Source organism: Oscillospiraceae bacterium MB24-C1 (assembly GCA_030913685.1).
Lineage (GTDB): Bacteria > Bacillota > Clostridia > Oscillospirales > Ruminococcaceae > Yanshouia.
On sequence record CP133187.1, the window covers coordinates 461,373 to 576,715 of the forward strand.

113 protein-coding genes, 4 tRNA genes, 1 riboswitch and 1 other annotated feature (2 of these 119 cut by a window edge) are annotated in these 115,343 nt (G+C 48.0%); of the genes, 30 read left to right on the top strand and 87 right to left on the bottom strand.

The window, feature by feature from the left end; translation table 11 throughout:
* Nucleotides 1–74 carry the beginning of a 4-hydroxy-tetrahydrodipicolinate synthase gene (gene dapA, locus RBH76_02275; protein WMJ84269.1) on the bottom strand. 820 nt of this gene lie to the left of the window's left edge, so the window shows 74 of its 894 coding nt (coding positions 1–74); its start codon is at nt 72–74; its stop codon lies beyond the left edge, outside the window.
* A gap of 39 nt (nt 75–113) precedes the next feature.
* Complete coding sequence (gene asd, locus RBH76_02280) at nt 114–1,193, bottom strand: aspartate-semialdehyde dehydrogenase (GenBank protein WMJ84270.1); 1,080 nt, start codon at nt 1,191–1,193, stop codon at nt 114–116.
* 218 nt (nt 1,194–1,411) lie between these two features.
* A riboswitch (Lysine riboswitch) is annotated at nt 1,412–1,589 on the bottom strand.
* A gap of 68 nt (nt 1,590–1,657) precedes the next feature.
* On the opposite strand from asd, the gene queA reads away from it, so the two are divergent.
* The 8 genes from queA to RBH76_02320 all read left to right on the top strand — a co-directional run bounded on the left by queA (nt 1,658) and on the right by RBH76_02320 (nt 7,945).
* Nucleotides 1,658–2,695 carry a tRNA preQ1(34) S-adenosylmethionine ribosyltransferase-isomerase QueA gene (gene queA, locus RBH76_02285; protein ID WMJ84271.1) on the top strand — a complete coding sequence of 346 codons (1,038 nt, stop codon included), beginning with the start codon at nt 1,658–1,660 and terminating at the stop codon, nt 2,693–2,695.
* Between the two features lie 12 nt (nt 2,696–2,707).
* Nucleotides 2,708–3,838: a tRNA guanosine(34) transglycosylase Tgt gene (gene tgt, locus RBH76_02290; GenBank protein WMJ84272.1), complete on the top strand. Its 1,131-nt coding sequence runs from the start codon at nt 2,708–2,710 to the stop codon at nt 3,836–3,838.
* 105 nt (nt 3,839–3,943) lie between these two features.
* The gene (yajC, locus tag RBH76_02295; GenBank protein WMJ84273.1) at nt 3,944–4,237 is read left to right on the top strand and encodes a preprotein translocase subunit YajC; all 294 of its coding nucleotides are present in this window, start codon (nt 3,944–3,946) and stop codon (nt 4,235–4,237) included.
* A 111-nt stretch (nt 4,238–4,348) separates the two neighbouring features.
* A complete protein-coding gene (locus RBH76_02300) occupies nt 4,349–4,765 on the top strand; it encodes a TIGR04086 family membrane protein (GenBank protein ID WMJ84274.1) in 417 nt (138 codons plus the stop codon).
* Between the two features lie 64 nt (nt 4,766–4,829).
* On the top strand, nt 4,830–4,970 hold the full coding sequence (gene scfA, locus RBH76_02305) for a six-cysteine ranthipeptide SCIFF (GenBank protein WMJ84275.1): 141 nt from the start codon (nt 4,830–4,832) through the stop codon (nt 4,968–4,970).
* Nucleotides 4,971–5,054: 84 nt separating this feature from the next.
* On the top strand, nt 5,055–6,413 hold the full coding sequence (gene scfB, locus RBH76_02310) for a thioether cross-link-forming SCIFF peptide maturase (protein ID WMJ84276.1): 1,359 nt from the start codon (nt 5,055–5,057) through the stop codon (nt 6,411–6,413).
* Nucleotides 6,414–6,436: 23 nt separating this feature from the next.
* Nucleotides 6,437–7,237: a pyrroline-5-carboxylate reductase gene (gene proC / locus RBH76_02315; protein WMJ84277.1), complete on the top strand. Its 801-nt coding sequence runs from the start codon at nt 6,437–6,439 to the stop codon at nt 7,235–7,237.
* An 84-nt stretch (nt 7,238–7,321) separates the two neighbouring features.
* Nucleotides 7,322–7,945 (top strand): hypothetical protein, encoded by a 624-nt coding sequence (locus RBH76_02320; protein ID WMJ84278.1) that lies wholly within the window; start codon nt 7,322–7,324, stop codon nt 7,943–7,945.
* On the opposite strand, the gene RBH76_02325 is transcribed toward RBH76_02320, so the two are convergent.
* Nucleotides 7,934–8,965 (bottom strand): tyrosine recombinase XerC, encoded by a 1,032-nt coding sequence (locus RBH76_02325; GenBank protein WMJ84279.1) that lies wholly within the window; start codon nt 8,963–8,965, stop codon nt 7,934–7,936. The two genes, RBH76_02320 and RBH76_02325, sit on opposite strands and share 12 nt — an antisense overlap.
* A gap of 175 nt (nt 8,966–9,140) precedes the next feature.
* Nucleotides 9,141–9,371 (bottom strand): helix-turn-helix transcriptional regulator, encoded by a 231-nt coding sequence (locus RBH76_02330; protein WMJ84280.1) that lies wholly within the window; start codon nt 9,369–9,371, stop codon nt 9,141–9,143.
* A gap of 141 nt (nt 9,372–9,512) precedes the next feature.
* On the opposite strand from RBH76_02330, the gene RBH76_02335 reads away from it, so the two are divergent.
* The 9 genes from RBH76_02335 (at nt 9,513) to RBH76_02375 (ending at nt 14,840) form a co-directional block, all read left to right on the top strand.
* Nucleotides 9,513–9,791, top strand: coding sequence for a hypothetical protein (locus RBH76_02335; protein WMJ84281.1), 279 nt, complete (start codon nt 9,513–9,515; stop codon nt 9,789–9,791).
* An 11-nt stretch (nt 9,792–9,802) separates the two neighbouring features.
* Nucleotides 9,803–10,126, top strand: a complete 324-nt coding sequence (locus tag RBH76_02340) for a hypothetical protein (GenBank protein ID WMJ84282.1) — start codon at nt 9,803–9,805, stop codon at nt 10,124–10,126.
* An 11-nt stretch (nt 10,127–10,137) separates the two neighbouring features.
* Nucleotides 10,138–10,428, top strand: a complete 291-nt coding sequence (locus tag RBH76_02345; GenBank protein ID WMJ84283.1) for a hypothetical protein — start codon at nt 10,138–10,140, stop codon at nt 10,426–10,428.
* 22 nt (nt 10,429–10,450) lie between these two features.
* Nucleotides 10,451–10,609, top strand: coding sequence for a hypothetical protein (locus tag RBH76_02350; protein ID WMJ84284.1), 159 nt, complete (start codon nt 10,451–10,453; stop codon nt 10,607–10,609).
* A gap of 188 nt (nt 10,610–10,797) precedes the next feature.
* Nucleotides 10,798–11,673 carry a hypothetical protein gene (locus RBH76_02355; protein WMJ84285.1) on the top strand — a complete coding sequence of 292 codons (876 nt, stop codon included), beginning with the start codon at nt 10,798–10,800 and terminating at the stop codon, nt 11,671–11,673.
* A gap of 12 nt (nt 11,674–11,685) precedes the next feature.
* Nucleotides 11,686–12,603 carry a hypothetical protein gene (locus RBH76_02360; protein ID WMJ84286.1) on the top strand — a complete coding sequence of 306 codons (918 nt, stop codon included), beginning with the start codon at nt 11,686–11,688 and terminating at the stop codon, nt 12,601–12,603.
* A 15-nt stretch (nt 12,604–12,618) separates the two neighbouring features.
* A complete protein-coding gene (locus tag RBH76_02365; protein ID WMJ84287.1) occupies nt 12,619–12,873 on the top strand; it encodes a hypothetical protein in 255 nt (84 codons plus the stop codon).
* Nucleotides 12,873–13,712 (top strand): hypothetical protein, encoded by an 840-nt coding sequence (locus RBH76_02370; protein WMJ84288.1) that lies wholly within the window; start codon nt 12,873–12,875, stop codon nt 13,710–13,712. The genes RBH76_02365 and RBH76_02370 overlap by 1 nt, the downstream gene beginning before the upstream one ends.
* Before the next feature lie 246 nt (nt 13,713–13,958).
* Nucleotides 13,959–14,840 (top strand): hypothetical protein, encoded by an 882-nt coding sequence (locus RBH76_02375; protein WMJ84289.1) that lies wholly within the window; start codon nt 13,959–13,961, stop codon nt 14,838–14,840.
* 702 nt (nt 14,841–15,542) lie between these two features.
* Here RBH76_02375 and radA read toward each other — a convergent pair.
* The 6 genes from radA to RBH76_02405 all read right to left on the bottom strand — a co-directional run bounded on the left by radA (nt 15,543) and on the right by RBH76_02405 (nt 18,183).
* Entirely contained in the window at nt 15,543–16,916 is a 1,374-nt protein-coding gene (gene radA / locus RBH76_02380) for a DNA repair protein RadA (GenBank protein ID WMJ84290.1), read from the bottom strand.
* Nucleotides 16,900–17,637, bottom strand: a complete 738-nt coding sequence (locus RBH76_02385) for an N-acetylmuramoyl-L-alanine amidase (GenBank protein WMJ84291.1) — start codon at nt 17,635–17,637, stop codon at nt 16,900–16,902. Before RBH76_02385 ends, radA begins: the two co-directional genes overlap by 17 nt.
* Nucleotides 17,638–17,778: 141 nt before the next feature.
* Nucleotides 17,779–17,852 (bottom strand) — tRNA-Cys (locus tag RBH76_02390).
* A gap of 57 nt (nt 17,853–17,909) precedes the next feature.
* A tRNA-Gly gene (locus RBH76_02395) sits at nt 17,910–17,985 on the bottom strand.
* A 5-nt stretch (nt 17,986–17,990) separates the two neighbouring features.
* A tRNA-Phe gene (locus RBH76_02400) sits at nt 17,991–18,066 on the bottom strand.
* 40 nt (nt 18,067–18,106) lie between these two features.
* Nucleotides 18,107–18,183, bottom strand: a tRNA-Asp gene (locus RBH76_02405).
* 367 nt (nt 18,184–18,550) lie between these two features.
* Here RBH76_02405 and RBH76_02410 point away from each other — a divergent pair.
* The gene (locus RBH76_02410) at nt 18,551–18,733 is read left to right on the top strand and encodes a hypothetical protein (GenBank protein ID WMJ84292.1); all 183 of its coding nucleotides are present in this window, start codon (nt 18,551–18,553) and stop codon (nt 18,731–18,733) included.
* Nucleotides 18,734–18,744: 11 nt separating this feature from the next.
* Here RBH76_02410 and RBH76_02415 read toward each other — a convergent pair whose 3' ends face one another.
* The 24 genes from RBH76_02415 to RBH76_02530 form a co-directional block, all read right to left on the bottom strand.
* Nucleotides 18,745–19,104 carry a helix-hairpin-helix domain-containing protein gene (locus RBH76_02415; protein ID WMJ84293.1) on the bottom strand — a complete coding sequence of 120 codons (360 nt, stop codon included), beginning with the start codon at nt 19,102–19,104 and terminating at the stop codon, nt 18,745–18,747.
* Between the two features lie 31 nt (nt 19,105–19,135).
* Complete coding sequence (locus RBH76_02420; protein ID WMJ84294.1) at nt 19,136–19,927, bottom strand: HAD-IIB family hydrolase; 792 nt, start codon at nt 19,925–19,927, stop codon at nt 19,136–19,138.
* On the bottom strand, nt 19,927–20,847 hold the full coding sequence (locus RBH76_02425) for an RluA family pseudouridine synthase (GenBank protein ID WMJ84295.1): 921 nt from the start codon (nt 20,845–20,847) through the stop codon (nt 19,927–19,929). The genes RBH76_02420 and RBH76_02425 overlap by 1 nt, the downstream gene beginning before the upstream one ends.
* A complete protein-coding gene (lspA, locus tag RBH76_02430) occupies nt 20,819–21,340 on the bottom strand; it encodes a signal peptidase II (protein WMJ84296.1) in 522 nt (173 codons plus the stop codon). Before lspA ends, RBH76_02425 begins: the two co-directional genes overlap by 29 nt.
* A gap of 196 nt (nt 21,341–21,536) precedes the next feature.
* Nucleotides 21,537–24,320 (bottom strand): isoleucine--tRNA ligase, encoded by a 2,784-nt coding sequence (ileS, locus tag RBH76_02435; GenBank protein WMJ84297.1) that lies wholly within the window; start codon nt 24,318–24,320, stop codon nt 21,537–21,539.
* 147 nt (nt 24,321–24,467) lie between these two features.
* A complete protein-coding gene (locus RBH76_02440) occupies nt 24,468–25,262 on the bottom strand; it encodes a DivIVA domain-containing protein (GenBank protein WMJ84298.1) in 795 nt (264 codons plus the stop codon).
* 12 nt (nt 25,263–25,274) lie between these two features.
* Entirely contained in the window at nt 25,275–26,063 is a 789-nt protein-coding gene (locus RBH76_02445; protein ID WMJ84299.1) for a YlmH/Sll1252 family protein, read from the bottom strand.
* Nucleotides 26,064–26,546 (bottom strand): cell division protein SepF, encoded by a 483-nt coding sequence (locus tag RBH76_02450; protein ID WMJ84300.1) that lies wholly within the window; start codon nt 26,544–26,546, stop codon nt 26,064–26,066. It lies immediately after the preceding gene.
* A 13-nt stretch (nt 26,547–26,559) separates the two neighbouring features.
* Nucleotides 26,560–27,264, bottom strand: coding sequence for a YggS family pyridoxal phosphate-dependent enzyme (locus tag RBH76_02455; GenBank protein ID WMJ84301.1), 705 nt, complete (start codon nt 27,262–27,264; stop codon nt 26,560–26,562).
* Nucleotides 27,245–28,477, bottom strand: a complete 1,233-nt coding sequence (locus RBH76_02460; protein ID WMJ84302.1) for an HlyD family efflux transporter periplasmic adaptor subunit — start codon at nt 28,475–28,477, stop codon at nt 27,245–27,247. Before RBH76_02460 ends, RBH76_02455 begins: the two co-directional genes overlap by 20 nt.
* 25 nt (nt 28,478–28,502) lie before the next feature.
* Entirely contained in the window at nt 28,503–29,468 is a 966-nt protein-coding gene (miaA, locus tag RBH76_02465) for a tRNA (adenosine(37)-N6)-dimethylallyltransferase MiaA (GenBank protein ID WMJ84303.1), read from the bottom strand.
* Nucleotides 29,452–31,533 (bottom strand): DNA mismatch repair endonuclease MutL, encoded by a 2,082-nt coding sequence (gene mutL / locus RBH76_02470; protein ID WMJ84304.1) that lies wholly within the window; start codon nt 31,531–31,533, stop codon nt 29,452–29,454. The genes miaA and mutL overlap by 17 nt, the downstream gene beginning before the upstream one ends.
* A 31-nt stretch (nt 31,534–31,564) precedes the next feature.
* On the bottom strand, nt 31,565–34,174 hold the full coding sequence (gene mutS / locus RBH76_02475) for a DNA mismatch repair protein MutS (protein ID WMJ84305.1): 2,610 nt from the start codon (nt 34,172–34,174) through the stop codon (nt 31,565–31,567).
* Nucleotides 34,175–34,319: 145 nt separating this feature from the next.
* A complete protein-coding gene (locus RBH76_02480; protein ID WMJ84306.1) occupies nt 34,320–34,730 on the bottom strand; it encodes a YlbF family regulator in 411 nt (136 codons plus the stop codon).
* A gap of 98 nt (nt 34,731–34,828) precedes the next feature.
* On the bottom strand, nt 34,829–36,238 hold the full coding sequence (gene miaB, locus RBH76_02485; protein ID WMJ84307.1) for a tRNA (N6-isopentenyl adenosine(37)-C2)-methylthiotransferase MiaB: 1,410 nt from the start codon (nt 36,236–36,238) through the stop codon (nt 34,829–34,831).
* Nucleotides 36,239–36,442: 204 nt separating this feature from the next.
* Nucleotides 36,443–39,262 carry an excinuclease ABC subunit UvrA gene (gene uvrA / locus RBH76_02490; protein ID WMJ84308.1) on the bottom strand — a complete coding sequence of 940 codons (2,820 nt, stop codon included), beginning with the start codon at nt 39,260–39,262 and terminating at the stop codon, nt 36,443–36,445.
* Between the two features lie 32 nt (nt 39,263–39,294).
* Complete coding sequence (locus tag RBH76_02495; protein ID WMJ84309.1) at nt 39,295–40,521, bottom strand: hypothetical protein; 1,227 nt, start codon at nt 40,519–40,521, stop codon at nt 39,295–39,297.
* Nucleotides 40,518–42,497, bottom strand: a complete 1,980-nt coding sequence (uvrB, locus tag RBH76_02500) for an excinuclease ABC subunit UvrB (protein WMJ84310.1) — start codon at nt 42,495–42,497, stop codon at nt 40,518–40,520. The genes RBH76_02495 and uvrB overlap by 4 nt, the downstream gene beginning before the upstream one ends.
* Nucleotides 42,498–42,567: 70 nt before the next feature.
* Nucleotides 42,568–42,831 (bottom strand): hypothetical protein, encoded by a 264-nt coding sequence (locus tag RBH76_02505; protein ID WMJ84311.1) that lies wholly within the window; start codon nt 42,829–42,831, stop codon nt 42,568–42,570.
* A 456-nt stretch (nt 42,832–43,287) separates the two neighbouring features.
* Entirely contained in the window at nt 43,288–43,761 is a 474-nt protein-coding gene (locus tag RBH76_02510; protein ID WMJ84312.1) for an NUDIX domain-containing protein, read from the bottom strand.
* Between the two features lie 53 nt (nt 43,762–43,814).
* Nucleotides 43,815–44,261 carry a hypothetical protein gene (locus RBH76_02515; GenBank protein ID WMJ84313.1) on the bottom strand — a complete coding sequence of 149 codons (447 nt, stop codon included), beginning with the start codon at nt 44,259–44,261 and terminating at the stop codon, nt 43,815–43,817.
* A 40-nt stretch (nt 44,262–44,301) separates the two neighbouring features.
* Nucleotides 44,302–44,967 carry a DUF6320 domain-containing protein gene (locus tag RBH76_02520; protein ID WMJ84314.1) on the bottom strand — a complete coding sequence of 222 codons (666 nt, stop codon included), beginning with the start codon at nt 44,965–44,967 and terminating at the stop codon, nt 44,302–44,304.
* Complete coding sequence (locus tag RBH76_02525; protein WMJ84315.1) at nt 44,964–46,250, bottom strand: hypothetical protein; 1,287 nt, start codon at nt 46,248–46,250, stop codon at nt 44,964–44,966. Before RBH76_02525 ends, RBH76_02520 begins: the two co-directional genes overlap by 4 nt.
* A complete protein-coding gene (locus RBH76_02530; protein WMJ84316.1) occupies nt 46,243–47,187 on the bottom strand; it encodes an alpha/beta hydrolase in 945 nt (314 codons plus the stop codon). The genes RBH76_02525 and RBH76_02530 overlap by 8 nt, the downstream gene beginning before the upstream one ends.
* Before the next feature lie 167 nt (nt 47,188–47,354).
* Between RBH76_02530 and RBH76_02535 the strand changes: the two genes are divergently transcribed.
* Entirely contained in the window at nt 47,355–48,791 is a 1,437-nt protein-coding gene (locus tag RBH76_02535) for a spore germination protein (protein WMJ84317.1), read from the top strand.
* A 97-nt stretch (nt 48,792–48,888) separates the two neighbouring features.
* On the opposite strand, the gene RBH76_02540 is transcribed toward RBH76_02535, so the two are convergent.
* The 19 genes from RBH76_02540 to hprK all read right to left on the bottom strand — a co-directional run bounded on the left by RBH76_02540 (nt 48,889) and on the right by hprK (nt 68,244).
* Entirely contained in the window at nt 48,889–50,058 is a 1,170-nt protein-coding gene (locus RBH76_02540) for an FAD-dependent oxidoreductase (GenBank protein ID WMJ84318.1), read from the bottom strand.
* Nucleotides 50,048–50,326, bottom strand: a complete 279-nt coding sequence (locus RBH76_02545; protein ID WMJ84319.1) for a (2Fe-2S)-binding protein — start codon at nt 50,324–50,326, stop codon at nt 50,048–50,050. Before RBH76_02545 ends, RBH76_02540 begins: the two co-directional genes overlap by 11 nt.
* Nucleotides 50,326–50,859, bottom strand: coding sequence for a 4Fe-4S binding protein (locus RBH76_02550; GenBank protein ID WMJ84320.1), 534 nt, complete (start codon nt 50,857–50,859; stop codon nt 50,326–50,328). Before RBH76_02550 ends, RBH76_02545 begins: the two co-directional genes overlap by 1 nt.
* Entirely contained in the window at nt 50,856–51,989 is a 1,134-nt protein-coding gene (locus RBH76_02555) for an NAD(P)/FAD-dependent oxidoreductase (protein ID WMJ84321.1), read from the bottom strand. The genes RBH76_02550 and RBH76_02555 overlap by 4 nt, the downstream gene beginning before the upstream one ends.
* Complete coding sequence (locus tag RBH76_02560; protein WMJ84322.1) at nt 51,986–52,312, bottom strand: (2Fe-2S)-binding protein; 327 nt, start codon at nt 52,310–52,312, stop codon at nt 51,986–51,988. The genes RBH76_02555 and RBH76_02560 overlap by 4 nt, the downstream gene beginning before the upstream one ends.
* Before the next feature lie 398 nt (nt 52,313–52,710).
* Nucleotides 52,711–53,100 carry a thioesterase family protein gene (locus RBH76_02565; protein ID WMJ84323.1) on the bottom strand — a complete coding sequence of 130 codons (390 nt, stop codon included), beginning with the start codon at nt 53,098–53,100 and terminating at the stop codon, nt 52,711–52,713.
* Nucleotides 53,101–53,752: 652 nt separating this feature from the next.
* Nucleotides 53,753–54,691 (bottom strand): hypothetical protein, encoded by a 939-nt coding sequence (locus tag RBH76_02570; GenBank protein WMJ84324.1) that lies wholly within the window; start codon nt 54,689–54,691, stop codon nt 53,753–53,755.
* Nucleotides 54,692–54,783: 92 nt separating this feature from the next.
* On the bottom strand, nt 54,784–54,939 hold the full coding sequence (locus RBH76_02575; GenBank protein WMJ84325.1) for a hypothetical protein: 156 nt from the start codon (nt 54,937–54,939) through the stop codon (nt 54,784–54,786).
* A gap of 592 nt (nt 54,940–55,531) precedes the next feature.
* Complete coding sequence (locus tag RBH76_02580) at nt 55,532–55,816, bottom strand: hypothetical protein (protein ID WMJ84326.1); 285 nt, start codon at nt 55,814–55,816, stop codon at nt 55,532–55,534.
* A gap of 77 nt (nt 55,817–55,893) precedes the next feature.
* Nucleotides 55,894–56,877 (bottom strand): DUF4367 domain-containing protein, encoded by a 984-nt coding sequence (locus RBH76_02585; protein WMJ84327.1) that lies wholly within the window; start codon nt 56,875–56,877, stop codon nt 55,894–55,896.
* Nucleotides 56,861–57,415 (bottom strand): sigma-70 family RNA polymerase sigma factor, encoded by a 555-nt coding sequence (locus RBH76_02590; protein ID WMJ84328.1) that lies wholly within the window; start codon nt 57,413–57,415, stop codon nt 56,861–56,863. The genes RBH76_02585 and RBH76_02590 overlap by 17 nt, the downstream gene beginning before the upstream one ends.
* A 1,267-nt stretch (nt 57,416–58,682) precedes the next feature.
* Nucleotides 58,683–59,105, bottom strand: a complete 423-nt coding sequence (locus RBH76_02595; protein ID WMJ84329.1) for a hypothetical protein — start codon at nt 59,103–59,105, stop codon at nt 58,683–58,685.
* A 1-nt stretch (nt 59,106) separates the two neighbouring features.
* Nucleotides 59,107–59,493 carry a hypothetical protein gene (locus RBH76_02600; GenBank protein WMJ84330.1) on the bottom strand — a complete coding sequence of 129 codons (387 nt, stop codon included), beginning with the start codon at nt 59,491–59,493 and terminating at the stop codon, nt 59,107–59,109.
* A 526-nt stretch (nt 59,494–60,019) separates the two neighbouring features.
* Nucleotides 60,020–60,988 carry an ATP-dependent 6-phosphofructokinase gene (locus tag RBH76_02605; GenBank protein WMJ85188.1) on the bottom strand — a complete coding sequence of 323 codons (969 nt, stop codon included), beginning with the start codon at nt 60,986–60,988 and terminating at the stop codon, nt 60,020–60,022.
* A gap of 40 nt (nt 60,989–61,028) precedes the next feature.
* Nucleotides 61,029–64,556, bottom strand: coding sequence for a DNA polymerase III subunit alpha (locus RBH76_02610; GenBank protein WMJ84331.1), 3,528 nt, complete (start codon nt 64,554–64,556; stop codon nt 61,029–61,031).
* Nucleotides 64,556–65,458: a DNA-binding protein WhiA gene (gene whiA / locus RBH76_02615; GenBank protein ID WMJ84332.1), complete on the bottom strand. Its 903-nt coding sequence runs from the start codon at nt 65,456–65,458 to the stop codon at nt 64,556–64,558. Before whiA ends, RBH76_02610 begins: the two co-directional genes overlap by 1 nt.
* Nucleotides 65,459–65,472: 14 nt before the next feature.
* Nucleotides 65,473–66,327, bottom strand: coding sequence for an RNase adapter RapZ (gene rapZ, locus RBH76_02620; protein WMJ84333.1), 855 nt, complete (start codon nt 66,325–66,327; stop codon nt 65,473–65,475).
* A gap of 15 nt (nt 66,328–66,342) precedes the next feature.
* Nucleotides 66,343–67,248 (bottom strand): UDP-N-acetylmuramate dehydrogenase, encoded by a 906-nt coding sequence (gene murB / locus RBH76_02625; GenBank protein ID WMJ84334.1) that lies wholly within the window; start codon nt 67,246–67,248, stop codon nt 66,343–66,345.
* Between the two features lie 24 nt (nt 67,249–67,272).
* Nucleotides 67,273–68,244 (bottom strand): HPr(Ser) kinase/phosphatase, encoded by a 972-nt coding sequence (hprK, locus tag RBH76_02630; GenBank protein ID WMJ84335.1) that lies wholly within the window; start codon nt 68,242–68,244, stop codon nt 67,273–67,275.
* Between the two features lie 287 nt (nt 68,245–68,531).
* Here hprK and RBH76_02635 point away from each other — a divergent pair, with 287 nt between their 5' ends.
* Nucleotides 68,532–69,701 carry a glycosyltransferase gene (locus tag RBH76_02635; protein ID WMJ84336.1) on the top strand — a complete coding sequence of 390 codons (1,170 nt, stop codon included), beginning with the start codon at nt 68,532–68,534 and terminating at the stop codon, nt 69,699–69,701.
* 123 nt (nt 69,702–69,824) lie between these two features.
* Here the strand turns inward: RBH76_02635 and prfB are convergent, their stop codons facing one another.
* Entirely contained in the window at nt 69,825–70,952 is a 1,128-nt protein-coding gene (prfB, locus tag RBH76_02640; GenBank protein ID WMJ84337.1) for a peptide chain release factor 2, read from the bottom strand.
* A gap of 218 nt (nt 70,953–71,170) precedes the next feature.
* Between prfB and RBH76_02645 the strand changes: the two genes are divergently transcribed.
* The 5 genes from RBH76_02645 (at nt 71,171) to rpsR (ending at nt 74,256) form a co-directional block, all read left to right on the top strand.
* Nucleotides 71,171–72,154: an RING finger protein gene (locus tag RBH76_02645; protein WMJ84338.1), complete on the top strand. Its 984-nt coding sequence runs from the start codon at nt 71,171–71,173 to the stop codon at nt 72,152–72,154.
* Nucleotides 72,155–72,196: 42 nt separating this feature from the next.
* On the top strand, nt 72,197–73,066 hold the full coding sequence (gene galU, locus RBH76_02650; protein WMJ84339.1) for a UTP--glucose-1-phosphate uridylyltransferase GalU: 870 nt from the start codon (nt 72,197–72,199) through the stop codon (nt 73,064–73,066).
* Nucleotides 73,067–73,212: 146 nt separating this feature from the next.
* On the top strand, nt 73,213–73,512 hold the full coding sequence (rpsF, locus tag RBH76_02655) for a 30S ribosomal protein S6 (protein WMJ84340.1): 300 nt from the start codon (nt 73,213–73,215) through the stop codon (nt 73,510–73,512).
* 12 nt (nt 73,513–73,524) lie between these two features.
* Nucleotides 73,525–73,959, top strand: coding sequence for a single-stranded DNA-binding protein (locus RBH76_02660; GenBank protein WMJ84341.1), 435 nt, complete (start codon nt 73,525–73,527; stop codon nt 73,957–73,959).
* A gap of 42 nt (nt 73,960–74,001) precedes the next feature.
* Nucleotides 74,002–74,256, top strand: a complete 255-nt coding sequence (gene rpsR, locus RBH76_02665) for a 30S ribosomal protein S18 (protein ID WMJ84342.1) — start codon at nt 74,002–74,004, stop codon at nt 74,254–74,256.
* A 90-nt stretch (nt 74,257–74,346) separates the two neighbouring features.
* On the opposite strand, the gene RBH76_02670 is transcribed toward rpsR, so the two are convergent.
* The 4 genes from RBH76_02670 to RBH76_02685 all read right to left on the bottom strand — a co-directional run bounded on the left by RBH76_02670 (nt 74,347) and on the right by RBH76_02685 (nt 78,733).
* Complete coding sequence (locus RBH76_02670; GenBank protein ID WMJ84343.1) at nt 74,347–75,621, bottom strand: folylpolyglutamate synthase/dihydrofolate synthase family protein; 1,275 nt, start codon at nt 75,619–75,621, stop codon at nt 74,347–74,349.
* Between the two features lie 89 nt (nt 75,622–75,710).
* Nucleotides 75,711–77,360, bottom strand: coding sequence for a PASTA domain-containing protein (locus RBH76_02675; GenBank protein ID WMJ84344.1), 1,650 nt, complete (start codon nt 77,358–77,360; stop codon nt 75,711–75,713).
* 268 nt (nt 77,361–77,628) lie between these two features.
* Nucleotides 77,629–77,982 carry a type II toxin-antitoxin system PemK/MazF family toxin gene (locus tag RBH76_02680; GenBank protein ID WMJ84345.1) on the bottom strand — a complete coding sequence of 118 codons (354 nt, stop codon included), beginning with the start codon at nt 77,980–77,982 and terminating at the stop codon, nt 77,629–77,631.
* Nucleotides 77,983–78,241: 259 nt separating this feature from the next.
* Complete coding sequence (locus RBH76_02685; GenBank protein WMJ84346.1) at nt 78,242–78,733, bottom strand: hypothetical protein; 492 nt, start codon at nt 78,731–78,733, stop codon at nt 78,242–78,244.
* 240 nt (nt 78,734–78,973) lie between these two features.
* Nucleotides 78,974–79,216: a binding site (T-box leader), on the top strand.
* A gap of 68 nt (nt 79,217–79,284) precedes the next feature.
* On the opposite strand from RBH76_02685, the gene pheS reads away from it, so the two are divergent.
* The 4 genes from pheS to RBH76_02705 are packed head-to-tail and all read left to right on the top strand — an operon-like array spanning nt 79,285 to nt 83,355.
* On the top strand, nt 79,285–80,304 hold the full coding sequence (gene pheS / locus RBH76_02690; GenBank protein ID WMJ84347.1) for a phenylalanine--tRNA ligase subunit alpha: 1,020 nt from the start codon (nt 79,285–79,287) through the stop codon (nt 80,302–80,304).
* A gap of 17 nt (nt 80,305–80,321) precedes the next feature.
* The gene (gene pheT / locus RBH76_02695) at nt 80,322–82,703 is read left to right on the top strand and encodes a phenylalanine--tRNA ligase subunit beta (GenBank protein ID WMJ84348.1); all 2,382 of its coding nucleotides are present in this window, start codon (nt 80,322–80,324) and stop codon (nt 82,701–82,703) included.
* Nucleotides 82,704–82,758: 55 nt separating this feature from the next.
* Nucleotides 82,759–83,004: an IreB family regulatory phosphoprotein gene (locus RBH76_02700; GenBank protein ID WMJ84349.1), complete on the top strand. Its 246-nt coding sequence runs from the start codon at nt 82,759–82,761 to the stop codon at nt 83,002–83,004.
* A gap of 54 nt (nt 83,005–83,058) precedes the next feature.
* Nucleotides 83,059–83,355 (top strand): hypothetical protein, encoded by a 297-nt coding sequence (locus tag RBH76_02705; GenBank protein WMJ84350.1) that lies wholly within the window; start codon nt 83,059–83,061, stop codon nt 83,353–83,355.
* Between the two features lie 294 nt (nt 83,356–83,649).
* Here the strand turns inward: RBH76_02705 and RBH76_02710 are convergent, their stop codons facing one another.
* The 28 genes from RBH76_02710 to RBH76_02845 all read right to left on the bottom strand — a co-directional run bounded on the left by RBH76_02710 (nt 83,650) and on the right by RBH76_02845 (nt 113,116).
* On the bottom strand, nt 83,650–84,279 hold the full coding sequence (locus RBH76_02710; GenBank protein WMJ84351.1) for a hypothetical protein: 630 nt from the start codon (nt 84,277–84,279) through the stop codon (nt 83,650–83,652).
* Between the two features lie 176 nt (nt 84,280–84,455).
* Nucleotides 84,456–85,154, bottom strand: a complete 699-nt coding sequence (locus tag RBH76_02715; GenBank protein ID WMJ84352.1) for an MgtC/SapB family protein — start codon at nt 85,152–85,154, stop codon at nt 84,456–84,458.
* 47 nt (nt 85,155–85,201) lie between these two features.
* On the bottom strand, nt 85,202–86,416 hold the full coding sequence (locus RBH76_02720; GenBank protein WMJ84353.1) for a cofactor-independent phosphoglycerate mutase: 1,215 nt from the start codon (nt 86,414–86,416) through the stop codon (nt 85,202–85,204).
* A 151-nt stretch (nt 86,417–86,567) separates the two neighbouring features.
* Nucleotides 86,568–87,656, bottom strand: coding sequence for a 3-phosphoserine/phosphohydroxythreonine transaminase (gene serC / locus RBH76_02725; protein ID WMJ84354.1), 1,089 nt, complete (start codon nt 87,654–87,656; stop codon nt 86,568–86,570).
* A 445-nt stretch (nt 87,657–88,101) separates the two neighbouring features.
* Nucleotides 88,102–89,217 carry a class I SAM-dependent RNA methyltransferase gene (locus RBH76_02730; protein WMJ84355.1) on the bottom strand — a complete coding sequence of 372 codons (1,116 nt, stop codon included), beginning with the start codon at nt 89,215–89,217 and terminating at the stop codon, nt 88,102–88,104.
* 90 nt (nt 89,218–89,307) lie between these two features.
* Nucleotides 89,308–89,835, bottom strand: a complete 528-nt coding sequence (gene raiA, locus RBH76_02735) for a ribosome-associated translation inhibitor RaiA (GenBank protein WMJ84356.1) — start codon at nt 89,833–89,835, stop codon at nt 89,308–89,310.
* Nucleotides 89,836–90,123: 288 nt separating this feature from the next.
* Complete coding sequence (locus RBH76_02740) at nt 90,124–91,287, bottom strand: amidohydrolase (GenBank protein WMJ84357.1); 1,164 nt, start codon at nt 91,285–91,287, stop codon at nt 90,124–90,126.
* Between the two features lie 195 nt (nt 91,288–91,482).
* Entirely contained in the window at nt 91,483–91,956 is a 474-nt protein-coding gene (locus RBH76_02745) for a S1 RNA-binding domain-containing protein (GenBank protein ID WMJ84358.1), read from the bottom strand.
* A gap of 51 nt (nt 91,957–92,007) precedes the next feature.
* On the bottom strand, nt 92,008–92,886 hold the full coding sequence (yabQ, locus tag RBH76_02750; protein ID WMJ84359.1) for a spore cortex biosynthesis protein YabQ: 879 nt from the start codon (nt 92,884–92,886) through the stop codon (nt 92,008–92,010).
* Nucleotides 92,886–93,167, bottom strand: a complete 282-nt coding sequence (yabP, locus tag RBH76_02755; protein ID WMJ84360.1) for a sporulation protein YabP — start codon at nt 93,165–93,167, stop codon at nt 92,886–92,888. Before yabP ends, yabQ begins: the two co-directional genes overlap by 1 nt.
* Before the next feature lie 107 nt (nt 93,168–93,274).
* Nucleotides 93,275–93,517, bottom strand: coding sequence for an RNA-binding S4 domain-containing protein (locus RBH76_02760; GenBank protein WMJ84361.1), 243 nt, complete (start codon nt 93,515–93,517; stop codon nt 93,275–93,277).
* A 73-nt stretch (nt 93,518–93,590) separates the two neighbouring features.
* The gene (locus RBH76_02765; protein WMJ84362.1) at nt 93,591–93,866 is read right to left on the bottom strand and encodes an HU family DNA-binding protein; all 276 of its coding nucleotides are present in this window, start codon (nt 93,864–93,866) and stop codon (nt 93,591–93,593) included.
* 191 nt (nt 93,867–94,057) lie between these two features.
* Nucleotides 94,058–94,858, bottom strand: a complete 801-nt coding sequence (gene mazG / locus RBH76_02770) for a nucleoside triphosphate pyrophosphohydrolase (protein WMJ84363.1) — start codon at nt 94,856–94,858, stop codon at nt 94,058–94,060.
* Nucleotides 94,859–94,900: 42 nt separating this feature from the next.
* Entirely contained in the window at nt 94,901–96,652 is a 1,752-nt protein-coding gene (locus tag RBH76_02775) for a polysaccharide biosynthesis protein (protein WMJ84364.1), read from the bottom strand.
* 117 nt (nt 96,653–96,769) lie between these two features.
* Nucleotides 96,770–97,141, bottom strand: coding sequence for a hypothetical protein (locus tag RBH76_02780; GenBank protein ID WMJ84365.1), 372 nt, complete (start codon nt 97,139–97,141; stop codon nt 96,770–96,772).
* A gap of 92 nt (nt 97,142–97,233) precedes the next feature.
* Nucleotides 97,234–98,175 carry a nucleoside kinase gene (locus RBH76_02785; protein WMJ84366.1) on the bottom strand — a complete coding sequence of 314 codons (942 nt, stop codon included), beginning with the start codon at nt 98,173–98,175 and terminating at the stop codon, nt 97,234–97,236.
* A complete protein-coding gene (gene hemZ, locus RBH76_02790; protein ID WMJ84367.1) occupies nt 98,162–99,640 on the bottom strand; it encodes a coproporphyrinogen dehydrogenase HemZ in 1,479 nt (492 codons plus the stop codon). Before hemZ ends, RBH76_02785 begins: the two co-directional genes overlap by 14 nt.
* The gene (locus tag RBH76_02795; GenBank protein WMJ84368.1) at nt 99,637–100,275 is read right to left on the bottom strand and encodes an MBL fold metallo-hydrolase; all 639 of its coding nucleotides are present in this window, start codon (nt 100,273–100,275) and stop codon (nt 99,637–99,639) included. The genes hemZ and RBH76_02795 overlap by 4 nt, the downstream gene beginning before the upstream one ends.
* A gap of 12 nt (nt 100,276–100,287) precedes the next feature.
* Entirely contained in the window at nt 100,288–100,749 is a 462-nt protein-coding gene (gene dtd, locus RBH76_02800; GenBank protein ID WMJ84369.1) for a D-aminoacyl-tRNA deacylase, read from the bottom strand.
* Between the two features lie 12 nt (nt 100,750–100,761).
* The gene (locus RBH76_02805) at nt 100,762–102,942 is read right to left on the bottom strand and encodes a bifunctional (p)ppGpp synthetase/guanosine-3',5'-bis(diphosphate) 3'-pyrophosphohydrolase (GenBank protein WMJ84370.1); all 2,181 of its coding nucleotides are present in this window, start codon (nt 102,940–102,942) and stop codon (nt 100,762–100,764) included.
* Nucleotides 102,939–104,981, bottom strand: a complete 2,043-nt coding sequence (recJ, locus tag RBH76_02810) for a single-stranded-DNA-specific exonuclease RecJ (GenBank protein ID WMJ84371.1) — start codon at nt 104,979–104,981, stop codon at nt 102,939–102,941. Before recJ ends, RBH76_02805 begins: the two co-directional genes overlap by 4 nt.
* 241 nt (nt 104,982–105,222) lie before the next feature.
* A complete protein-coding gene (locus RBH76_02815) occupies nt 105,223–106,845 on the bottom strand; it encodes a hypothetical protein (protein ID WMJ84372.1) in 1,623 nt (540 codons plus the stop codon).
* A 185-nt stretch (nt 106,846–107,030) separates the two neighbouring features.
* Nucleotides 107,031–108,287, bottom strand: a complete 1,257-nt coding sequence (locus RBH76_02820; protein WMJ84373.1) for a CdaR family protein — start codon at nt 108,285–108,287, stop codon at nt 107,031–107,033.
* Nucleotides 108,284–109,141, bottom strand: a complete 858-nt coding sequence (gene cdaA / locus RBH76_02825; protein ID WMJ84374.1) for a diadenylate cyclase CdaA — start codon at nt 109,139–109,141, stop codon at nt 108,284–108,286. The genes RBH76_02820 and cdaA overlap by 4 nt, the downstream gene beginning before the upstream one ends.
* Before the next feature lie 99 nt (nt 109,142–109,240).
* Nucleotides 109,241–109,723 (bottom strand): 2-C-methyl-D-erythritol 2,4-cyclodiphosphate synthase, encoded by a 483-nt coding sequence (ispF, locus tag RBH76_02830; protein ID WMJ84375.1) that lies wholly within the window; start codon nt 109,721–109,723, stop codon nt 109,241–109,243.
* A gap of 1 nt (nt 109,724) precedes the next feature.
* The gene (ispD, locus tag RBH76_02835; GenBank protein ID WMJ84376.1) at nt 109,725–110,429 is read right to left on the bottom strand and encodes a 2-C-methyl-D-erythritol 4-phosphate cytidylyltransferase; all 705 of its coding nucleotides are present in this window, start codon (nt 110,427–110,429) and stop codon (nt 109,725–109,727) included.
* 179 nt (nt 110,430–110,608) lie between these two features.
* Nucleotides 110,609–111,430 carry a hypothetical protein gene (locus tag RBH76_02840; GenBank protein WMJ84377.1) on the bottom strand — a complete coding sequence of 274 codons (822 nt, stop codon included), beginning with the start codon at nt 111,428–111,430 and terminating at the stop codon, nt 110,609–110,611.
* Between the two features lie 117 nt (nt 111,431–111,547).
* On the bottom strand, nt 111,548–113,116 hold the full coding sequence (locus tag RBH76_02845) for a hypothetical protein (protein WMJ84378.1): 1,569 nt from the start codon (nt 113,114–113,116) through the stop codon (nt 111,548–111,550).
* Nucleotides 113,117–113,283: 167 nt separating this feature from the next.
* On the opposite strand from RBH76_02845, the gene RBH76_02850 reads away from it, so the two are divergent.
* Nucleotides 113,284–113,763 (top strand): pyridoxamine 5'-phosphate oxidase family protein, encoded by a 480-nt coding sequence (locus tag RBH76_02850; GenBank protein WMJ84379.1) that lies wholly within the window; start codon nt 113,284–113,286, stop codon nt 113,761–113,763.
* A 137-nt stretch (nt 113,764–113,900) separates the two neighbouring features.
* Here the strand turns inward: RBH76_02850 and RBH76_02855 are convergent, their stop codons facing one another.
* On the bottom strand, nt 113,901–115,343 hold the 3' portion of the coding sequence (locus RBH76_02855) for a transglutaminase domain-containing protein (protein WMJ84380.1). The gene runs 945 nt beyond the window's last position; only the last 1,443 of its 2,388 coding nucleotides appear in the window; its start codon lies beyond the right edge, outside the window — the gene reads right to left on this strand; the stop codon is at nt 113,901–113,903.

The window sequence follows — 115,343 nt, forward strand, 5'->3', positions numbered from 1 at the left end:
TAGTTGATGCTGCCGTCTTCAAACATTGGGGTGGCAATAGCGCAACCTGCGCCGCGAAAAATTTCTCTTTTCATAGCTGCTTGCTCCTTACTGTCAATTCTATGGTCTGTCGATTAGTCAAAAAAGCCCTTTGCTGCATACAATTCGGCCATTAATACCGCACCGCCGGCAGCGCCGCGCAGCGTATTGTGTGAAAGACAGACAAATTTATAGTCATACTGGGTATCGGGGCGTAGGCGTCCGACAGAAACCGCCATGCCTTTTTCAATATTGCGATCAAGGCGGGTTTGGGGACGATTGCTCTCTTCAAAATAGTGTAAAAATTGCTTGGGCGCTAAGGGGAGTTCTAATTCTTGAGGCTCGCCCTTAAAGGCGTCCCAACGCGCTTTAATTTCTTCCACAGAAGGCTTGTTTTTAAAACTTACAAACACAGCAGCCATGTGGCCGTCACTGGCAGGAACACGCAGACACTGCGCCGTGATAGCGGGGCCTTCGGCGTTGACAATCCGGTCTCCCTCAACCTTGCCAAACAGCTTGAGAGGCTCTTTTTCACTCTTTTCTTCCTCGCCGCCGATATAGGGAATGACGTTATCCACCATCTCGGGCCAGCGCTCAAAGTTTTTGCCCGCGCCCGAGATCGCCTGATAGGTGCAAACCAGCACATTTTCAATGCCAAATTCGCGCAGGGGAGAGAGAGCAGGCACATAGGACTGCAATGAGCAGTTAGATTTAACCGAGATAAAACCACGCTTGGTGCCAAGACGCGCTCTCTGCGCTTTTACAACTTCCACATGCTCGGGGTTGATTTCTGGTACAATCATCGGAACATCGGGTGTCCAGCGGTGCGCGGAGTTATTTGACATAACAGGGCATTCCGCCTTTGCATAACGCTCTTCAAGTGCACGGATTTCATCTTTTTTCATATCGACGGCGCAAAAGACAAAATCGACAAGCGAGACGATCTTTTCAACGTCCGCTTCGGCATCCATGATAACCATATCCTTGCAATATTCCGGCATCGGAACACTGAGTGCCCAGCGATCGTTTACTGCATCAGTATATTTTTTACCCGCAGATCGTGCGGAAGCAGCAATTGCTGTCACCTTAAACCACGGATGATTATCCAGGAGCGTCAAAAAACGCTGACCCACCATACCGGTTGCACCAATTACACCTACATTGTACTGCTTCATAATAAAAGCACCTCCATAACGTTCCTTTTTAAACCCTAATATTTGGTATAATGAATAAAAACAAGGGAAAACTATTTCCTATTTTAATCAGTTCGTCAAATATTAGTATTTTTCTAACTTTGCCGTATAAATAAAAATACCGGTTGAAAACCGGCATCCACTGCAATATAATAGAGATATTGACGCTTAAAACATGCACCACTCCCAATGCATGCTCAAAAGTCGATAGCCCTTCACCATTTGCAGTGGTGACAGTTGCACGTTTCTTTAACGTACCCCCAGGATCAACGGCTGCCGTACCGTTTCCTTCGGCGTCTTTCCCTTTCATAACGGCTTCAAGCGATCTGGCGATCTTGCCGAAGTATTACTGATGAAAAACGCACCTCTATCTTTATTGTCCATTATAGTAGCATTCATTATAAAAATTGTCAAATATTTTTTAAATAAACTTTTTAGGAGAATCTATGCTAAAATCTGACTTCTACTTTGCTCTTCCCAAGGAATTAATAGCCCAAACACCTATCGAACCGCGAAATGCTTCCAGACTGTTGACGCTTGACAGAAAAAGCGGCGCTGTTGAACACCGGATGTTCACCGACCTTTACACGCTGTTAAAACCGGGGGATCTACTGGTTTTAAACGATTCACGTGTACTGCCTGCGCGAATTCTTGGCGTTTCTGAAACAACCGGTAGCCCAATGGAGTTTTTGCTGCTTCAACAAAAGCGCCAAGATGAATGGGAAGTGCTGGTGCGCCCAGGAAAGCGCGCTAAACCGGGTGCAAAATTTATCTTTGGCGAAGGATTATTATACGCCGAAGTGCTTGAGATTTTAGACGGAGGCAACCGTCTCGTGCGTTTTTCTTACGATAGCGGCAGCTTTTATACCAACCTGGAACAGATTGGGCAGATGCCGCTGCCGCCCTACATTACCGAAAAACTCGACGACCCTGAACGTTATCAGACGGTTTATTCTAAAGAGTTGGGTTCCGCCGCAGCTCCTACTGCTGGGTTGCATTTTACCGAGCAAATGCTGAACGATCTGCGTGCTATGGGCATTAAAACTGCATTCGTCACGCTGCATGTGGGTTTGGGTACTTTCCGACCGGTCAAGGAAGATGATATCAACGACCACAAAATGCACTCAGAACATATTTTCTTGCCACAAGAAACAGCTGACTTGGTTAACGAAACCAAGCAAAACGGCGGACGGGTTATCGCCGTGGGCACCACCAGCTGCCGCACACTTGAAGCGGTTGGTCAGATGGGCATGCCCCTAAAGGCGTATGAAGGGTACACTGAGATTTTCCTTTACCCCGGCAAGGAATTCACCGCCATTGACGGGTTGATCACCAATTTTCATCTGCCGGAAAGCACGTTGATTATGCTGGTTTCGGCCTTTGCAGGACGTGAACATGTGCTTGCGGCGTATAACGAAGCTGTCGCACAGCAATACCGTTTTTTCTCTTTCGGCGACGCTTGTTTTATCGCCGATATCGACTAACAGGGGGACATTATGTATCATTTATTAAAACAAGAGGGCAGGGCGCGCCGCGCAGAATTTAAAACGGTGGACGGCACGTTTCAGACCCCTGCGTTTATGAACGTAGCGACTGCTGCCGCCATCAAAGGCGGTATTTCGGCGCATGACTTAATGGATCTAAAATGTCAGATCATGTTGAGCAATACTTATCACCTGCACGTAAGACCCGGAGACAATGTTGTTCGCGACCAAGGTGGCCTCAAGGGTTTTACCCGCTGGGACGGCCCGACGCTGACCGATTCCGGCGGTTTCCAAGTGTTTTCGCTCGCGTCGCTGCGTACAATAAAAGAAGAAGGCGTTACATTCCAGTCTCATGTGGACGGAAAGCGCATTTTCATGGGGCCGGAGGAGAGCATGCGCATCCAGTCAAATTTGGGCTCTACCATTGCGATGGCATTTGACGAGTGTATTTCGAATCCTGCGGAATATGACTACGCCAAGCGATCAATTGGGCGCACCACCCGCTGGCTGGAGCGCTGCAAAGCCGAAATGGCGCGCTTAAACGCCCTACCGGGTACCTTAAACCCGCACCAACTGCTGTTTGGCATCAATCAAGGTGCCACCTTTGATGATCTACGCATCCAGCACATGAAGGACATTGCAACGCTCGACCTTGACGGTTATGCCATAGGCGGTCTGGCGGTAGGTGAGGAAACCGAGATGATGTACCACATCATCGAACAAGTTGAACCATTCATGCCTAAAGGCAAAATCCGCTACCTAATGGGTGTGGGAACACCGGCAAATATTATTGAAGCGGTCTGGCGCGGTGTCGATCTATTTGACTGCGTTATGCCCAGCCGAAATGCGCGTCATGGACATTTGTTTACCTGGAGCGGTATTATCAACATCAATAATGCCAAATATCAGAATGACAGCAATCCTGTGGATTCTCAGTGCGGATGTCCGGCCTGTCAGCATTATTCCCGCGCCTACCTGCGGCATCTTCTCAAAGCAAACGAGATGTTGGGTATGCGTCTGGCGGTACAGCACAACCTTTATTTTTACAACACGCTGATGGAAAAAATTCGCGCAGCGCTTGATGCAGGGGAATTTGAGGCTTTCCGTAGCCAGTACACCACGCTGCTGGCTACCCGCATATAATGGTCGTTTGAAAGAAAGACTTTATAATTGGCTGATTTTCTCTTGATTGTTGGTATTTTTTTATGTATAATGACAATGTTATAATAGATTGAAGGGAAGAACAAAATGGGTAATTATATGTTACAGGCGACAAATCCGGTAGGCTCTTATATTATGATGGGCGCAATGCTCGTTGTAGTTTATCTGGTCATGTTCCTGCCCCAGAGAAAGCAGCAGAAAAGGGACGCACAAATGCGTGCTTCGCTTGACGTCGGCAATGAGGTGCTGACCCAGGGCGGCATCATCGGTCGTGTCGTCAGTCTGAAGGATGATACCATTGTTATCGAAACCGGCTCTGACCGCGTCAAGATTAGAATTCTGCGCAGCGCCATTGTAGCCAACACCACCCCCAAGGAATAAGTACCGATACCTTATTGTTGATAGGTTTTCTGTGTTTTTGATCGGCAATAAAGGCATATTTGTCCGATACCTCGAATAAGCTTTCGTAAAGAGCTTAGGAGGGGAAGCACGATGAAGGGCAAGGCTAAACAGCGTACAGCCGGCAAAAGCAACAACGCAACCACAAATATGGTTACTATGCTTAAAGCAGTGACATTTGGGCTGTTGGCAACAACGGTCGTGTTGCTGCTTTTTTCGTTTGTAATGTGTAAAAAAGACGTTCCATTCGTGCTACTAAATCCTTTTTCGGCAGGCCTTTTGATGCTCGGCTCGTTTTTATCCGGGTATCTAGCGGCACGCCGCATTCGCGAACGTGGCATGATGGTTGGAGCACTCTGCGGGCTGATCATATTCTCGCTGTTGATGCTGGCGTCGTTTATGAGCCGGTTTGATGTCGGTCTTACCGCCTTGATTAAGCTTATTATTTCGGTGGCCAGCGGTGCCATTGGTGGAATTATTGGTGTTAATGCCAAATTTAAGCGAAAATAGTATTTGAAAGATGCTAGTAGGTATGCTATAATATTTTTGATAAAATATTCGGAGGATGATTTAAATGAAACACATTAAAACGATAAATAAAGCTAACCTGAAGGAAACGGCTGCCAAGGGCGGCTGCGGCGAGTGCCAGGCCTCCTGTCAGTCCGCATGCAAGACCTCCTGCACTGTCGCCAACCAGAAGTGCGAGAGAAAGTAAGGTTCTGATTAAAGCATTAGAAAGGGGCAGTTTACCTGTCCCTTGCTTTTTTAAACGAATTTATGAGTTAGGATGAATAGTATAATGCTCCATCGCTATATTCAAGGCGGTTACTACATCGTTATGGATGTCAACAGCGGCGCAATCCACTTAATGGACAGGCTTGGCTATGATATGACGGGTATGTTGTCGGCTCCCATGACAGAGAAATGTCCGCAATCACTGCTGAACAAATTCTCTGGGAACTTTTCTGAACAGGAAATTACTGAAACCTACGCTGAGCTTTATGCGCTTTATCAGGCAGGGGAGCTGTTCAGCGCGGATGATTATGAAAAATACCAGAGTATAACGGCAGTTTCACCTGTAAAGGCCATGTGCTTGCATATCGCGCATGACTGCAATATGCGCTGTGAATACTGTTTTGCCTCCACCGGCGACTATCAGGGCGGTAGAATGCTGATGAGTGCCGAGGTGGGGAAGAAAGCGATTGACTACCTGCTGCACCACTCTCAGGGGCGGCGGAATCTTGAGCTTGACTTCTTCGGCGGAGAGCCGCTGATGAACTTTGATGTTGTCAAGGAGATTGTCGATTATGCCCGTTCTAAGGAAAAGGAATACAATAAGGTGTTCCGCTTCACCATCACGACGAACGGCCTTCTGTTGACCGACGATAAGATTGAGTTTATCAATCGCGAAATGTCCAACGTCGTGCTGTCTTTAGATGGTCGACCAGGTGTCAACGACCGGGTGCGCAAGCGTGTCGATGGTTCAAGCTGTTACGACGCTATTGTACCTAAGTTTCAGAAAATGGTGGCAGCAAGAGGGGATAAACCCTATTATGTGCGTGGTACTTTTACCAAGTATAATCTCGATTTTGTCGAGGATGTTTTGTACTTAAACGAACTTGGGTTTGATCAGATTTCGGTTGAGCCGGTGGTCGCCGAAGATAATATGCCTTACGCCATCACAGAAAAGGATCTGCCTGACATTTATGCTGAATATGAAAAACTAGCCGAGGAAATGATCAAAAGAGAAAATGGCGAGAAAAAGTGGTTTAATTTTTTCCACTTTATGATAGATCTTGATCAAGGCCCCTGCGCCATTAAGCGGTTGCGCGGGTGCGGGTGCGGCAATGAATATGTGGCCGTGACACCCGATGGTGACGTCTATCCCTGCCATCAATTTGTGGGGCACGAGGAATGGAAAATGGGCAGCGTATTTGATCGTTCAATCGATACCGCGATGAAGGAACGGTTTGCAAAATCAACCGTTTATGGCAAAGAAGATTGCCGTAATTGCTGGGCTAAGTTCTATTGCAGCGGCGGCTGCAATGCCAACGGCATGATCTACAACGGTGATATCCTAAAACCACATAAGATATCCTGTGAAACCGAGAAAAAGCGTATTGAATGCGCGCTTTATATTAAAGCTGCAACTCTTTAAACACTGAAAGGCAGGGAAGGGTTATGTTAAAACTGGGCGTGATAGGTGTAGGGAATATGGCAGCTGCGCTGCTTGGCGGCATTCTAAAAAATGGCGTGGTCCCGCCTGAGCAGATTTTGCTTTGCGACCGGCACCCAGAACGCCATGAAGCGTTGTATAGTCTGGGAATTCGCCAAGCTGCAAATCCTTGCGAAGTAGTAGAAAGCTGTAAATATGTGCTTTTAGCCGTAAAGCCACAAGGCTTTACAGGGGTTTTGGAAGAGATAAAGCCTGCATGTAAAGGCCAGAATATTTTCATCTCAATTGCGGCGGGCATCTCAGGTGATTTTATTAAAAAAGCTTTGGACTATGACGCTAAGGTGGTTTTGGTTATGCCGAATACCCCTGTTTTATTGGGATATGGTACTTCGGCACTTTCTTTGGTCAGCCCAACCAACCAAGATGAGTTTAATACCGTGCTCAGCTTTTTCGCTGCCTGTGGTGATGCGATTCAAATTCCCTCCAACCTGATGAACGAGGTTATTCCGTTCAACGGCAGCAGTCCAGCTTTTATCTATCGCTTTACGCAGATTTTTGTACAGCGTGCCGTTGCACTAGGTTTTGATCAGGAGACAGCGCTCAAGCTGTTTTGCAGCACGCTGATTGGATCAGCCCACATGATGATTGATAGTGGTATCGATCTTGACCAGTTGATCAAGATGGTCTGTTCCAAGGGTGGTACAACACTGGCTGGCCTTGACGCCATGGAGCAGCATAACCTGGAGGAGGCCGTTGTAGCTGGTATTGATAACTGCGTTAAACGCGCCTATGAGTTGGGTCGATAGGTACAAATTTTTGTGTGGAATCATAATAAGGACAACCCCCGGCATATCCTTTATCAAAGGACAATGTCGGGGGTGTTATTTTGTATGGAAAGAGTAGGTCGTGCAAGCAACTATGCCGCTAGGCGAAAAAGTCTTATTTTATGGATTAGAATGCACTGGGGCATGCTGTTCTTTGGCGTTATGTTCTTAATTGGTGTGTTGGTCGGCACTGCAGCATCGGTATGGCTGGGCATCGGCAAACTGGACAGTGTCACCGAAGTTTTGAAGCAGTTTATCATCAGCCGAGAAAACCAGTCAATGATGCAGACCTTTTTCAGCGCACTCACGCCAAATGCTGCTGCGTGGTTTATTCTTCTGATATGCGGTTTTTGCGCGGTATCAGCGCCTATTATCGCGCTGGCCCCCTGTGTCAAAGGGATGGGGTATGGCGTCTTAGCTAGCGGTCTGCTGGCTTGCTATCCTAACTCAGCGATGCGTTACATTTTCGTCTTTCTACTACCAAACCTGATGATTTCTACCGTTACCATTATGTTTTGCTGCTGTGATGCCATGCAGCTCAGCCAGTATTTCTGGCAATCGATCGTTCCACAGCAGCGGGGTAGTGCCAGTATTTCACCGGGGCTTTTTTGCGGAAAAATGGTTCTATACGGCATCTTTTTAATTGCAGGTGCCGCGCTGGAAGCGTATAGTTACGCGCTATTCCGCTGAAGAATCATTGTCCTTAGGGTTCTTTGTAATGCGCTTCTTTTGCGCGAGGGGAGAGCTATCCGCCGCTTTTTCAAGCTGTTGGTTTGAAACATGCGTATAAATTTCAGTTGTATTCAAATTGGCGTGCCCCAAAATTTCTTTTAGTATCCGAACATCTACATTACCGTATTGATACATTAATGTTGCAGCGGTGTGGCGCAGCTTGTGTGGCGTATAGCCCTTGCCAGATAACCCAGCATTTTTAAGGCACTCGCCAATGATTTGCTGGACCCGGCGAGGTGAAAGCCGCTGACCGTTTTGACCGACAAACAGCGCTTCATCCTTTCGTTTAATCTTTTTTGAATCCTCAAGATAGGTATTTATTGCATCCAAACAAGCTTCATTGAGGTAAACGATGCGTTCCTTGTTGCCTTTACCGAGCAACTTTAGCGTATGGTCGTCTCGAATATCTGTATGATTGATAGCTACGAGCTCGGATAGGCGCATGCCACAGTTTAAAAACAAGGTCAACATACAATAATCACGCGCATTATTGTTCAAATCAGCAATTTCAAGCAAACCGTTGCTTTCGTCTAATGTAAGATATTTGGGCAGAGCGCGTTTAGTCGCAGGTCTGTCCAAATTTTTTATCGGATTATCGGTGATATAAAGCGTTTTTGTCGATAAAAACTTGTAGAATGAACTGAGCGCTGAAATTTTTCGCGCACGCGCACTAGCAGCGTTGCCAAGCTCAGTATGGGCAAAATTGAGATAAGCATAAATATCAGCCAGTGTAATGCCACAAATCATTTCGGTTGAGACATCGATAATCGAGGTTTCAGGTAAATCCTCAGCGCTTAGTTGATTGCAGCGATAAAGCTTCAGAAAACGCAAAAAAGTACGTAGTTCAATATAATATGCATCAACAGTACGCGGAGATAAACCCCGAATGGTCAAAATATATGATAAAAATTCACGCAAAGGCCCAGGGCAATCGGTGAATGGCGCATATTTAGATTTATTATTTAAAACAGCCGGCATACGTTTAACACTCCTTTTTCGTCCATTCCATTTCGCTAAATAAATATTTAAAATGAAGATTTTGGGCATAATTCGACACATGACAGGGCATAGAGAGCTTATGAGCTTCTCTATGCCTTTTATCGTATAGCTTTACATTATATACTTTAATCGAGCTACAAGTCAATTCTAGTGGCTATGCGCGGGGGTATGGTTTTTGTTCGTTTGTAATGCCCAGAATGTAATCTGTTGATGTCTTATATAGGTTTGCAAGACTTATTAAATGCTTAATTGGCAGGGGTCTAATTCCTTTTTCGTATTTTTGATAATATTGTTTTGTGGTGCCTAAATATGCCCCTATTTCTTCTTGGGTTTTATCGCTGTCTTCCCTTAAATCTTTTAATCTGTCTAGATGTGTTTTCGCCATCTTTATACCTCCTTATTACTATTTTATCAGTAGCCATAAATTATTACTTGACAGTAGCCACATATGGCTATATAATTGATTATAGGTAATCACATATGGCTACTATTCAAATTCGGTTTGTGAAAGGTAATGGTGATGGTAATGGATGAAAATGTTGTGTTTTCGATTGCTGTTATTCTTGGTTTTTCTCTAGGTATGGGATTTTTCTTTTATTTGTTCTATCGTTCTTTAATTTCTATGCGGCAATTCATAGAGGATATTTTTGAGGATAATGCTTTTTCTTCTGATAAGCACAAAATGCGAATGTCAGAGAATCCGTGTCTTTATTGTGGCTGCTATGACGAGGATTTTGGCTGCACTATGTTTTTTGTTGATAAGGGCTATGCTTGTCCTTTGAATAAATCAAAACAAGTAAAGTGAGGTAATAAAAAATGTCTGAAAGTAAAAAAGTTTCGGTCGCTGGTTCTGGTGCTGGCAATCTCTGTGTAGGTGTTTCCCGGTATGCGTTTAAGCCCGATGATAAGCCCGATGTGTTGACAGGCTTTACTATTTGGCTTCTGGAAGAGAGGGAAAACGTTGTCGGGGAACCGGAAAAATATTTCGGTGCAATTCCGTTTAAGGTTTCCTTGTCCGATGATCGTTATGCTGTCCTTGCGGCACAACTTGGTATTGCTTCTCCGCATGATCTGGTGGGGAATCGCTGGGCACCTACTTATAATCGCTTTGGCAAGGTTGAAGCCCTTACATATTGTTAGCAGGTGATTACATGCCTAGTGTCTTGGATTCAGGCGTGGAGATTATTCTGGACAGTGGTTTCCCTGAGGACAGGGAAAATAGTGATAATGGCGTTTATCTTACATATGAGGAGCTACGCGAATATGCGGAGAATTACCAGTATACAGACGCCGAAACGGGTCTTACAGCAGACCAAGCGATTATAGCTCTTTATAAAGAGTATCATTTTACTCTTTATGGACTGTTTCCGCTGATAATTGCTGTTCTCATATTTATAGCGGTGTGTAAATGGTTCTCGAGTACTTTTATACCGTGGAAGTAGTTTAGAAGGGAGGTTATTTTGTATGGAAGCTGTCGCTATTACTGCCGAAATGCTTGCTCCTATTTCAACAGGTGTCAATTCTAATCTGGCTGTCATTGTTCCTGTCGGCATTGCTATTTTTGCCGCTGTGCTGGGCGTCCGTCTCGTTCCCACTGTTATTAAGTGGTTCGTGAAGGGCTAGACCTTAGTACTGGGATATTCCTTCTAGGGGGGAGGGGGTTTTTCTCCCTTCCCCTTAAATTATTCCATGTAGAGCATTGGGTGTGTGTGAGATATTAAGAAAGGAAAATCGCCTTTTTCTTAGCGCCGCGCGTGTGGCGCGCCGCAAGGAAAAAGGCGATTCCAATATATAAAAGGGGTGATTCGCACTTGTGTAAACGTTTGTTGGCTGTTTTTCTTTTCATCGGGCTGCTGGTCTGTATGTCTTTGAGTTCTTTAGCGGCGGTGGATTTGACTAAGCCTTTTTATGCTGATAAGGGTTACCTTATCGACAAAGGTGATGGTAATACTTATTTGGGCGTTCTTGATACTGCCGCTCTGACGGAATCCGAAAAGGATTGGATGCGGGACTTTTTAGAGGTTTTTACTGACGAGAAAATTACTAGTTCTACTTATTGTGTTTTTCTTGGTGTCGGTTTTGACGGTGCTTCCTTTTATTTTGTAAAACATCCTACTAAACTTGATGTGGGTTACAGCAGTGATAGGATTCTAGTGTGGAATCGTTTAAAACCTAGCCTTGACTATATGCGGTTTTCTTTTAGGTCTAGTGACTCTGTATTTTATCTTAGTTCTTTTAAGGTTGACTCTCAGTTTTTTCTCCATTCTAAAAGTTTTGAATTGCATTCGTTTCCTACCGCTTCTGTTGCTCCTAATAATTATGTTGGTGGGTTGTTGTGGTCGAATCAATCAGACCCTATGGTATATGAGGGTGTTCCCTCGGCCGCTCTTCAGTCGACTTTTAACGGTAAATTGACACTCGTAGACAACGGTGGTTTATTGCCACCGGACGAACCTGAAGAACCTGAAGAACCCAGCAGTAGCACCCCATCTGTGCCAACGCTACCTGAAATCCCTGCTGGTGATGGTGAATATGTTCCCTATGATACAAGTGCATGGCTAGGTTTTTTGGTGCATATTCTTTCTACCATGTCTACGGCTGCAAAGGTTGGCATTCTTATTTTTGCGTCTTTGCTTGGTATTTTGCTCATTATTTGGGTCATTCGGTGGTTCTTACCTTCTAGATAAGGCGGTGGTATTGTGAAGCGTTTTTTTATTAGTGCTGTTTTGTGTATGGCTTTTTTGACGCTACAGGTTTTTGCATATAACCCTCCAAATTTGACGGTTGAGAACGGGAATAGTGTTTTAGAAACTTTCATTACTTCCACTATGGATGATACGTCTAAGGAGAGAGTGCGTTCATTTTTGGCTAGTGAGTTGGGTTTGGTTCTCTATATTCCATCCTCTGATCGTTACCTTCTTCTCGAAGTAAAATCCCCTGATAGCATTTTTGTTGATACTCTTTCACCTAATGGACTTGCTAACCTTGTTTTTACTGATGGTGCTTTAGGGGTTGTTTTTGATGTTTCGGGTCCCAATATGACTTTTGCCGCATTAACTACTTTTGGGTTGAATTCTTTTCAAAAAGATTGCGTTATTGTTAGTGGTCGCTATTTTGATTCATGCACTATGAATTTTCCTACTCCTACGTCTCCATATGTTGCTGATTTTGAAGGTTCTTTATTTTTTCGTGATGATGGTGGCTTGATGTCTGATATCAAGGAGGAGCCAGACGATGGCGGAGGTATTCTGGGGTTTTTGAAGGGCTTTTGGGATGCTTTGAAAGATGCTTTTATAGGACTGTTTGTGCCTAGTGAAGGATTCTTTGCCGATTATTTTGAAGATATTCGGGCTGTTGCTAGTGTTAAGATGGGCGGATTGCTTTCTTTGTATAATGCCCTTTTGGGCGCTTTCCAATCATTGAATGGAGATACGCCGTCTATGACTTTTCAGATTCCTGCGAATAGTATGTTTCCTTATTCGCCTTTGGTGACTTTTGATGTTTTGGGGCATGTGCGGTCGTATGTCGAGTGGGTGAAAGGCTTTTTGACTGGCTGTGTTGTTCTGTTTACCGCTGTTGTGTGCTATCGCCGCTTAGTGACGCTATTTGAACAGTAGGGGAGGAGGATAAAGTTGATCGTTGAAGGTATTTTAAACCTGCTTAAAACACTTGTTCTTTTTGTCTTAAATTTGTTTCCTGATCTACCTGATACGTCGTTTGTTAATGGTTTTTTCGATCCTGTTGTTAAGGTGATCAATAATGCCAACGTCTGGATACATGTTCCTACGGTTTCGACCTGTTTTGTTCTTATCTTACTTTGCTATAATGCACGTGCTATTTGGTCAGTTGTCATGTGGGTTATTCGTAAAATTCCGGGGGTGTCTTAATGGTACTAACAATTCTATCCTTCTTCTTGCCTGTCCTGATGTGGATTCGCAATGCTATCTTTTATTTCTTGTCAGGACTCGCCTTGTCTTTGTTTGCTTTTTCGACAGTCTTTTTTGTTTATTATCGTGTTTTGCCTACATCGGCATATCTTGTAAGGCTTCGCAGCTTGGCTATACCATGGGTACCGTATGACCTTTTTAGATGGCTGCTATGCGATTTTATTACGCGTAGGGAGCGTGCCGAAGTGTTCAGTGAATACGGTTTCACGCTCTTTGTAGGGCGGCAGGGGGCAGGGAAGACCATCAGCATGGTTGAATATCTTGAAGAGATGCGGCAGAAATATCCACGAGTAAAAATTGTTACTAATTTTAAATATCTAAATGCCGATTATCTCATGCAGGAATGGCGGGATTTGTTTGAAATCCGTAATGGTACGGATGGCGTTATTTTTGCGATAGATGAAATTCAAGGGGAATATAGCTCTGATAAATGGAAGGACTTTCCCGAGCAACTTCTTTCTGAAATCTCCCAGCAGCGCAAACAACGTATAAAAATAGTGTCGACAGCGCAAGCCTTTTCACGAGTGGCAAAGCCTATCCGTGAACAGACTTCAAATGTTCGAATGTGTCGTACTTACTTGAACCGCTATACGCGTTGGACAGAATACGATGCTGCTACTTTTGGGACAGGCGACACACCTTATATCGTCAAAAAACGCTGTGTTCCGTCAGGGCGTAAAGGCTTCGTGCAAAGCGATGGACTTCGTTCACTCTATGACACATGGGAAAAGGTGGAGCGCATGAAGCGGCTGGAGTTCATACCACGCGCTCAAAGATAAAAATTCACTCTCAAAGAAAGGAAGGCCGACGCCTTAGCGTCGGCTGCCCCTGCGGGTGCGGGGTGAATTGCGCTGTTGAAAGTCTTACTTTCAATGGCGCAAGAGGGGATAGCCCCCTTCGTTCTTTTGCCTAAAGCATAGCACGAGATCAGACTTGGCATGTTTTTTGCAATACTAGACTTAATAACACTTCTTACTCACTTTATGGGTTTTTAATATAACACTACTTAAAAGGGCGTGTTGTATTTGTCTTTTTATCGGATTTGGGAATATCCATCAAGCGCGGTACCATATAAGCATGTTTACATAAAGCGGGATAGAGATAAAATCATTGATAGGGCAGCTGGGAATACATCAGCTATTTTAGATGTTTTGAGTGAGCAGGAAAGGGAAGGGAAGTTAGCCGAAAGCCTGTCACGTTCACGTAGAAATATTCGTGATTTGGTTTTGTGTAATCGCTTTGAATATTTTTGTACCTTTACATTTGATGCCCAAAAGGTAGACCGCTACAATTATGGCGAATGTCAAAAGAAATTAAGAAAGTTTTTTAATAATTATAAAAATCGCTATGCACCAGATTTTTTGTATTTAATTATCCCAGAGTTTCATAAAGATGGTGCTATTCATTTTCATGGTCTGTGTAGTGGGTTTGCTGATGGTGAGTTAATTCGGCCTGATAAGGTTTTAAAACGAATTGACAATAAACTTTGCATGGTTCCTAATACTCGCGGTTATTTGGATTGGCCTAGATATCGAAAAACATTCGGAATTTTCAATTGCTCAAAAATTCGTAACTATGACGCGTGTGCATTTTACATTACAAAGTATATAACAAAAGATTTAGCGGATATGGAAAAAGGGAAGAGAGTTTATATGTGTTCGACTGGGTTAAAGCGTCCTGAACTGGTTTTCGATTCTGACGATATACCATTGATCTTTAAGCCAGAATTTGAAAACGAGTATTGTATAATCGCTTATGAACGTGCTGACGCAACTGAACCGTTTATAGATGATACTGGCTGGATGTATCAAGAGGTTATGGAATGGCCACTTGAGGATGTTACAGATTTGATTTATCAAAAATTTAGTGAAATTGAGGGGGAACAATTAAAAATATATGGGATATAAGTTTAGAAGAAAGGCTAATTTGCCTTGTAATAAATGTTTGTGTATGCGTTGCAGCTGCATATCCTGTCCATATGAGCAGCTTTATCATTGTTATCCCAGTCACCCAGGATGCACACATTGCATGATGTCTGAACGTGGTGAACCCTTGTTGGAATGCGAATATTTTAAAATGTTTACAGGTAAACCTATGTACAAAGTTAAGGTGAAACGAAAAAATCCTTATTATAAAATTGCAAAATTGTTGCAAGCTTTACATACTGAATTTAAACAGTTATAATTTTAGAGAATAGAATGTTTTATTTCGCACATTCCATTTCGCTAAATAAATATTTAGCGAAATGGAATGGACGGAATTTAACAAGATCATGTACTTTTTCTCAAAAACAATGCTATGTTTTTACAAAGTCATGAGCATCTTATTTTCCATAACTGCTTTTCTGGCTACTTCTTTAGAAGTATCAACCTTTTACCAGAACTTAAAATTCCGTCTAATGTCTCCTAAAAGTTTACGAAAAAAGTTATAGAATAATCGGTTTCCGCAGCGAAAACAATATACAAAAAAGGTTCCGGAGGTGCTCTAAATTGAATTTGATAAAATGTGCGCACCACTGCGTTCATCAAAAAGACGGCTATTGCACATTGCAGCAGTTGAACCAAAGCGACGCCAGCATGAATACCGACTGCATTTATTTTTACAGCGCGTCATGCGAACAACCGGCGCAAATCACCAACACTCTTGACAGTGATAAGTTTTAGTCCTGGGTAGTTTTCGGGGTTGATGCTTTCAGCATTCTGTTGAGGAAGAATAATCTGCCTAAAACCAAGTCGATACGCTTCCCCTACCCTCTGTTGTGCGCGACTGACGGTGCGAATTTCACCCGCAAGTCCCACCTCGCCAAATGCAGCCAACGACTCATCGACCGGCTTGTCCAAAAGGTTTGAAATCAACGCCAGCACAACCGATAAATCGGCCGAAGGTTCATCGAGCCTTAATCCTCCAACAACATTTATGTACACATCCAACGTACCAAAAAAATAGCCACAGCGTTTTTCAAGAACAGCTAAAAGCATGGCCGCGCGATTAAAGTCAAAGCCGTTGGTGCTTCGCTTGGGCACCGGGTAGCTGCTTTTGCTAACCAGTGCTTGAATTTCGGCCAAAATAGGCCGGGTTCCCTCAATGACAGCGGTTACACAGGTACCAGAGGTATGCTCTGGCCGACCGGAAAGCAATAAAACCGAAGGGTTGTCCACCTCTTCAAGGCCTTGATCAGTCATTTCAAACACGCCAATTTCATTGGTGGAACCGAACCGATTTTTGATCGCGCGCAAAATGCGGTAAGAAAGATTGCGCTCTCCCTCAAAATACAAAACGGCATCAACCATATGCTCTAAAACTTTGGGCCCCGCAATTGCGCCATCCTTATTGACATGTCCGACCAAAAACAGTGGTATCTCTCTGTCCTTTGCGGCACGGGTGAGCTGCTGTGTACATTCTCTGACCTGTGTAACACTGCCCGATGACGATGAAAGCCCGGCATGGCTGATGGTTTGTATCGAATCGACGATGACAAGGTCTGGCCTACATTGCTCTATTGTCGCCAGAATCTGCCCAAGATCGGTACTGGCGCAGATGTACATGCCGTCATTGCTGACGCCCAGGCGTATGGCGCGCAGTTTAATTTGCCGTACACTTTCCTCTCCGGTGATGTATAGCACCTTTAGCATGGAAGAGAGCGGCTGACACATCTGCAAAAGTAATGTGGATTTGCCGATGCCTGGGTCGCCACTGATAAGTACCACCGAACCCGGTACCATTCCCCCGCCCAATACGCGATCAAGCTCTGTGATTCCTGTCACATACCGGATTTCCTCGCCCGATTCAACGGCATTTAGGGACGAAACAGCAGCAGGAGCCGCATGTGTGGCTATGCTGTCAGATCTTTTTTGGGGTGTCAATGTCTTGATTTCTTCATTCATGGTGTTCCAACTGCCGCAATCGGGGCATTTACCCAGCCATTTTACGCTTTCATAGCCGCATTCTGAGCAGGTATACACCTGTTTAATTTTTTGTGCCATTGACAACTTCCCCTTCTGTTTCGGTTTTCATATGCAGCTCTGTGACTGACTGCAATATTTTAAACGCCAACTGTTGCTGGTAATCCGCTTGCAGTAGGCGTTGACAATCCTCTGGATTAGAAATAAAACCACACTCGACCATCACGGCCGGATTATCCATATGACTAAGCAGATATAAATTTTTGCCCGCAGCTTTTATTTCCCGTTTATTATCCAGTTGTAGCGCCTCTCGGATATTATCCTGTATCTTTTGAGCCAGTACCCGACTTTGTTCATTTTCGGTGCTATAAAATACCTGCGTTCCCCAGGAGGATTGCTGCGGAAAGTAGTTTTGGTGTATGCTTATGAAAATTGCATCAGGATATTGTTTGGCCAGCGCCAACCGTTGATGGATGTCTGACACCTTTTGCTTGCGCACCCCGCTGATTCCTTTTTCATGTACTGATTGATCGGTGCTGCGCACCATGATGGCCTCATAGCCATCCAACTGCGCCAGACTATAAAGCTTTCTGGCAATGGACAGATTAATATCTTTTTCCAAGACGCCGCTGACACCTGTCGCACCGCCGTCCATGCCCCCATGTCCCGCATCAATAATAATGATTGGAGAACTTGGTGTATGTAAACTGTTCATCACCCTAGTCACAGAATAAATCCCCAAACCACAGGCAAAAGCTAATAAAGCGCTTAGCGCGATGCAAAAAAATAATTTTTTACGCATATTGCCACCTCCCCCTAAGCATTGATATGCATAAACGGCAGGCGGAATGCTATTTTACTTTATCATACCAGAATTAGAACAAACGTTCAATAGTTAGGAAAAATAATAAGACCGGTGTATTACCGATCTTATATTTACTATTGGAGGCGCCACCCGGAATCGAACCGGGGATAAAGGTTTTGCAGACCTCTGCCTTACCGCTTGGCTATGGCGCCATAAAAACGGACGATAAAACCGTACCGTTTGCCTGAAAAATCAGGCTTTAGAGAAATTGGAGCGGGTTACGAGGCTCGAACTCGCTACCTCCACCTTGGCAAGGTGGCGCTCTACCAGATGAGCTAAACCCGCATAAATGGTGCCTTCGGTCGGAATCGAACCAACGACACGAGGATTTTCAGTCCTCTGCTCTACCAACTGAGCTACAAAGGCATGTCAATGCCTTGGCAAATCCGCCGCAGGCAAGAGAAAATGGCGACCCGGATGGGGCTCGAACCCACGACCTCTAGCGTGACAGGCTAGCGTTCTAACCAACTGAACTACCGGGCCATATTCGTCCTCACAAACAATCAACATAGTAGCCTGACCAAGCAACCGTCATCGTTTCAGCGACTCTGTTATTATATAACAACCCCACACATTTGTCAACAGCTTTATACAAATAATCCGCCTAAGAATACACACTGGCAACAAAACCTCAATTTTTTGGCTTTATAATAGGAATAATTCAATGTCTACTTCGCACATTATTAGGAAAATGAGCAGGATCAACCGCCAAAGTGTTCGTCGTTCTACGATAAAAGCGGCACTCAAAACAAAGCCGACAGCATAAAAGACTTTTGCATCAGACCGATGCATAGTTTTATCCTTAATAGCAAACAGTAATTCTAAATAAACAATGAAAGGGGTCAATATAATGGAGCACAAAAGAATTATTAAAGGTAATAACACCACCGTTCCCACCGGTGCAGAGCTATTAAGCGCCTTTGATACCTACGCCGTAACCGAAAGGCATAAGTCCGGCCGAGGCAACGCACCACTCAACAGCGCTGAATGCGTCGTCGACAGTAGAGAATTTATGATCGAAAATAAAAAATAATACCTTTATCCCTATATGGTAACCCGATTGCAAATAGTATCGTAAATCACCTGACCAATACCCTTGACCTGAAGCAGTTCTTCCTTTTCGGAAAATCCGCCGTGCGCCTCGCGATAGGCAATAATTTCACCAGCCAATACAGGACCAATCTTGGGTAGTTCCTGCAACTCTTCGGTCGTAGCGTGGTTCAGGTTAACCAAATAAACTTCCGAAGCCGATGGCAGCTGTGCGTACACATCGGTAGTGACGCCGTGTTCAAAGAGTCGATTTTCCCACAACATGATAATTATCAAAACAAGGAGCAGACCCAGACAGTAAAACAGAATAAAGAAAAGCCAGCGTTTTTGTCGCTTTTGCTGTTCTGCTACCATCTCTGCTGCTCCTTTACATAATATATGTGGTTTAATGTGTCTCGATATATGTAATCAATGCCTCTAAGGCAGCATCCTCGACATGGCAAAGCGTGTGTTCGCATAATGCTTTGATATCATCCGGGGCATTCTGGGGGCAAAAAGAGCGGATACCCGGAAGTGAGAGCATTTCAAAATCGTTGTAATAGTCCCCAATCGTCAGCACACGGCTGCGATCGAGCGCCAGATGGTCAACCAACCATTCGATAGAACTACCCTTTGAAACACCGTCCGGCATAACCTCAATAAAACGGTCACAAGATACCGTCGTTTGCATGCCACCGGTCAGGTGTCGCTCGATAAAATCCAGTATTTCGCTCTGCTCGCCAGGGTCGTGATGGACGACCAGCTTACACCACGGGTCGGTTACTGAGGCCAATTCCCCCGTCTTGCTTGGCGGCATCCATTCCGCGCTCACACCCAACTCCACCCGGTGGTCGGGACACCAAACCGCAATGCTGTGCTTTGGGTAGTTAGCCAGTAGCGTATCCACGAGAGACAGAGCTGCGTTGTCAGGCAAAACAGCGGTATAGAGGCTTTGCTGACTATTAAAATCATAAATTAAGCCACCGTTTAGCATAATACAAGGTAGATTAACCGGCAGCTTTTTCTGCAATTCAACAGTAGTAGCATGCAGCCCTCTGCCTGTTGCTAGGGCGAAAAGGCCACCGTTTTCGGTGAAATACTTAAGTGCATCTATGTTCTTTTGTGGAATTTCATACTTGTCGGTTATCAGAGTGCCGTCCACATCTGAAAATAGACAGAATCCGTCAAATTTCTTCATCAGTTAGAGCTCCTTCTGAGTTTTTCTATAAAATCGCTAAAATATTGGGGTAATGGTGATTCAAATACCAGGTGCGCTCCGGTTATTGGATGAATAAATCCCAGTACGGCAGCATGCAGGCATTGGCCTGGCAAAGGTACACGCTTTGCAGGCCCATAAATGGGATCGCCCGCGACGGGATGCCCGATAGACGCCATATGCACCCTGATCTGATGTGTCCGCCCAGTTTCAAGCTTGCACCGCACCAGTGAAAACTGTGAAAAGCACTCCAGCACCTCATAGTTCGTGGCAGCATTGCGAGAATTTTTTTCGGTGACACACATTTTTTTACGGTCAACCGGGTGCCTTCCAATCGGCTTATCAATTCTCCCGAGCTCTTCCTTGACGCGTCCATGTACCACGGCAAAATAAAAGCGGTCGATGCTGTGTTCGGCAAATTGGGCGGATAACCCCTCGTGCGTGACATTATCCTTTGCGATAACCAGTAGCCCACTGGTATCTTTATCTATTCGATGGACAATCCCCGGGCGGATTACGCCATTGATCGAAGAAAGCCTGCCTGCGCAATGATATAGCACCGCGTTGACCAGCGTACCGCTCAAATTGCCCGCCGCCGGATGCACCACCATTCCCTGCGGCTTATCCACGACCAGCAAATGATCATCCTCATAAACAATATTAATTGCAATGTTCTCCGGAAAGGCATCTAGCTTTACAGGTTCCGGTTCGCTGTATTCAACCTTGTCCCCGATTTTAACTCTAAGACTTTTACCCGCTGCAGCACCGTTACACAGCACCAGACCTCGCTCACAAAGTTGCTGAACAGCGTTGCGGCTTAGTGGTGGGTCAGAAACAGCGCTGACAAAGGCGTCCAGACGGGCGCCCTCATGCTCAACCGTTACTTGAATCTGTATCGCCATTGTTCCCCTTTTCCTCATCCGCGTGTTGTTGTTGTTGTGTTTTTTGTTCTGAACGAAATGCCGTAATAAGCATCAAACAAGCGCCAACCACAACGCAGCAATCGGCCAGATTGAACATCGGGTAACTGAAAAGCGCGTTGATGTCGATGTAGTCCACTACAAATCCGTACCGAATGCGATCAATCAAATTACCTAAGCCACCCGAAATAATCAGCAGAGTAGATAACTTCTCCAACCTGCCCTTGATTTTTCCGCTGAGCAGCAGCCAGGCTGCGACACAGAGAATAGTCGCTACTAAAATAATCAGTAGCGTTCGTCGGCCAGTGAAAATGCCAAAGGCAGCACCGGGATTTTCGACGTAAGTAAAACTTAAAACACCGGGAATCACCATCATGGTGCCGATGGGGGCAAGACTGTTCAGCGCCCAAAGCTTAATGAGCTGATCGCATATAACCAGCACAGCCACCAATATAAAACATATTGTTGCAGACATAAATTATGAACCGTTCCTTCCGCTTGTTGTTGACGGGCGATGTCCGTTACCACCGATGATGTTCCTTATTAAAAAAGAAATGCCCGGTTGCGCCGTACAATTCTGCTCCTTAAAATCTTCATAAGATTTTTATGCAAGTAGTATGAAGAACGGCGCATCACAGGAGTATGATGCGCCGCCATATGCACAAGCTGATTTATTTGACGATAGCAGCGCAACGTGCGCAAAGCGTGGAATGATCATGGTCTTTACCAACCGTATCGGAGAAGGACCAGCAGCGTTCGCATTTCACGCCATCCGCGCTAAGCACCTCGATGCCGAGTCCGTCGATATCGGAAGATTCTCCGCCCGGGGCATTAACGACCTCCACTTGCGAAACGATTAGCACCATCGGCAACAGTTCCTTGACCGAAGAAACAAAGTCATAAAGCTCGCCTTTGGCGTGGAGAATGACCTTGGCCTCCAAGGATTTTCCGATCTTCTTCTGAGCGCGCGCCACTTCCAGCACTTTGTTGGCACTGTCGCGAATCTCATGGATGCGATCCCACTTCGCCATAAACGCCTCGGAAGCCTTGTCTGCGGTTCCGTCGGGCATCTCATGGAACATAACCGATTCAGATTTGTCGCCCGCCTGCTTAGGCAGATAACGCCAGATTTCCTCAGCGGTAAATGGGATGATCGGTGCCAACATAAGCGTCAGGCCGCGCAGAATGCGATAAATGGCCGTCTGAGCTGCACGACGCGCGTCAGAATCAGCTGCTTCAACATACAAGCGGTCTTTGAGCACGTCCAGATAGAAATTAGACATATCAACTGTACAGAAATTGTGAATCGCGTGATAAATAGTATAGAACTCATAGGTGCCGTAAGATTCGCGTACCTTTTTCGCGAGGTCCGAGAGCGTTGTCAGTGCCCAGCGGTCGATATCAAACAGCTTGTCGTCTGAAACCATATCCTTGTTCGGGTCAAAGTCGTAGAGGTTGCCCAGAATATAGCGCGCGGTGTTGCGGATCTTGCGGTAAACCTCAGAGAGTTGCTTTAAAATCTCCTTGGAGACACGAATATCGGAATGATAGTCGGAGGATGCAACCCATAAACGCAGGATATCAGCACCGTACTGATCGGTAATATCCTCGGGTACCATGCCATTGCCCAAAGACTTTGACATCTTTTTGCCTTCGCCGTCTACAACCCAGCCGTGGGTACAAACCTCGCGGTAAGGCGCAGTGTTGCGCCAAGCCACAGCCGTCAGTAGCGATGACTGGAACCAGCCACGGTACTGGTCGGCACCTTCCAGATACAGGTCGGCGGGCCAGCTTTGCCCCTCGCGGGTGTCAAGTACCGCAGCATGCGTTACGCCGGAATCAAACCAAACATCCATGATGTCGGTTTCTTTAGTGAATTCCTTGCCACCGCAATGTGGGCAGGTCGTACCCTTGGGTAGAATGTCAGCAGCATCCTTGGTATACCATGCGTCGGAACCCTCGGTTCTGAACAGCTCAGATACGGCTGCAATACTCTCATCAGTGACATATTCTTTGCCGCAATCTTTACAGAAGAAAATTGGAATCGGCACACCCCAAGTACGCTGACGCGAAATGCACCAGTCGCTGCGGTCCTGTACCATGCCTGCCATACGGTCCTCGCCCCAGCCGGGAATCCAATGAACTTGTCTGAGAGCCTCGACCGCCTGATCCTTAAACTGATCGACCGAGCAGAACCACTGTTCGGTAGCACGGAAGAGAATGGGCTGCTTGCAGCGCCAGCAGTGCGGGTATTGATGGATGACGTGTTCGCCGGCAAACAACGAACCGCTCTCCTTGATGTGCGCATAAATTGCCTTGTTGGCTTCTTCGGTGGTCAAGCCGGCAAACTGACCGGCATCCTTGGTCATGCGACCCTTGTTGTCCACCGGGACAAGAATCGGAATCTGCGGATAATGCTTACAGACCTCAAAGTCCTCGAGGCCGTGGCCCGGTGCAGTGTGGACAATGCCGGTGCCACTTTCAAGCGTGACATGGTCGCCAACGATGACCAGTGAATCGCGATCAATAAAGGGGTGCTTGCAGACGCAAAGCTCCAAGTCCGCACCGGAAAAACTGCCCAGCACGGTGTAATCTGAGATGTCGGCTGCCTTCATAACCTGGGGCAGTAGCTCTTCGGCAATGACATAGAATTCGTCGTTAGCCTTAACCAGCGCATACTCATACCGCGGGCCGACGCAAAGCGCCAGGTTTGCGGGCAATGTCCAGATGGTGGTTGTCCAGATAACCACATAGGTTTTGGAAAGATCGGCACCGAGTTTGGTAAACAGGCCACCCTTGTCGTCGGTGACCTGAAATTTCACATAAACGGTCGTGCAGGGATCCTCGGCATATTCAATCTCGGCCTCGGCCAGCGCGGTCTGGCAATCTGGGCACCAATGAACCGGCTTTAAGCCTTTATAAATATAACCTTTTTTGGCCATTGCGCCAAAAACCTCGATCTGCTTGGCTTCAAAGGCATTGTCTAGCGTAATATAAGGATGGTTGTAATCGGCTAATGTACCAAGGCGCTTAAACTGGCCCTTTTGAATCTCAACATGCTTTTTAGCAAACGCACGGCAGGTCTGGCGCAGCTCAACCGGGGTGATGGGCTTTTCAATGCCAAGCTCGGCCAATGCTTTCAGCTCAATGGGCAGGCCATGGGTATCCCAGCCCGGGATGTATGGTGCACAGTAACCCAACATATTTTTAGAACGGACGATAATATCCTTTAACGTCTTATTCAGTGCAGTTCCAAGATGAATGGATGCATTAGCATAGGGCGGGCCGTCATGAAAAATAAAAGAAGGCTTGCCTTGATTGTGCTCAATCATCTTGTAATAAAGATCATTTGCGTCCCATTCCTTGATCATTTCCGGTTCCTTTTGAGGAAGCGAGGCACGCATTGAGAAGTCTGTTTTAGGCAGATTCATCGTGCTGTTGTAGTCATTAGCCATTGGGTTCTCTCTCCTTAAATTAGCTTGTACTGTTCTCCCCCATTAAAGAGCGGAAGATTGGCGATAGAATTTTAGCCTGGCAAGAGCCACAAGGCTGAAAACTGCCGCAAACATATCTAATCTTTAGTGGGAAGTGGGATAACAATACTATTTTTTGAACTTGGGCTGATTGCTGTTACGTTTTATTTTAAAGGCCTCTCCAAATCTCATATCGCCAAATTTGGAATTGTCAGGCGCCGTATAAGATGAAGTGGGGTCATTATCATACGCGTCGGTCTCGGTTTCTTCTTCCTCGAGCGCCACACCAAAACCGGCGAGCTCCTCATCTTCTTCCTCAGCGTCTATATCAGCCGCCGTCGGATCAGTGATCTCGGGTTCTGCTTGGGGTGCCGGCTTTTCATAGCCGCTATAAGACTCAGACTGTGGGGGTGTTGTTTCAGTACCAGCCTGAATGTCGTCAGAAACCGCAGGAGTCTCAGTCTCTTCCTCTTCCTCCTGCCCCGGCAGTGCGCTGATTAATTCAAGGTGCCGCTTATACATATCAAGCAGACGGTTTTTAAAGCTGGCCACCTCGCGCTGGGTTCGCAGCAAATTGTCCTGCTCACGCTCTATCTGCCGCTTGGCGTGGTTGGTCATCGCCTCAGCTTTGATGGTGGCATCGCGCAATATAATTTCTGCTTTGGTTTTAGACTCGCGAATGACGCTGTCACCAAGTTTTTGTGAACCGAGTATCGCTGTACGCAAGCTTTCTTCATCCTCGCGGTATTCGGTGAGCTTGTCGGCCAAAACCTCCAGCTTTTTCTCTAAGTCTGAATTTATTTCAAGCAGCTCGGACATCGACTTTGCCGCCTCTTCTAAAAAGGCATTGACATCGTCCATTCTGTAACCGAATCCGAAAGTTTTGTCAAAAGTTTTTTCAGCAATTTCTTTTGGCGTGAGCATGCGTTTTCCCCCTTAAACATATTTCAGGTACGTGATATGAAGTCTCCCTTTTTTAGTGGGACTACCAATAGCTGAGATCACAAATTTTCCAAAGCCACGTATAGAAAGCTTGTCGCCCTCTTTGATCTCTTTGGAGACGGAAGACTGCGTCTGCGCATTATTCTGGACACAGCCCTGCGTAATCAAGCGGACACTGTCAGCTCTGCTGGTGCCGGTGAGCACCGCAACGACGGCGTCAAGCCGCATGGCACTGACAATGCCGGTGCATGTTTCGGTTTTGAAGGCAGGTGGCAACACTTGCGGTTTACCCACCCTACATTCCACCCCGATGTTGCCAATCTTTTCAAGTTCGGACAGGGCCAATTCAGCCGCGGCATTCAACAAAAACACAACGGCGAGGCAGTCTCCGACCAAAATGTCGCCGACTGCCTCACGTTTAATCCTTAAAGCCATCAACGACCCTAGCACGTCCCGATGTGAAACAGTGTAGCCCTTTGGAAATAGGATGGTCAAAGCTGTAAAAGGATAATCGGTTTCGTCAAGAGAAATGCAATCGGCATAGTCAGGTGCAACCGCACAAAACACGCGCCGTTGCGCGTCTTCAAAGCCACCCTGAAAAAAGCAGCGCACTTCACTGGCATTTAAAAGCCCATATTGTTCGGTCAGCGCCTGCTCATGCTCATTGAGAAAAGCTGAAAAGCAAGGCTTGCCCCGCTTATCGGCCAAATCACACAAATCGGTCAACCGCGAAAGCAGTATGCGGTCGGATTCCTCGATGATCGAGTCAAAACGGCGCTTCATTTAGAAATATACACCGTTGCTTTCAAGCTCGTCCAGCAAATCGCCCACAAAATCTACGTTATAGGGCGTTATGATAAAGGTGCTGTTTGCCACGCGCTTGATCTGCCCCTGATTGGCATAAGCCACGCCGCTTAAAAAGTCGACAAGACGGCGCGACACATCTTTGTTGGTCGACTCGAGATTGAGCACGACAGTACGCTTGTCATTTAGGTGGTCGGCAATAGAAGATGCGTCGTCAAAGCGCTCGGGCTTGACCAACACCACTGAAAGCTGGGTGGTAGCCGCAATATTAACTACCTTGTTTGAACGTTTCATCATTTCAGTTTCACCCGCGTAGGGGTTGTCAGCAATAGGATCCTCCTTTGCTGCACGTTTATGAGCGGCATAATCGGTCTCGCTCTCTTTTCCATAATCATAGTCATCATCATAGTCGTCATCATCGGGCATTCCCATAAAACTGCGGAATTTATCCATCATACCCATTGTTAAACATCCCTCACAGTCTTTCTCCGAACAGCTCCCGGCCTATTCGGACAATATTGCTTCCATGCTTGATTGCAAGCGGAAAATCATATGACATTCCCATAGATAGAATATCCATACAGACATTATCCATTTTTTTGGCCCTAATGTCAATAAAATGGCGATACATCTGCGCAAAATATTGCTCTTTTGTCAGATCATCCGTCACTTTTGGCGGAATGCACATCAATCCTTTGACTTTAATATTGGAGAAACCGGCCATTTGAGCCAACAAATCAGGAAGCATTTGAGGCGCTACACCCGACTTTGTCGCCTCGCCCCCAATGTTCACCTCAACGAGTACTGACATTACGCGTTCGGCTTCTTTAGCACAGCGGTCAATTTTCTCGGCCAAGGACAATCTATCAACCGATTGAATTAGCGAAACCTTGTCAATTATCGCCTTGACCTTATTGGTCTGTAAATGACCAATAAAATGGATTTCGCAATTCGCTTTTTCATAATCGTCATATTTTTTTAAAAGCTCCTGCGCACGGTTTTCACCCAGTAGCGTGATCCCCGCGGCAATAGCCTCGTTCACCCGCTGCGCGCTGTTGGTCTTTGTGACTGCCATCAGTCGAATGTCCGAAGGATTGCGGTGTGCAGCTTGTGCAGCCAGTGCAATCCGCTCCATTAAAATCTTGGCATTTTCTCTTATGTCAGACGATTTTTCCATCATAGATATCCGTCCCCTTTACAACCACTTCATCGAATTGATTTATCGGTTCATAGCCGGTATCCTCTTCGTTTGACGAAGGTGTGGTGCACAACACAAAATTTTCGCTAGTGTAAATACGTTCTATAGGTTTAAAAGTAATGAGATTGCCGTTTTTGACATAGACACCCTCGGTCTGCCCCTCATAGCGCAACGCCTGTTTACTGATTCGTAAACCAGTGTAGGAGTTAAAGTTGACATCAACATCCGTCCGCCGCAAATTGATAAGCATGGTGTTGATATAATTCGTTTTGAGAATGACGACGGCATCTCCGCTTTCATCAGGAATCACACGGTAAACCGAAGCGGGAATATCATTGCAGCCCTGAATGTTAAAATCTAAGTTAATCATGGTGCCCACAACAAAACGTTTAACATCATTCTTTTCAGCCACAAGCGCGAGATACCAGTCGTGCCCCTGCTGCACTTTGCCGATAGTGTTGGTGCGCTCCGGCCTCATTGTGCCGTTGATCGCGCGCCTATAGTCGTCGATGGAAAGTGCCTCAAAGTTGGTGGTCAAGAGCGTTTCGTACCCGTCGGCCGTCGAACAAAAATAGCCATCGGCGTCGATAGCAACGCTTTTAATAGGCTGCGAAAACTCGGACATCAGACGTTTTTTTTCCTGTTGTAAATAGGCAATTCGTTCGGTATAATTCTCGTCCCGCCCAGTGGAAATACGATATTTACCCAGAAGCAGCTGCAGTCGGTTGCGGGCATCATAAATATCCGCAATGTCGCGTCTGATAGTGGCGTCGACAATATTACCCACCGTGTCGTTGACCTGCCCACTTAGCATATCTGCACCTAAAAGACGGGCGGAGGTTTGCTGCGCTTCGCTAAGCAGAGCAATTTCGCTATCCAGATGATCCATCTGTAACTGACTGCGCAGCTGAGATGCATCGGTATAGACCTTGGCAATCACCGAGCCAGGAATAACCACAGCGCCGTCGGGCTTAACATAACTGAGTACACCGGTTGCATCCAACTGCTGCGAAAGCAGCTGCTCGTTGCGTATGACCACAGCCTTGGCCCGGTAATAATCCGAAACGGTATAGCTGAAAACCGTTTCCGTCTGGTAGGGCGAATAAAAATAACGAACGCCGGTGTAAATGCTGTAAGAAGCGACAAACAGTATCATCACGGTCGAAAGTAGCATGCCGGTCAGTCGACTGTTCATTTACACCATCATCCCTTCTTTAAAATTATCGGCGAGAAGGTCCATCTAAAACGATGCGACAGGCATGGTCTAGCAACGCCTGATAACTGTCAAATTCATCGTGATTCAGCCAAGATATCTGTGTGTTGCGTTTAAACCATGTCAACTGACGCTTAGCATAGCGCCGGGTCTCGCGCTTGAGGTCTTCCGTGCATTGCTCCAGTGTTTTTTCACCGCTTAGATAACCTAAAAACTCTTTGCAGCCGATCGCCTGCGCCGCCGTTTTGGGGCTGTGCGCTTTATAAAACGCCTGCACCTCTTCGATGAGACCTTGTTCGAGCATCGTATCTACACGGCCGTTGATACGCTCATAAAGCTGCGCACGGTCGGAAAAATTTAAACCCAACATAATGGGGGCATAATCCGAAGGCTTTTCGCGCGAATTTTTTTGCTGTTCGCTCATCGTTTTGCCGGTGGCACGGTAGAGCTCTATCGCCCGCAGCACCCGTCCTAGATTATTTGGATGCAGGCCCGCGGCATATTGCGGGTCAATTTGTGTGAGCATGGCGTGCATCGCTTCGTTGCCGAGCTGTGCCGCCTGATCGTAAAGTTGTGCACGAATCTCGGGTGTGCCCGGTTCTTTCGCAAACCGAATGCCCCCCAAAAGGGCGTCGACGTAAAGTCCTGTTCCGCCAACCAGCACCGGCAACTTGCCACGCGATGTAATATCCGTAATGGATGCTTGGGCATCCTCGACATATCGGGCAACGCTATAGCCCTGTTCAGGTGGCAAAAAGTCGATCAGGTGGTGCGGCACGCCCCGCATTTCCGCCAAGGTCGGCTTGGCGGTGGCAATCGCCATCCCCTGATAAATTTGCATCGAATCAGCAGAGACAACCTCACCATTAAATTTTAACGCAATATCGACACCTAGCTTGGTCTTGCCAGAAGCCGTCGGGCCCACCACCGCGACTATAGGAATTTTATTTAATACGTTATCCAATTCTGCCAAAGAGCTTTTCCACCTCACGTTGTGTATAAGTTACCAGAACCGGTCTGCCGTGCGGGCAGTGACGAATTTGTTCTTTGCCCAACACCATGTCAGCAATAAGCGACATTTCAGGCAACGAAGATCGTTTGCCTGCCATGACGGCAGCCCGACAAGAAACTGAATATAACAGTTCGTCAAGCATTTGTGGTGTTACGCTGTTTTTCTTTATGAGCAGTGCCTTGGCCACCTCACCAAGCAGCCCAGAAACCGAAAAGCCATCTAAAAGCATCGGTATCTCGCGCACTAGCAATGTGCCCTCGCCAAAATCCTCAGCCACAATCCCCAGCGTCTTCAGCGCTTCGGGATGCTCTGTGAGTGCAAAATATTCATCACGCGGCAGCGTTATCGCCTGTGGTGTTAAAAAAATCTGGCGGTCGGTCGATTCTTCAAGATGCTTAATACCGTTGTAAATATACCGCTCATGCGCGGCGTGCTTGTCAATCATAATAAACTGCCCGGCTTGCTCCACCAGAATATAGGTGTCAAACAACTCACCGATGATGCGATAAGGCTGCGGCTGTGCCGCTAAATCTGTCTCGGGCTCCGGACAATAGTCGGTCTCGGGTTGTGGCGATTGGTCTGCAAGCACTTTTGCGGTAGTTGGTACAGCTTTAGGCGAAATATCGTTGTTGTCACGCGTCGCTGTATATTGCTGCGGAATCGGCGGAACAACGGTATTCACCGTAATATTCATCTTCTCTGGCTCGGTTTTTTCAATATCAATCAATGTGTTTTTTACAGAAGCCGAAACAGGTGGATATTCCACTTTCCGTTTCAGGCTCAACGAATCAAGCTGGGTATCGTCATGTAACTCTAAAATGTTGGTGGCTTCAGAAACGTGAGCAACAGGCGGTGTATACACCCCAGAAATCACCTTCGTCTTCGGCGCGACGCTGTCGGCCCTCGGGGTAAAAGCGGGTACCAGACTATCCGCCGCGCGGCTGATTTGATGCAACGAAACCTGCCGCCCAGTATAATCAAAGTCTGATAGCGAAAAAGGTGTTATTTTTTTCTTTTTAAAGTCGGCGGGTCCATGCTCATGTTGTGACAGCGCGTCAATACAGGCGGAATAAACCGCATTGTAAACCAATCTTTCGTTGGAGAAACGCACCTCCAACTTTGCCGGGTGAACATTGACATCAACCGTATCAAAATCAACCTCAAGGTTCAGTACACAGGCGGGAAATCGCCCGGCCATCAATCGGTTTTTATAGGCCTCTTCCACTGCGCCAGCGCAAGTTTTAGAACGAACATAACGTGAATTAATAAAAAAAGTTTGCAAAGAACGGGTGCTCCGAGAAACATTCGGCCGGGAAATCAACCCTGTAATCAACACGCCTTCGCTTTTAAGCGATACCGGGATCATACCCGCGGCAACTTCAGCGCCGCAGACAACGCGTAGAACCGACAGAAGCTTGCCGTCACCGGGCGTTTTCAGAACCCGTTTTCCATCTCGAATCAACTCAAGCGCCACCGCCGGGTTAGCCAGCGCCAGCCTGTCCATCAAAGAAGCTACCGCATTTCCTTCGGTTGCGTCTTTTTTTAAAAATTTCATGCGGGCCGGGGTGTTATAGAACACGTCACGCACTTCAATGCTGGTGCCCACCGCGCAGCCAATCTCTTCAAGCACAGGTGACTCATTGGCTGTGATGGAATAGCAGCAGCCAATCGGGTTGTCCGCTGTACGGGTAATAACCTTTACATGGCTAACCGCTGCTATTGAGGGCAACGCCTCGCCACGAAAACCCAGCGTGCCAATCGAATCGAGATCCCTTTCAGAGGAAATTTTACTGGTAGCATGGCGAATAAATGCGAGTGGTACATCCTCGCGTGTCATTCCGCTGCCGTTATCGGTCACACGCAAATACGTGATTCCGCCGTTTTTCAGTTCAACCGATATGCGGGTCGCACCGGCATCAAGCGCGTTCTCAACCAATTCCTTAATAATGGATGCGGGCCGGTCTACAACCTCTCCCGCAGCTATCAGCTCGGCAACTGTAGCAGGCAGCACATTAATCTTCCCCACGGCAAACACCTCTTTTCCTCAAAATTATCATTTAAAGCATGGCTTTGAATTCGTATAGTTTGTTTAACGCTTCAAGCGGTGTCAGAGTGTTCAAGTCCAGTTTACGTAAAGCGGTCTCTAATGCGGAGACCTGCGGTAGGACAAGTTGGGGAGATTCTTCATTTGTTAAGCTATTAAGCTTTACACTCTTTTGGTTTTCTGATACCGGCCTGTCCGCTTCAAGATCAGCCAGAATTTCGTGCGCACGCTTGATAATCCACTCGGGAATGCCCGCCAGCTTGGAAACTTCGATGCCATAGCTATCGTCCACTGCCCCAGGGACAATGCGGCGCAAAAATGTAATGTCGTCTCCCCGCTTTTTGACAGCCGTATTGTAATTTTTAACACAAGGCAGACACTGTTCAAGCTCAGTGAGTTCATGATAATGGGTAGCAAACAACGTCTTTGCCCCCAACTTTTTACGGTCGGCAATAAACTCCAACATCGCGCGGGCAATACTCATACCATCAAAAGTAGATGTGCCACGCCCGACCTCATCCAATATTAGCAGACTATTTTGGGTTGCACTTTGTAAAATCTGCGCCACTTCGTTCATCTCCACCATGAAGGTCGACTGCCCGGTAGAAAGATCGTCAGAGGCGCCAACACGGGTGTAAATGCCATCCACCACGCCGATGGAGGCCGACTTGGCCGGAACAAAGCATCCGATTTGCGCCAACAGCACAATGATGGCCACCTGGCGGATATAGGTGGATTTTCCCGCCATATTGGGGCCAGTGATGATGGCGATGCGGTTGTCGTTTAAATCCAGCTGGCAATCGTTTGCCACAAACCGCTGAGAGGCACCCAAAATCTGCTCCACCACCGGGTGTCTTCCATCCTCTATCATAATCACTCCGTCTGTCGTAATTTGCGGACGGCAGTAATTGTTTTCAGAAGCTAATGTCGCAAATCCAGTAAAAACATCCAGTTGTGCAATCGCGTCAGCGGTTTTTTGAATCCGTTGAGTCTGCGACGCAATTTGGAGACGCAGTTCTTCATAGAGCCGCAGCTCCAGCACAATCAGCTGGTCACGGGCGGTAAGAATCTTGTCTTCAATTTCCTTTAACTGCTGAGTGATATAGCGCTCGCAGTTGGCCAGCGTCTGTTTACGGATATATTCTGGCGGCGCCATTGATTTATATGAATTGGTGATCTCTATGTAATAGCCAAACACCTTGTTATAGCCTATTTTAAGATTTTTGATGCCGGTACGCTCACGCTCATCTGATTCTATCTTGGCCAGAAACTCCTTGGTATGCGTCAACAGCCCGCGTATCTCATCGAGTTCGGGGTTGAATCCTTCCCGCAAAAACCAGCCGTCTTTGGTAGAGACAGGCGGTTCGTCGGCGATGGCATTTGTAATCAACGCTTCAATATCCTGCATGGGGTCAATAGCCGACACAATCTGGCGCAGATAGCGCGATTGGCAATTACCAAGAAGCGCTATCACCTTAGGTAACTGCCGCAACGCCGCTGCAAAGCTGCACAGCTCTCTGGGGTTTGTTGCCCCGCACACAATACGGGTGAGCAGGCGTTCCATATCGTAAATACCGCCGAGCTGTTCCGTTAAATCCAACCGCAGCATGGTATCATCCTTTATTTCTGAGACAACGTTTAAACGCTTTTCAATCATGACGGGATGACAAAGTGGCTGCTCAAGATAACGGCGCAGAAGACGCTTACCCATCGCAGTTTTGGTTTTATCAATTACCCAAAGCAAACTGCCACGTTTTTCGCCGCTGCGCATGGTTTGGGTCAGTTCCAAATTTCTTCGCGCGGTGGCATCCAGCACCATATAGCGCGTTTCATTATAACGCTCCAGCGCAATCAAACGCTCTACGCCCGTCTTTTGGGTGTCATGCAGATAATGCAACAATCCACCTAAGGCGCAGGCGGTCTCAGGCTCCGCGGCCGCACCATCCGGCGCGCAAGCCCCCGCGCTAAACTGAGCTGTGATCAGCTCCTTGGGCGTTTCACCCACGTAGGCCTCCTGTGAGATCACATCGGCACAGCAACGCAGGCGGTCTTTTAAAAACACCCCCATCTCTGAAAAATTTAAAAACCTGTCATTAAAAACAACTTCACTAGGCGAAAATCTCGCCAGTTCATTCTTTAACCCTGTTAAATCTCCCGAGGGCAGGTGCGTAACAAACACCTGCCCTGTGGAAATATCGGCGAACGCCAGACCAAATGCATCTTCACCTGCGTACACCGATGCAATATAGTTGTTAGCCCCCTCATCGAGCATGTTCGCTTCGATCAGGGTTCCGGGGGTGACAACACGAATCACCTCGCGTTTAACAACGCCTTTGGCTTCTTTGGGGTCTTCAACCTGTTCGCAAATCGCAACCTTATACCCCTTTTTGATCAGCCTGGCAATATACGCTTCACAACTGTGATAAGGTACGCCGCACATCGGCGCGCGCTCCGTCTGCCCGCAGTCTCTGCCGGTTAGCACCAGCTCAAGCTCGCGGGAAGCAATCTGGGCATCCTCAAAAAACATCTCATAAAAGTCGCCCAGTCTAAAAAACAGAATATGATCCTTATGCTGCTCTTTAATCTCAAAGTACTGTCGCATCATTGGAGAAAGCGGTGCCATGTCCTTCACCCCGAATTCAAGAGAATTAAGACCGTCTGCATCATGCAACAGTCAACAGCGTGTCCGCCAGACACACAAAAAAGATAATAACAAACTAGCGGGCGGCAAAAACAGCCCACATTAAATCTATTGGTACGGCAGTGACTTAGTGGCAGCCGCCGCAGGAACCACAGGAGCCTGAGCAGCTAGCCTGCTGTTCAATTGAGTCAGGGTCTTGGCCGTTGGCGCTGCCGGTGATAATCTGAGAAATAAAGTTCAAGGTACTCTCCAGCTGTGCCTTAGCGGAATTGTAAGCCATCATGGCCGGGTCCTCGGTAACACTCTGGTAGAGGGTGCGCAGCTTGGAATCGAGTTCGGTGATCAGGTCTTCGTTCTTCTCGCCCTCGCTCTTCATAACCTCTTGATTAAGCTGGAGGCGAAGCTCGGAAAACTCGTTGATTTTGCTCTGCAGTTCGGCGGATTTCTCGGTTGCCGCACTGGCCTCGTTCATCTTTTTATAAAGTTCATCCTGCTGAATCGCTTTGCCCAGTTCGCGCGCCATTGTAATAATATCCATGTGTTTAACTCCTTCATCATAAATCATATTTATACCATTATACCATGAGCGCCAAGGCGCGCAGTGGGATAATTTCCCTTAAAAGTCGGCTAAAATTATCATACAATTGTCCCAACCATGGCCCAGTTCATCGCCTCTGTGATTTCAATATCCACAAAGCTACCGATTAGGCTGTGGTCGCCCTTTGTCTCCACGATGACGTTACCTTCAGTGCGTCCTGCGATAAAGCCTTCCCCGCTTTTGCCCACAGAATCAATCAACACCCGCAGCGTTTTACCGACCATCGCATGGTTTTGTTCGCTACAAATATCCTGTTGAACCTTTAACAGTTCTCGGAACCACTCGGATTTTTCTTTTTCTGAGACAATATCTGGCATTTTTGCAGCGCTGGTTCCACTTCTGCGGGAATAAATAAAGGTAAAGAGCGCATTGTAACCCACCTCTTTGACAAGGTTGAGCGTGTCCAAAAACTCCTCTCGTGTTTCACCTGGGAAGCCAACGATGATATCGCTTGAAAAGGTGATACCCGGAATACGCTGCTTGGCGTAGGTGATCAGCTCTCGGTAATGCGCAATATCATAATGGCGGTTCATCGCCTTTAGCACCCGATCGTTGCCACTTTGCACCGGCAGATGAATATGACGGCAGATATGCGCGCTTTCGGCAATAGCATCAATCAGCGCAAAGGTGCAATCCTTGGGGTGCGAGGTCATAAAACGAAGGCGATATTCCCCGGGGATTTTATCCAACCGCTTTAAAAGCGCTGTAAAATCGTAGGGTGGATTTAAACCCTTGCCATAAGAATTGACATTCTGCCCGAGCAGCGTAATTTCTTTAAATCCCTGAGCCAAAATCTCTTTAGCCTCGGTTTCTACCATCTCTGGCACACGCGAAACCTCTCGCCCGCGCACATGCGGTACTATGCAGTAGGAACAGAAATTGTCACATCCCTGCATGATGGGCAGCCAAGCTTTGATGCCTTCTTCGCGCACGATCGGAACGCCCTCCACTACAGTTTTTGCAGATTCATGGTCAAATACCCGTTTGTTTTTAGAAAGGCGGTCGGCAATCATACTGGGCAATCGATGCAGCGCACCAGTGCCAAACACGATATCAACATAGGGGAAGCTGTTCTTGATTTTGTCGGCCACCGACTGTTGCTGCATCATACAACCGCAGAGCGCAATCATCATGTCAGGGCGGGCTCGTTTAATGTTCTTTAAAGCGCCAACATTGCCGAACACGCGATCTTCGGCTGTTTCTCGCACCGCACAAGTGTTAAACAGCACAAAATCGGCATTGTCGGCGTTATCGGTAAAACCAAAGCCCATTTTAACCAACAACCCTTTGATGTGTTCGGTGTCTGAAACGTTTTGCTGACATCCAAAACTGTGTACAAATGCCAGCGGAGGGTGATCAAAACGCGCCTGTATAAGCTGCGCTGAACGCGCGAGCATAAAATCTTCAAACTGCTCGTCTGGCAGCTCTAAGCTGAGAGAATCTCTCACGGTATTAACTCCTTTTCGGTGTCAAATATAACTAAAACAGTATAGCATAAAATATTTTTCTGTACAACACTCGACAGCGCAAATCGACATGGGGCTTCAGCGTGCATTGCCCCGTATCCCATCACAAACACGAAGATAATACCGCAACAAATTTATTATAAAACGGCATAAAAAGCGACAAAATATGCGATCAAGACACCTATGTTAAAGCATCTTTTTTAGATAACGCCCAGTGTAGGATGCCTCACAGGCCGCGATTTCTTCAGGCGTGCCACAGGCCACCAACTCGCCGCCGCGGTCGCCCCCCTCGGGGCCGAGGTCAACGATATAATCAGCGACCTTGATAACGTCAAGATTATGCTCGATGACTACCACCGAGTTTCCAGCGGTCACCAGCGTCTGTAAAACCTCAACAAGCTTGCGAACGTCGTCGGTATGCAGCCCCGTCGTTGGCTCATCCAGCACGTAAATTGTCCGTCCAGTCGGCCGCTTTGAAAGCTCGGTTGCCAACTTGACACGCTGCGCCTCACCACCCGAAAGCGTGGTGGCGGGCTGCCCAAGTTTGACATAGCCTAACCCCACGTCATAAAGCGTCTGTATGCGCCGACGTATCTTAGGGATGTTCTCGAAGAAGCCCAATGCTTCCTCAACGGTCATCTCCAGAATATCGTAAATGCTCTTGCCCTTATACTTAATCTCTAGCGTCTCGCGGTTGTAGCGCTTGCCTTTGCACACCTCGCAGGGAACGTAGATATCGGGCAAAAAGTGCATTTCTATTTTGATGATACCGTCGCCCTGACACGCCTCGCAGCGCCCACCTTTAACATTAAACGAAAACCGCCCACCGGTATAGCCGCGTAGGTTTGCTTCATTGGTCGAAGCATACAGCTCGCGGATATCGGTAAACACACCGGTGTAGGTTGCGGGGTTGGAACGCGGTGTGCGCCCAATCGGCGACTGGTCGATGGCGATGACCTTATCAAGCGCCTCTATCCCCAGAATTTCTTCATGCTTGCCGGGCTTGATGCGCGCGCCGTTTAACTCACCTGCGAGTTTTTTATAGAGAATCTCGTTGATCAGCGAGCTTTTTCCCGAACCCGAAACGCCGGTCACCGCCGTAAGTGTACCCAACGGGATGGTCACATTAATATTTTTCAGGTTATTGTGATTTGCCCCCTTGATGACAAGCTGTAAGCCATTGCCCTGCCGCCGTGTCTCGGGGAGTGCTATTTTCTCGCGTCCGCTCAAATAATTGCCCGTGACGGACGATTTGCATTTCATCAGGCCCTTGAGATTGCCAGCGTAAACCACGCTGCCACCGTGAACGCCAGCCCCCGGGCCGATATCGACAATGAAATCTGCCGCGCGAATTGTATCCTCGTCGTGTTCGACCACGATGACGGTGTTGCCCAGATCGCGCAGTCGCTGCAACGTGGCGATCAGCTTATCATTGTCGCGTTGGTGCAGGCCGATGGAGGGCTCGTCCAGAATATACAGGACCCCCATGAGGTAGGAGCCAATCTGGGTAGCAAGGCGTATGCGCTGGCTTTCTCCGCCCGAAAGTGTACCCGCCGCACGGGAAAGGGTCAGATATTCTAGACCCACGCTCTTTAAGAACCCTAAGCGCTCACGGATTTCTTTTAGAATCTGGGTAGCAATCATTTGTTCGCGTTCGGTCAACACAAGACCATCCAAAAACTCCAGCGCCTTGGCCACCGACAGGGCCGAAAATTGACTGATGTTGACGCCACCCACCATCACCGCCAGTGATACGGGCTTTAAGCGTTCTCCGTGGCAATCCGGGCAGAGCACCGAGCTCATCCAGCTCGCAATCTCTTCTTTCATCCACTGGCTGGAGGTTTCACGAAAACGCCGCTCGAGGTTGTTGACGACACCCTCGAAGTCGGTATGATATGCCCCGCGCATGCTACCTGTCTCGCGCCGCACCGTGATTTTCTCACCATTGTTGCCGAAAAGCAGGATATCCTGCGCAGACTTCGGTAGCTTTTTAAATGGTACGTCTAATGAAAAGCCGTAATGCTCGGCCAGCCCCTCATAGTACATTTGGGCGATGCCGCCCTCGGCGTAGTACCAGCCGCTGGCTTTGATGGCACCCTCGCGAACCGAAAGATTTTTATTTGGCAGCACAAGGTCGGGATCAACCTTCATAAAGGTTCCCAGGCCGGTGCATTTCTCACAGGCGCCAAACGGACTGTTAAACGAGAACATACGCGGTGCAAGGTCGTCGATAGAAATATCATGTTCGGGGCAGGAGTAGCTCTGAGAAAACAACAGTTCCTCCCCATCTACTACGTCGATAAGCACCAAACTGCCGGTTAAGGATAGTGCCGTTTCAATCGAGCCCGCCAGACGTGAACGAATGGCAGGAGACACCACCAGACGGTCGATGACTACCTCTATCGTATGCTTTTTGTTCTTTTCCAGCGTGATATTCTCGGATAGATCATGCATATGTCCGTCGACCCGAACACGCACATAGCCCGAACGGCGCGCCGAATCCAGCTCCTGCTGATGGGTGCCCTTGCGCCCGCGGATGACCGGCGCCATCACCTGAATCTTAGTCTTTTCGGGCAGCGTGAGTATGCGGTCGACCATTTGATCCACCGTCTGCTGAGAAATTTCACGTCCGCAAATCGGGCAGTGCGGAATGCCGATCCTGGCGTAAAGCAAGCGCAGATAGTCGTAAATTTCGGTGACGGTACCCACCGTGGAGCGCGGGTTGTTGGAGGTTGACTTCTGGTCGATTGAAATAGCGGGAGAAAGCCCCTCAATACTGTCGACGTTAGGCTTTTCCATTTGGCCCAAAAACTGACGCGCGTAGGAACTGAGACTTTCAACATAGCGGCGCTGACCGTCCGCGTAGAGCGTATCGAACGCCAGCGAACTTTTGCCCGAGCCTGACAGCCCGGTAAACACCACGAGCTGATCGCGAGGAATAGTGAGGTCTATATTTTTCAGATTATGCTCTCTGGCACCCTTTATAATAATTTGATCCTTTGACAAGTGATGTTCCTCCGTGGACTTCATTTTTATTGTTATAAAAATCGATGGCTGACAAACCGGAAACCACCATCGTCAGCGCGTTTTAATATAATTTCCCGTCGGGGCGCTTCGTCAACCAGTCGGTTTTCCGGTATGACAGTGTCCCCCTGGCCCCAGAAAAAATATCCGCCTTCTCCGGCGTAGATATACGCCGCCTCGACACGGTAGCCGTCCGCCGTCTCCTCATAATCGAGCACGATTGGCAACACATCGTAACCGCCGCCCATATGCGGCGGGGTGATGACGCCTTCCAGTTCAAAATATCGCCATTTGGAATAGTGGTCACCATCCAGCTGTAATTCATAATCGTCCCCACACAACAGCTTGGCAGTCTGCCGGACATGATCGACGATCCAAAACATATCTTCGTACATGCCTGACTTGGCCGTCACCGAATCGGCAATGCGCGCCAGCTCCTTGCGGTAGCGCTCCGGCTGGCCTTCATATGGGCGGCTCCAGTAATAGGCTGTTGCCTGGATACAGCTGTAGAAAAGGTCGCTTGGATCCAGTTCAGCGGGGGATGTGGCATCTTTTTCGATTTTTCCAAGGACTGATAAAAATTCGGCTATTTCCTCCGCAGTTGCGTCAATGGGCTTAATCAATTCAGACATCGTATCTGAAATGTACGGTAGCCGAGGCTGAATTCCCTCATAAGGTATGCCCGCGCAGATAGCGGCAAACTCGGCGGGGTCGCCCGGAGCAAACGCCAGCGGCGCAGGCTCGAAGGTTTCCCCGAAAGCACCGATCTCACCGTCGAGCTGGAATTGCACATCCCAAATCGACACAACATTCTGCCGGAGTGTCATAACCAACGTGGTCAGCAGTATCTCAATCTCTGTTTTGTTAAAACGTTCGATAAATGTTTCATTTAAATCAACAATAACAAAGCTTTTTTGTTGTGTTATGCTCAAAATTGGAAGCGGCTCCGCGACATTAAGTTCTTCGGTGATATGGCTGATAACAGCCACCAGGTTTTCTTCATCCGAATAGTCTGTCTCCTTGGCTTCGTAAATCCGCCCCTCGCTAAAATATCGGTAAATGGTAATGGTATGCGGCACCTTCAATTCGGCGAACGGCGATATGATAACCGAAACCTGACTTTCCGACTCAGAAGGCATTGACGCTTCCGACTCTGAGATGCCAGATATCTGTTTGTCAGAACAACCGAATAACAGCGCCATCGGCAAAAGAAAGGCCATTATTCTCTGTAAAGCCTTCACGCTTTACCCTCCTTCAGCTGCTTGATTTTATCGCGCAGATAGGCCGCGTGTTCGAACTCCAACAGCTTGGCCGCGTTTTTCATCTCGTTGGTCAGGCGGATAATCAGCCCCTGCCTGTCCTTTTCGGACATACGCTTTCTGGGTTTGGTCTCCCCTTCCACCGTTTCACGGCTAGAGATTTCGAGGATATCACGGATATCCTTCTTGATGGTGACAGGCGTGATATTGTGCTCGGTGTTGTATTGCTCCTGAAGTTTGCGGCGGCGTACCGTTTCGGTTATGGCGCGTTCCATTGATGGTGTGACCGAATCGGCATACATGATAACTCGTCCCTCAGAGTTTCGGGCGGCGCGGCCGATGGTCTGGATCAGTGATGTCTCAGAACGCAAGAAGCCCTCCTTATCGGCATCCAGAATCGCCACAAGCGACACCTCGGGAATATCCAGTCCCTCGCGCAAAAGGTTGATGCCCACCAACACGTCAAATTCGCCCGAGCGCAGATCTCGGATGATCTCCATGCGCTCCATCGTATCAATGTCGTGGTGCATATAGCGGATCTTTACCCCGGCGTTTTCCAGATACGCGGTGAGATCCTCGGCCATTTTTTTGGTGAGCGTCGTCACCAGCACGCGCTCCTTCTTTTCAGCGCGGATGTTAATCTCTGAAAGCAGGTCGTCGATCTGCCCCTCGACCGGACGTACGTCGATCAGAGGATCGAGCAGGCCGGTTGGGCGGATAAGCTGCTCCACTGGCGCGCCGCTCTTCTCCATTTCAAATGCGCCAGGCGTTGCGCTGACGAAAATAACCTGATTGATGTTTTCATACATCTCTTCAAACGAAAGCGGGCGGTTATCCAGCGCCGACGGCAGGCGGAAGCCAAAATCGATTAGGTTACCTTTACGGGCGCGGTCACCGGCCAACATACCCCTGGCTTGTGGTAACGTAACGTGCGATTCGTCGATGATGAACAGAAAGTCGTCTGGGAAATAATCAAATAACGTAAATGGTTTACTGCCCGGCTCACGCCCCGCAATCACGCGAGAATAGTTCTCAATACCCTTGCAAAAGCCGATCTCACTGAGCATTTCAAGATCGTAATTTGTGCGTTCGGAGATTCGCTGCGCCTCTATCAATTTATTATTCTGCTGAAAAAAGCGGACACGTTCGTCGCATTCGTGGCGTATTTCATCAAGCGCCACCATCATCTTGTCTCGCGGGACAATATAGTGCGACGCAGGGTAAATAGCGACGTGATTTATAAAGTTTTTTATCTCGCCGGTCACGACGTTAATCTCGCTGATGCGGTCAATTTCGTCACCAAAAAACTCAACTCTAACAGCGGTGTCGGTGTAATAAGACGGAAACACCTCGACCGAATCGCCCCGCACACGGAATTTATTGCGCACAAAATTGACATCATTGCGCTCATATTGCAATTCGACCAGTTTGGCTAAAAGCGCGTCGCGGTCCTTCACCATACCCTTGCGAAGTGAAATGACCATGTTGTGGTAGTCTATCGGGTCGCCGAGGGTATAAATGCAGGAGATTGATGCCACAATGATCACGTCGTTGCGCTCTCCCAATGATGCGGTGGCCGAGTGGCGCAGCCGTTCAATCTCGTCATTGATGGCGGAATCCTTTTCGATATAGGTGTCGGTGGAGGCGATGTATGCCTCCGGCTGGTAGTAATCATAATAGCTGACAAAATATTCGACAGCGTTATTTGGAAAAAATTCGCGAAACTCCGAACAGAGCTGCGCTGCCAGCGTTTTATTGTGCGCCAGTATGAGCGTGGGTTTATTCACCTGCGCAATGACATTGGCAACGGTAAAAGTCTTGCCCGAGCCTGTAACGCCAAGTAGGGTCTGCTCCCGCCTACCAGCATTAAGGCCGTCGACAAGCTGCGCAATCGCCTGGGGCTGGTCACCCGTAGGCTTAAAAGGAGACACCAGTTCAAATTTTCGTTGCTCTGTCATTGCTCTATTCCTCTAAGCTTTCTTTTTATAGCCGCTTTGTGGTTAATAACCACAAGCACAGATATGCAATTTATAATGGTCCTGCCGCGTCAAACGGCGAATCGTTAGGCATCATGACGATAGCGACTTTGCAGCTATTATACCACAAAGCAAATCGGGAATAAACCCCAAAAGTGAACAATTGTTCGTCTTTAAAAATGGTTCCTTTATCAATATTGTGTGATAATAAAACATAATTTAAAAATCCTTTCATATAACAACCGGCCTCAATTTCATTATCGCTGGGCACCAGCTGCGATAAACGGATACGGAACAATTTCTTATTATTCTGCAAAAGCATCGCCTCCACCATAATGATGGGTATTTTTAAAAGAAACATGGCAATCTATATCGGAATTGTCGCCATCATATTAGGTTTATAAAACCAGTCGCTGCAGTGACCGTTAAAATATGGTCTGTTCTGAGAGTGCTTTTGGCCATATCATCGAGTGTCTCTGTCGGCATACCATATTCCACCGACTCCAAATGCCCGTTGGTATTTTTGTAAGTTACTTTAAAAGTAAAAAAGCAAGCGGCATATTATCAAACACCACTTGCAAAATATTTTTAATAACGTGTAAAAAATGAAAAGACTGATCTATACGCCCTTTCCATGTCTCATCTTAGTTCAAATAGTTACAACTCTTCGCATGCCGTGTACAACACCAGTCAAAGTTCTTATTTTGTTTGTTGCTTTCAGCTCCTGTAACCCGGCGCGCAACGATTTTTTATTGGCTTAGGTGCCAAAATGCTACAGATTAACAAAATGGGTACACCCTAAATACTGCGTATGCTTGCCAGAAATCAAGGACGTTATTTTACCGGTTAAATTGACAGGACGAAAATTCAGGCCATCCACTTCTTCTAAAGGAACCCACAGACTGTTTTGCTGCTGCCAATCCATTTCTTTGACTTCCCTCTTTTGCTCATCCGCTAAAGCAGCCAGAAATATATGTAATATTCTATGTGTATAATCAAGATATCTCATTCGCAATTCTTCGCTATCGCATATTTCCTCAGTAAGGGCCGCAAATCGCCCGATCTTTACCAGATATCCGGTCTCTTCCAAAACCTCTCTAACGACGGCTTCTTCGATTGTTTCAAACTGATTTTGGCCACCGCCAGGCAAATCAAAATAAACTTTTCCTCCATAATTGATGCATCTATTTAAGAGTATTTTATTGTTATGCAATATAATGGCTTTTGCCGTGTTTCTGATCGCCATAAGTGCCCTCCTCACAATTGAATAATCTAGGGGCAAACCTGTAAGCGCGGTGATTACTTGAGTTTTTCACAAAATTCTTTGGCATTTTCTTGCACTGTAAATGGTGCAAAATAGAAGACTTTCTCGGTTTGATTATCGCATGATAATGCAATGATTGTATTTTCCTCATCCCAGTAACCCACCGTCAAATTCCAGCCCATGCTGTTATCGGCATCCAAAATAGACGTATAGCCCCGCCCCGGAAGCTCACCGGGATCAAACCATTTATCAGCTTGCAACAGCATCTGAAAATCGACCTGCTGTGTTTTAGAAAGTTCAAAATCATGCTCATAATCGCCAAGTTCAAAATCATAATTGAATTTTACTCCATCAAATGAAGAAAGCGCAACAGGCAAATCAACCGCCGGTTCGGGCAGAGTCTGTTCTTTGCCACATGCGGGCAGAATTACAATAGCCGCAAAAACAACGGTGCAAACAAAACCGAGAAATGATTTTTTCATTTTGAGCCTCCTCGCTATTTTTATAGGGTGTACCAGTTGCTTACAGATGCAGCCGACGCCGAGTCTCGTTTTTGACCATCTGCCACTGAAACACCATCAGCGCAGAAAACAGCAGAAGACTGACGGTGACACAGATAAAGGACGGTAGCCGGTGACGATTCCACCCCGCCAGTAAAAATATCGTCGGAATTAGCCCGCACAGATTTAAGATCAACAGATAGACGGCAAAATGCTCCGGTGGCAGCTTTAATACCCAGCCGAGTATCGCCGCAATCAACATGCAGCAAATAAAGGTCACCGGAATCACATAGTCGATAGACCACCGGTGCCAACCGGTGAGGTAATCCCATAACAGCGAAAATAGACTGATCAAAACCCCCATATCCATGAGTTTTTTATGGAACGCACCCTGTTGCCGAATGGCCGTCACCACACTCAGCCAGACACAAGCGGCCCCCACCGTAACGAGTAGCGACCAGAAATTCTGCTCAGGCATCATAAGATCCAGCATAATCGAAATGATTGAAACAGCGATTAGGCAAAAAATCAATATTTTAAAAAACAGGCCATGGGTATAAGAAACTGTTTCGATCACCGGGAAAACATCCGGATGCTTTTGACCATTATCGGTCAGGGTGTGCTGACATAGTGGGCACTTATTAAATCCCCCCACCACCCTCACACGGCAGCGCTCACAGTTTTTCATACACTCTCCCCCATTCCCTCAAATCGGTTTGCGACTATTTCCACGGGAATATTCATGCCGCTCAGTGTGCGAAAGAAACGCCGTTGGATATCGTTGCTCAAAAAACGTGACGTAAAGCTGATGCTCAGCATATTTTCATAGGTGCAAAGGCAAACCTGAATGTCTTTGGTGCTGTTAAAGATATCAATTCGTTGGATAAAAGGCCGAAGCTCTTCGGGCATGACCACGGTTCCGACATTTGAAAGCGTCGTAGTGTATTCCTTTTCGGAGCGTTTATAAAACCGTTTTAACACAATATTCTTTATAAATAGTGGAATGATGCGCGCCACCAACCAATGCTCTAGCTCTGCCATCATATCCAAACGCCTTTGCAGATATTCCCCGCCCAGCGTTTCGGCCAGACTATTGCGAACCGAAGCAGCCACATCTTCCAGCGCGTCGGAGTGACCTTCAAAACAATAACCGATATTCACAACGCTGAAAAAATTGCGTACTGTCTTGGACGGAAAATACTTGTGCAGGTTGATCGGGATGGATACCACCACGCTTTTTCCTTTATCCCGCTCGCTCATCTCCTCTTTTATGGCGCAGATCAACACCGCCGTGAGAAAAGCTGTCACTGTAACACCCATGCTCTTGGCGCAGGCCACCACTCGGTCGGCCGGGACAACCCCTTCAATGACCTTTAAGCGCCACTCGGCGGTTTTAGGTCCTTTCAGGATATAGACCGGTATCCGGCTTTTGGCCAGAGCGGCGGTGATGTTCTTTTTTCCAGTGTAGTACTTGGCAAAGCTATCGTCCATCCGTTGTGCCACAGAGGCATCAAAATCCAGCGCGGAGCAGCACGCGGCCAGTTCGGGATGCGACAACAGTAGATAGTGGTAGGTCAACGCCTTTAAAAATTGTAGCGCGCCCGCCCCGTCGGTGAGAACATGGTAGACCTCGAGATTGATACGATTCAAATAAAAAGTTACGTTGAACAGCGGTGAGCGTGAATCATAATACATGGTGCTGCAGGGGGGGACGTCCTCCTCACGCACCAGAAAACTGGTACCGGCTTCCTCGAGATAATACCAGAACAGGCCGCGCTTTAAAACGCAGCGAAAACTGGGGAAATCCTCAAGCGTGCGATCCAAAGCATCTTGAAGATAATATTGATCCACCGGCTCGGTTAATTCGGCCGAAAACCGAAACACCTTGGTATCCGCCTTTGAGGTGGCACTTGGAAATATCTTTGCAGCGTTGTCCAACTTGCGCCAACCTGAAGTAGAACGTTTATTCACAAAGCGGCAGCTCCTCATCCGATATAAAATTCTTGATATAGTCCATGCAAAGCTGCACATGCTTAAATCGTGGCGGCAGCATAAAAAAGCCATGTAACGCGTCGGGTATTCGGTGCAACACCACGCGGTTAGAAGCGAATGCCAGTGCCTTGGCATAGGCCTCGCCCTCGTCGCGCAGCGGGTCAAACTCTGCGGTAATGACCAGCGTATCGGGCTGGCGGCTCAAATCCTGCGCCAGTAAAGGCGCCAGATAAGGGTTTTTCAAATCTTCGTTCGTGGACATATAAAGCTGCATATATTCAGCCACCCGCTTTGAGGTCAATAGATAGTCGGTGCCGTTTTCTCGCACCGAGTTAAAGGGCGACTGTTCAGAGTGGTCAGATTGTGTCGCCGGATAAATCAAAATCTGCCGCCGGGGTAAAAACTCGCCCCGATCTCGTGCCATCAGCGAGACGGCAGCGGCTAAGTTACCACCTGCGCTGTCGCCGATCAACGTAATCTGTTCAGGCTTTACACGCAGAATATTGGGCGTTTTAAAGAGTGATTGCGCCACTGCATAGCAATCGTTTAACCCCGCGGGGAATTTATGCTCCGGCGCCAGGCGATAATCCACCGAGGCAACAATCTGCCCCGTGGCTTTGGCTAAACTGGCGCATAGCCCGTTATAGTCGTCAATATTGCCGGTCACCCAGCCGCCGCCGTGAAAAAACAGCAACACCGGGTGATCGAGCGGGCCGGAATCAGGCGAAAAAATACGAACCGGTACATCGTAATCCCCATTGGGTACCAGATGATCCCACTGGCAGCAGGTTTTTATCGACCGGCCATAGCTTTTAAGAGCGTTTAAACGACGCATCATCTCATAGCTTTCAAGCATACTGACTTCAGTATAAGAAAGTGTCTTTAACGCCGCGCGCATATATTTATTAATCGCCATGACGTTCCTCCGCATTTAAAATACTTATAGGTGATATTTTACCAGTATCAAAAAAATAATACAATACAAACCTCGTTCACACAAATGCGGTTGTCAAACATATCTTGTCAGAAATCGCGCATAATACTGCATGAACTTAAAATAACCATCTGTATTCGGAGGCGTTTATGGCAAAGCAAACAGAACTGACACCGGATAAGAAGCAATATCTAGATACAATAAAAACACTGGACACCAAATTGCGGGTAAGTGCAAGCTTTGATTTAGGCATGCGCGATTTTGTTTTTGGCACGAAGGATGCACGCATCTATTTTACCCAAGGGCTTGTCAAAGATGAGATCATGGAGCGCATATTAAACACCCTTATCCTAATAAATCCGTCTGAGCTAAATAAATGCACCGATACCAAGAGCTTTATCAACGCCTATATTCCCTATACCGAAGTTGAAAGTAGCAGCGATGTAGAAAAGATTGTAACACAGGTTCTTGCAGGGCAAGTGGCTCTTGTGGTAGAGGGCATTCCCGAAACAATTCTGGTTGGCGTACGCACCGCCCCGACCCGCTCTCTGCAAGAGCCGGACAGCGACCGCGTTATGCATGGTGCGCGCGATAGTTTTTGCGAGACGCTTCTTTTAAATACCGCCCTCATTAGGCGCCACATCCGCGACCCGCACCTGACAATGCAAAATCACACCATCGGCAGCATTTCTAAAACCGACGTGATTCTATGTTACCTCGACGGTCGGGCCGACCAGAAAACGATTGACAACCTTGCCAAAAAGCTCGACTCGCTCAAGGTCAAGACACTGGCTATGGCGCAGGAAAGTCTGACCGAAGCGCTACTGCCTCGACGGTGGTACAACCCTTTTCCAAAGGTGCGCTACACCGAGCGTCCCGACACCGCCGCCGCCACCGTAACAGAAGGTGGCATTCTGCTGATTGTAGACGGTTCCCCTTCGGTTATTCTGTTGCCAACTGCTTTTTTTGATTTCTTTCAAGATACAAACGACTATTACTTTCCCCCGCTGGTTGGAACCTATCTGCGCATTGTGCGCTATATCATCCACACGCTGACCATGCTGCTGATTCCGACATGGTTTCTCTTTATCAAAAACCCAGATTGGATTCCCAATTCCATTGATTTCATCAGCGTTCTGGAAATGAATAAAGTTCCAATATTTTTTCAACTCATGGTTGTTGAGCTGATCATCGACTGTCTAAAACAGGCGTCGCTAAATACCCCTGCGGCGTTAGGCAGCTCCTTTTCGGTCGTATCGGCATTGATTCTGGGCGATTTTGCCGTAAAGGCGCGCTGGTTTGTGCCCGAGGTGCTGCTGTATATGGCGTTTGTTGCGGTGGCGAACTTCGCTTCCCCCAGCTTTGAATTGGGCTACGCCGTCAAGCTCTGCCGCATGATGCTGCTGGTGGTTACAGCGCTGTTTAACCTTTGGGGCTATATCGGGGGTATCGTGCTAATACTGGTGCTGGTTGCCACCACCCCTACCATCACTGGGCAAAGCTATTTAACGCCCCTGATTCCCTTTGATGGGCAGAAGCTACTCAGGCTGCTTGTTCGCCGCAAAATGCACAGGGACAACACCTGACCACTAAAACAGATACAAAAAAGGAGAGCAGCTGCTCTCCTTTTTTCATGCACACACCGAGCAAAGATATAACCTATTTAATGGGCCAATAAAAACTTTAGCAAAAGCGATCCGGACTGAATGTGTCAATGGGATAGGATGCCCGACCGTCCACAATCTCCTCTGAAATCAGTTTGCCGGTGATCGGGGCCAGCGCAATGCCGTCGCCCTCGTGCCCTGCGGCAATATAAAGCCCCGGAACCTTTTTAGTCTGGCCAATCAGCGCCAGACCATCTGGGCTATAGGGCCGCAGGCCCGCAAAGGTGCGGATGATGCTCACATCCTTGATCGCTGGAAAAAAGCGAACCGCGCGGCGCATGATAGCCTCAATTGCCTCAAAGGTGTTCGTGCGGTCAAAATCCGCCCACTCGCGTGTACCACCTATTAAAAGCCCACCATCATGTGTCTGGTGCACGCTCAGAGAGGCGCCCAGTTTAAGAATTTGGGGGTCGGTAATTTTTTCAGGCATATATTTAATGACATTATAAAGCGCACACTGCATCGTGCATTTCATAAAATGCCCGATGGGCTCGGTGATGATCAACTGACCCTTTCTGGGTTTGATGGGCAAGTCGATATCCGCCATCTTGCCAACCTCAGCCGACCAGGAACCACAGGCGATGACCACCTTATCCGACTCATAGTGCGTGCCATCTTCAACCGTAACGCCGATAACCGCCCCCGCGCTACTTTTGGTAATACCAGTCACAGCCGTGTGGGTTAACACCGTCGTGCCTAGCCGCTTTGCTCCGTGCGAAAATGCCATTGTCAGACGAATTGGCTCGACCTTGGCGCCCGAGGAGGCATAAAGTATGCCATATAAATCCGGAGCAAGCATCGGTTCAATTTCGCGGGCTTCATCAATTTTCAGCATTCTGACATCAACGCCGCTTTCACGCTGCTTTTCGGCAATGCTGCAAAGCATATCCCACTGTTCTTTATCTTCGGCAGCCTGAAAGCCGCCACAGCTTTCTTCATATTCAATGTCTTCCTGCAAATCGTCCGACAACGTCTTAAACAGCTTCATAGATTGCACAGCCAACTCCATCTGCTTGCCCGGTTTTTTAGTGTGGTAACTCACCACGCCGTCGGTCGCGCCCGCCGAGCCCTGTGCGTGGTCTTTTTTTTCAATTAAAAGCACCCTTTGACTGCGTTTACTTAAATAATAAGCCACCGAACAGCCGATGACACCGCCGCCGATGACAATCACATCATATTTACTCATCATCGGCCCCTCCCATAATGCCGATTTTGACCGGACGCACCGGCATACGGCTTTTTTGAGGTGTGATTTCCGCCCTGTCCTGTCCGGTGGCCCCGGCCAAAATACCCTGAATTAACCGTTCGCAAGATTTGCCCTGGCACAGACCCATACCAGCGCGGGTACGACGCTTAATGCCATCCACGGTGGTAGCACCGTCGGCGATGGCGTCTAAAATCATTTTGCGCGTTACCTCTTGGCAACGGCAAATTAATATTTCATTATCTATATCCATTATTTGTCCCCCCTTTTATCAGTCCTCTCTGTAGGCAGACGCTTCATGCTGCGCACCGTGTCGGCATATTCGGCCGGAATAGCCATGCTGATAACCGTTGTGCCGCCGTAAGACGGTAGCTTTTTGACTTTGAGGATGCGACCCTTGCAGACCGGCTGGCCGTCGCGGCCTACCGCCTCCACAATATCGCCCTCGGCCGGAAGCGGGATATATTCAAACGGAAAATCAACCGACGCCTCTAATTCATTGAGCACTTTGTCCACAACTGTAATAGCAAGCCCCGGGCAACGCACAATGCACAGCCCACAGCCGGTGCATTTATCAACATCAATGCAGGGTAGATTGGTAATCTGTTCACCGATGGTGATGGCCCCAAATGGGCATGCACCTTCACAGGGGTTGCAGGGTATCTGCTGGACACATTCTATAACCGCCACGCGGCCTTTTTTCATGCGTACCTCGGTCGGAACACCCGGGCAGCCTGCCAGCTCCTCGGCCGATGGGATACCTGTATATACAATTCCGGTATTCATATCTCGATGCTCCTCCCGCAAAATTTGCCCTGTTGCAGCGCTTCCATATCAGCGATCTGCTGATCTTTGCAGAGCTTTCGGCGCTCGCCAAACGGACCACAGCGCAACGTATCCAGCCGTAGCTGTATCTCGGCCTTTTTAGCCGCTGCTTCCTGTTTGGAGAGATATCCCAACGCCTCGGCAGCAGCCACGCCGGCCAGATTCCCCTCCTCCATTGCGGAAGAAGCTTCTTCAACGCCGGTAACATCACCCGCCACATAGATACCCTCAATGGTCGTTTCCATATTGCTGTCATGCAGCGGCACATGACCGCCAAATGCGGGGATAAAATCGAACTGACAGCCTGCCATCCAGACCAACTCGGTCATCGGGTTGAGGCCAACCGCAAGACAGACGGTATCCGCATCGAGCATCTGTTCGGTTCCGGGAATCGGCTGAAATTTTTCATTGACTGCGGCGATTTCCACACGTTCTACGCTGTTGACACCGTAAGCCTTTTTGACGGTGTGCCCAAGATAAATTGGTACCCCAGCACGGCGAACCTTGCCTGCGTGAACGCCATAACCACCTATTTTTGGCGCACCCTCAACGATGGCAACCACCTCGGCCCCCGCCTGCATGAGTTGATAGGAAACGATTAGCCCAACATTACCGGAGCCCATCATCGCAATGCGTTTTCCAGGCAGTACACGATTGACATTGATCATCGTTTGTGCCGCGCCTGCACCCATTACACCGGGTAGTGTGCTACCGGGGAACGGCATATAATTTTCCTTTGCGCCGGTGGCGATAATAACTTTTTTAGGCTTTAGAAGGTAGCTGACACCACCACTGACAATGCCCATACTTTTGTCGGGCTGTATGCCAAAGACAAGGCTGTCCATCATGACTTTCGCGCCGCAGTCGTAGGTGCGCTTTAAGAGCTTTTGCCCTATTTCATAGCCACGCACACCGGCCTGATGGGCGCTGGAACCGAAAAACTTATGTATCTGCTTAAAAAGCTGCCCACCGGGGAATTGGTTTTCGTCAATCACCAAGACGTCCGCGCCGGCCGAGCGTGCCTGATAGGCCGCGCTTAGGCCAGCGGAACCTGCGCCAATTACAGCAACTTCGGTTTCAAGTGTTTTCATTTGGACACCTCCTTGGTGCGTAGCGGCGCAAGACCTTCCTGCCGTTCGACATGCATGCCGTCTCGCACCGGGGTTACGCAGGTGCGGGTGTTGGGGACGCCATCCACAATCATCATACAGTCGGTGCAGCGTCCAATGGCGCAAAATACGCTGCGCGGTTCATGCCGCTTGGCAGTGGTGCGGAAAACCTTAATACCCGCATTGATCAGCGCTGCGGCGACAGGCTCCCCTTCCACCGCCTCGATCGGTTCTCCGTTATAATATAATGTGACCATTCTAAGATCGGTCAGTTCCTCCAAAATAGGATGTTTAATGACCCGCATATCACGAACCTTCTTTCCCTTTTTGATAAAAATCTATAATATATATTTTTATCCGTAGACATAGGCTGCTGGGGTATCTCAAAGAGATTATTAAACTCGGTAGACTTAATTTTGATTGAATATTATGTCGTAATATTCATATTATCTACGTTGTTATTCTACATTTTTTTGCATATTCAATGGATGGACAAAGTGTAGAAGCTTTAGAAAGAAAAATATCAAAGTGTATATATTTAACATATTGGTCTAAAAACCTGTTTTGCGATTGCTAACTTAAAGATCGCAAACCCAAAAAAGTAACCCGCCGATGACCAGAAGTCGCCGACGGGCTATTTACGTTTATCCTCGACAAATACCGCGGGAAACAGTTTTCACTTTTTGATCATGAAGCGATTAAATCAGGCGTCTTCTTTTTTTGTTTGGGCTTTTTGTCCCAGGCGGTCGTTAGAAATTATGACACGCAAATGCGAGCCTTCCCCGCACTTACCCTTTTCATCATTCACCTGTACGTCAAACCACATTTTCCGGCCTTCTATACTGCGCAGATGGGCGGTAGCGCTGATTTTCATCCCCACCGGCGTCGGGGCCAAATGGCGGCAGTGTATTTCCGCGCCTACGGTATTCATCCCCTCGTCCAGATAAGATTTTGCCAACTCCAATGCCGCACCCTCCATCAAGGCAACCATGTTGGGCGTCGAAAAAATTTGAGCACCAGCGCCGCCAATACGTTTTGCGGTCATATCCTCTGTCACTATCCAGCTCAATGTATACTCGGTTGGTTTTGCCATTTCTGATTCCTCCAATCATCGACCTAAAGTTATTCACAGACTAATCACTCTTCTAGTTCTCATTTTACATGTTTTGCTATTGTGCTGCAAGTGCATGAGTGATAACAGAAAACACTAAATGGCCGCCAGACACTCTGGTCAACTTGAAAATTAGATACATCACATTTTCACAAAAAAGCCCCTTGGAAAAGTCACTTAAAACTTCTCCAAGGGGCTCATTTTAGTTATGAGGGCTTACAAATTACTTTGCCTTTTTGCAAAAAACCTTTGCCCGAGCACAACACAGCTGTCAAGCGCAATCGTTTAGGAGAATACTACATTTTCGTTGTCACAAAGCAGGAAATGAGCCACCTATTGCACGAGCAGGTCATGCTGTCGGCATAGACTTCAGCTTAAAGCACTTCCTGACTTTTGATAACGGTACGACATTAGATTCTCCCGAATTATTCCAGTTGTCTTTTACAACAAAGGCGTAAGAATCAATTTGGAAAATGACTTTTACGCCTTTGTTGAAGATGAATGAAAATAGCAATATAATAGCCTACTTATAACTCAGTGAATTTATAATAAGACAGAGTAGTTCTTCTTCAGAGTCAATAAAAAATAGCGATATACGGTAGTTCTATTTGATATTTGCGCACATCGGCAAGAGTTAGTTTATGGGGAGAATATAATAAGCGCTGTCCTTATTTTTATTACCCCATTTTCTAAATAATATTTTCTTACCTTCTGGTGATACGATGAATTCTGCATACATCTCATCGCCGCGTTCCAGCAAAGATATTGTCACCTCGTTGTTTTTCTTCCGCAATAGGAGTAAAGCGGATACGCGTTTATCAGCTTTGACGTTATAATCCGCTACCAACGGTATACCGAACGCATTTCCCCCCAAATTTTTCTGTGTAGTATTGTATTCTATATAACCCCAGTCACCGTCTTCCTCTGACAGCAGCGACAAACCCAATTTTTGGGCAAGAAAATTACGGTCAATAGTTTTTACCTGCGATAAGTTTTCGCCATAATATACATTACAATAAGACTGCTCAGCATCAACATTTTCTATGGCAAACAATTCTTCACCTATCCAAAAATAAGAAGGCATATTCATTTTGATGTCAATTTCGTTATACTTATCTGTTTTAGTATCTAAGACGACGGTTAACACACTATAAGCAGGCTCTAATATTACGGAAAAAGCTACTTTTTCATAGGAAGCTGAAAGAGTAACCGCTCTGATATATCCTCCTTCTTGCCATTGAGAAGGAAGCGAATAAACCAGTCTTTTTCCTGATAGGTCTTTGGCATACATACCGCCATCTTCGTAATAATAAAGGGTATTGTTTATAGGATTGAAAATAGCGGCAAGGCTATCTTGAACATCAAAATAATGTTTTTGTGCTATACTGTAATCTTTATTTAAAACAATATAATCTCCATTAATTTTTGTAGCATAAATATTATTTTGGAATTTTATAATATCGGACAAATAACCAACGTTGTTTTCGTTTTCTTCAAGAATTACATTAGGTTGCCACGCATCTATATTGGTAATTGACAAAACAGACTCAAAATTATTATTTTTGTACGCCACGCCCTGTATCAATAATTCATTTTCATTTAACCAGCAAATATTGCTGCTATAAGAGCTACAAAATCTATTTTCAAATTCTTTTTCATCAATTATTACATATAAGGATTTTCTATTTGCTCCTGTTTTTGGGAAGAAGATTCTTGAGATGTATTGGGCTGTATATACGATGAAGTAATCTCCCCTTTACATCCGGGTAAAAGCATACTTACTAAAATAATAAGTGCAAATAAATTACTTCTTTGGCTCATAATATCCATCCTCCCGTTACTTTTTATAACCAAGGGCGTATTAAAACGCCCTTGGTTATTAGGCTTTCAGTACTAACCTTTATTTTTTTGTCAAGCTTCGTCCGCTAAGTTCTATTGTCATAGCGCTATACGGCGAAGTGGTTTCTGTCTGCCAAGAATTTGCGGGGTCGGCTAATGTTGTCTTATAAGCGGTTCTTACTTCAAAGTGAAGATGTTCACCTTTCGCACCCTTATTACTCTGCTTACCGATAGTGTCAACGCGGGCTGTCACAGCCCCTGGAGACTTCAGATTCGTCATGTGGGCATATGTGTAGGTTCTCTGGGATGAGCCATAAGTTGCTTGTATGCATGCGGCACCATAGGTAGCATTATGCTTTAAATTTCCAGAGTGTGCGGTTTTAATGTCCACGCCAGAGGTTGTGCATTTAAGGTCGATGCCTTTATGATAAGGGCCGGGGTTATTCACTAAGGCAACATCATATTCCCCATATAGGTAATAATATTTTTTAGTCTTTTTGGCGTTAGCACTGCCATAGACAGCATTAGCAAACGTATCTACTTGGGAAATAATATAATTCCCTAAACTCTGATTTTACCGACCGCCATCTTCCGGACGAATATTTTCGAGATACATGGTACCTTTGATATTTGCAGAGGGAGTTTCCGCTGTGATAGATACCTCAGAATATAGCGTCGTGCCCTCTGCGTCAATTCTTGGTGCTATCTCGCTGATATTTACCCAAAAAGGCGTAATGATGACATCGCCCGTTCTAAGTGTTTGCACACTTTGGGGTTGTGCCGCCGGAGTTGTAATTGCCATACTACCGACAATCAGGATAAATGCTGCGATTTTTACTGCTGCTTTTTTCATTTTCATAAGAAATCCTCCTTGTTGTTATTTAGGCTCCCACCTATATAACGTATAAGGAGGAAAAAAGGGACACATTTGTTTAATTATTTTTTAAATTCTACATTTTCAGCAATTTTTATAATCTCTTTATAGTCAAGATTACCTGATATCCGGCACTCAATGTCACTTTCAATCCAAACAAGGTAGGTCTTCTTGTCAGTCTGCCAGGCATATGCTTCAAGATTTTTAAAGTCGACACGCTGCATCTCAGAATTTTCCGTGTTGTAATATGTTTTAACTTCCGCTTTAGTAACCTCAAAGGATATCGTAAGCATTTTATCCTTCTCTCCACTTAAAAAGTTATATTTGAGTATATTTCTGCCTTGAGAAACATCGTTCAAAACATATCCGTCCGGAAGATAGCCCAAAGCGATATCGCTCTGACTTAGAGCAGCCTCAGAAGGCGGTTCTTCGGTCTGTGTAATGAAAATGCTGAACTTCGGGAATGTCTCAACGACCCAGTTCATGAATCGACCTCTCAATTTAGCGTTCGCCACAAGCGCGGTTGAGAAGCTGATGGCGCAAATAAGGATGAAGACCGCCACCCGTTTCATGATAGCCATTACCATACTCGAAGATTTCTGAGCGGCTTTAACCAGCTTCAACTTCTTTCTGAAGGCGTTGGAATACTTCGGGATACGCCATACGTCTGGAACGTTTTGGGCAACATACGCCGAAAGAGCCGCCTCGCAAGCAAGTCTCATGGAATGGTCATCAATTATGGCGCCATCCAATCCCATGAAGTGTGATAACATATTTTTGGCATACCGCAGCCTGCCAGCAGAATGCGTCGTTACCAGCATAGTGTCGGTGTCTTCAGGTGAGAAGTTGAAATAATACTTAATGAAGAGCGTATTCATATATTCCAGCGGCAGTGCCGCTATCTTCTGAGCCAATGTCGCAACTTCTTCCGCAGCGAGCGACCGAACCGGCATATCGTTAAAACTAGACCGTTCAAGTGCTTCAAAATCATCCACCAGCGCTTGTATGCATACGTCACCCATCAAATCATTAAACGTGCTGGACATTTTTATCACCTGCCTTATAAAAGATACGTAATTTTTTAAGGATGCGATAACTTCTCTTTTTAGCTGTCTCTTCGCTGACACCCAGTAAAGCAGCAATCTCTTTGAAGTTCATATCATTTGCATAGCGCAAGTAGACCAGATACTTTTCTTCGTCGGAAAGCTCTTCGATTGCGAAAATCAATTGTTCTCTGTCAATATTTTGTTCCCACATATTTTCAATCTCAGAATAATCACTGCCGTCATAAGCTTCAAGCTCTTCCAAGGGGACAGCTTTAATTCGTTTTCTTAAAATATTTGCCGATTCATTCTTTACTATTACAACGCAGTAAGGGATGATTTTGGGACCGGGCAGCCCTATTATTTTTTCAATATGGTCCATAATCTTTAAAAAGGCCTCTGAAACAGCCTCCTCCGCATCCGAATGAGAACGTAGCATTTGAAAGGATATGTTATAAAACTTCACATTGGAATCTTTAAAAATCTGGTTGACTAGTTCTTTTTCACTATGTGATAGAGCGCCTAAAAATATGATAACCAAATTGTCGCCTCCTGAAGCTGTCAGTTTCCTTTTTATTATGAGATAGTCTTTTAAAAATTACAAGAGCCTACTGCCAAATATAAAATTGGTCTGCCAATCAACTCTCCTGTTACTTCACTAATTAGGCTTATATCACATTTAGTAGCATTGCAGAAGTAAACACCTATATCATCAACGTAGTCATACACAGTGCCTGTTACCAGTTTGGCATTACGGCAGAAATAGCTTTTTCCCTCGCGTGTTATGATTTCGTTTACGAGACTGCGATTCTTATCGTAGTAATGCTTAAAGCTCCTGTACGATGGAAAATCATCTTTTAACTTTCCTCCACTGTCCATATAAAACTCTTGCAGCATTTTTATGTACGCATAATGCAAGGTCTGTTTGTGCATAGTCAACTAGTATTTACGCACTGCCTTTTTCACATTGGCCTCCAATATCAAGCAGCTCCATCATCTTCTTGGACCCTGAAGCTTTCTGTTGGAGGACGTCTAATACCTTTTCATCGCCATTTACATAGTGAACCAAAAAATCAGAGGTATATGATTCCTGCAATGTTTTTGGTTCGTATGAAAAGCCTTCCAATATTCAGCGCCACATTACACTCATAGGAGCTGACATCGTTAGGGATGCTCGCGCACGGAGCTGTCACCTTGGGCATGAGCGCCGCAGGCGAGTGGCGGAGCGGAGGACGAAGGACGGAGCGGAGCCACTCGTCCCCTCTTTTGGGTACAAAAAAAGAGCGCCATTACCGAAGTAATGACGCTCTTCATTCCCTTAACAAGTCCGTAAAAATACGCGGCTTTTAGGGTAAAAAGTTTTGTTCGCTACAACAACTTGTGCCGGCCGTTATTTTTTACCCCTAAATACACGACTTTTTACCCACAAGTTAAGAGAATAACGAGGGGGATTTTCAGCGCGGCTGGGGGCGGCGGCGGCCCGCGCTACGCGCGGATGTTCGGCCGGCTCCGCCGGCCTCACCGTGCTGCGGCACGGAAGAAAGAGACGTGGACTAATCTCAATAAACCCCTATGCATTTCAACAATCAAGCAGATAGCCAATCTCTAATTAATTCTAAACCCTTCCGATAAATCCGCATTAAAATAAGGTTTTTAGCATTTATCCACCGATTTTTCTCCACGCGTTTCAACACTTACCTAAGCCATGTGAGAGGTTATCGCACGGCGCTGTCACCTTGGGCATGAGTTCCAAACCACATAATGCACACTTTTTTAGTTTATTCAAAAGAATCACCACTTTCCCATATCTATCCACACATCACGGTTCTAATCAATATAGTACTTAAAGATGCTTTTCCATTGTATCGCCACGCTTCAAAAACATAATTTCTTACCGTACTCACAGAAAGGTTGTTTTGGGCAGCGGCAGCCTTTATTTTCTCATTTCGGAATGATAAATCAAAAATACACTGTTTGTCATCCAACATGTCCTCAATGACTTGATACCTTTTGTCACGGATAGCTTTTTGCTTTTCTGTAAGCTCATCTTCATGCACAAAGCGTTCGGTGGCATCAATATCCGGGCTACTCATTGATTCTACATATGCTACTGAAACAATTCTCGGTGCCGTCTGCGTATTGATTTCTATAATTACTGCGGAGATTGCATTAAAATCAATCAGGCGAAACGATTGTTCATTGGTTTTGTAAACGCCACCCTTTTTCAGCATCCTACTTTCCCTCCAATGAAGATATCACGCCCCAGTCTGTGTAACCTTTCGCCTGCCAAAAACGTCGTGAGATTTCAAGATATTCGAGAAAGTCACTTCTGCCCAGGCGGCTTCTGGTGGCAACCTCTCTTATTGCGGATTTTCCATTAGCACACCTGATTAAAAAATCAGAGCAGAACACACACGAGGTTGCAACTGAGATGTTAGTCATATCAATTTCAGATGACCAGCTATTAAGTTGAACATTGGTTTCGAATTCAGTAATTGTGCTATCAGCTTCTAACTTTATCGCATACCGCTCTGATAAATCATCAAAGACTGGTAGCCACTTTTCTGATTTGTTGCTGTAGAAATTGATTACTTTACGCTTATTGGGTTGCTTGTACATGTCATACCCCCATGTTATTTAAATCTAAAAATACACTTCCCATGTTTGCTCCCAAGTGTGTTCCCATGTCTTCCCCGAGTCTTATTTGGCTTTTTTGGCTAAGACATGGGAAGCTATGATAATGAAAATTTGCATGATTACTAACTATTTAAATTCATATTTCAATAGTTTTAGCCTTTTGTCATCTGTTTTTAGCCTGAATATGAATTTAATATTATTATAATTTCAAATTCCCATGTATGGACCATTTATTTTATTTCCTACTCTATGTCTCGGGCAACAAATATTTGTAAAAAGGGCAAAGTTTTTTGTACAGGTATCAGTCAAATAGGGCTGACTAGAAAACAGGAACGACCATAGTATGGGCTGCGAAATAATGGCATAATCATCGCATTTTTAACGCAAAAAGCCCCTTGGAAAAGTCACTTAAAACTTCCCCAAGGAGCTTTATTTTTATTATTAAAGCTTACAAATAACTTTGCCTTTTCTACAAAAAATCTTTGCCCGAGCACAACACAGCTTAACTTCAGATGGAAATATCGTTGGCGACGCGATATAGATTCATATCTATGCCCTTGTGCATAGCAAGCGCCTCTTCAATGTCGATGTCCACGACCTTGCCCTGACGGTAGACTACTACGCGTTTTCCTGCGCCCTGCTCAATAAGCTCGACTGCGTGGTGCCCCATCACGCTGGCAATCACACGCTCCTTAGCGGTGGGAGTTCCGCCGCGCTGAACATGGCCCAACACAACTGCGTTGGTATCAATGCCAGTCAGCCGCTCAATCTGCTCGGCGATCTCCGGCGCACTTCCAACGCCTTCAGCCACCATAACAATGAAGTTCTGTTTTCCGGAACGCAACGTGCTGACCATTTTGGCCACCACATCCCGCTCGATGGAAAACTCAATCTCCGGCACCAGTATCGCTAACGCACCGCAGGCAATGCCCGCGTGTAACGCGATATGCCCCGCATGCCGCCCCATAACCTCGATGACCGAGCAACGATCGTGCGACTGTGAGGTGTCGCGCACGCGGTCGACCATCTGTACTACGGTATTGATGGCGGTATCAAAGCCTATTGTGTAATCTGAGGAGGAAATGTCGTTGTCGATGGTACCCGGAATTCCGATACAGGGTAATCCATGGCGGCACAGGTCAAGTGCACCGCGGAATGTGCCGTCGCCGCCGATGGTAACCAGAGTGCCAATACCGGCCTTTTTGCAGATTTCAACCGCCTTGATGATATTGCGTTCCTCTGAAAACTCAGGGCAGCGCGAAGAATAGAGCATTGTGCCGCCGCGCTGAAGAGTTTCGCTGACACTTCGCAAGTGCATATCTTCCATATCGTTGGCCAGCAACCCGGTATATCCACGCTTAATACCCACGACTGAAAATCCACGATTGATGCCCATGCGTACCACTGCGCGTATCGCGGCGTTCATGCCGGGGGCGTCTCCACCGCTGCTTAATATGCCGATTGCCTTTTTCCTCATCATAACAAATCCTCCCATACAATTGATATCAAACAGCAGTCTATTCAACTACCGCTATATTCTGTTCACCTAACTCTTCCTTCAGAACCCGCAGCAACACTTCGCACAGCGAAACCCACATACTGCGTGGCGCAAGGGTCAGCTGACGGCTTTCTGTAAAGTATACATAAACCGGCGTGTTCCCGTCAAATACCGCCATATATTTTTGTGCGCTGAGCCATTCGGGCGCGTCCGGCGTGAGAACCTTTAAATATAGCCCCGGCCTCGCCGCCCTATTGTGTTTTTTTTCCTCCGGCGGTCTAACTTTATTGGTATAAACGCCAGCCTGTTGAGAGACACTTCCCATTTCGTCCATCGGCCGAGCCTCCTCCAAAATCAGTTTGGGATCCTCGTCCTCGCGGTAAGAGAGCCTTCCGCTTAAAACCACCAATCGGTCGACATCGGTCAGCGCCGCATATTGCTCAAGCACCCGCGGAAAGACCAACGCCTCGATGCTGCCGGTAAGATCTTCAACAGTGAGGTAAGCCATCGTGTCGCCCTTTTTGGTGATACTCAGTTTTTTGGTATCTACCACTGCCGCAATACTGACCCTGGCATCGTCGTGCAATGCCTCAGTTCTATTCTCGGCGGAAGCGATGATATCGGAGACGCATGTCACCGGCAACGACGCAATTAAATCGCGATAAGCCAGTAATGGATGCCCCGAAACATAAAGTCCGATGATTTCCTTTTCCATCTTCAAAAGCTGCGAGGGTTCGTATTCCGGTTGTTGAGCAATCTGCTGGTTAGAATTATTTGCATCGGAAGAAAGGTTATCAAACAGGTTGACCTGTCCCGAAATATTAGCTTTATGTACCCGGTCGATGTCTTCCAAAAGCGCGTCACAGCCCGAGAGCAGCGCACGCCGCGACAGGCCAAATCCGTCGCAGGCGCCACATTTGATTAAACTTTCCAGACTTCTGCGGCGCAGATCGGAGCCGTAGAGACGGTTGCAAAAGTCGTAGATATCGGTGAATCGCCCGTCGGCTTCCCGCGCGTCGAGTATCGCGCGCACCACACCTCGTCCAAGGTTTTTGATAGCAAGCAACCCAAAGCGTATCCCCTGCTCGGCAGCAGAAAATTCCTCAAGGCTCTCGTTGACATCGGGGGGCAGGATGCGGATACCCAATCTGGCACACTCTCCGATATAAGACACAACCTTTGAAGTATTGTCCAATATGCTGGTCAGCAGCGCCGCCATATACTCCTTGGGATAATGACATTTCAGCCAAGCGGTCTGATACGAAATATAAGCGTAGGCCGCCGCGTGCGATTTGTTAAACGCGTAGGCAGCAAAAGCGCTCATCTCGTCAAATATGTCGCTGGCGATGCCCTCTGGAATACCATTGGCGATACAACCTGCACACTCAACCGTTCCATCGTCATTTTTCATGCCGTAGATGAAATGCTCGCGCTCCTTTTGCATGACAGAGGCTTTCTTTTTGCTCATGGCGCGGCGCACAAGATCGGCCCGCCCGTAAGAGAAACCCGCCAACTCACGGCAGATCTGCATGACCTGTTCCTGATAGACAATGCATCCATAGGTAACGTCTAGGATATTTTTAAGCTTGGGGTGTTTATAGGTCACCAGCTCCGGCTTATGCCGGTTCTGAATATAACGAGGAATTGATTCCATCGGACCGGGGCGATAGAGCGAGATAACTGCGATCAAATCCTCCATGTGTTCGGGGCGCAACTGCATCAGCACCTGTCGCATACCGGACGATTCAAACTGGAATACGCCCTCGGTATGCCCCTTTGAGAACATGGCATAGACCGCAGCATCATCAAGCGAAATATCATCAGCAGAAAAACCGGGGGTTGTTTTGCGTATCATACTTTCACTGTCGGCGATAACCGTGAGGTTTCGCAGCCCCAGAAAATCCATCTTAAGAAGACCCAGTTCCTCAAGCGTTCCCATCGGAAACTGCGTCACAATCGCATCCTCCCCACTCTGTAAAGGCACATACCTTTCCACGGGCTCTTTGGAGATTACGACACCCGCTGCGTGGGTTGAGGCGTGGCGTGGCATACCCTCAAGACTCATGGCCACGTCGATTAAATCGTGTGCGGCGGAGTCTTCGTCATACAGGCGCTTAAAGTCCTTTGAGGAGGTCAGCGCCTTAGAAAGCGTAATACCCAATTCGGCGGGCACCAGCTTAGCTACAACGTCCACCTGCTGATAGCTCATACCCAATGCACGGCCGCTGTCTCTGATTGCGGCGCGTGCCGCCATGGTGCCGAAGGTGATGATCTGCGCCACATGGTCGGCCCCGTAGCGCCGGACGACATATTCAATAACCTCCGGCCTGCGGACATAGCAGAAATCGATATCAAAGTCCGGCATACTGACACGCTCAGGATTTAAAAAGCGTTCAAAAATCAAGTGATATTTCATCGGGTCGATGCCGGTGATGCCGATGCAGTACGCCGCTAGGCTGCCCGCACCTGAGCCTCTGCCTGGGCCAACCGGAATGCCCTGTGATTTAGCATAAGCGATGAAATCATGTACGATGAGGTAATAATCAACATACCCCATCTTTTCGATAACCGAAAGCTCGTATTCTAGCCGGTCTACAACCTCCTGCGAAGGATTCTCACCATAGTAACGACGCAGCCCCTCATAGCAGCTCGTGCGAAAATATTCACGGTTTTCCCGACCGTCCGGCACTGTAAAGCTCGGGAGCTTTAGTTCTCCAAATGTAAAATCCACATTGCAACGCTCGGCAATTTTCAGGGTCGTATCCATCGCATCCTCAAAGCCGGGCAGTGCTTTTTGCATCTCGTCGCGAGTCTTAACAAAAAATTCGTCGGTGGAAAACTCCATGCTGGAATTGTCGACGGTGGTATTGGTCTGAATGCAGGTCAACACATGCTGCATGCGGCTGTCCTCGCGGCGGATATAATGCGCATCGTTAGTCGCGACAATGCCCACCTCAAGCTCGTTGGCTAAACGGCGCAGCATTGGCAAAATGCGCTGTTGCTCAGTAATGCCATGGTTCTGCACCTCGATATAATAGTTCTCTCGACCAAAAATTTCAATGTGTTTTTCTGCGGCCTGTTTAGCACCATCGTAGTCTCCCGCCATCAGAAGGCGGGGAATCTGTCCTGACAGGCAGGCAGAGAGGGCGATTAACCCCTCGGATTTCTGCGCCAACAGCGCCATATCGACGCGCGGCTTAGTATAAAAGCCCTCAATACAACCGTGCGACACCAACGAAATCAGGTTCTGATAGCCCGTCATGTTTTTGCACAACAGAACCAAATGATGGGGCGAAGAGTCGATGCGGTGTACTTTATCCTGCATGCTTCGCGGCGCGACATATACCTCGCACCCGATGATGGGCTTGACCCCCACGGCCTTCGCCTTCTTGTAAAAGTCGATGACGCCGTACATTACGCCGTGGTCAGTGATAGCAACGGCGGACTGGCCAATTTTTTTAGCGTACTCAAGAACTCTGTCTATGCGGCAGGCACCGTCGAGCAAGCTGTATTCAGTATGCAGATGCAGGTGGACGAAATCATTCATCAAACCACCTCCTCTTGGTTTCGCAGCTGTTGGGCAGCCTGTGCAATCTGATTAAAGCGGTGGTTAATTCCTGAGCGAGATAGCCCTGACAGCTTTGAAAGTTCAGAAAGCGACGCCTCGGTATTCTCTTCCCGCAACCGGGCTACCGCCATTGTCTGTGGGGGCAGCGTTTCCAGCAGGTTATGCGTGCGCAAAAGCTGAATATCGGACAGCTGCTTCTCTGCCGCCTTAAACAGCTTTCCAGCGTTCGCGGCATCGCAGTTGGCCGCTCGGTTGGCGCGGTTGCGCAGGTCTTTATATATTTTTGTTTCCATCAATTCCAGCGAACAGCGGGTGGCACCGATCATGGTTAGAAGATCCTCAATCTGCTCACTCTCTTTAAAATAAAGCACCGTCTGCCCACGGCGTACCGTTGATTTTGGCGGATAGCCGACAATTGCCAGCTGCTCAAACAGCATGTCCGCCAGCGAGTCGTCAGGCGGCAGAAGCTCTAAATGATAACTTTTGGAAGGTTCGCTGACAGTGCCACAGGCCATAAAGGCTCCGCAGAAAAATTTTGCGAAATTTTCTTCCGACATCAGTTCCCGATTAAAAAGATCTTCACTGTGATCAAAACTGCGCAGTAACCGCGTAGCATCTTGCGGGCGGTTTAATTCCACGGTATAAAGCAAAGCACCGCGTGGCGCTTTCTGCTCTGAAAAGGCCGCATGTACGCCGATAGCGTCCTTGATTGCAAAACCATAGAGCTTTGATACGGTCAGATGCTCGGTAGAAATGGAAACACCCTGACTATCAAACTTTTTGCCCATTAAAAGCAGACCGTAGCAAAAAGCCCTGTATTGTGGGCTTTTTGACGGTCGAGAAAGATATATTTCTTCTTTGACACGCGCTGCATAAGACAAGCTGCGTCACCTCATCAACGTTCGTAATCGCGGTGCAAAACCAAAAGTAAATCGTGGCTTTCTTTTAGGCGTTCTCCGACCCGCTCGGCGAACGAAACTGAGCGGTGACGGCCGCCGGTGCAACCGAACGCAATCACAAGACTGCTTTTGCCCTCTCGCACATAGAGCGGCAATGAATAATCGATCATATCATTATAACGGGCCATCAGCCCGTTGGATTCTTCAAAACTAAAAACATAGTCGCTCACCCGCTTATCACAGCCGGTGAGCGGACGCAGTTCCTGTATATAATGCGGGTTGGGCAGGCATCGCACGTCCAGTACAATGTCAGCATCCGCCGGAATGCCATATTTAAAGCCGAATGACATGACGGTAATAGCCATGGCGTTACTACTTTTGGAAAAAAACAGCGACACAATGCGCTCTTTTAACTGTGCGGTAGAAAGCGTTGAAGTATCAACCAGATAATCGGCGCACTCACGCAATGGGCTCATGGCTTTACGCTCAAGCATGATGGCTTCCTGTAAAACCTTGACCGAATCGTCCATCAGCGGGTGCTTGCGGCGCGTCTCTTTAAAACGCCGAATCAAAACCTCGTCGGCAGCATCCAGATAGAGAGTGCGTACATTATAACCCTTATCGGTAAACATTTTCTTTGTTTCGCTAAAACCATCAAAATAGCAACAGCTGCGGATATCCACCACAACGGCATATTTGTCATGCCGGGCAGATGTTTGGCACAATGTAATAAACTGCTCTAAAAGCTCAGCCGGGATATTGTCAATACAAAAATAACCGATATCCTCCAGAGCATGTACAGCCTGCGACTTTCCAGCACCCGAAAGGCCGGTAATAATTAAAAAATCCATGTTGGTATCCTCTTTTTATGCAAGGTATTTAATCTCGGGCTCTAGCAGTACGCCAGTACGTCGACAGACTTCGTTTTTGACAGCCTCCAAAAGTGCCAGCACATCGCGGCAGGTGGCACCGCCGGTGTTGATGACAAATCCTGAATGCTTGGTGCTGACCTGCGCACCACCAACCGAGAAGCCCTTTAAGCCGCATTCTTCTATCAGCGCAGCAGCATAAGCGCCTGAAGGGCGCTTAAACGCGCTGCCTGCGCTTGGGAATTCCAGCGGTTGCTTGGTAACACGCCGTGCCATGATGTCTTTCATGCGTGTGTCAATCGCCTCGGGCGTGTCGGGGTTCAATTCAAAGTCGGCTGAACAAACAATCTGCCCTTCCTTTTGAAAACGGCTGCTGCGGTAAGCAAATCCCGCCTGTTCAGCCGGTATGGTGAGAAAGCAGTCCATCTTATCAAGTACACGGGCTGAGACCACTACATCCTTCATTTCGCCGCCGTAGGCACCCGCATTCATGTATACCGCGCCGCCGACGCTACCCGGAATTCCATAGGCAAACTCCAAACCGCCAAGGCCTTGCCGCTGCGCAAAACGGCAAAGCTGCAAGAGCGTCACGCCTGCCTGGGCCGAAAGTGTATTACCTTTGCGGGTAATGCTGCTCATCGGCTGCGAAAAGGCGATCACCGCCCCACGCAGACCCTCATCTGCCACCAGCAGGTTTGAACCGTTGCCTATGACATACACCGGAATGGATGCCGCATGGCAAAGAGAAAGCGCTTGCATCGCCTGCGCCTCGCTCGCGGGCGTAATAAAAATCTCGGCCGGACCCCCTATATGAAAAGAAGTGTGCCGGCGCATCGGCTCTTCGCACAAAAATAAACATCCCGCTTGCCCAAGCTTTACTTTCAGGTTTTCTGTTTGCGACATCGGTTGGGTTTCCTCCTAAAAGCGTTATTGCCAATAGCTGTTTATCGCGATCTTTTCCACCGGAGGCAGTTCATCCTCCGGCATGCCAAGGCTGCGCATCAAGTCGTGCGGCGCACTGTAGCCCAGCTTTTTAAGCCGAAGATTCATGGTGGCCGCTTCAATAATGACCGACAAATTCCGGCCCGGCTTAACTGGAATAGTCACGCAGGGTATCTTGATTCCCAAAATATCCATAACTTGATTTTCAAAGCCCAAACGATCGTAGGGCGTTTCTTCATTCCATGGCTCAAGCTGTACTATGAGCAGTATTTTCTCGGCGATCTTAACGGCGCGCATGCCGAACATTCGCTGCGCATTTATAACACCTATGCCACGCAGCTCCATAAAATGCCGGATATTATCTGGAGAGGTTCCGACCAGTGCCTTGCTGGACACCTTTCGGATTTCGACGGCGTCATCCGCCACCAGACGGTGCCCACGCACTATCAGCTCAACAGCCACCTCACTTTTACCAACGCCACTTTCACCCAAAATAAGCACACCATCGCCAAATAGTTCCATGAGCACGCCATGACGGGTGATGCGCGGAGCAAGGTCGATATTCAACTGAGATATCAGCGAGGACATAAACGAACAAGTGTTCTCGTCGGTGCGCAACAACGGAATCTGCGCATGCTTGGCCGCATCAATCAGCGGCGGGCACACTTCCAGACTGCGGGTAATGATAACCACGGGTGGTTTCATGGAAAAAAGGCGTTCAAGACGCGCTGCCGCCACCGATTTTTCAAGGGTGTGCAGATAACTCATCTCGGTTTTGCCCAGAATCTGAACCCTGTGGCTGTCAAACACCTCAAAATAGCCCGCCATCTGGAGGCCGGGACGATTGACCTCGGAACTGGAAATATTAATTTGGTCGGCAGGTATGGGGAGATAAATTGTCTCCAGCTTAAATTCATCAATTAGCTTAGAGAGCGCTATGTGAAATTTTGTCGACATGCCTATCAGCACCTTATCATTTAACTTTTTACACTATGGGTTCATTATACAAGAAGATTGGTTATTTTTCAAACCTATTGTCCGTTTTAAAAACACTTTTGCGGTTTTCTTTTTATAAACTTAATGGTATAATAGCCGCGAAACTACTATTTTCCATTTTAATGTTAACGCTTGGCCCAAAGCTCGGCCGTCGCTCTTCAAAAAACGTCGCTTTTGCAGCGCATTGCGTTTTTAAAAAACGGACAATCCGCCTGATTGCAGACAAAAAATTATCCGGAGGAAACGTTGTGAGAATTGCTATTTTTGTGGAGACCTATCTCCCCTATCTCAACGGCGTCGTTACGCACGTTAAAATTTTACGTGAGGGCTTGGTGCATAACGGGCACGAGGTTTTGATTGTCACCGCCGATAAAAACGTGCGCGAACATGTCATTCAGGACGGTGTCCTGCGCTGCCCCGCACTGGAAGTCAAAAAGATTTACGGCTATGGGATTTCAAGCCCGTTGAGCATCACACTTAAAAAGAAGATTCGGGAGTTCAATCCTGATATCATCCATATTCAGCAGGAATTCGGCATCGGTTTGGCGGGCATACGCGCCGCGCGAGCGCTCAATGTACCGCTGGTTTATACGCTGCACACCATGTACGATGATTATCTTTACTATATCGCCCCGCGGCCCCTCACCGACATGGTGCGGCGCATTTCCCACAATTACATACGCTTTATCTCACGCCGTGCCGACATCGTAACCGGCCCCTCGAAAAAGTGCGTTGATTATCTGGCAAACGCTGGCGTTCACCGAAAGGTTTACGTCATCCCCAACTCGGTCGAGCTTGAAAACTATACCGAAGACGCCACTACGCCGGAACAGCGCGCTGCCATACGCCAAAAGTATTCGATACCCGAAAACGCCTTTGTCGCCTGCTTCTGCGGGCGCATCGGTAAAGAAAAAGGCGTCGATAATCTCATTCGACTCTGGAAGGAACAAATCGACCCCGAGAGTAATTCTTACCTAATGATTATTGGCAACGGCCCCGCGCGCGAAGAATTGGAGCAGCTGACAATCAGTCTTGGCATCAATGAGCGCGTTATTTTTACCGGCGCGGTGGCGCACGAGGATATTCCGCCTTATTATGCCTGCTGCAACGCCTATGCAACCGCCTCGCTTTCCGAGATGTACTCCATCTCCATGCTGGAAGCACAGGCTTCCGGCCTACCTGTGGTACAAAGGCTCGACCCTGACAATATTGACCAGATCAAGGTGGGTGTAAACGGTTTTCTATTTGAAAGTGCCGAGGAGTTTGGTCAGATCATGAAAAGACTGCACGACCTGACCCCTCAGGAGCACAAGGCGCTGAGCGACTCGGTACGCGAATCAGTCAGAGAGCGCAGCAGCGATAGCATCGCAAAATATCTGCTGGAGCTTTATCAAAAGGCCATCAACAAGCATGCTTGAGTGATGTGTTTTCTGATTTGTTTTTTAAAGAATTTAATTAATACATACTACGTTTTATTTTTTGCCTAATAAGATTAACAGCGCTGTCTCATGTATTGAGACAGCGCTGTGCGGTTCATACTGTTATTCAGATTGTTGTTCAAGCGCACCTAAACTAGCCGCCTTGAGATAGGCATTGATAAAGCCGTCGATATCACCATCCATAACGGCATTGATATTGCCCGACTCAAATCCTGTGCGGTGATCCTTAGCCAGTGTATAGGGCATGAACACATAGGAGCGTATCTGGCTGCCCCATGCAATTTCTTTCTGCACACCTTTGATGTCTTCAATGTGCTCTAAATGCTCGCGCTCCTTGATTTCTACCAGTTTGGAACGCAACATCTTCATCGCCATATCTCGGTTTTGGTGCTGGCTACGCTCATTCTGGCAGGCGACCACCACCCCGGTGGGAATATGCGTGATTCTGACCGCCGACGAGGTCTTATTGACGTGCTGTCCACCTGCACCACTCGCACGATAGACGTCGGTGCGAAGATCTTCGGGGCGGATATCCACTTCGATGGTGTCGTCAATTTCAGGCATAACTTCCAGCGAGGCAAACGAAGTGTGCCGCCGGCCGGAGGAATCAAACGGAGAGATGCGCACCAGGCGGTGCACCCCACCCTCCGACTTTAAATAGCCGTAGGCATTAAGGCCTTCTATGATGATACTGGCGCTTTTTAACCCTGCCTCATCCCCGTCGAGATAATCGACAATCTTATAAGCAAAGCCGTGGCGCTCGGCCCATCGGGTATACATGCGATAAAGCATCTGCGCCCAATCCTGTGCCTCTGTACCACCTGCGCCCGCGTGAAAGGTCATAATCGCATTTTTGTCATCATAGTCGCCAGTTAGCAGCGTAGAGAGTTTCATTTCATCAAGCTTGGTAAGAAAATTTTCGCTGAGCGCTTCAATTTCCTGCAGGACGCTTTCATCGTTTTCCTCCTGCGCAATCTCAATGAGCGTCATAGCGTCCTCGTATTGGATGGTCAGCGCATCATATTCCTCTATGCGGTTTTTAAGCTGCTTTGTACGTGAAAGTACCTGTTGAGAATTGGTTAAATCGTCCCAAAAGCCCGGTTCAGCCGCCTTCATTTCCAGCTCAGCTACCTGATCACCCAGTCTTTTGTAGTTTATCGCCTCCGCCAAATCTAAAAGCTCAGGCTTTCGGGCGGAAAGTGCCAATCGCATTTCTTCGAGCTGAAGCATGTTATCCATCCTTTATTCAATATCGTTTGTTATTATACGGAAAAAGGCGGTTGTTGTAAAGGGTAGAAAAGCAACGCGCCGAAAGGTTTATTCACAAATTATCAATTGTGATTTCATCGCCCCTACGCTATAATAGAAATATTAACATTAAAGTGAAAATGTAGTCATGGGCATTCGGCATCGCCCAGGCTGCTTTATCCCGAATGGAGGGTTCTAATTTGAGCCGATACACCGGTCTTTTATGCGAAAGCTGCAAAAAAGCTTTTACCGACGACGATGATATTGTCGTCTGCCCCGATTGCGGCGCCCCACACCACAGAAACTGCTATGAGTCACAAGGCCATTGTGAGCTGCAGGATAAGCACAGCGATAAGTTTGTGTGGCAGGCACATAGGCCTGACGCCGAAAACGAACAGAACCAAGCCCCTTCGAAGATTTGCCCAAACTGCAATGCGGCAAACCCATCGCAAGGGCGATATTGTCAGATGTGCGGCTCGCCGCTTGAAAATGCTGGTAACGCCTCGTCATATACTGCAAACGCTCATGGCCAATATAACAACAGCACGCAAGATTATCGCGCACAGCCTGATTCCGGTTTTAACTATAACAGCAACACCACTTTTGAACACTGGGATATCAACGGTATCAGTTCGCAAGAAATCTCGGCCTATACCGGCAGCGGGTCTTATTATTTTTTACGGCAATTTAAATTGATTCTGCGCACGCAGTTTAACATGAGCTGGAACTGGAGCGCTCTGATCTTTAACTATTTTTATTTCTTTTATCGAAAAATGTACAAGGTCGGTTTTGCGTTACTGGGGTTTTATATAGTCTCGAGTATTCCGACATTGCTTTGCTACTTCGAGCCGACGGATGCGACAATCTCGATGATGGGTGTCACAATTGCATACAATTCTCATCTGGCCACCAAGCTAGCGCCCCTAATGATGATTTTAGATACTATGCGTCTGTTTTTAAGAATTTGGTGTACCGTTTTTGCAAATAAACTTTATCTAAAAAATACGTTGCAAAATATCAGAAATTTTAAAAATGAATCCGGCATTTCGGAGGGAACCCCTGAATATTACAGCGGTCTTTATTATCACGGCAGACCCAATCGCCTTGCAGCCATTTTGATTGGCTTTGGTTTGTTCACCGTTTACAGCGTTTTAATGAATTTTTTTACCTGGAGCATGGTTTGATGGCAAAACCATTTTACTACTGCAATAAAGTGAGGAATTGACATGAAAATTACAAAGGCTGTTATTCCCGCCGCGGGTCTGGGAACCCGCGTACTGCCCGCTTCAAAGGCCATTCCAAAAGAAATGCTGCCCATTGTGGACAAGCCCGCCATCCAGTATATTGTAGAAGAGGCTGTCGCCGCCGGCATCACTGATATTCTGATTATTACCGGGCGTGGTAAGGGTGCCATTGAAGATCATTTTGACCGTGCACCCGAACTGGAAGATCGGTTGCTCAAGGGTGGTAAAACCGCACTTTATGATGAGTGTATTAAATCCTCAAACCTTGCTAATATTCAATATGTTCGTCAGAAAGAGACAAAGGGTCTAGGGCATGCCGTCCTGTGCGCTAAAAGCTTCGTTGGTAATGACCCGTTTGTCGTGATGTACGGTGACGACGTCATTCTGGGCGAAAAACCTGCCACCGCTGAGCTTTGCGCCGTTTACGAGGAAACCGGACGCTGTGTGCTGGGCGTGAAAGATGTCCCCTTATCGGAAATGCATAAATATGGTTCAATTAAATTTTCCTATGACGATGCACAAAATATGATCGTTTCTGATATGAACGAAAAACCCAAGCCCGGCGAAGCGCTTTCGTCCTACGCCATTTTGGGCCGTGTGGTTCTTACACCTGAGATTTTCCCGGTGTTAGAGCAGACTGAGCCCGGCGCAGGCGGTGAAATTCAGCTAACCGATGCCATGAAAGTACTGGCGCATCGAGACAGAATGGCCGCGAAGGCGTATTCTGGCACGCGTTATGACATGGGTAACAAGCTCGGTATTATCGAGGCTACCCTTGCTGCCGGTCTTTCACGCGACGACCTAAAAGATGACCTAAAAGCGCTGTTGACCAGCATTGTCGCCAAATTTTAATTATTAAAAATTTTGAGCACCTGAAAGTTTTTATTGACAAGCATCACATATGCTGTTATATTTTATCTGTTATGCTTTAGTCAAAAAGCAGAATCCTTGTCTTGCACAGCAGTGTAAGACCTTACGTCCAGAAGGAGGTGTACAAAATGGCAAAGATTACCGCGAACTATGAGACTGTTGCAATCTTCAACGTTCAGTCCGGCGAGGAGGGTATCGCTGCACTGGTTGAGAAATTCAAGTCTCTGATCAGTGCAAACGGAACCATCACCAACGTCGAAGAATGGGGCAAGCGCAGACTTGCATACCCCGTTAACGATGAAACAGAAGGTTACTACCTGTTTGTAGAGTTCAACTGCGCGCCCGATTTCCCCGCTGAGCTCGATCGTGTCTACAAAATTACCGACGGCGTGTTGCGTTCCCTGATTGTCGTCAAGAGCGAGGACTAAGGAGGAACCGCCATGTATAACAAGGCAATTTTGATCGGTCGTCTCGTGGCAGATCCCGAGATGCGCACCACCCCGAACGGTGTCAACGTTGCGAGTCTCCGCATTGCGGTAGACCGCGCTTACACCTCCAAGGGTGCCGAAAAAAAAGCGGATTTCATCAATATTGTTTGCTGGCGTCAGCAGGCCGAATTTGTCAGCCGTTACTTTTCTAAGGGAAAAGCTATTGGCATTGAGGGCTCTATTCAGACCCGAGACTATACCGACAAAGAAGGAAACAAACGCTACGCCTTTGAAGTTGTTGCCGATCGCGTATTCTTTGTGGAATCAAAGAACGCTTCAGGTGGTACACCCGCCGCTGCTCCTGCTGTAAACGAGGGTGTTTCTTACGCCAGCGGCTCGGCCGGAGATTTCCAGGTGGTAGACAACGACGATGATCTCCCGTTTTAATTGAATGTTCTACAAAACAAGTAGTAAAGGAGTTGAAAAGATATGGCTTTCGATAGAAGCGACCGCGATTCTAGACCGCGCGGCAGAAAAGGCAGAAAGAAAGTTTGTGCTTTTTGCGTAGATAAAATCCATGATATTGATTACAAGGACGTCCCCCGTCTGAGAAGATATCTTTCTGATCGTGGAAAGATTGTTCCCCGCCGTGTAACCGGCACCTGCGCGCGTCATCAGCGCCAGCTGACCATCGCGATTAAGCGCGCAAGACATCTGGCTTTCCTGCCCTATGTCAGCGACTGATTAATATGTTTAAAGCCTGCGGTATTTTACCGCAGGCTTTTTTGTCGTTATTTTAAATATTTTATAGACTAACATAGCGCATGAAACAATTTAACCATTAAAACCAAAACAGGCTCTGATCTCTCCCACCGAATAAAGCGAGCCATAGGCGCAAATCACGTCCAAAGGCTTGGACTGCGCCAGAATTTTGGCAACACCCTCCGCGATCGTTGTGCAGGGTTCTGCCGTGACGCCATAGTCCCGCTGTAACAGTTTCGAAAGTTCCTGTGCCGCCATGGCACGCGGACTGGGCGGCGTAATAGTGACAATATGCTTCGCTATCGACAGCGCCGGCTCAATAATGCCGCGATAATTCTTATCGGTCAACACACCGAGCAAAAAGCATATTTTTTGGTTGGGAAATAGCTCACGCAATGTCGCTTCGACTGCGCCGGCGCACTGCGGATTATGCCCGCCATCCACAAAAAAGTCGGGTGATCTTTGCAGCAGCTCAAATCGGCCCGGCCAGCGGGTATTTTTGAGTCCCTCGCCCACCGCCTGTTGGGATACAGCAAAGCCTTTTTGCCGCAAAACTTGAATAATGGATAGTACAGTGGATACATTTTGCAGCTGATGCGCCCCTAATAGCGGCAGATGATAGATTTCATCCCCGCGGTATAGTAGCTGTTGACCATCCGACCCCTGGGACAACCGATGGACACAACTTTTTTCCGCCACAAAAAGCGGCACTTGCCGTTCGCGGCATATATCGGCAATCACACCGATAATATTCTCCGGCTGGTCGCTGATGACCGCCGTCGTCCCGGGTTTGATGATGCCCGCTTTTTCCGCTGCAATTTTCTCGACGGTATCGCCCAAAATCGCGGTGTGTTCCAACCCGATGGCTGTTATGGCTGCCACCAGTGGCGACTTAATAATATTGGTCGCGTCCATTCTGCCGCCAAGGCCAACCTCCAGCACCACAATATCACAATGCCGTTCAGCGAAATAGGTGAACGTAATTGCGCTCACCAGCTCAAATTCTGTGGGACGCTCCTGCATTTTCTTTGCACACGCCAGAACTTTTTCAGTCACGACAACCAGGTCATCGTCCGGAATCGAAGCCCCGTTAATTCTGATACGCTCGTTAAACCGGGTAATGTAGGGTGACGTACACAAACCTGTTACATAACCCGCCTGCTGTAAAACGGAAGCAGTCATGGCAGCAACAGAACCCTTGCCGTTACTGCCCGCAATGTGTACAAAATTAAGCGTATCTTGTGGGTTGCCTAAAAGCTGCATTAGCTCGCCTATCCGTTTTAAACCTGGAATACTTTTTTCCCAAGGCGTTTGGTGTATAGCCGCCAGTGCTTGTTCATAGGTCATTTGCACGCACTCCATCCATTGTCAGCCTAAAGCAGTCATTAATGTTGAAACTAATCTCATAAGCAAAGATAATCCACTGCGGTATCCGCTTAATCCTCATCGTCGGTCGAACTGCCGGAAGTCCGGCTGTTCGGTGGCCAGTAAGTTTCAGTCCGAGGCGGCACCGAGTATACATACTCCTCGTCCCAAGAAGAAGACGACTCCTCTTCTTCTGGCTGCTCCACAACCTGCGCCACGTAAATAATAACAGTATCGGTATTGCGGTATACAATGTTGCCCGCAGGAATACTTGTATTGAGTACTGTACCGTCTTCGGCGTCCTGATGCTCTTCATCCGGCTCAATGAGCTCGACGGTGTAGCTGATTTCCGAATGATTAAGCTCCACAGTGGCCTCGGCCAGTGTTTTGCCCTGTACATTCGGCATTGGAATCAGTTCACTGCCTTTGCTAACCCAAAGATAAATCTGCGCCGAATCACCCGGATCTTCGCCCGATTTGGGCTGTTGGGCAACAATGGCCCCAGCTGGCTGGCTTTCAGAGAATATCCGCTCTATTTGGAAGGTAAACAGCCGCTGATACAATGGGTCTAGCAATACCTTTTGCACATCTGTTCCCACAAGGTTGGGCACAACAATTTCAGTCTGTGAAGGCTCTAAATCCTCCTGTGACGGCTCTTCTTCCGCGGGCTGGGAACTAGAGGCCAACGGTTGAAAATAGGTATCAACCAGACGATAAGCCAGTGCCAGCGAGAATATTGCCACCAATGAAATAAGCGCCAGTGCCAGTAAAAGCGGACGGACATTGCTACCCCTCGGGGCCGGTACCATCAATTCATCGGTACGCTTTTGTATTGGCAACGGTAGTTGATAGGTCATCGTACCCTGACCAGGTGCGACCAACAGTGCGCACCAGAATTCCTCAACCGTGCGATAACGGCTGCGTAAATCGACGGTCAGCGCCTGCACCAGCGCGTCGGAAACGTTTTGGGGTATCTCCGGCACCAGGTCAATCGGCACCGCCAGCGCGCGGCCTTTGCCACGCTGCCGCCATTCGACAGGCGTAATACCAGTCAGGGCGCGATAGCAAACCGAGGCCAGGGAATAAACGTCGCTCCAACTGCCCTGCCAGCTGTTTGAAGAATACTGCTCCGGTGCGCTGTAACCAAAATATAGCGTAGAATCAATCTCACTTTCAGCGGTGCGGGCCGCCGGAATGCAAAAACCTGATAATATTAACGCACCATCAGCATTCACTAACAATGTCTCGGGCGAGATGCCCCGGTGATAAACACCGTCGGCATGTAGGCGCCCAAGCAGCTTAATAATCGGCGTTATCATAAATTTAAGCTGGTTCCAACTTAGGGCATGCCCGCGACGTGCCATATAATCATCAAAAGTCTCGTTCTCGGAATATTTCTCGATGGCGTATACCGTATTATTACGCCAGATGATCTCGATTGGACGCAGGATCGGAAAATCGCTGGGTAACTGCATCAGGTAGTTACAAAGCTCTTCATAATCTGAAGAAAGCGATTTATATTGAACCTCGCAGCTCGGCAGTACTTCAGCTCTGCCAGCAGCGTCACGCTGCATAATCGTTTCGGCAAAAAACTCTTTAATCGTAACCAGCTGACCAGAAACGATATCCCGCCCAAGGTAGATTATCGTTTCGCCGCAGGTTGAAACTTGCCGCGTGATTTCATAACGTTCGTCCAACTTGCGCCTAATCGTCTGCTCCATCGCTTTGCCTCCCCTCTTATACTGTTCTGTAAAAAGGCAGACAAAATTTACGAAGAATTTGCCCCAAAGTCCAATGACAAAACGTAGTGGGACAAAAAATCAACCGTAAAGATGTCCGCTTTTGGCAGGATAAAACATATTAAAACACTTTGATTATCATACACGTTTTTGGGCTTTCTTGCAACTGTGAGAGACAGAAAACAGCGCCGCTAGTAGCAGCGCTGTTTTCTCTGAGCATTTGTAAATATCCAAGGGGCAGTGTATGTAGCTACCCCTGAACACCGAGGCCAAAGCTAACCTGTAAAGCATGATTAATCTGGTTCATAGAATTGTCATCCAACCTTCCCATACGTTCTTTTAATCTTCTCTTATCAATAGTTCGAATCTGTTCCAATAACACAATCGAGTCGCGTGAAAGCCCGCAAGACTGTGAAGATAGCTCGATATGGGTCGGTAGCTTCGATTTGTCCTTTTGGCTGGTGATAGCCGCTGCGATGACGGTGGGACTGTACCGGTTCCCTACATCGTTTTGAACGATGAGCACCGGCCTGACACCGCCTTGCTCAGAGCCGATCACAGGACTTAGATCGGCGTAAAAAATATCTCCGCGTTTTACCGTCATGGTCATCACACTCCGTCCGATGTTTTGCAGTAATATTCTGACCGACGGCGTTAAGTTTTAATCAGATATACCACAATTATCATCAGGCAATATTCACCTGTTACATTCTATGCACAGGTTTGGGGTATTGCGCCCCCTCATACTAAGGTTTGATTAAGATAAAAAATGAGGATGTTTTTGGAGTATCAGAAAGGGCTACAAGTCGATTGTCGCCCCGTCAATTAAAGATTCTTAGCTGGAAAACACTATCTCAAACCAGTTAATTTAAAAATGCAAAGTCTGAAAAGTTGATATAGCCGCGTTCCAGCGTCAAATCAATAAAAGTTCCGTCGCTTTTATTGCAGCGCAAGATCGCTGTGCCCGCTTTTAAAATCAAATCCTCGCCATTGGCTGAAGCTTCTGCGTGTGGCAGCATGATAAACGCCTGCTCCAATGATGATAACAGAGAACCTGAAAGTAACGACTCCTTAGGTGCAGTAAATGACAGTTCACCTTGCTCAACGCCATAGCCCCCATCGCCGTAATAAAATATCAGCGGCTCAGTAAGCGTTTCACTGTTAATTGTTACGGTGAGGATGCCATCATTCCCCTTCCTAATAAAGCCTCGGTAGTCTTCATCACACCATTTAACCGAAATATTGGATTCAAAAGCCCGGTTTAAAAGCTTTTCCGGCCGCTCGGCCCGGATACCGCAGGCTGTTAGCAGCAACACCGCACACCCTATGTAAAAAAAACACGCCATCTTCTTCATAGTAACCCCTCCTACTGACAATGATATTATAACTTTAAGCATATCATCCCCAATAATGATGCTATCCATTAAAAAGCAAACAAAATATTGTAAAGTAAATCCTATCGCATGGCCAAGGGCGGGTACGGTTGTCATTCACCGATCTCGATGCACCTAAAATATTTGAAATATCAATCAAAAGAAATGCCCAAAGGCCTTGCAACCTGCAGAAACCTATGATAAACTAATTTAATAAATAGTAATAACGCGTTGACGGAGAAAGTATGTCCGCTATAAGTGCCCCAGAGAGATCGGTTCACCGGCTGAAAGACCGATTGCGCAAAGGCTGACTGAAGTTCCCTCCCGAGCGGCACTGCTGAAGTTTTGATAGTAGGTGGTGACGGGTTTACCCCACGTTATCGGGGGACAAAGTGTTCGTCGAGTTTACGGCGAAAAACCGGGTGGTACCGCGGAAGCAGATTTTCTAATCCTTTCGTCCCTTTTTTGGGGACGGGAGGATTTTTCTTTTCCCGCAGACAAGAATCGGTAATAATAATTTATGAGGTGATCGTATGAACGAAGCAATCAGTCGCATCATCACGCAGGCGGAACAGGAATTGCTAAACGCCGAAAGCCTGCCTACCCTTGACGCGGTTCGTGTCAAATATTTGGGCAAAAAGGGCGAACTGACCGCCATTTTGAAGGGCATGGGCGCACTGACCCCCGAGGAGCGCAAGGAGGTCGGTCAAGCCGCCAATGACGCACGTACAGTCATTGAAGCAGCGTTGGGCAAAAAGCTAGCCGAACTCAAGGATGCGCAACTCAATGCAAAGCTAGCGGGTGAAGTCATTGACGTAACCATGCCAGGCAGCCACGCACCGTTGGGCAAGCGCCACCCCCTGAATCTCGTACTGGATGAGATCAAGGAGATCTTTCTCGGCATGGGCTTTGACGTAGTCGAAGGCCCCGAAGTAGAGACCGACTATTATAACTTTGAGGCACTTAACATCCCCAAGGAACACCCTGCGCGCGACACGCAGGACACGTTTTATATCTCCGACGAGGTTGTACTCCGAACCCAGACCTCGCCCGTGCAGATCCGCACGATGGAGCAGCGCAAACCGCCGATACGCATTATTGCGCCCGGTAAGGTTTACCGCTCCGACGCGGTAGACGCCACCCATTCCCCGCTGTTTCATCAGATTGAGGGCATGGTCATCGACAAGAACATTACGATGTCCGACTTAAAGGGTACGCTAGACACCTTTGCAAAGCGCCTGTACGGCGAGGATACCGTCACGCGTTTTCGTCCGCATCACTTCCCTTTCACCGAACCCTCGGCTGAAATGGACATCATGTGCTTTAACTGCCACGGTGAGGGCTGCCGTCTTTGCAAGGGCGAAGGCTGGATTGAGCTGCTCGGCTGCGGTATGATACACCCCAAGGTGCTGCAAAACGGCGGCATTGACCCCGAGGAATACAGCGGCTTTGCGCTGGGCATGGGATTAGATCGCGTGACAATGAGACGCTATAACATCGACGACCTGCGGCTTCTTTTTGAGAATGACCTGCGGTTCCTCGGCCAGTTTTAAGGGAGGCGAAATAAAGAATGGATCTTTCAATGAGATGGCTTGGCGACTACGTTACGCTAGACGAAATGCCCCCCCGGACATTCTCTGAAGCAATGACCATGTCCGGCTCCAAGGTAGAAGGATATACCAAAGAAGGCGAAGATATTGAAAACGTCGTGGTTGGCAAAATTCTTTCGATTGTGCCGCACGGCAATTCCGACCACATGGTAATCTGTCAGGTGGATGTCGGCAGCAAGACAGTGCAGATTGTCACGGGCGCTTCCAACCTCAAGGTGGGGGATGTCATCCCTGCGGCGCTCGACGGCGCAACCCTGCCCGGCGGGCACAAGATCACCACCACCAAGCTACGCGGGGAATTGAGCGAGGGTATGCTCTGTTCGCTTGCCGAGTTGGGGCTGACCAAAAATGACTTTCCTAACGCGATAGAGGATGGTATCTTTGTTATTGACCAGCCCTGCAAGCTCGGCGAAGATATACGCACAGCGTTAGGTCTAAACGATACCATTGTGGAGTTTGAAATCACCTCCAACCGCCCGGACTGCCTTTCGGTGATCGGTCTGGCACGCGAGGCGGCTGTCACCTTCGGTAAACCGCTGACCGTCAAAGCGCCGGTCGTGGCTAAGGGCAGCAACGACATCAATGATATGCTCGCGGTTGAGGTCAAAAACCCCGTCCTTTGTCCGCGTTATGTTGCTAAAGCGATCACCAACGTCAAAATCGGCCCCTCCCCTCTGTGGATGCGCGAGCGACTGCGTGCCTCGGGTGTGCGGCCCATCAATAATATTGTCGATATCACTAACTATGTCATGCTGGAATATGGTCAGCCGATGCACGCTTTTGACATCAACTGCGTCGTAGGAAAAAAACTGGTTATCCGCAACGCCGAGCCCGGCGAAATGCTGATGACGCTTGACGGCACTGAACGTTCTCTCTCGCCTGAAATGCTGGTCATCGCCGACGCAGAGAAGCCCTCCGCAGTTGCAGGCGTTATGGGCGGCGAAAACTCTGGCATTCATGAAGATACTGTCACTGTCGTGTTCGAATCTGCCAATTTCCTCGGTAGTTCGGTTCGCACCACCGCCAAAAAGCTCGGCATGAGAACTGAGGCTTCCTCCCGCTTTGAAAAAGGGTTGGACCCCACCGTTTGCCTGACCGCTGCCGACCGCGCCTGCGAGCTGGCCATTTTGCTCGGTGCCGGCGAACCGGTCAACGGCGCAATTGATGTGGATAACTCCGCAAAAACCACAACCGTTATCAAGCTGGAAGCGGATTGGATTAATCGCTTCCTTGGTATTTTAGTCCCTCGCGATGAAATGGTTAAGACGCTTGAAGCAATCGGTTGCACTGTAAAGGGGGATGACATTACAGCCCCTTCCTGGCGTGCTGACCTTGAACACAAGGCCGATATTGCCGAAGAAATTGCCCGTTTTTACGGTTATAACAAAATTCCTACCACCTCAATTCAGGGCGGTGTTTATGGTGTTGTAACCGAAGCGCAAAAGCTTGAGAGCCGTGCCGTCAACACGCTGTTGGCGCAGGGCATGAGCGAAATTTGCACCTATACCTTTGTTTCTCCCAAAGCGTTTGATTTGGTGCGCCTGCCAGGGAATAGCCCGCTACGCCGCGCCGTTAAAATTTTGAACCCATTGGGTGAGGATACCAGTGTTATGCGCACCGTCGTTTATCCGTCGATGATGGAAGTGCTCGCGCGTAACTACAATAACCGCAACGAATCGGCTGCGCTTTTTGAAATCGCCAAAGAGTTCCTCCCGAAGGAAAGCGCCAACACACTACCTGATGAAAACAAGATGTTCGCTCTTGGCATGTACGGTCCCAATTACGACTATTTCTCGCTTAAAGGCATTGTTGAAGTGCTGCTTGAGGTGTTTGGCATCTCGGACTACGATGTCACCGCCGTTACTGATAATCCCACCTTCCACCCCGGGCGCTGCGCAGCGATAACCAAGGATGGCCGCCTGATAGGTACCATCGGCGAGGTACACCCCTCCGTCTGCACCAACTACGACATGGGCGTGCGCGCCTATATGGGCCGCATTGATCTTGCGGTGCTGTTTGCACTTTCTGATGTCGCTGACCGCACCTATCATCCACTTCCTCGCTTCCCTGCTTCCACTCGTGATATTGCGCTGCTATGTGATGACGCACTGCCGGTACTAACCATCGAAAAGGCCATCAAGGCCCAGATTGGCGATATTTTGGAATCGGTTCTACTGTTTGACCATTATAAGGGCGCGCAAATTCCCGAGGGCAAGAAGAGCCTGGCATTCGCTATTTCGATGCGTGCCGCCGATCGTACCCTGACCGATGCCGAAGTAAATGTGGCTATGGAACGCGCATTAAACGCTGTTTCTGCGCTGGGCGCACAGCTTCGTGCATAAATTTCGCTTGTATTCGGGAAACATATGTTGTAAGATAGTAGTAAGAGGTGATATTATGCAAGAGCCAACACGCTCCTTTTCTATTTACGAAGACAAAGAAACCGAAGTGCGCAACATTCTAACGGGGGTTTATGATGCGCTCAAGCAAAAGGGATACAACCCGATAAACCAGATTGTCGGATATATCCTTTCGGAAGATCCCACCTATATCACTACCTACAACAATGCCCGCAGCCTTATTCGCCGCATTGACCGGGACGAGCTGCTTCAGATTCTCGTGCGGTCTTATCTTGGCGAGTAGGTGTCCGGCTTTATAAGCCGTTACAGCGAAATCCACTGAAAGGGGTCGATTTTATTGTCCGAAGCCAAAAAGCAGGTGCTTCCTACTTTTAAAGGGAAGCCATTGGTGCGTTCCGGCAACGTATTATACTACGGCGATCCATCCGATAAGTATATTGCCATGATGCAGGTGCTCACTAACAAGAGCTTTGAGGATGTTACGCTTTCAGACCGAGTATCGGTTCAGATTCTTTCTACCGATGAAACGCTTCACACCAGTCAGCGTGTGATTAAGCGTACTGAAAAAAACGGTCTTTACAAGGCGCTCACCATTGCCACCATCTGGCTAGAGCGTGCTTTGAACAACAGGTAAACTGGTAGCTGGGGCGCGACTGTATTACACAGCCGCGCCCCTTCTGATAGAAACAACTTCGCTTGTTTAGTGAGGCATCTGTAAAAATTGCAACCTATCGCGATATAATTAAGTTCTTTTATCATCATTATTATTTAATCCACGCACTCATTTTCACTGCCAAACCTTATTACCAAGTATCAAAATGCATCGACGGTTTGTTTGTGCTCATGGATAAACTCTAATACTAACCGCTACACAAATAAAAGGGGCGGACGAGATTTTCACCTCGTCCGGCCTTGACGTATTTTAAAATTATTTTATCCAACTGCCCAACCAGTTGCTGAAACTTTGCAGAATTCCGGTCTCATCTGTGCTGTCCGCTTCACTGTCTGCCAAAGAGGAAGCGTCTCCGGGCTGTTCAAGCAGCGCTGCTGCCGAGGTACCATTATTATTTTTAGCGCGATAGATATAGTCTTTTTGTTGGATGCCCGCATCGGTAAGCGCGTCAATCAGCTCACCGGCAGCCGTGACTACCGCCGCGTTCAATGTTCTTTTTTCCTCTACAGTGAGTGTGGTGTTACTCATACCAGTTTTCTCTGCCGCTAGGGCGTCCTCATAAGCTTTAAGCAGCTCGGTCAGATCGGCCTGAAGATTGTGATCATCCAAGTCAGCAATTAGCTCCTCAATCGTCTTAGCATCCAGCGCTTGAAAGGCAAATCTATTTCGTCTGCCACGTCTGCCATCGGTCCATGTATATCCATTACCATGTTTATTCTCTCCTCTGGTCATCATCCCCCTCTGCCCCACACCGGCGTTCCCCCACCTGTCAGGTCGCTGATAATTTGATGATCTGCTATCTGCAAAAACACCGACAGCCATTAGAGATATCGCTAGTACCACACAGACGATCATCACTATAAGTTTTGTGAAAAATTTTTTCATCTCATTTACGCTCCTTTTCATGTTTTTGTTTGGGCAATCTGAGTCTTCCTGTCGTAACAGCATATTTATCCAACAGGTTTGGTAAAATTATAGCGGTCAAATGTGTTATTTTGGTGACAACTGACTTAAAAAAATGCCGCCGCAGGCAACACACCTGCGACGGCTCAATTATTACTTTAAAGCTTCTGTGCAAAGAATAAATTGGGTATATTATTTAGCGACTCAATTAGTAGACTGCGATCTACCTTTTTGCCGTCGTGATTGACAATAAGTACTGTTGATACATTATTTCCAATCAAACTAACTGTATCGATATAGGTTACATACCAGCCGAGTGAATTAACCACCTCAATAATTTGCCCCAAGTGTACACTTTGATCATATTCAATAAAAAGCTGGAATTTGTTAGAGTATTTGACATATTGCGCATCTAGACGCTCTATGACCTCCAGCACCAGATAGAGGAACAAGCACATGATGATGGCACACTCATAAAAGCCAATACCGATAGCAAGTCCCATACAGGCCGAAGCCCAAAGCCCCGCCGCTGTCGTCAATCCTTTTACTTGATTACGGCCGGTCACCACAATAGTGCCAACTCCCAAAAAGCCGATGCCACTGATGACCTGTGCGCCCAAGCGAGCCGGATCCGCCGCACCGTCCATGATGTTTAAGATATATTGGCTCACCATCATGACCGAAGCCGAACCGATACACACCACCAGGTGGGTTCTGAGTCCCGCCGGACGGCGCTTTTTGCCACGCTCCATGCCAATGATACCACCCAACACTACCGCAAGAGCAAACCGGACAAATATAGAGTATAGTGTCAAGGGCCTAAGTGAATCGATAATTACGTCCATTTGTGCCAGCATCGCTCTTCCTCCTCATCAAAATAAAACCATTTAAATGGCTTACCTGTCTACCGCCCGGAAAGTAGCTTTCCAAGCAATTCATGCGCCTTTGGTACGAATATACCCGTTGCCTGCGCCGTCTTTTCGTTATATGTACGAGGCTGCGTTCCCTGCTGTCCCTTTCGGCAATAAGCGAATGGAATGGGCGTTCTTGTGTGCGTTTTTAACGCGATTGGTGTCGGGTGGTCGGGTGCGACCATAACCGCCCAATCCTCGCCACTCTGCTCCAGCGCCGCCATTACCGGTCCGATAATCTGAGAATCAATCTGTTCAATTGACCAAATTTTTTCCTTGAGCTGGGCCTGATGCCCACATTCATCCGGCGCTTCAACATGGATATAGACAAAATCACAGTCCTCTTGCAATGCCTTGATGGCGGCCTCGCCCTTGCCCTTAAAGTTGGTGTGGTAGTTGCCGGTCGCCCCCTCAACGGGAATAACCTTCATCCCCATTGACAGGCCGATGCCCTGTAACAGATCGACAGCGGAAATCATGCCGCCGCGAAGACCAAACTGCTGCTCGAAATTATGGAGCTTGGGTCGGGTACCCTCGCCCCAGAACCACACCGATGTTGCAGGATTTTTTCCCTGAGCAATGCGGGCTAAGTTGACAGGGTGATTGCGAAAAGCTTCGGTGGAATAGGCCATCATCTCTAATAGGAGGTCGTGGTTGACCCCTTGGGGCATATTATCTTGGCCGAGTTTTTTGCCAGAAATATCGTGCGGCGGAACGAGCTTAGCGCCCGTGGAGCCGTCTCTGAGCATCAGACAATGGCGATAGCTAACGCCCGGATGGAACTCAATTTTATCGGAACCAAAACGTTGCTGCATAACCGCGATAAGCTGCGAAGCCTCGTCGCTGGAAATTTCGCCCGCACAATAGTCGAGCATGGTACGCTCAGACAGCGCCTTTTCGTCCGACAGCGTCACAAGGTTACAACGGTATGTTACGTCGTTCTCGCCCAGCGTCACGCCCATACTGACCGCTTCAAGCGGTGAACGACCAGTGTAACACTGCGACGGGTCCACCCCTATGATGGACAGATTGGCGATATCGCTACCGGCCGGCAGGTTGTCCGGAACGGTCACACTTAACCCCATAACGCCGTCGGTCGCAATGCGATCCATGTTCGGATGTTTGGCTACTTCAAGCGGGGTCTTGCCACCCAGCTCGGCAATCGGCTCATCCGCCATGCCGTCGCCCAAAAAGATTACACATTTCATTAAAATTCGACACTCCCTATTGTAAACAAAAGCGAGACGCCGCAAAACAGACAAAGCCGTTTTTAGAGCATCCCGCCTCTGTAATGATGCTGTTTAGGCTAATGAATTTACGCCGCCACAGGGCAAATGATAGCCTGCCCTTCAATCGGACTTAGCCGTGCTTTTCTTCAAACGCACGCATAAAGTTAACCAACGTCTCAACGCCCTCATACGGCATGTTATTATAGATGGATGCGCGCATACCGCCCAACACCTTATGCCCCTTGAGATTGGACATACCAAGCGCCGACGCCTCTTTAATAAACTGATCATCTAACGCCTCATCCCCGGTTCTGAAGACAACGTTCATGATCGAACGGCTGTCCTTTTTAGCACCGGCCTTGAACAGCTTGCTGGAATCAAGATAATCGTAAAGCAGTGTAGATTTGGCAACATTCCGACGCTGCATCTCAGTAATACCGCCGATGGACTTGATATATTCTAATACCAGCTTGGTGACATAAATGCACCAGCAGTTGGGGGTGTTATACATCGACTCTTTTTCAGCCATCGTTTTGTAGTTGAGCATCACCGGGGTACCGGAAACAGGTTCCTGAATCAGATCCTCTCGGATGATGACCAGAGCCATGCCGGCAGGCGCAATGTTCTTCTGCACGCCCGCATACAGCATACCAAACCGGCTGACATCCAGCGGTTCGGAAAGGATGTTACTTGAAATATCGGCCACAAGCGGCACATTGCCGGTTTCGGGAATATAGGGGAACTTGGTGCCGTACACAGTGTTGTTAAAACAGATATGCACATAGTCAGCATCGGGATTGAGCTTCAGCTCATTCTGTTGCGGAATATGGTCGTATTTTGTCTCTTCCGAGCTTGCTGCAATATTGACTTTAATGAACTTAGCCGCCTCTTTAGCGGACAGCGCAGAAAAGTTACCGGTCTTCATGTAATCGGCCGTGCCGTTACGCTTTAAGTTAAGTGGCAGCGCCGCAAACTGAAGGCTAGCTCCCCCTTGCATGAACAACACCTTGTAATTATCGGGAATCTGCATAACTTCGCGAAGAAGCTTTTCTGCATCCTGCGCAATTTCAATGAACGCTTTAGATCGATGACTCATCTCCATTACGCACATGCCACTACCGTGGTAATTGTACATGTCGCGATTGCATTCTTCAAGCACTTCGAGGGGCAGCATTGAAGGACCCGCCGAAAAATTATAGATGCGCTCATACTTTGACATCGCTATGACCTCCTAAAATCTGCATTAAATTATGGGTCTGCATCCTATTGATCCTGCTTAAATATTAGCCAGACAGCATTCTCTTTAAGATACAGAGTAAAACCAATCAAAATTAAAACCTATAAAATATGCCGGTACAGCCCAACCGGCAAAGGCATCATCACAACCGACCTTTTATAAGCAAACTCCATTAATTTTGTAAGACAAACCCCATCCTATTTATAACAGTATATGTCGCTGGACAATCAGCGTCAACACCTTGTTTTACAAAATGAAAAAGAAAACTAAAGTTATGACAGCTTATACAAAGTTTTAGCCTTTTACAGCGACAAATCTGGGATGATTTCATGCTAGGATAATCCCCTGAGACCGCATCAGTCAAACACAAAATACCGCGGCGCTGATATTTTCTACAGCGACAGCGGTATTTATAAAAATGACAAGGTCAAAAGAACATATAGAGCTGGCATTTTAGCATGCCGTTATAGAGCTTTCGGCGGCGACTAGCCTGACGTCCGAATAGATTTTCAAAATTCTCATGCGGGCTGATGATATAATAACTTCTGCCCTCGCCCGGAACAAATACCCGGCCCATGGTGCGATAAAGCTCCTCAGCCTGATGCAGTTCGAGCATGCGCTGACCATACGGAGGATTGGTCAAAAGAGTAAACGGCTCCTCGGGCGGAACAAACGATGCGATGTCCGCGACGTCACATTTGATTTTGACATCTACCCCTGCGCGCTGAGCATTGTTTCGGGCTAGTTTAATTGTGTGCGGATCATTATCTGATCCTATCGCCTGAAAAGTACCCCGGCGTTTAATATTTTCAAAGCTTTCCTGACGTACCTGCTGCCATTCTTCCTTGGGCACAAGATCCCAAGCTTCGGCCGAAAAACGGCGTTTTAAACCCGGCGCAACGCGAAGCGCCTTGGTTGCCGCTTCAATCAGGAAGGTGCCAGAACCGCAGAACGGGTCGATCACCAACGTATCCTCACGGACGCGGGCTAGATCGGCGATACCGGAAGCTAGCGTTTCTTTGATAGGCGCAGCATTTGCAGTAGGACGATAGCCCCGCTTATGCAGTCCGTTACCAGAGGTATCAATCATAATGGTGACAACGTCCCGCATGATGGAAAACTGTATCTGGTGTGCAGGACCAGTCTCTTCCAGCCATTCCTTGCCATAGTGCTCACCCATACGCTTGGCCACTGCCTTCTTAATAATGGCCTGGCAATCCGGCACACTTTTAAGCTTGGAATTAAGCGACCACCCCTTGACAGGAAAAGCGTCAACGCTGCCCATATAATTCTCAAAAGGCAACATATAAACACCCTCAAAAAGTTCCTGAAAGCTCTCAGCGCGGAAACCGCCCACCACAATCAGCACCCGTTCTGCCGTGCGGAGTAAAATGTTTGCGCGCGCAATCATTTGAGGGCTGCCCTTAAAGCAGACCCGGCCATCGGTCACTTCAATATCCTGACCGCCAATACGTTTAATCTCACCTGAAAGCACACTTTCCAATCCGAACAGGCATGGACATGCGAGCGTCAAAAAAGCCATTTTCCCTTCCTTTCAAATCACGGCAGTGCCCTGAAATCAGGGCACTGCCGCACCGGTTAAAATTTATCGGACTATAAACCTTTTGCAGCATTACTGAATGGGCTCAATGAGTCCATAGCTGTCATCATGACGGCTGTATACGATGTTAATCTTGCCAGTTTCTCCGTTTTCAAAAACGAAGAACTGATGCCCCAGCATGTTCATCTGCAAGATAGCCTCGTCAGTTGTCATGGCATGCACAGGGAATTTTTTATGCTTGGCAATATTGAACTCATTCTCCGGCTCGGTGGGCAAATCGGCGGCATCTATGTTCTCAAACGCTTTCTCGCGCACACGATTAATCAGTTTGGACTTATTTTTAACAATTTGCTTGAATAATATGTCGCAAACAGCCTCCAACGAATCGGAACGGTCTTGAGTGGTTTTTTCGGATCTAAAAATCATGCCATTTGAAGTGATAGTCACCTCAACGGTGTCGCGGTCGCGTTCATTGGTGACGACGACAACCGCCTTGGCTTCATCATCGAAGAAGCGATCCAGCTTTTTAAGCTTTTTTTCAATTTTGTCGCGAAAGGAATCCTTAACCGTGGTTTTACGTGCTGTAATCGAGATGTTCATAAAAGTACCCCTTTCCTATGCTTTTGATCAGAAAAGCATTCGATGAATTTTGCTGCTTTAATTATAGCACAGAAAAGGGATTTTGACAAATGATTTATGCAGACCGTCTGTCGAGCACGCAGATATAATCACGCTTATTATCACAAAAAACTGAAAAAAGGGGATGTACCCCTTTCTCCCTTTTTTGATATATCGTGCAAGTCTGATGCTTTCGTCACTGCAGCAAACATACCTGATGGTATGTTTTTACTTTCGATAAGAAATTATAAATATCGATATTTTTAATAACTATCTAACCTTTTTACCATTTAAGAAAACAGCAGTCGGTTTTTCGAGACCCAAGATTGGGTCGTTTTTATAAATTACAATATCGGCATCCTTACCCACTGCTAATGACCCCACTCGATCAGCTATACCACAGATTTCGGCGGCGGTGATGGTGACAGCACGCAACGCCGCCTCACGTGGCATACCCGAATGATGGGCAATAGCGGCCGAAAGCATTAAAAATTCCTGGGGCAGCTCGGGATGATCGGTGCAGATAGCTGTCTTAACCCCATATCGCAGCATCACGGCGGGCGTCTCGCGGGACAAACCCACCAGCTCGGGTTTACTGCGGGTACCCAAGATCGGCCCACACACCACCGGAACGCCCTCGGCTGCGAATCGCTCGGCCACGAGATGCGCCTCCGTTGCATGAATAATAACGCCTCGCAGAGAAAACTCTTTTAGAATGCGCACGGCGGTAAAAATATCGTCGGCGCGATGGGCGTGTATGTGAACAGGCAGTTCGCCTCGCAGTATCGGCAGCAACGCCTCACTTTTGGCATCGAATTCAGGCGGATCAAGTTCATCCTCCTCATCCTGCTCATAGCGCTCATAATCCTCCTGATAACGGCGAGCGGCATATAGCGCCTCGCGAATCAGCGCTGTCGTGGCCATGCGAGTGCCTGGCGCTTGAGAGCGCGCCGCGTAGGTGCTCTTAGGATTCTCTCCCAGCGCAAGCTTCATGGCTGCCACGGGCAGCAGCAGCATGTCATCGATGCAGCAGCCGCCGGTTTTAACCGCGGCCGACTGGCCGCAAATGGCGTTGGCACTACCCGGCCCAGTCACAACGGTCGTCACACCGTAGTCCAACGCTTCTGAAAAGCCGCGATCTAACGCGTTGATGCCATCAATAGCCCGAAGCTGGGGCGTAACAGGGTCTGAAATTTCATTACCGTCTTCACCTTCAAAACCCAGCCCATCCCCAAAAAGGCCCAGATGACTGTGTGCATCCACCAGTCCTGGCATTGCCCATGCGCCGGCAAAATCATGACACGGCTCATCAGCGTTACGAACAAGCTGCGCCATAGGGGCAACTTCAGCGATCTTATCCCCTTCAATGCGAATAAAGCCGTTTGATACGGCTTCGCCTTGCATCGTTTCAATCCTGACGTTTGTAATTAGCATATATCCTCCAAACAAGAACGGGCGTCTCTAAATGAACCATGACATTCATTTAGAGACGTCCGCGTTTACCCCACCTTTATGCGGGCGGTTCAAACGCAACAGGGGCTGCATCGGCAGCCCCTGTCTGCGCCGTATTTCAAATAATCTGTCACGCACAGTAATTGCGTTAAGTCGTTTCACCCGATGGCACAGCAATTATTTGCAGTGTCTCTTAGGTCCAGCACTGCCACGCTTGCTATCCAAATTGCGCCGGATATCTGACATTTTGTCGTCGCTGGTTTGCTTAAAACGGCTGAGCATATCTTCAAAGCTCTGCGGCGCATTATTTTGACGACTAAAATCAATATCACTGCCGGGTCCCATGCGTCTGGGAGGAGGTGCAGTTCGCTGCGACTGGCCGGAACGCGGCCCTGCGTTTGTGCTGCGCGGCGCCTGTTCCATCGCACGTTTAATAGAAAGGTTGACCTTACCCTCAGGGGTAATAGCAATCACCTTTACGCTAACGACCTGATTCTCCTGAAGAAAATCCCGAATTTCCTTAACGTATGTAGCTGCGATTTCAGAAATGTGTACCATTCCCGTTTTCCCACCCGGGAGTTCGACGAAGGCCCCAAACTTTGTAATACCTGTAACTTTGCCTTCTACAATAGACCCGACTACAACCGCCATAAATGAATAGATCCTCCCAAAATTATTATCCTGTATGCTTATGTGCTTGTGTTAATTTCCGGAACGGTCGATAAAAATCTTTTCATCCGGATAAGCATATCCCAACTTATCCCGCGCAACGCGCTCAATATACTCCTCATCGTTCTCACCGTTTAGAAGGCGCTGCGTTTCGGCGTTTATTTGTTGTTGCTGTTCGACACTTTGCTTGAGCGCCGAAAGATGCCGCCGTTTAGAGGTTACTTGAACCTGCATGCCAATCAGTGAGATCGCAACATAGCCAACGAAACAAAGCATAAAGAAACGCACAAGCCAATTTGCTTTACGCTTTTTTCGCTTCGACACATTTACCCCTCCCTGCTTTGAACGGTGAAGTCTGCCGCCAAATTGCGGTATATAGCGATTATACAATAATTTGACTTGCTTTTTCAAGCGTAATTTGCGATTACGACATACTTTTTTTACAAGAATGACACGATTTACAGCCGCATTTTTTATCCGAATACCAAAAACACGATATAAAAACAGAAACGGTGCTAAAACGACTTTAGTCAATAGTCGAACAAGCCGAAGCACCAGCTCTATAATTCCGGTCACCAACCGTATCATCAAATTCAAAACACCGCTGCCGAGTGCCACAAACCAGCTGCTCAGCGTCAGTCTAAAAATTACCCAACCGAGCAACTCGCCACAAAAAACAAACCAGCGCAGTCGGCCGTCGCAATACCTTAGTAAAAAGCTAAAGGTCGCATATCCAACGACCAGCCAGTAAAACAAATCCTGCAGGCAGATGACGACCGTGCCACCCCCGAAAGAGCGACGCAGAATACGAAAAAAATCAAAAAACACGCCAAGCGCCGCCCCCAGCAAACAGGCGCGCAGAAAATACTGGCATTCGGCGCTGAGTGAGAGCAGCAGCGGCAAATCTGTCATCAACGGAACAACCTGCCCCACAGGCTCTGACGCGAAGAAGCGTTATCGGTATACTCCAGCGAATCAATCTCGCCGTCGAGCGCAAGCTCGCCCGATTCTACGTCGATCTTGCCCAGATGCAGATTGCTGCCCCGTACAACCAGCTCACCGACGTCAGTAAAAACAGCAACCATCTGCTCGTCAAAACTGTCGATATCCGTCACACCGGTGATGGTCAGCGCGCGCCTGCCGTCCATCACAACCTTGTGCTGCTGCCGCAGCATGCTCTTATCCTCTGCCATATGGCTTTACCTCCCTGCACGTTGGCTCATACATCTTAATTGTATGAGCCGCCACACAGAGGTTATGCCGCAAAAGACAACCTGATAACAGTTTAAGGCTGCAGCAGCTAATCTATAACGGTGTAAAGGTCAGAAGCTTCATCCTTTTTGGCGTGCTCCACTACCGAAATAACCTTGACGGTCAGCGGCTTAGCTCCTAACCCAACGGTGATTTTATCCCCGACCTTGACATCGTAGGAGGCACGCGCCACCTTGTCGTTAACCAAGATTCGACCGGCGTCACAGGCTTCGTTAGCGACGGTTCGGCGCTTGATCAACCGGGACACCTTGAGATATTTATCAAGTCTCATGTTTCCTCCAAAAATAATAAGCCGGCGCAAAAGCTTAAACTATGCGCCGGCAATACAATTTCTCTATTGAAAGTTACTTGGCCACAGCGTCCTTGAGTGCCTTGCCAGCCTTGAAAGAAGGCAGCTTGGAAGCGGCGATGGTAATTTCCTCTTTAGTTCTGGGGTTGATACCCTTTCTGGGACCACGGGTCTTTACCTCAAAAGCACCAAAACCGACGAGAGATACTTTCTCTCCGGCAACAAGAGCCTCCGTGATAGCGTCAACAACAGCGGTAACAGCCTTTTCGCTGTCCTTTTTAGAAAGCTCGGTTTTTGCTGCAACAATTCCGATCAGATCTGCTTTTGTCATAGTAGTAAAACCTCCAATAATTTTTACATCTTTACTTAGGGCTTGTTTGAAATTTCAAATCAACGAATATTTCGCTGTAAAGCGGCAGGGAGTAAAAAGCGTAGGATTTCTTTTGGCTGTTTTGAGTATTTTAACCCAATCAGCTGCTCTTTACATAAAAATAGACCGATATTTGTTTTTCTAAACAGCCATTATTTGCTCTGTGCGTTTTTTACATCACGCCAAAGCTTGTTCAACCGATCAAGTGGTGCATGCTTTAAGTCTACATTTTCGCGCTCAGCAAGCTGTTCAACGGCGTCAAAGCGCCTTATAAACTTATTGCAGGACGCTGTGAGACCTTCTTCGGCATCTATGTCGAGCATTCTTGCCACATTCACTGCCGAGAAAAGCACGTCACCTAATTCTTCATAACAAGACTGGTCATCTTGCTTAGCCATAGCAACCTTCAGCTCAACAATCTCGCTTTCAAGATCGGCTAAAGCCATGGCCGCATCTGGGTAATCAAACCCGGATTTTGCCGCACGCTTTTGAACCTTTTGGCTGCGCATAAGCGCGGGCAAAACATTGGGCACACTGTGCAACGTATCAGAAACAGTCGTTTGCCCTTTTTCCCTTTTTTTGATCTCATCCCAGTTTTCGAGAACTTGTTTAGAATTATTAACCACTGCGTCGCCAAAAATATGCGGATGACGCAAAATTAATTTTTTGCAAATGCCATCCGCCACATTGTCGATAGAAAAATCGCCGGTCTCTTCACTGATGCGGCTATGAAACACCACCTGCAGCAACAGATCACCCAACTCTTCACACAGCATTTTGGAATCGTTCGCGTCAATGGCCTCGACGACCTCATAAGCCTCTTCTATTAAATTCTTACGGATGCTTTCATGCGTCTGTTCCAAATCCCACGGACATCCATCTTTGTCCCGCAGCAGGGACATAATTCTAATCAAATCAGAAACCTGATAATTCTCTTTCAGCTCGAACGCCATGCTGGCCAAAATTCTCCTTCTTTATCGGTAAAAACATCTTACTTATTTTACCGCATTGTAACGCGATTTGCAAGGGGAATTACACCATAATAAAAGCAGTTTTTTTATTTTGGAGTCACTTTTAAGCAAATACAAATCGTTTTCCTGTATTGCACCCGAAAGCAAAAGCGTAACCAAATAGATTCCTCCGCCACAGACTATCGCCAATGCCAGCACCAACTTCTCGGAATAGTAGCCCGTAGTAGCATTTAAAATGCTCAGCGCGGTCACGCAGCACAACAGAGATGCAAATAACGGCTTTAAAAACATCGGGAATAGACCGATATCGCCATCTATCGTACGCATTAGTACCGCCGTACCTCCCAGCATAATAAACAGGTAGCAGCCCAATGTCCCCCACGGCGCACCTGATATGTTGACCGACGGTATCGAAATCAGCGCCCAGTTAATTAAAAATTTAATGGCAGCACCACCCACCATCATTTTAACCGGAACATACACCCGCCCCACAGCTTGCAGCATGCTGTTCACCGCACCGGTAACGGCGACAAAAACTGCCGCGACCCCCATAGGCTGCAGTAATCGGGCCGCTATTGCCACCTCAATGGGGTTGCTGTCAAAGATAGCCGACAAGATCGGTTTGGACAAAAAGCAAATACCTAGCCCCATCGGCATGGCAATGATGATGGTGACGCGAATAACCGACTCCACCTGTTGCCGCAGCTGTGACAGTCTGCCCTGAGAAGCCAGCGCAGCGATCATCGGTAATGCGCAGGTGCCGATGGCGGCGGTCAGGGCAGGAACGAGATTGAAAATTGTGATGGCGAGTCCAGTGTAGGAGCCGTAAAGAAAATTAGCGACCCGCTCGGCATGCATGCTATCCAGCATGGCGTTCGGGTGGCTACGGCACAGCGCATCCCAGTCATTTTGTGCTGCAAAGCTGATGCGGTTCATAACCGACACCAGATCGATTAGCGACGATATGTTGGTTACCAGCGCCCCGGCTGAAACTGGCAGCGCCATGCCGATGAGCAGCGAGGCCGTTTTCCCCGGGGAGATATTACTTTGCCCTGGCACTGCTTCGCCTTTTTGTAGCACATGATAAAGTGCAATCACCAGACTGCCTGCCGCAGTGGAGATCGCAACACCTGAGACAGCTGCGGCTGCAGCATGTGGCGCGATAATCGTCATCGCCTCAGCGCGGTCAGCCACCATCACCCCGAACACACTGCCAGTGATATTAAAGCTGTGTATGCCGCTTTCCACACAGCGAAAAGCAAGATACAACCCCACAAAGAGCTTGATGACTGCCTCCACAACCTGTGAAAGTGCCGTGGGCACCATGTTTCGGCTACCCTCGTAGTATCCCCTAAAAACCGAAGTTATACAACAGAAAAACACCGCGGGCGCAATGGCTCTTACCGCTTTAAGCGCGTTCTGGTTTCCGATTGCCACGACAAAAAACGGTGCGACGAAATAGATCACCGCAAAGAGCAGCAATCCAATAAGCGGAAATAACATCAGTGCGACCGACATAATTCTCTGGCGGTCTTTTCGTCGACCTTTGGCGATGGCTGAGGCCGTCAGCTTCGACACCGCCACCGGAAACCCGGCCACACTCAACGCATAAATGGGATTAAAGACGCTGTAAGCGGTCATGTAATAGCCCATGCCCTCACCGCCTAAAATCCGAGTCAGCGGAATTTTGAAAAGCGCCCCGATAATTTTGACTAGCACAGCGGCCATCATCAGCGTAGCTGCCCCCGATGCAAATGACTGTCCTTTAGATTTCAATAGCCTCCCCCTCCCCCTTTTGAATCCTATTTCGAGTCTGGGGGCGAATATGCAGGTCATGGCATATCACGTAAAAAAATACTGCGAAGTAACACTCCGCAGCATTTTAGTCATACATTATTCTCGGTTTTTAGTCAGGTTGACCCCGCAACTTTTACAGTAGGTGGTATCAACCGGATTAGCCGTTTCACAATTGGGGCACTTAATACCATCCCGGATGGATGCGATATTGGCGTTGATTTCATTGATACTCACTAAAAGCGAGTCGATTTCTTTAATGCAAACCGAAACCAGCTCATAGTTATCAGTTCCGGTTTTCTGCTGTTCATAGGTCAATATGCCAATCCGCTCATAGGTACTCTGTATCTGAGACCTAAGCTGCATCATCTGAAGCTTTAGCTTAGAAAGCTCAACAGCCGAACCCGTCTTTTTTGTCGCAACACTCGCAGCATTCCGCACCATATTCATAACACTGCCAAAAGCAGACATAAACCCCACGCCCCTTCACTGTATTGTTTTATATTATACCGCAAAATGGTATAAAATACAATGCTTATCAGAAGGTCTTTGTCCTTTTGCAGTTAATTCCCGATAAACTCCCGAAGCAGCGAATCCTCGGGAATATAGTGGTAATCAATATCGTCAAAAGCTTCTAGCAGATCAACAATTTGCTTGACCTTGCCGGAATAAACCCTGTTGTCTTTAAGCGATTCGATCATCGGCAGTATGTAGTGATGGAAGACGCAGCCCTCATAGTCGAGCGAGGAATCGATCTTGTAATCCACACTGTCTCTGAAGGGATAAATGTACTTTTCTTCACCGTCCAGCACATCCTCCCATGCTAAGAGTGTCTCAAGTGGAGAGCGGTTACGGAAATTGTGGTCGCGCACCATACGCCGGATAAGTCTGGCATCCTTCGGAGTGAGTACCTCGGTTTCGCCATCCATATACTTGGTGCGCGTGCTGACATAGGCGCGGTATAGCACGTTTTGATCCAGCACTTCCACCAGTCTAGGGTTAAGTGCATGCAACCCCTCAACTACAAGCACTCCGCGCTCCCCCAGTTGGACCTCATTGGTCTGGTCAGAGCGGGTGCTGTTGTTAAAGTCAAAAACCGGAAATGTTGCGCGCCCTTCCTTTAACAGACAGCCTAACGTCGTATTAATAAGCGGTAAATCTAACGCTTCAACCGTCTCCATATCAGGTGTGCCGTCGGGCAGCTTAGGATAATTGGCTATACCTAAAAAGAAATCGTCCAACGATACCACAGGGGCGTGAAGGCCGTTTTTGGCAAACGCCTCCGAAATTTTGTGGGCGGTCGTCGTCTTACCTGAAGAGGAAGGGCCAGCCAACAGCACAATGCGGTACCGTCCGTTGCTGCTGAGCACTTGCTCGACAATTTCGTTTATCTGGTCAAAGTAGCCCTTTTCACACTGTGCGATAAAGTCACCCGGTTTTTTGGCTAATGTATTAATTTCGGTGACATCAATATGCGAATTTTTAACTTTACTAATGATTTTCATAAAACTGTTTCACCCTTTCCTTACGATTGGATATCACTTGATAGCGCGAGAGATATTCAGCCGGGTATTTAAAATTATAAATACGCTCAATATCCGCGCCATGCGGAGCGCGCAGCTTGGTGACTGCGCCGGCACCAGCAGCTAATATCGTGTGTGTCTCATCCATAATAAAGACATTATAAAGCCCTTCTTTGCCGGGCTTAGCATACCCGGTGTTATCTAAGCTACCCACCGCGTTTTTCTGACGGTAGAGATAATAAGGCGTATAACCCGCTTGACAGATCAGCCGTCGTGCGGTATCCACCATCTGGGCCACCTCGCCGTGCCGGGAATATTGCCGCGCAACCTCCTGAGAATCTTCGGCCAGCGTACTGGCACGTTTTAATGTCAGCGTATGCACCGTAATGTTGTCCGGATTCAATGTCAGCACTTTTTTTAGTGATTTTTCAAAACTTTCGGGGGTATCCCCTGGCAGGCCTGCAATCAAATCCATGTTAATGCTCTCAAAACCGATCTCTCGCGCCAGCTCAAACGCGTCCACTACCTGTTGGGCAGTGTGCTTTCTGCCGACGGCTAAGAGAACATCGTCATTCATCGTCTGGGGGTTGACGCTTAAACGCGTCACGCCCGCCGCCTTTAGCGCCAGAAGACGTTCGCGGTCTATTGTATCGGGTCGACCGGCTTCTACTGTATATTCTAACAAATTCGACAGGTCAAAAGCATGAGCAATTTGTAAAAATATCTTGGTAAGTTGTTCCGCAGACAACGTCGTCGGTGTACCACCGCCAAAATAGATTGTTTGCAATGTCAAACCTAGGGTTTTGACAATTCCCCCGATTTCGGCAATTTCAACGCAAAGCTGCTCAACATATGGCGCAACGAGATGCCGCATTTTTTCTACCGACTGAGATACAAATGAGCAATAACTGCACCGCTGTGGGCAAAATGGGATAGAAATATAAAGGCTAAAGCCCATCGACAGACTTCGGTCATTAATGCTTTTCTCTGATCGTCTGACCGTTTGAGCAAGCTGCGCCATCTCTGCACTTAACAGATAGCGGGCGCAAAGCTGCGTGTTGGCCTGCTGCTCGGTCAAGCCCTGTTCTGCCAGTGCATGAAATAGCTTGACCGGGCGAATGCCGGTCAGAATGCCCCAACGCAGTTCGCGACAGCCACTTTTAAGCGCAGTGCCGTATAAAATTCGAGCGAGTGCAACCACTCGCTCTTTTTCCGAAATATCCGTTTTCAACGTCTCCTGCCCTGTATACAGGTTTTTGTTCCGCCGCAGCGTCACTTGTAACAGATAGCCATCATCATTGAGCGTCATCTCCGCTAGCAGATAATCCTGCACCGCACCCAAATCCGGCAGCGATTCCACAGGTTTAAGCAACAGTGCCGGAAACAGCATGCGCGAAAGCATTTCTATTTCATAGGTGTGAGAAAAGCCACGGGTCATCAAAATCATTTGAGTGCTTCCCTCATATAAGGGTTATGGTGACGCTCTTCCTCCAACGTGGACAACTCTTCATGGCCGGGCAGTACATTATAGTCACCGGGCAGATCGTGCAGACGCTTGAGCGAGCGTAGGATGGTCAAATAGTCACCGCCCTCTAGATCAGTTCTGCCACACTCGTGTCTGAAAAGGGTATCACCGGTAAAGATAAATTCCTCACAGATATAGCAAACGCCGCCACGGGTGTGACCAGGGGTCTCTATTACGCGGAAGGTTAGCCCACCAACCGTGAATTCATCCCCCTCACGCGTAAGGATATCAGCTTTCAGATCAAGATAATCTTCATCACTGATATATTGCCGCCAGTTAGAATTTTTGACGGCAGCGGGCAGCATAGGTGCGTCCTTTTCGCCGATAACAATTTTAACATCTGGGTGTTTTTTGACAATGCCCTTTGCACCGCCGATGTGATCAAAGTGACCATGCGTCAGCAGGACATATTTGGGCTTGAGGTTATTTTCTTCAATAATCTGATTGACTCTGGCCGGATTTGCACCCGGGTCGATGATAGCGGTCTCACCGTTAGCATCAATCGCAAAATAGCAGTTTGTCTGTATTGGTCCCAGCGTCGTGTGCAAAAGTTTCATGGTACAGCCCTCCTAGTGTTTTGGCATAATCTCTTCAGTATCGAGCAGGATGGTAACCGGCCCGTCATTTTCTAGTGATACCAGCATATGAGCGCCGAACGCGCCGGTCTCTACCCGCCCGACTCCCGCTTCACGCAGAAAATCGACATAGCGCAAATATAAACTTTCAGATAATGGCGGCTTTTCAGCATTAACAAAGGCCGGTCTGCGCCCCTTTTTGCAATCGGCATAAAGCGTGAACTGACTGACCACCAGTGCACTACCGCCAACATCAAGCAGCGAAAGATTCATTTTGCCTTCAGAATCGGTAAAAACGCGCAGCTCAGCAGTCTTTTTGGCCAGGAATCGTGCTTCTTCCTCGGTATCCCCAGTTTTGACACCTAATAGTATCAGATAGCCACCGTCGGTTTCCCCCACAGTCTTGCCATCCACCGAAACCTCAGCGCGGCAAACCCGCTGCAATATCGCTCTCATAAAATCACCCCGTCAGCCTGATATACGATCCACGGAAATGATACCCGGAATCTTTTTGATCTGTAAAACGACATAGTTCAGCTGATTTAAATCACTGATGGCCATTGTAACATTAAAACTCAAACGTCCGTCTTTAAGCTCCTTGGCCATAAAAGAATGCAACGAAATGCGCATGTTGCTCAGCAGAATACTCAACTCAGCCAGCAGGCCGGAACGGTTGTTACCGATAACCTCAATAGAGGACTGGAACGTCTCTTTGACCGTTGTGGCCCATTCACAGCGCACCCAGCGCTCACGCTGCGATTCGTCATTCATCGCTGAAACAACATTGGCGCAGTCGCGTTTATGAATTGAAACACCGTAGCCGCGGGTTATAAAGCCGATAATGTTGTCCCCCGGCAATGGGTTGCAACATTTTGAGAATTTGACCAGACAGCTATCAATCCCCTCGACAATGACGCCGGAGGAGTCTTTACGCTCCTTTTTAGGCTTGACAGGAATGGTTGTCTGTGGTGGCTCCGGCCGGTAAAGGCGGGTATATTCCTCGCGAAGGTGCGGCATGATGCGCGAAAACGGTAATCCGCCATAACCCAGCGCCGCCACAAGGTCGACAGCGGTGTTCAGGTGCTGGCGTTTCGCCTCAGCAGTTAAAAGCTGCTCGCGCTGCTCGTCGGTGAGCACGATGTTGGCACGCTTAAACTCGCGGTCAATCATCGCGTTGCCTTCAATGATATTTTCTTCGCGCCGCTCTTTTTTAAACCATGCCCTGATTTTGTTGCGAGCTTCAGTGGTTTTAACAATGTTGAGCCAGTCGCGATTGGGACCCTGTGTTTTGGAGTTGGAAGTGATGATTTCGACGATCATACCGGTCTGAACCTCGGTATCGATCGAGACAATCTTGCCGTCGATTCGAGCGCCCATCATGCGGTTGCCGACCGCCGAGTGGATCGCATAGGCAAAGTCCAACACGGTGGCACCGGTGGGTAGGCTGATGACGTCGCCCTTTGGGGTGAACACAAAAACCTCTTCGGGGGCGATATCAGATTTGATCGAGCTGACAATGTCCTCGGCACCCTCGCCATCCTGCTGGTTTTCAATGAGCTGGCGCACCCAGGCCAGGCGCTCTTCGAGCTTATCTTTACCCTGAATGCCCACCTTATATTTCCAATGTGCTGCGATACCATATTCTGCCGTGTAGTGCATATCCCAAGTACGAATCTGTGTCTCGAATGGGATACCCTCTTTGTCGAATACAGTGGTGTGCAGCGACTGGTACATATTTTGCTTCGGGGTCGAGATATAGTCCTTAAAACGATTGGGAATCGGGCGGAACATATCGTGAATGATGCCCAGAATGTTGTAGCATTCAATGACCGAATCCACAATAATACGCACCGCATAAATATCAAAAACCTCGTCGAAGGCGCGGCCCTGCATATACACCTTGCGGTAGATACCGTAGATGCTTTTGACACGTCCTTCGATATAAGCGTTGGGATGCTCCGCTTTTACGCGCTCAAAAATGCGTTGCTTTATACTGGCCAAAAATAGCTGGCGCTGCTCGCGCGCAGCGAGCTGACTTTCAATCTCAGCATAGGCGATAGGATCTAAATACCGCAGCGAAGTGTCCTCAAGTTCTTCCTTGATTCTGCGGATACCGAGGCGGTCGGCGATAGGCGCATAAATCTCCATCGTTTCCAGCGCTTTATAGCGCCGTTTCTCCTCCGCCAGATACTGAAAGGTTCTCGCGTTATGCAGTCGGTCGGCCAGCTTGATAATAACCACACGGATATCCTGCGCCATCGCCAACAGCATCTTGCGTAAATTCTCAGACTGTTGTTCCTCCTTGGAGGAGTAAGGAATTTTACCCAGCTTGGTCACACCGCCAACCAGCAGTGCAATATCATTTCCAAAGTTCTTTTTAATAACAGCGAGCGCAACGTCGGTGTCTTCAACCACATCGTGCAGCAGCGCCGCCGCGACTGATTCGGTATCCATCCCTAGCTCCACCAATATTTTGGCAACAGCCAGTGGGTGGATAATATAAGGCTCGCCCGAGCGACGTTTCTGGTCGCCGTGCGCCTCCTCTGCCATCTCATAGGCGCGCTCAATAACCTCCAGATTATAGCTTTTGCCAGTCTGGAGGATAAAACTCTTTAGTTCTTCGATGCTGATTGATCGGCTGTCATTCATAATTGTTGTTGTAAGCTCCTTATAATCGAAGAATGCTCAAGCTGTACGCGCGCTGCCGCGGTAACAACTGTCAATACCGCAACATCTTGCGAGACGGTTCTTTGTAGCAGACCTAACTCCTGCAAAACTTCGAGCGCAATGCGAAAGCGGGAGTAATCAAGAGGCTCCTGTTGGACAATGTGACAGTAAAGCGCGTTGGGTGAAAAATTGATCGAACCCTGCCGCTTGATATAGCGATACACCACCGCCGTTTCTGCACGGGTGGGAATCAGCTCCGGCCCTAGGTTTTCCTGGCGTAGATAGCTGTCATAACGCTGTTCCCCGAGCACCAGTAGATTCATGTCACTGTTTGAAAGCCGGATGGCTTTTAGCTTTAACGAGACGCTCTGTTGACCCTGATAATTGTTGATCGAAGCTGAGAAAGCAATATCCACCGAATCACCTACGACGGCGCAAAACCCGTTAGGCCGGGCGATAAAGCAAAGAACACTGAACCGGGCTTTATCTTTAACAAGGTTCAACTTACAGTATTTTCCCTCAGAGAGCGGGATGATGCGTTCTAGGCATGCATCGGTAACCATAAACACCGGCGTAGGGTTCTGACTGCCAAACGGCTCTAAGCAATTGAGCCCCTTAATCTGCTCGACTGTCAGCAGCTCAGGCGATACAACACTGTCAATTTTAAGGCGAAGCGCCGGCATAACAGAATAATTTGCTGCGGCATAGTGCTGCAGCTTCGCATTAAATTCCGGCACCTTGGCGGTTTCCAACGAAAAGCCGGCCGCCATAGGATGCCCGCCGTAGCGGGTCAGACTGTCTGAGCAGGCGGTTACAGCCTCAATGAGCGAAAAACCCTCCACACTGCGGCCAGAGCCCTTGGCGCTCTCCCCCTGCGTTGAAATTAACAAACAGGGCTTGCCAAAGCGCTCAACCATCCGCGAACAAACAATGCCTACAATACCCGCGTTCCAGTCCTCACCGGAAAACAACAGAATTCTGTTATGTATCAAGGACGGATCGGCCAGCAGCTGTTTGGCGATGTCGTCAGTAATTTTCTTTTCATCGGTCCGGCGCTTCTGGTTGAGCGCCTCCAGCTGTTGGGCCAATTCAGAGGCCTCATCATTGCTTTCGGTCAATAGCAGCATTGCAGCCAATTCAGCAGAATCGAGCCTGCCCGCCGCGTTTATACGAGGCGAAAGTCCGAAAGCCACCGATTCTCCGGTCAACGCTTTTCCAGTGAGCCCCGCAATTTCTAACAGGGCGCGCACCCCTGGCCGGTGTGAATCAGCCAGTAGTTCCAATCCTCGCTTGACAAAGCAGCGGTTTTCGCCGACGAGCGGCACTACATCCGCTACCGTACCAATGCACAGAAAGTCAGCGTACTGCTCAAGCAGTTCCTCGCCGCGCTCACCTTCCATGGCACAAAGCAGCTTAAACGCCACGCCGACGCCCGAAAGATCTTTAAACGGATAATCACAATCACTGCGGTGTGGATTTATTACGGCGGCAGCCGCAGGCAGCGTCTCTCGAGGCTGGTGGTGATCGGTAACTACGACCCGCATCCCCAGCGCGTTTGCGTGATCAATTTCCTCCAGCGCCGAAACGCCATTATCCACTGTGATAATCAAAGACACACCCATCCGGTGCAAATCGTTTATCGCAGGGATATTCAGACCATAGCCCTCTTTTTCACGGTGCGGAATATAATAGCAGCTCCGCGCGCCGACCGACTCAAAATAGCTCTTGAGCATTGCGGTGGACGCAACACCGTCGCAGTCATAATCCCCGAAAATACATATAAACGCGTCATTTTCAATGGCATCCTGAATCGTTTCAAGGGCGGGAATCATATCACACATCAACATTGGGTCGCAGAGTACATCCTCGGGCTCGCAGTCTAAAAGCTGTCTGGCTCCGTCAGCATCATACCCGCGAGAATCCAGCACCACCGATGCCAGTTCGGGAATACCCAGCACTCGACGCAGTTCCTCTGCGGTGTCGCCACACGCTGCGGGAACATCCCAAATCTGTGCTTTCATTCAAACGCCCCCTCACATTTTAAGTCTAGTTCGCTGCAAAACGCCCTGCGGCGACAGATACAGGGTATTATAAGCCCTTAAAAGGTAGCAAGCCCCATTAAGGGGCAAGCCATAAGAACACAAGCGTCTTGCACGCAGCAAAAATATTGTCCATCAATAGGCGGTTACCTCACAAAAGGTAAGCTATTGAAGATAAAGATGGTAAAATAGCCATAACGCGGTCATTATATCATAACCGCCTTTACAATTCAATATTATTACCGTTTATCGGCCTTGTATAGCGGTTCATCAACGCTAAAGCACAGCGCAGCCCGTCTACGGCAGCGCTCATGATGCCACCAGCATACCCCGCCCCTTCACCACAAGGGTACAGGCCGTCAATACTTTCTGCCATACAGTTGCTCTGGCGCATGATCCGCACCGGTGATGAGGTTCGAGTTTCCACACCGGTGAGTAGCGCGCCCGGTGCATCAAAACCAGAAAGCTTTCGCCCTAAAATCGGCAGTGAGTGCCGCATAAATGCCGTAATCTGAGGCGGAAAAAGTGCTGCAATGTCCGTTTCCTTTACACCGACTGGATAGCTAGGTTCTACCATTGTAGCCCCACCTGACAAAGGCGATTTTAAGAAATCAGCTACACACATACAGGGTGCTTTATAATCTTTACCCGCCACGTTAAAGGCGGCATATTCCAGTCGCTGCTGAAATGCAATTGCATCCTGCCAGCCGTTGCCGTAATCGGCTGAATCCACCGAAACTACCAAAGCACTATTGGCGTTCTTTAAGTCTCTCGCGCGGTAACTCATGCCGTTGGTCACTGTCTGCCCTTCGCCAGAGGCAGCGGCAACCACCATGCCGCCCGGACACATGCAAAAGGTGTAGGCCGCGCGCTGACTCTCACGATGAGAAAGCTGATACTCCCCTGAAGGTAGATTCGGGTGACCGGCAAAGTCGTTGTAGACCGCCCGGTCAATTTCAGTTTGGAGATGCTCGATACGCACCCCCACCGAAAACGCCTTTGGTTCAAGCGCAGCGCCGCAGCCTGCGAGCGCAAAAAAGGTGTCGCGTGCGCTATGCCCCACCGCCGCAATGACCGCATCGGCTGCTAACGAGTCGCCGTTAGATACCACGCCGCAGATAGCGCCATCCTTGACCTGAAAATCCTCTACACGGCTGAGAAAATGAATTTCGCCGCCCAACGCCAATATTTCTTTGCGGATGCTTTTGACCACACCACGCAACAGATCGGTGCCGACATGGGGCTTCGCCTTGACCAGAATATCCTGCGGCGCGCCGTGCCGTACCAACTCGTTGAGCACATGCCCACAAAGCGGATCATTGATACGGGTGGTCAGTTTGCCGTCGGAAAAAGTACCCGCCCCACCCTCACCGAACTGGACATTGGTTTGTGCGTTTAGCACACCATTCTGCCAAAAATGTTCAACCGTCGCCACACGGTCTTCCATAGCCGCGCCACGTTCCAGTACTATGGGCCGGTAGCCGTTTTGCGCCAGCAGCAGCGCGGAGAACATCCCAGCCGGACCAAAGCCGATAACCACCGGACGGTGGTTCAGCGGTGTTTCCCCTGTTTTGACCGCTATCGGCACTGGGCGCTTAAACACCAAAAGATTTTTAATATCCTCTCTGAGCAGCTTTTTGCCGAGCGCATCGGGCACCTCAATCGCTACAGTACTGACAAAATGCACCGGCAGCCTACGCCCCCGCCGGGCGTCGACAGAAGTGCGTACCAGACTGCACGACAGTACCTGAGATGGCTTTAACCCCAGCTGCGCAATAGCGACAGATGTGGCTTCCCCAACGCCTTGCGTCACCGAGGTATTGATCTGACTCAACTGTAAAAGCATATGCTTGCTCCTTTGATACTGATTTTCCATCGAGCCGTAGTAAGCGGTGTAAAAGTGGTTTGCTCGGGTAGAAAAACAACGTTAAATTGAACGCAATATATTTTTATTTATATGTTTTATCAAATAATTAAAAGTTAAACAGGGGCGCTGCTATATTTGAACGCAGCACCCCTGTTTCATTTTGTCTACTTGCTCTTAACAGTAACCCGCGCGGTATAGCGGTCACCATAAGCCCAGCAGGTACGCTTGCCAGGAATCAGAATATCTACCGGCACCGTGATCTGGCCGGTGCGTAAATCAGCCTCTGCCATATCAATCTGGGCAACTAGATCCTTTGAAGTTAAAGCTTCAAGCTCCTCTTCCGGCCCGTAAACCGTCACGTTTGGAATGTTCTTGCTCTGGATGGTAACATCGTATTCATCTGAAAGGTTGACGATATAGATGCCACTGCTATCGATGTTTAATTCCTTACTGTCAAAACCTTCGGGTATGAACTCTACGCTTAATTCGTCGATGCCCTCCACCGAAATAAAGCTTGGCGGAAGCGAAAGATCATAGAACATATGCATATCAGGTGCGATGCTGCGCATATCCAGATAGCCCAGATGCAGCTCATTATAGGAGGCAATCAAATCAGCCGGCCCTGCAATTTCAATCTCTTCCGGCGAAATAATGTATTTCAGGGTATCAAGGTCAAAATCGGTCGGAACATTGACAAAGTCAAATGTCACGGGAACCGTCTTCTTTTTAAGCACCGGCAACGTCACCGAGACCGTTTTACTGTCATACTCAAAATAAGGGCTGCTAATCTCGTTGCCGTCAGCATCCTTTAATATAACTGGCGTTTCGTAGGTAGCGCTTGCCGAAAGAGGTTTTTCGAAATTAAGATGGACACTGGCAGAATTGACCGCTTCCATTTCGGTCGCCGGGCCGACTACCTGTACCTCCGAAGGATAAATATACTCCTCATCCAGAATGTAGCCGTCTGGAATATCCAGACCAGTTATTTCCATCTGCACCGGTAATATCTTGGTTACGCGGTGGTCGAACCGCATTGAAATGACGTCCGGAGCAGTGCCCTTAACCTCGATGTCACGGTGGCGGGTGTCGGTAATCTCAAGGGCGAGGTCGTAGGTACCTGGGCCGCTAATATTATTTAGCTTAGCCAGAACGCTCAGCTCTGACGCCTTAATATTACCTACCGTAGCGCGCGGGCCGTTGACCTCGACGTCAACGATAAAGTCGGTGTCGGTGACCGGATACAAATCCAACCGCGTCAAATTGCTATCGCTGGTGTCCAATGTGACCGGAACATTACGAATAACCGCCTGTATGTTGGAATCGATATTATAGGCAACCATCACCCAAATCAAAATAGCGCCCAGCACAGACAGGACGATGAGCACCGTGTTGTTGTCTAAAAAAGATTTATTGTTTTTCATCGCTTCACCTTAAAAAATGGCGGCATACGGTCGCCTTTTTCTTCGCGCTTCTCGATAATAAAGGCGCCTTCCAGCTCTTTGACCAATTGTTCTCCGGTAAATCCGCGCATCAACTTACCGTTCTTTGCCACGGTTATGACACCGGTTTCTTCAGAGACAATGACCACCAGCGCATCGGAGCTTTCGCTCATACCAAGACCCGCGCGGTGCCGGGTTCCCATCTCCTTGCTGATGGTGAAATTATCTGACAGCGGCAGATAACACCCCGCGGCAACGAGTCGGCCTTCTCGAATGATCAGCGCACCGTCATGCAGCGGAGAATTGGGGAAAAAGATATTCCCCAGCAGTTCGGCGCTGGGGATTGCATCGATCACCGTTCCGGTTTTGATGATTTCCCCCAACAGGCTCTGGCGCTCAAGCACAATCAGCGCCCCGATCCTACGTTTGGAAAGAAACGTCGCCGCCTCGCCAATGGCACTGATCGCCCGCCGCCAACGGGAATTGACATCGTCAAGACCTACATTACCGCCAAAAAGCTGCAGGCTTGAAAATCGAGTCCGTCCCACTTGCTCAAGCGAACGGCGCAGCTCAGGCTGAAAGACAATCAGCAACGCCAGCGCACCGTATTGAAACACATAGCGAATCAAAAAGCTAAGAGAGCGCATTTGTGCAAAGGTGGCGATCGCATAAACACCGACCAGCACACCTAAACCCTTGACCAACTGAATGGCGCGGGTTTCACGCACCAGACGAATGGCCTGATACATCAAATAGGCCACAACAATAATATCCAAAAAGTCTGAAATGCCAAAGGAATTTAGTATTCCCTGTATGTCATAAATCAGGTTGTCCACACATGCACATCCTTTGCCAAATCATTGTTGAAGATACTGTCTTTATTGTACCATAATTGTATGAACATCACAATTATATAAATATAAACTTTTATCACATCAAATATGTTCCTGTTCAAAAATCAGGCATACCGCATGGCACGCAATACCCTCTTTGTGGCCCGTAAAACCCAGTCCCTCTTCGGTGGTGGCCTTTACACTGACCCGCGTTTCGTCAATGCCGCATGCTGCTGCGATGCAGCGCCGCATGTTGCCGATGAAAGGGGCCAACTTTGGGGCCTGAGCCAGCACGGTTGCGTCAATATTGCCGATGCAATAACCCTGTTTTGCCAGCAAATCCACCACTTTCTTAAGCAGCGCTATACTATCCGCACCCGCATAGGTAGCGTCACTGTCTGGAAAGTGCGCACCAATATCACCGAGCGCGGCAGCGCCGAGCAACGCATCCATCACGCTGTGCGTCAAAACATCGGCGTCGGAATGTCCAAGCAGGCCATGCGTATGCGGCAGCTCAACACCACCCAGAATCAGCTTTCGGCCCTCGACAAGGCGATGGACGTCATAGCCATATCCTATCCGCATTTTAAAATCCCTCCCGCTGCATCAAAAAAGCTTCCGCAAGGATAAAATCCTCCTCGGTGGTCAGCTTAATGTTTTGATAATCCCCCTGAGAAAACGCCACAGGCGCCCCCAAGCTTTCTATGAGCTGGCAGTCGTCGGAATATTCCTGGCCGCTTTGTGAAAAGGCACGCAGATACAGTTCTTTTTTAAACACCTGAGGCGTCTGAATCAGCATCAGCGTTTCGCGCGGCAACGTTTCGACGACAAAGTCACCGTTGCGCCGCTTGATGGTATCCTTGGCTGGCACCGCCGCCGTGGCGGCACCATGTCGTGCCGCGGCTTCGACAGCCGCTTCTATAACTGTATATGTGACAAGCGGCCGCGCCCCATCATGAATACAAATATAGTGCGCGTCAGCTGAACAAGCACACACCCCCGCATATACCGACTGCTGGCGTGTTGCACCACCTTTGACAATGCTGCGCAGCTTCTTAAAACCCTGATATTTCACATCGGCAAGCAGTGCCGGTATATGTTCCTCGCGCGTAACCACGACGATTTCGTCTATCAGGCCACAGTTTTCAAACGCATTGATCGTATGGATCAATACCGGTAACCCACACAGTTCAGCGGTGAGCTTATCAAAGCCCATACGCACAGACGACCCGCCCGCCGCAATCACGGCAGAAATTTTCCCATAATCTCTGCTCCGCCTGGGTTTGAACATAACCGTACTCCTTTCAAAAAAGCCTGCCCTACAATTTGCAAGACAGGCTAATCTTATTCTAGAAAAGCAATTTTCTAATTAACTTCCCAAGCGCTTCAGAACTGCTGTGTTGCACAGTCTGTGATCTGGCGCTTTTTGAAAACATAACCTCGCCGCCGACAGAAGCTTTTTCTGGAGCCTCAGGTCGTTGCGGCGCCGCGAAAAAAGTTCTGCTGGGGCAATTTGTTTTCTTTTTGCGACTTGTCGCAAGGCAACTCAGGTGCATCGGTCGATGATGCCTCCTGCTCGGCCTTGGCCGCCTGCGCCACTTCATCAATGGACTCATCAGCACCCGCCGGAACAATCTCAAGTAGCATTTGATCTACTTCATCAAGCCGCGTGGTAAAGCTCTTCATCAAATCTTCCAATTGGACGCGGACGGTGGAAATCTCATTGCGCATCAGCGACATTTCGGCCGTGATCTTCTGGCTGGCCGTGATGGCGTTTTGTTTGATATGCTCCGCCTGCTCCTGCGCCTGTGCAACCGTATCAGCCGCGCGCTGGTTCGCTTCGAGAATAATTTCACCTAGCTGCGCCGAGACATCTTCATAGCGCTTGGCTTTATATTCATAGTTTTGAAGCTGCACGACCAGCTGTCGGTTCTGATCTTTTTGCTGCTGTAAATCCTTTTCGCGCTCAATCTGTCGCAGCTTTTGTTGGCTAACCTCGTTGCGCAGCGACTCCACTGTACCAGTCAACTCACGAATTTTACCACCGCGCTCTTCGAGCTGGCGCTCCATCTCGGTTATTTTGGATTCGAAACTGGAAACCTGTTCAGAAAGCTGATTTCGAGCGGTGGAAACCTCGCTGATATGTTCGGCTAGCTCCTGTGCCATCGTTCGGTTTTGCTTCCGAAGCTTATCAATATAAGTCAATACCTCTTTCTTTTCAAAACCACCAAAAAAGCTGGTTCTCAGCAACACCTTTTCGTCGCCATAAAGATTTAGGTCTAATTCGGCCATCTCCAGTTCCTCCCGCCTGAAAAATAATTGAACATTACTTTTGTATTATAGCATTTTATCCTGTATTAACCAAGGGCATTTTGTCATTTATTTATGGAATATTGCGCTAAACCTGTATCACGCCCGACTGCCGCCCCATTCAATCACCGCAAAGCCGGTGCGCTGCCATGGAACAAGTGTCTGGGGCAAGACCTTTACAGGCTGTTTTAAGCCTTTGTAAACCATATGCACCCGTAAAACACTGTCCGGCACGGGTGTAACCGAAAGCGGTGCCAGCGCTTCGTATTGTTCGGTTGAAAAGCTGATCAGGTTATAGGGGTTGCGGCACATTTCTGGTGCCCAGTAGGTGATAAAGTCATTATATTCGCGCGGGGTCAACCCCATAAATGCAAGTTTTTCGCGCAGGAAGGCTTCGGTATCGCCGCCCTTGATTACAAAGCCTTCGGAAAGGTCCCAGTCGATCTTCTTGTCACCTTCCCAGAATAGATAGTAGTGTTGGCTGCCATCCTTTAGGTTGGTCAGCGTGCCGTCCGAATCGGCGCGGACATGCCAGCCGCCGTCATAAGTAGGATAGGTGTAGGTCAGGTATTCCGCAGGATAACTGAGTGTCACGGTGACGTCGGTCTGCTCCTCGGGATAAAGATAGATCACCGGCTTGCCGGTGGTGGGGTTTGCAACCAATGGGTCGGACTCCTGCGATGGCTCAAGCAAAGGCGCAAGTTCATCAATTCGGTCGTGGATATCCTGCGCGATCAGTGAAAATGGATACACCACCCTAATGCGTAGGTCATCTGGCATATGGGAGGATGGGGTTTTCCCGCCCAACCAAAAACTAATGTTGTCTCGGTCAATAAAGCAGACGCCATAGGCATAGTTATCAATGGTCAGCGCGTATGCCACGGTGCTTTCGGGTGAAAAACCCTGGTCTAGGAGCTGTGCCTCCACCCCCGCCGTCATCGTCAATGAACTGCGATAGCGGTAGTTTCCCACATCAAAACGTTTTGTCGAATGTACATATGCGGTCTTCTCGCCCTGACCCTCCGGCAAAGGATGAGGATAAAGTCCAGCAATCCCTTCTCCAAAATAATCATCCGTTCCGGCATAATTAAGCAGTATGCCAACAGCCCCCTGGTCTCGCATAAAAAACTTGCTGAACAAATTAGCCGGTGCTGATGAACTTTCATTAAGATTGCAATAAATATCAGAAATGTCGGTGGGTGAAATTTCCCAAAGCGTATATGCAAATTGATCGCGTAATTCCAAATCTTCAAGCCCTTCCAGCTTATATTGCTCTAAAACTGGATAGGCGTCGTAAAAGCTTTCATATGCCACGGGCCAGCTCTGCGTTGCCGGTTTGGAGGACATGAGCCGTTCCTCGTCTGCAAAAGCCACTTCCGTTACCTGCGCGAGCGTTTCGCCGTCAGTCGTGTCAGTATTTTTAACAGAGGTCTGCGCAATCGTCTCGGATTCGTCTGCTGACGAGGTTGCCACGGCTGCTTCAGATGTCTGCAGTAACTCAACCGCATCGCTTGTTTCGCTTGTGGCTGACTGCAACGTACTGCTAGATGCCGACGCCGACACATTAACAGTATCAGCAGATGACGTCGGAGCCGAGCCGATTTGCCCTGTACATCCCGCAAAAATCAGAATTAAAACCGCAAGTGGCAAAGCCAAAAAACGTCTCATCAAAGTTGCCCCCCTCATAATATTTTCAGGAATCTCTTTCCAGTAAGTGTATCATTATACGTGAATTATTGCAATGAATGCAATATTAGGTCTTTTAAAATTGTTGTTTTAAATCTTGTGATTTTCCTTATTCAATGATAAACTGCTGCTATATGGAGGTGTTAAGAATGAGAAGAAAAGACCGTGAAGTCACAGACCCCACCGCGTTATTAAATATCATTGAGGAATGTAAGGTCTGCCGCGTCGCGATGCAAGATGAACAGGGGCTATATATTGTCCCGTTGAATTTTGGCTATGTATTTGACGAAGGTAAGCTGACGCTCTATTTTCATTCCGCAAAAGAAGGACGTAAGATTGATATTTTGTCAAAATCCCCCGTTGTCGCGTTCGAAATGGATTGCAGCCATCAACTGATTGAGTCCGAGATTGCCTGCCGCAACGGATACGCTTATAAAAGCATCATCGGCACCGGCGACGCCAGCCTAATAAAGAGCTTTGAAGAAAAGATAAAAGGGCTATCACACATTATGATTCACCAAACCGGCAAAGAATTTGAAATGCCTCCACAAGCCGTTAATTCTGTTGCGGTGTTCAAAATTGACGCGATCGAATTTACCGGGAAAAGCAGGCCGATGCCCCCGGTTTGACATTGGTCCACTACAGGTTAAACTTAAACTTGTACCAGATTTATACTATACAGAAGTGGGCCGTCCTTAATGGACGGCCCACTTAGCTTCTAAAAAATTATCTGAAACAAAGGGCGAAGGGATGCTTGGTAGCTATCTTAATACAAGCATTTTACATACCGCATGATAAACCGCTTTTTACGCGGTTGTGATTGCTCTAACCAAGCAATGATGTGCTGTAACAGCGCATAAACAGCCTCGCGTTCTGGTTGTTGTACCGTATGACTACTGAAAGCCGCTTGTAAAAATACGCCGACAGCATTCCCATATTCTGCGCCAATTGCATCACCCATACCCTCGGCCACTTTGGGCGCCAATGTAATCGGCGAGTGGGTCGGTTCTTCAATGCCCACCGCCCCAAGCAGCGCCAGAACATAGGCCATCATACTGCAAACCGCAGCGTTGTTGTCGCTTTGTTCACATGCCTTCTTTCGCTTTTCGAGGGTTTTAAACCGATAATACAGCCACGCGCCAACCAATGCGGCCAATACCAACAGCGTCAGCAGCATCGGTAGTAACAGGCGCAGTGTGTCAAGGAACTTATCAAGAAATCCAGCGTCCTCATCGCGGTGGCGATCACGATCACGCTCGGGGGGATCGTATTCTGGCTCCTCCTCTGCGCCACCTTGGTTGCTCTGCCCATAAGATGGCGGGTCGGTGATGCCTTCCATCACACCGAGATAGTTGGGGTTCGCCTCAAAGGGAATCCATCCGACTCCGTCGTGATAATATTCCGCCCATGCGTGCGCGTTATAGTCCAAGATGTCGATATTTGAATCGTCGCCCACCGCCTCAACATCATCGGGGGTTATGATATAACCCTCGACATATCGTGCCGGTATACCGTAATGCCGCAGCATCATGACAGCGACGCTTGCATACCCCACCGTGGAAGCGCTCTGGTTTTTACGCATTATATAACGTATATAGCTTCCGTCACCATCAAAGGCCGCATTTTCATCCAAATATTCCAACTGTTGGGTCATAATCGCCAGAATATTGTTCTTGGCGTCCTTATAAGCCACATGGGTCTGCCCGGCAATGCCGGGTTCACCGATGTAGGCGGTCAGGAGCGCACTGTCCTCTGGTGGGATCGAGGTGTATTGCTCATATACAAAGCTTCGGTACTGGCTCTCCTGTTCCAGATAGCTGCGAAGTGCATCCGAAGGATTGACACTTTGCTGCTCCAACATTTCAGCCAGTTTTTTATACCGTTTAACCTGATTGGGAAACACGGTTAGCTTGTAGTCGGTCGTACCTAAAAGACCGCCGCTCATTAACCGCGATTCCAACAGATTGTCAGCGGGCAACAACACATCGTCGGCCTTTAACAGCTCATAGGGCGCATAGATGTATCCGCGACATGCTGCGGTATTTTGAACCTCCAAGGTCAGGGCATCCTCTTGGGACAGCGTTTCGTCTAAAATGCCAGCCAGCTTTGCCAGCTGCGTCTGTGGATAGAAATTATTTTTATGTAGCTGATAAAACAGGCTAGTGTAGGTGTTCATGACCTTTTTGTCGATCGGCTCCCATCCAAAGTC

What these genes read in the sequence shown, in the direction of transcription:
- yabQ (WMJ84359.1), bottom strand. Translation starts at nt 92,886, where the DNA reads ATGACAGATTTGCCGCTGCTGCTCTCACTCAGCGCCGAATGCCAGTAT.
- RBH76_02685 (WMJ84346.1), bottom strand. Translation starts at nt 78,733, where the DNA reads ATGAAGAAGATGGCGTGTTTTTTTTACATAGGGTGTGCGGTGTTGCTG.
- pheT (WMJ84348.1), top strand. Translation starts at nt 80,322, where the DNA reads ATGGATCTTTCAATGAGATGGCTTGGCGACTACGTTACGCTAGACGAA.
- RBH76_02595 (WMJ84329.1), bottom strand. Translation starts at nt 59,105, where the DNA reads ATGCTGAAAAAGGGTGGCGTTTACAAAACCAATGAACAATCGTTTCGC.
- RBH76_02610 (WMJ84331.1), bottom strand. Translation starts at nt 64,556, where the DNA reads ATGAATGATTTCGTCCACCTGCATCTGCATACTGAATACAGCTTGCTC.
- RBH76_02565 (WMJ84323.1), bottom strand. Translation starts at nt 53,100, where the DNA reads ATGGCAAAACCAACCGAGTATACATTGAGCTGGATAGTGACAGAGGAT.
- RBH76_02670 (WMJ84343.1), bottom strand. Translation starts at nt 75,621, where the DNA reads ATGACCTATGAACAAGCACTGGCGGCTATACACCAAACGCCTTGGGAA.
- RBH76_02385 (WMJ84291.1), bottom strand. Translation starts at nt 17,637, where the DNA reads ATGCGTAAAAAATTATTTTTTTGCATCGCGCTAAGCGCTTTATTAGCT.
- RBH76_02445 (WMJ84299.1), bottom strand. Translation starts at nt 26,063, where the DNA reads ATGAAGCGCCGTTTTGACTCGATCATCGAGGAATCCGACCGCATACTG.
- proC (WMJ84277.1), top strand. Translation starts at nt 6,437, where the DNA reads ATGTTAAAACTGGGCGTGATAGGTGTAGGGAATATGGCAGCTGCGCTG.
- prfB (WMJ84337.1), bottom strand. Translation starts at nt 70,952, where the DNA reads ATGCTTCAGCTCGAAGAAATGCGATTGGCACTTTCCGCCCGAAAGCCT.
- RBH76_02580 (WMJ84326.1), bottom strand. Translation starts at nt 55,816, where the DNA reads ATGAAAATGAAAAAAGCAGCAGTAAAAATCGCAGCATTTATCCTGATT.
- RBH76_02535 (WMJ84317.1), top strand. Translation starts at nt 47,355, where the DNA reads ATGGCAAAGCAAACAGAACTGACACCGGATAAGAAGCAATATCTAGAT.
- RBH76_02530 (WMJ84316.1), bottom strand. Translation starts at nt 47,187, where the DNA reads ATGGCGATTAATAAATATATGCGCGCGGCGTTAAAGACACTTTCTTAT.
- rpsR (WMJ84342.1), top strand. Translation starts at nt 74,002, where the DNA reads ATGGCTTTCGATAGAAGCGACCGCGATTCTAGACCGCGCGGCAGAAAA.
- RBH76_02740 (WMJ84357.1), bottom strand. Translation starts at nt 91,287, where the DNA reads ATGCTAATTACAAACGTCAGGATTGAAACGATGCAAGGCGAAGCCGTA.
- RBH76_02560 (WMJ84322.1), bottom strand. Translation starts at nt 52,312, where the DNA reads ATGCGGGTCATTAAACATCCTATTTTGGAGGAACTGACCGATCTTAGA.
- RBH76_02545 (WMJ84319.1), bottom strand. Translation starts at nt 50,326, where the DNA reads ATGGATATAGATAATGAAATATTAATTTGCCGTTGCCAAGAGGTAACG.
- rpsF (WMJ84340.1), top strand. Translation starts at nt 73,213, where the DNA reads ATGGCAAAGATTACCGCGAACTATGAGACTGTTGCAATCTTCAACGTT.
- RBH76_02510 (WMJ84312.1), bottom strand. Translation starts at nt 43,761, where the DNA reads ATGGCGATCAGAAACACGGCAAAAGCCATTATATTGCATAACAATAAA.
- RBH76_02420 (WMJ84294.1), bottom strand. Translation starts at nt 19,927, where the DNA reads ATGAAGAAATTTGACGGATTCTGTCTATTTTCAGATGTGGACGGCACT.
- RBH76_02765 (WMJ84362.1), bottom strand. Translation starts at nt 93,866, where the DNA reads ATGACAAAAGCAGATCTGATCGGAATTGTTGCAGCAAAAACCGAGCTT.
- RBH76_02850 (WMJ84379.1), top strand. Translation starts at nt 113,284, where the DNA reads ATGAGAAGAAAAGACCGTGAAGTCACAGACCCCACCGCGTTATTAAAT.
- RBH76_02440 (WMJ84298.1), bottom strand. Translation starts at nt 25,262, where the DNA reads ATGCTCACGCCAAAAGAAATTGCTGAAAAAACTTTTGACAAAACTTTC.
- RBH76_02540 (WMJ84318.1), bottom strand. Translation starts at nt 50,058, where the DNA reads ATGATGAGTAAATATGATGTGATTGTCATCGGCGGCGGTGTCATCGGC.
- scfB (WMJ84276.1), top strand. Translation starts at nt 5,055, where the DNA reads ATGCTCCATCGCTATATTCAAGGCGGTTACTACATCGTTATGGATGTC.
- RBH76_02605 (WMJ85188.1), bottom strand. Translation starts at nt 60,988, where the DNA reads ATGAGGAAAAAGGCAATCGGCATATTAAGCAGCGGTGGAGACGCCCCC.
- RBH76_02520 (WMJ84314.1), bottom strand. Translation starts at nt 44,967, where the DNA reads ATGAAAAACTGTGAGCGCTGCCGTGTGAGGGTGGTGGGGGGATTTAAT.
- RBH76_02700 (WMJ84349.1), top strand. Translation starts at nt 82,759, where the DNA reads ATGCAAGAGCCAACACGCTCCTTTTCTATTTACGAAGACAAAGAAACC.
- RBH76_02795 (WMJ84368.1), bottom strand. Translation starts at nt 100,275, where the DNA reads ATGAAACTTTTGCACACGACGCTGGGACCAATACAGACAAACTGCTAT.
- RBH76_02350 (WMJ84284.1), top strand. Translation starts at nt 10,451, where the DNA reads ATGGAAGCTGTCGCTATTACTGCCGAAATGCTTGCTCCTATTTCAACA.
- RBH76_02785 (WMJ84366.1), bottom strand. Translation starts at nt 98,175, where the DNA reads ATGAAAATCATTAGTAAAGTTAAAAATTCGCATATTGATGTCACCGAA.
- lspA (WMJ84296.1), bottom strand. Translation starts at nt 21,340, where the DNA reads ATGTCTGCAACAATATGTTTTATATTGGTGGCTGTGCTGGTTATATGC.
- RBH76_02660 (WMJ84341.1), top strand. Translation starts at nt 73,525, where the DNA reads ATGTATAACAAGGCAATTTTGATCGGTCGTCTCGTGGCAGATCCCGAG.
- RBH76_02550 (WMJ84320.1), bottom strand. Translation starts at nt 50,859, where the DNA reads ATGAATACCGGAATTGTATATACAGGTATCCCATCGGCCGAGGAGCTG.
- murB (WMJ84334.1), bottom strand. Translation starts at nt 67,248, where the DNA reads ATGTCGCAAACAGAAAACCTGAAAGTAAAGCTTGGGCAAGCGGGATGT.
- RBH76_02710 (WMJ84351.1), bottom strand. Translation starts at nt 84,279, where the DNA reads ATGAAAAAATTTTTCACAAAACTTATAGTGATGATCGTCTGTGTGGTA.
- RBH76_02585 (WMJ84327.1), bottom strand. Translation starts at nt 56,877, where the DNA reads ATGTCCAGCACGTTTAATGATTTGATGGGTGACGTATGCATACAAGCG.
- RBH76_02370 (WMJ84288.1), top strand. Translation starts at nt 12,873, where the DNA reads ATGGTACTAACAATTCTATCCTTCTTCTTGCCTGTCCTGATGTGGATT.
- galU (WMJ84339.1), top strand. Translation starts at nt 72,197, where the DNA reads ATGAAAATTACAAAGGCTGTTATTCCCGCCGCGGGTCTGGGAACCCGC.
- pheS (WMJ84347.1), top strand. Translation starts at nt 79,285, where the DNA reads ATGAACGAAGCAATCAGTCGCATCATCACGCAGGCGGAACAGGAATTG.
- RBH76_02320 (WMJ84278.1), top strand. Translation starts at nt 7,322, where the DNA reads ATGGAAAGAGTAGGTCGTGCAAGCAACTATGCCGCTAGGCGAAAAAGT.
- RBH76_02425 (WMJ84295.1), bottom strand. Translation starts at nt 20,847, where the DNA reads ATGGCGATACAGATTCAAGTAACGGTTGAGCATGAGGGCGCCCGTCTG.
- RBH76_02600 (WMJ84330.1), bottom strand. Translation starts at nt 59,493, where the DNA reads ATGTACAAGCAACCCAATAAGCGTAAAGTAATCAATTTCTACAGCAAC.
- RBH76_02555 (WMJ84321.1), bottom strand. Translation starts at nt 51,989, where the DNA reads ATGAAAACACTTGAAACCGAAGTTGCTGTAATTGGCGCAGGTTCCGCT.
- queA (WMJ84271.1), top strand. Translation starts at nt 1,658, where the DNA reads ATGCTAAAATCTGACTTCTACTTTGCTCTTCCCAAGGAATTAATAGCC.
- yajC (WMJ84273.1), top strand. Translation starts at nt 3,944, where the DNA reads ATGGGTAATTATATGTTACAGGCGACAAATCCGGTAGGCTCTTATATT.
- RBH76_02335 (WMJ84281.1), top strand. Translation starts at nt 9,513, where the DNA reads ATGGATGAAAATGTTGTGTTTTCGATTGCTGTTATTCTTGGTTTTTCT.
- hemZ (WMJ84367.1), bottom strand. Translation starts at nt 99,640, where the DNA reads ATGATTTTGATGACCCGTGGCTTTTCTCACACCTATGAAATAGAAATG.
- radA (WMJ84290.1), bottom strand. Translation starts at nt 16,916, where the DNA reads ATGGCACAAAAAATTAAACAGGTGTATACCTGCTCAGAATGCGGCTAT.
- RBH76_02840 (WMJ84377.1), bottom strand. Translation starts at nt 111,430, where the DNA reads ATGGCCGAATTAGACCTAAATCTTTATGGCGACGAAAAGGTGTTGCTG.
- RBH76_02345 (WMJ84283.1), top strand. Translation starts at nt 10,138, where the DNA reads ATGCCTAGTGTCTTGGATTCAGGCGTGGAGATTATTCTGGACAGTGGT.
- recJ (WMJ84371.1), bottom strand. Translation starts at nt 104,981, where the DNA reads ATGAAAGCACAGATTTGGGATGTTCCCGCAGCGTGTGGCGACACCGCA.
- RBH76_02745 (WMJ84358.1), bottom strand. Translation starts at nt 91,956, where the DNA reads ATGGCGGTTGTAGTCGGGTCTATTGTAGAAGGCAAAGTTACAGGTATT.
- RBH76_02720 (WMJ84353.1), bottom strand. Translation starts at nt 86,416, where the DNA reads ATGAAATGTGTAATCTTTTTGGGCGACGGCATGGCGGATGAGCCGATT.
- RBH76_02300 (WMJ84274.1), top strand. Translation starts at nt 4,349, where the DNA reads ATGAAGGGCAAGGCTAAACAGCGTACAGCCGGCAAAAGCAACAACGCA.
- rapZ (WMJ84333.1), bottom strand. Translation starts at nt 66,327, where the DNA reads ATGGATTTTTTAATTATTACCGGCCTTTCGGGTGCTGGAAAGTCGCAG.
- tgt (WMJ84272.1), top strand. Translation starts at nt 2,708, where the DNA reads ATGTATCATTTATTAAAACAAGAGGGCAGGGCGCGCCGCGCAGAATTT.
- RBH76_02460 (WMJ84302.1), bottom strand. Translation starts at nt 28,477, where the DNA reads ATGAACAGTCGACTGACCGGCATGCTACTTTCGACCGTGATGATACTG.
- RBH76_02575 (WMJ84325.1), bottom strand. Translation starts at nt 54,939, where the DNA reads ATGAGCCAAAGAAGTAATTTATTTGCACTTATTATTTTAGTAAGTATG.
- RBH76_02325 (WMJ84279.1), bottom strand. Translation starts at nt 8,965, where the DNA reads ATGCCGGCTGTTTTAAATAATAAATCTAAATATGCGCCATTCACCGAT.
- RBH76_02805 (WMJ84370.1), bottom strand. Translation starts at nt 102,942, where the DNA reads ATGAATGACAGCCGATCAATCAGCATCGAAGAACTAAAGAGTTTTATC.
- RBH76_02730 (WMJ84355.1), bottom strand. Translation starts at nt 89,217, where the DNA reads ATGGCTTTTTTGACGCTCGCATGTCCATGCCTGTTCGGATTGGAAAGT.
- RBH76_02815 (WMJ84372.1), bottom strand. Translation starts at nt 106,845, where the DNA reads ATGCTTTTACAGTTGAGTCAGATCAATACCTCGGTGACGCAAGGCGTT.
- yabP (WMJ84360.1), bottom strand. Translation starts at nt 93,167, where the DNA reads ATGGCAGAGGATAAGAGCATGCTGCGGCAGCAGCACAAGGTTGTGATG.
- hprK (WMJ84335.1), bottom strand. Translation starts at nt 68,244, where the DNA reads ATGTCGACAAAATTTCACATAGCGCTCTCTAAGCTAATTGATGAATTT.
- RBH76_02455 (WMJ84301.1), bottom strand. Translation starts at nt 27,264, where the DNA reads ATGATGGAAAAATCGTCTGACATAAGAGAAAATGCCAAGATTTTAATG.
- uvrB (WMJ84310.1), bottom strand. Translation starts at nt 42,497, where the DNA reads ATGACAGAGCAACGAAAATTTGAACTGGTGTCTCCTTTTAAGCCTACG.
- RBH76_02340 (WMJ84282.1), top strand. Translation starts at nt 9,803, where the DNA reads ATGTCTGAAAGTAAAAAAGTTTCGGTCGCTGGTTCTGGTGCTGGCAAT.
- asd (WMJ84270.1), bottom strand. Translation starts at nt 1,193, where the DNA reads ATGAAGCAGTACAATGTAGGTGTAATTGGTGCAACCGGTATGGTGGGT.
- RBH76_02515 (WMJ84313.1), bottom strand. Translation starts at nt 44,261, where the DNA reads ATGAAAAAATCATTTCTCGGTTTTGTTTGCACCGTTGTTTTTGCGGCT.
- RBH76_02780 (WMJ84365.1), bottom strand. Translation starts at nt 97,141, where the DNA reads ATGTCTGCTTTTGGCAGTGTTATGAATATGGTGCGGAATGCTGCGAGT.
- ileS (WMJ84297.1), bottom strand. Translation starts at nt 24,320, where the DNA reads ATGGCTAATGACTACAACAGCACGATGAATCTGCCTAAAACAGACTTC.
- mutS (WMJ84305.1), bottom strand. Translation starts at nt 34,174, where the DNA reads ATGGCACCGCTTTCTCCAATGATGCGACAGTACTTTGAGATTAAAGAG.
- dtd (WMJ84369.1), bottom strand. Translation starts at nt 100,749, where the DNA reads ATGAGAGCGATATTGCAGCGGGTTTGCCGCGCTGAGGTTTCGGTGGAT.
- RBH76_02330 (WMJ84280.1), bottom strand. Translation starts at nt 9,371, where the DNA reads ATGGCGAAAACACATCTAGACAGATTAAAAGATTTAAGGGAAGACAGC.
- RBH76_02450 (WMJ84300.1), bottom strand. Translation starts at nt 26,546, where the DNA reads ATGGGTATGATGGATAAATTCCGCAGTTTTATGGGAATGCCCGATGAT.
- RBH76_02715 (WMJ84352.1), bottom strand. Translation starts at nt 85,154, where the DNA reads ATGCTGGCACAAATGGACGTAATTATCGATTCACTTAGGCCCTTGACA.
- scfA (WMJ84275.1), top strand. Translation starts at nt 4,830, where the DNA reads ATGAAACACATTAAAACGATAAATAAAGCTAACCTGAAGGAAACGGCT.
- RBH76_02415 (WMJ84293.1), bottom strand. Translation starts at nt 19,104, where the DNA reads ATGGTAGCAGAACAGCAAAAGCGACAAAAACGCTGGCTTTTCTTTATT.
- RBH76_02480 (WMJ84306.1), bottom strand. Translation starts at nt 34,730, where the DNA reads ATGGATATTATTACAATGGCGCGCGAACTGGGCAAAGCGATTCAGCAG.
- RBH76_02675 (WMJ84344.1), bottom strand. Translation starts at nt 77,360, where the DNA reads ATGGAGCAGACGATTAGGCGCAAGTTGGACGAACGTTATGAAATCACG.
- RBH76_02410 (WMJ84292.1), top strand. Translation starts at nt 18,551, where the DNA reads ATGGAGCACAAAAGAATTATTAAAGGTAATAACACCACCGTTCCCACC.
- raiA (WMJ84356.1), bottom strand. Translation starts at nt 89,835, where the DNA reads ATGAACATCTCGATTACAGCACGTAAAACCACGGTTAAGGATTCCTTT.
- ispD (WMJ84376.1), bottom strand. Translation starts at nt 110,429, where the DNA reads ATGTTCAAACCCAGGCGGAGCAGAGATTATGGGAAAATTTCTGCCGTG.
- RBH76_02820 (WMJ84373.1), bottom strand. Translation starts at nt 108,287, where the DNA reads ATGAAAAACAATAAATCTTTTTTAGACAACAACACGGTGCTCATCGTC.
- mazG (WMJ84363.1), bottom strand. Translation starts at nt 94,858, where the DNA reads ATGGCGTTCGAGCTGAAAGAGAATTATCAGGTTTCTGATTTGATTAGA.
- serC (WMJ84354.1), bottom strand. Translation starts at nt 87,656, where the DNA reads ATGTCAAAGTATGAGCGCATCTATAATTTTTCGGCGGGTCCTTCAATG.
- ispF (WMJ84375.1), bottom strand. Translation starts at nt 109,723, where the DNA reads ATGCGGATAGGATATGGCTATGACGTCCATCGCCTTGTCGAGGGCCGA.
- RBH76_02760 (WMJ84361.1), bottom strand. Translation starts at nt 93,517, where the DNA reads ATGAGACTTGATAAATATCTCAAGGTGTCCCGGTTGATCAAGCGCCGA.
- RBH76_02845 (WMJ84378.1), bottom strand. Translation starts at nt 113,116, where the DNA reads ATGAGACGTTTTTTGGCTTTGCCACTTGCGGTTTTAATTCTGATTTTT.
- RBH76_02680 (WMJ84345.1), bottom strand. Translation starts at nt 77,982, where the DNA reads ATGACGGTAAAACGCGGAGATATTTTTTACGCCGATCTAAGTCCTGTG.